This window comes from Paenibacillus sp. J22P59 (assembly GCF_059383895.1).
Window position 1 is genome coordinate 230,686 of the sequence record NZ_JBXENX010000006.1, and the last position, 115,343, is coordinate 346,028.

At 46.1% G+C, this 115,343-nt stretch carries 107 protein-coding genes and 1 pseudogene (2 of these 108 only partly in view); 77 read left to right on the forward strand and 31 right to left on the reverse strand.

Annotation, left to right across the window (positions count from 1 at the left end):
• The 4 genes from AC50YO_RS12565 to AC50YO_RS12580 all read left to right on the forward strand — a co-directional run.
• Positions 1-569: the 3' portion of a FecCD family ABC transporter permease gene (locus AC50YO_RS12565; protein WP_494847266.1), read on the forward strand. 457 nt of this gene lie to the left of the window's left edge; only the last 569 of its 1,026 coding nucleotides appear in the window; the start codon falls outside the window, past its left edge; it ends in the stop codon at positions 567-569.
• Positions 570-1,604, forward strand: a complete 1,035-nt coding sequence (locus AC50YO_RS12570) for a FecCD family ABC transporter permease (RefSeq protein ID WP_494847268.1) — start codon at positions 570-572, stop codon at positions 1,602-1,604.
• A gap of 279 nt (positions 1,605-1,883) precedes the next feature.
• Positions 1,884-3,713 carry a flagellin N-terminal helical domain-containing protein gene (locus tag AC50YO_RS12575; RefSeq protein ID WP_494847269.1) on the forward strand — a complete coding sequence of 610 codons (1,830 nt, stop codon included), beginning with the start codon at positions 1,884-1,886 and terminating at the stop codon, positions 3,711-3,713.
• A gap of 36 nt (positions 3,714-3,749) precedes the next feature.
• On the forward strand, positions 3,750-4,367 hold the full coding sequence (locus AC50YO_RS12580) for an HAD family hydrolase (RefSeq protein ID WP_494847271.1): 618 nt from the start codon (positions 3,750-3,752) through the stop codon (positions 4,365-4,367).
• 186 nt (positions 4,368-4,553) lie between these two features.
• Here AC50YO_RS12580 and AC50YO_RS12585 read toward each other — a convergent pair whose 3' ends face one another.
• Genes AC50YO_RS12585 through AC50YO_RS12610 form a run of 6 tightly spaced genes read right to left on the reverse strand, consistent with a single transcriptional unit; the run spans position 4,554 to position 12,100 of the window.
• Complete coding sequence (locus AC50YO_RS12585; RefSeq protein ID WP_494847272.1) at positions 4,554-6,779, reverse strand: LamG-like jellyroll fold domain-containing protein; 2,226 nt, start codon at positions 6,777-6,779, stop codon at positions 4,554-4,556.
• 23 nt (positions 6,780-6,802) lie between these two features.
• Complete coding sequence (locus tag AC50YO_RS12590; protein WP_494847273.1) at positions 6,803-8,155, reverse strand: sulfatase family protein; 1,353 nt, start codon at positions 8,153-8,155, stop codon at positions 6,803-6,805.
• A gap of 29 nt (positions 8,156-8,184) precedes the next feature.
• On the reverse strand, positions 8,185-9,024 hold the full coding sequence (locus tag AC50YO_RS12595) for a carbohydrate ABC transporter permease (RefSeq protein WP_494847274.1): 840 nt from the start codon (positions 9,022-9,024) through the stop codon (positions 8,185-8,187).
• Positions 9,025-9,047: 23 nt separating this feature from the next.
• The gene (locus tag AC50YO_RS12600; protein ID WP_494847275.1) at positions 9,048-9,935 is read right to left on the reverse strand and encodes a carbohydrate ABC transporter permease; all 888 of its coding nucleotides are present in this window, start codon (positions 9,933-9,935) and stop codon (positions 9,048-9,050) included.
• Between the two features lie 31 nt (positions 9,936-9,966).
• Positions 9,967-11,349, reverse strand: a complete 1,383-nt coding sequence (locus tag AC50YO_RS12605) for an ABC transporter substrate-binding protein (protein WP_494847277.1) — start codon at positions 11,347-11,349, stop codon at positions 9,967-9,969.
• 28 nt (positions 11,350-11,377) lie between these two features.
• The gene (locus AC50YO_RS12610) at positions 11,378-12,100 is read right to left on the reverse strand and encodes a GntR family transcriptional regulator (RefSeq protein WP_494847279.1); all 723 of its coding nucleotides are present in this window, start codon (positions 12,098-12,100) and stop codon (positions 11,378-11,380) included.
• 266 nt (positions 12,101-12,366) lie between these two features.
• Between AC50YO_RS12610 and AC50YO_RS12615 the strand changes: the two genes are divergently transcribed.
• The 7 genes from AC50YO_RS12615 (at position 12,367) to AC50YO_RS12645 (ending at position 18,153) form a co-directional block, all read left to right on the forward strand.
• A complete protein-coding gene (locus AC50YO_RS12615; RefSeq protein WP_494847563.1) occupies positions 12,367-12,774 on the forward strand; it encodes a GNAT family N-acetyltransferase in 408 nt (135 codons plus the stop codon).
• Positions 12,775-12,988: 214 nt separating this feature from the next.
• A complete protein-coding gene (locus AC50YO_RS12620) occupies positions 12,989-14,221 on the forward strand; it encodes a peptidase (RefSeq protein ID WP_494847280.1) in 1,233 nt (410 codons plus the stop codon).
• Between the two features lie 219 nt (positions 14,222-14,440).
• Positions 14,441-15,142: a response regulator transcription factor gene (locus AC50YO_RS12625; RefSeq protein ID WP_494847281.1), complete on the forward strand. Its 702-nt coding sequence runs from the start codon at positions 14,441-14,443 to the stop codon at positions 15,140-15,142.
• 2 nt (positions 15,143-15,144) lie between these two features.
• Positions 15,145-16,083, forward strand: coding sequence for a sensor histidine kinase (locus AC50YO_RS12630; protein ID WP_494847283.1), 939 nt, complete (start codon positions 15,145-15,147; stop codon positions 16,081-16,083).
• 95 nt (positions 16,084-16,178) lie between these two features.
• Positions 16,179-17,105 (forward strand): ABC transporter ATP-binding protein, encoded by a 927-nt coding sequence (locus AC50YO_RS12635; protein ID WP_494847285.1) that lies wholly within the window; start codon positions 16,179-16,181, stop codon positions 17,103-17,105.
• On the forward strand, positions 17,102-17,803 hold the full coding sequence (locus AC50YO_RS12640; RefSeq protein ID WP_494847287.1) for an ABC transporter permease: 702 nt from the start codon (positions 17,102-17,104) through the stop codon (positions 17,801-17,803). The genes AC50YO_RS12635 and AC50YO_RS12640 overlap by 4 nt, the downstream gene beginning before the upstream one ends.
• Positions 17,804-17,961: 158 nt before the next feature.
• Complete coding sequence (locus AC50YO_RS12645) at positions 17,962-18,153, forward strand: hypothetical protein (protein ID WP_494847288.1); 192 nt, start codon at positions 17,962-17,964, stop codon at positions 18,151-18,153.
• Between the two features lie 65 nt (positions 18,154-18,218).
• On the opposite strand, the gene AC50YO_RS12650 is transcribed toward AC50YO_RS12645, so the two are convergent.
• Entirely contained in the window at positions 18,219-19,298 is a 1,080-nt protein-coding gene (locus AC50YO_RS12650) for an AI-2E family transporter (protein WP_494847289.1), read from the reverse strand.
• 328 nt (positions 19,299-19,626) lie between these two features.
• Here AC50YO_RS12650 and AC50YO_RS12655 point away from each other — a divergent pair, with 328 nt between their 5' ends.
• Entirely contained in the window at positions 19,627-20,562 is a 936-nt protein-coding gene (locus AC50YO_RS12655) for a YobF C-terminal domain-containing protein (RefSeq protein ID WP_494847291.1), read from the forward strand.
• Between the two features lie 140 nt (positions 20,563-20,702).
• Here AC50YO_RS12655 and AC50YO_RS12660 read toward each other — a convergent pair whose 3' ends face one another.
• Entirely contained in the window at positions 20,703-20,906 is a 204-nt protein-coding gene (locus AC50YO_RS12660; protein ID WP_494847293.1) for a hypothetical protein, read from the reverse strand.
• A 402-nt stretch (positions 20,907-21,308) separates the two neighbouring features.
• On the opposite strand from AC50YO_RS12660, the gene AC50YO_RS12665 reads away from it, so the two are divergent.
• Positions 21,309-22,496, forward strand: coding sequence for an oxalate decarboxylase family bicupin (locus tag AC50YO_RS12665; RefSeq protein WP_494847295.1), 1,188 nt, complete (start codon positions 21,309-21,311; stop codon positions 22,494-22,496).
• 100 nt (positions 22,497-22,596) lie between these two features.
• On the opposite strand, the gene AC50YO_RS12670 is transcribed toward AC50YO_RS12665, so the two are convergent.
• Positions 22,597-23,541: a helix-turn-helix transcriptional regulator gene (locus tag AC50YO_RS12670; RefSeq protein ID WP_494847296.1), complete on the reverse strand. Its 945-nt coding sequence runs from the start codon at positions 23,539-23,541 to the stop codon at positions 22,597-22,599.
• A gap of 162 nt (positions 23,542-23,703) precedes the next feature.
• Between AC50YO_RS12670 and AC50YO_RS12675 the strand changes: the two genes are divergently transcribed.
• From AC50YO_RS12675 to AC50YO_RS12690, 4 genes are all read left to right on the forward strand, one after another.
• Positions 23,704-24,510, forward strand: coding sequence for an alpha/beta fold hydrolase (locus AC50YO_RS12675; RefSeq protein ID WP_494847298.1), 807 nt, complete (start codon positions 23,704-23,706; stop codon positions 24,508-24,510).
• Between the two features lie 279 nt (positions 24,511-24,789).
• Entirely contained in the window at positions 24,790-26,493 is a 1,704-nt protein-coding gene (locus AC50YO_RS12680; protein ID WP_494847300.1) for a sensor histidine kinase, read from the forward strand.
• Entirely contained in the window at positions 26,490-27,605 is a 1,116-nt protein-coding gene (locus AC50YO_RS12685; protein WP_494847302.1) for a response regulator, read from the forward strand. Before AC50YO_RS12680 ends, AC50YO_RS12685 begins: the two co-directional genes overlap by 4 nt.
• 22 nt (positions 27,606-27,627) lie before the next feature.
• Entirely contained in the window at positions 27,628-28,167 is a 540-nt protein-coding gene (locus tag AC50YO_RS12690; RefSeq protein ID WP_494847565.1) for an AAA family ATPase, read from the forward strand.
• 66 nt (positions 28,168-28,233) lie between these two features.
• Here the strand turns inward: AC50YO_RS12690 and AC50YO_RS12695 are convergent, their stop codons facing one another.
• The 3 genes from AC50YO_RS12695 to AC50YO_RS12705 all read right to left on the reverse strand — a co-directional run bounded on the left by AC50YO_RS12695 (position 28,234) and on the right by AC50YO_RS12705 (position 31,364).
• Positions 28,234-29,091: a carbohydrate ABC transporter permease gene (locus AC50YO_RS12695; protein WP_494847305.1), complete on the reverse strand. Its 858-nt coding sequence runs from the start codon at positions 29,089-29,091 to the stop codon at positions 28,234-28,236.
• Between the two features lie 17 nt (positions 29,092-29,108).
• Positions 29,109-29,999 carry a carbohydrate ABC transporter permease gene (locus tag AC50YO_RS12700; RefSeq protein WP_494847306.1) on the reverse strand — a complete coding sequence of 297 codons (891 nt, stop codon included), beginning with the start codon at positions 29,997-29,999 and terminating at the stop codon, positions 29,109-29,111.
• 99 nt (positions 30,000-30,098) lie between these two features.
• Positions 30,099-31,364 (reverse strand): sugar ABC transporter substrate-binding protein, encoded by a 1,266-nt coding sequence (locus AC50YO_RS12705; RefSeq protein WP_494847567.1) that lies wholly within the window; start codon positions 31,362-31,364, stop codon positions 30,099-30,101.
• A 458-nt stretch (positions 31,365-31,822) separates the two neighbouring features.
• On the opposite strand from AC50YO_RS12705, the gene AC50YO_RS12710 reads away from it, so the two are divergent.
• The 4 genes from AC50YO_RS12710 (at position 31,823) to AC50YO_RS12725 (ending at position 39,101) form a co-directional block, all read left to right on the forward strand.
• Positions 31,823-33,991 (forward strand): glycoside hydrolase family 3 N-terminal domain-containing protein, encoded by a 2,169-nt coding sequence (locus AC50YO_RS12710; RefSeq protein WP_494847568.1) that lies wholly within the window; start codon positions 31,823-31,825, stop codon positions 33,989-33,991.
• A gap of 20 nt (positions 33,992-34,011) precedes the next feature.
• Entirely contained in the window at positions 34,012-37,386 is a 3,375-nt protein-coding gene (locus tag AC50YO_RS12715; protein ID WP_494847570.1) for a GH36-type glycosyl hydrolase domain-containing protein, read from the forward strand.
• Between the two features lie 92 nt (positions 37,387-37,478).
• Entirely contained in the window at positions 37,479-38,447 is a 969-nt protein-coding gene (locus tag AC50YO_RS12720) for a LacI family DNA-binding transcriptional regulator (protein ID WP_494847308.1), read from the forward strand.
• Between the two features lie 204 nt (positions 38,448-38,651).
• Positions 38,652-39,101: a YndA family protein gene (locus AC50YO_RS12725; protein WP_494847311.1), complete on the forward strand. Its 450-nt coding sequence runs from the start codon at positions 38,652-38,654 to the stop codon at positions 39,099-39,101.
• A 387-nt stretch (positions 39,102-39,488) separates the two neighbouring features.
• Here AC50YO_RS12725 and AC50YO_RS12730 read toward each other — a convergent pair whose 3' ends face one another.
• Positions 39,489-40,178, reverse strand: a complete 690-nt coding sequence (locus tag AC50YO_RS12730; RefSeq protein ID WP_494847313.1) for a TetR/AcrR family transcriptional regulator — start codon at positions 40,176-40,178, stop codon at positions 39,489-39,491.
• A 142-nt stretch (positions 40,179-40,320) separates the two neighbouring features.
• On the opposite strand from AC50YO_RS12730, the gene AC50YO_RS12735 reads away from it, so the two are divergent.
• The 4 genes from AC50YO_RS12735 to AC50YO_RS12750 all read left to right on the forward strand — a co-directional run bounded on the left by AC50YO_RS12735 (position 40,321) and on the right by AC50YO_RS12750 (position 44,777).
• On the forward strand, positions 40,321-41,673 hold the full coding sequence (locus tag AC50YO_RS12735; RefSeq protein WP_494847572.1) for an MATE family efflux transporter: 1,353 nt from the start codon (positions 40,321-40,323) through the stop codon (positions 41,671-41,673).
• Between the two features lie 227 nt (positions 41,674-41,900).
• A complete protein-coding gene (locus AC50YO_RS12740; protein WP_494847316.1) occupies positions 41,901-43,034 on the forward strand; it encodes a DUF418 domain-containing protein in 1,134 nt (377 codons plus the stop codon).
• A gap of 13 nt (positions 43,035-43,047) precedes the next feature.
• The gene (locus AC50YO_RS12745; RefSeq protein ID WP_494847318.1) at positions 43,048-44,175 is read left to right on the forward strand and encodes a sensor histidine kinase; all 1,128 of its coding nucleotides are present in this window, start codon (positions 43,048-43,050) and stop codon (positions 44,173-44,175) included.
• A complete protein-coding gene (locus AC50YO_RS12750) occupies positions 44,172-44,777 on the forward strand; it encodes a response regulator transcription factor (protein WP_494847320.1) in 606 nt (201 codons plus the stop codon). Before AC50YO_RS12745 ends, AC50YO_RS12750 begins: the two co-directional genes overlap by 4 nt.
• Before the next feature lie 98 nt (positions 44,778-44,875).
• On the opposite strand, the gene AC50YO_RS12755 is transcribed toward AC50YO_RS12750, so the two are convergent.
• The 3 genes from AC50YO_RS12755 to AC50YO_RS12765 form a co-directional block, all read right to left on the reverse strand.
• The gene (locus tag AC50YO_RS12755; RefSeq protein WP_494847322.1) at positions 44,876-45,550 is read right to left on the reverse strand and encodes an ABC transporter ATP-binding protein; all 675 of its coding nucleotides are present in this window, start codon (positions 45,548-45,550) and stop codon (positions 44,876-44,878) included.
• A gap of 1 nt (position 45,551) precedes the next feature.
• The gene (locus tag AC50YO_RS12760) at positions 45,552-46,586 is read right to left on the reverse strand and encodes an ABC transporter permease (protein WP_494847324.1); all 1,035 of its coding nucleotides are present in this window, start codon (positions 46,584-46,586) and stop codon (positions 45,552-45,554) included.
• A gap of 630 nt (positions 46,587-47,216) precedes the next feature.
• Positions 47,217-47,741 carry a dihydrofolate reductase family protein gene (locus tag AC50YO_RS12765; RefSeq protein WP_494847326.1) on the reverse strand — a complete coding sequence of 175 codons (525 nt, stop codon included), beginning with the start codon at positions 47,739-47,741 and terminating at the stop codon, positions 47,217-47,219.
• Positions 47,742-47,835: 94 nt separating this feature from the next.
• Here AC50YO_RS12765 and AC50YO_RS12770 point away from each other — a divergent pair, with 94 nt between their 5' ends.
• The 6 genes from AC50YO_RS12770 to AC50YO_RS12795 all read left to right on the forward strand — a co-directional run bounded on the left by AC50YO_RS12770 (position 47,836) and on the right by AC50YO_RS12795 (position 54,085).
• A complete protein-coding gene (locus tag AC50YO_RS12770; protein WP_494847327.1) occupies positions 47,836-48,717 on the forward strand; it encodes a helix-turn-helix transcriptional regulator in 882 nt (293 codons plus the stop codon).
• Positions 48,718-48,731: 14 nt separating this feature from the next.
• Entirely contained in the window at positions 48,732-49,133 is a 402-nt protein-coding gene (locus AC50YO_RS12775) for a VOC family protein (RefSeq protein ID WP_494847329.1), read from the forward strand.
• Between the two features lie 764 nt (positions 49,134-49,897).
• Positions 49,898-51,358: a sulfatase family protein gene (locus AC50YO_RS12780; RefSeq protein WP_494847333.1), complete on the forward strand. Its 1,461-nt coding sequence runs from the start codon at positions 49,898-49,900 to the stop codon at positions 51,356-51,358.
• A 35-nt stretch (positions 51,359-51,393) separates the two neighbouring features.
• On the forward strand, positions 51,394-52,155 hold the full coding sequence (locus tag AC50YO_RS12785; protein ID WP_494847336.1) for an ABC transporter permease: 762 nt from the start codon (positions 51,394-51,396) through the stop codon (positions 52,153-52,155).
• Positions 52,131-52,970, forward strand: coding sequence for an ABC transporter ATP-binding protein (locus tag AC50YO_RS12790; protein ID WP_494847338.1), 840 nt, complete (start codon positions 52,131-52,133; stop codon positions 52,968-52,970). Before AC50YO_RS12785 ends, AC50YO_RS12790 begins: the two co-directional genes overlap by 25 nt.
• A 56-nt stretch (positions 52,971-53,026) precedes the next feature.
• Entirely contained in the window at positions 53,027-54,085 is a 1,059-nt protein-coding gene (locus AC50YO_RS12795; RefSeq protein WP_494847339.1) for an aliphatic sulfonate ABC transporter substrate-binding protein, read from the forward strand.
• A gap of 95 nt (positions 54,086-54,180) precedes the next feature.
• Here AC50YO_RS12795 and AC50YO_RS12800 read toward each other — a convergent pair whose 3' ends face one another.
• Positions 54,181-54,891, reverse strand: coding sequence for a response regulator (locus tag AC50YO_RS12800; RefSeq protein ID WP_494847343.1), 711 nt, complete (start codon positions 54,889-54,891; stop codon positions 54,181-54,183).
• Entirely contained in the window at positions 54,888-56,396 is a 1,509-nt protein-coding gene (locus tag AC50YO_RS12805) for a sensor histidine kinase (RefSeq protein ID WP_494847345.1), read from the reverse strand. The genes AC50YO_RS12800 and AC50YO_RS12805 overlap by 4 nt, the downstream gene beginning before the upstream one ends.
• A gap of 539 nt (positions 56,397-56,935) precedes the next feature.
• On the opposite strand from AC50YO_RS12805, the gene AC50YO_RS12810 reads away from it, so the two are divergent.
• From AC50YO_RS12810 to AC50YO_RS12825, 4 genes are all read left to right on the forward strand, one after another.
• On the forward strand, positions 56,936-57,823 hold the full coding sequence (locus AC50YO_RS12810; protein WP_494847346.1) for an effector binding domain-containing protein: 888 nt from the start codon (positions 56,936-56,938) through the stop codon (positions 57,821-57,823).
• On the forward strand, positions 57,824-58,801 hold the full coding sequence (locus tag AC50YO_RS12815) for a phosphotransferase enzyme family protein (RefSeq protein ID WP_494847348.1): 978 nt from the start codon (positions 57,824-57,826) through the stop codon (positions 58,799-58,801).
• 361 nt (positions 58,802-59,162) lie between these two features.
• Entirely contained in the window at positions 59,163-60,152 is a 990-nt protein-coding gene (locus tag AC50YO_RS12820; RefSeq protein ID WP_494847350.1) for a copper amine oxidase N-terminal domain-containing protein, read from the forward strand.
• A 207-nt stretch (positions 60,153-60,359) separates the two neighbouring features.
• Complete coding sequence (locus tag AC50YO_RS12825; protein ID WP_494847352.1) at positions 60,360-60,737, forward strand: MerR family transcriptional regulator; 378 nt, start codon at positions 60,360-60,362, stop codon at positions 60,735-60,737.
• Positions 60,738-60,972: 235 nt separating this feature from the next.
• Here the strand turns inward: AC50YO_RS12825 and AC50YO_RS12830 are convergent, their stop codons facing one another.
• Complete coding sequence (locus tag AC50YO_RS12830; RefSeq protein ID WP_494847354.1) at positions 60,973-62,544, reverse strand: MFS transporter; 1,572 nt, start codon at positions 62,542-62,544, stop codon at positions 60,973-60,975.
• 92 nt (positions 62,545-62,636) lie between these two features.
• Entirely contained in the window at positions 62,637-62,960 is a 324-nt protein-coding gene (locus tag AC50YO_RS12835) for a hypothetical protein (RefSeq protein WP_494847356.1), read from the reverse strand.
• Positions 62,961-63,174: 214 nt separating this feature from the next.
• On the opposite strand from AC50YO_RS12835, the gene AC50YO_RS12840 reads away from it, so the two are divergent.
• From AC50YO_RS12840 to AC50YO_RS12915, 16 genes are all read left to right on the forward strand, one after another.
• Positions 63,175-63,987 carry a helix-turn-helix domain-containing protein gene (locus tag AC50YO_RS12840; protein ID WP_494847358.1) on the forward strand — a complete coding sequence of 271 codons (813 nt, stop codon included), beginning with the start codon at positions 63,175-63,177 and terminating at the stop codon, positions 63,985-63,987.
• A gap of 267 nt (positions 63,988-64,254) precedes the next feature.
• Complete coding sequence (locus AC50YO_RS12845; protein ID WP_494847359.1) at positions 64,255-65,604, forward strand: ABC transporter substrate-binding protein; 1,350 nt, start codon at positions 64,255-64,257, stop codon at positions 65,602-65,604.
• Positions 65,605-65,710: 106 nt separating this feature from the next.
• Positions 65,711-66,610: a carbohydrate ABC transporter permease gene (locus AC50YO_RS12850; protein WP_494847361.1), complete on the forward strand. Its 900-nt coding sequence runs from the start codon at positions 65,711-65,713 to the stop codon at positions 66,608-66,610.
• Positions 66,610-67,446, forward strand: coding sequence for a carbohydrate ABC transporter permease (locus AC50YO_RS12855; RefSeq protein ID WP_494847363.1), 837 nt, complete (start codon positions 66,610-66,612; stop codon positions 67,444-67,446). Before AC50YO_RS12850 ends, AC50YO_RS12855 begins: the two co-directional genes overlap by 1 nt.
• Before the next feature lie 27 nt (positions 67,447-67,473).
• Positions 67,474-68,598, forward strand: coding sequence for a Gfo/Idh/MocA family protein (locus AC50YO_RS12860; RefSeq protein ID WP_494847365.1), 1,125 nt, complete (start codon positions 67,474-67,476; stop codon positions 68,596-68,598).
• On the forward strand, positions 68,595-69,056 hold the full coding sequence (locus AC50YO_RS12865; RefSeq protein ID WP_494847367.1) for a NanQ anomerase/TabA/YiaL family protein: 462 nt from the start codon (positions 68,595-68,597) through the stop codon (positions 69,054-69,056). Before AC50YO_RS12860 ends, AC50YO_RS12865 begins: the two co-directional genes overlap by 4 nt.
• Positions 69,057-69,115: 59 nt before the next feature.
• Positions 69,116-70,051 (forward strand): ROK family protein, encoded by a 936-nt coding sequence (locus AC50YO_RS12870; RefSeq protein WP_494847368.1) that lies wholly within the window; start codon positions 69,116-69,118, stop codon positions 70,049-70,051.
• Entirely contained in the window at positions 70,029-70,946 is a 918-nt protein-coding gene (locus AC50YO_RS12875; RefSeq protein WP_494847370.1) for a dihydrodipicolinate synthase family protein, read from the forward strand. The genes AC50YO_RS12870 and AC50YO_RS12875 overlap by 23 nt, the downstream gene beginning before the upstream one ends.
• 18 nt (positions 70,947-70,964) lie before the next feature.
• Positions 70,965-71,648 (forward strand): N-acetylmannosamine-6-phosphate 2-epimerase, encoded by a 684-nt coding sequence (locus AC50YO_RS12880; RefSeq protein ID WP_494847372.1) that lies wholly within the window; start codon positions 70,965-70,967, stop codon positions 71,646-71,648.
• A gap of 199 nt (positions 71,649-71,847) precedes the next feature.
• Positions 71,848-72,600 (forward strand): helix-turn-helix domain-containing protein, encoded by a 753-nt coding sequence (locus tag AC50YO_RS12885; protein ID WP_494847373.1) that lies wholly within the window; start codon positions 71,848-71,850, stop codon positions 72,598-72,600.
• A gap of 96 nt (positions 72,601-72,696) precedes the next feature.
• Positions 72,697-73,344, forward strand: coding sequence for a hypothetical protein (locus AC50YO_RS12890; RefSeq protein ID WP_494847374.1), 648 nt, complete (start codon positions 72,697-72,699; stop codon positions 73,342-73,344).
• Positions 73,345-73,554: 210 nt separating this feature from the next.
• A complete protein-coding gene (locus AC50YO_RS12895) occupies positions 73,555-74,595 on the forward strand; it encodes a hypothetical protein (RefSeq protein WP_494847376.1) in 1,041 nt (346 codons plus the stop codon).
• On the forward strand, positions 74,588-75,220 hold the full coding sequence (locus tag AC50YO_RS12900) for a DUF4129 domain-containing protein (RefSeq protein WP_494847378.1): 633 nt from the start codon (positions 74,588-74,590) through the stop codon (positions 75,218-75,220). Before AC50YO_RS12895 ends, AC50YO_RS12900 begins: the two co-directional genes overlap by 8 nt.
• On the forward strand, positions 75,213-76,334 hold the full coding sequence (locus AC50YO_RS12905; protein ID WP_494847380.1) for a DUF4350 domain-containing protein: 1,122 nt from the start codon (positions 75,213-75,215) through the stop codon (positions 76,332-76,334). The genes AC50YO_RS12900 and AC50YO_RS12905 overlap by 8 nt, the downstream gene beginning before the upstream one ends.
• Positions 76,335-76,341: 7 nt before the next feature.
• Entirely contained in the window at positions 76,342-77,256 is a 915-nt protein-coding gene (locus tag AC50YO_RS12910; RefSeq protein WP_494847382.1) for an AAA family ATPase, read from the forward strand.
• Positions 77,207-78,580: a DUF58 domain-containing protein gene (locus tag AC50YO_RS12915; RefSeq protein WP_494847384.1), complete on the forward strand. Its 1,374-nt coding sequence runs from the start codon at positions 77,207-77,209 to the stop codon at positions 78,578-78,580. The genes AC50YO_RS12910 and AC50YO_RS12915 overlap by 50 nt, the downstream gene beginning before the upstream one ends.
• Here AC50YO_RS12915 and AC50YO_RS12920 read toward each other — a convergent pair.
• Entirely contained in the window at positions 78,558-79,553 is a 996-nt protein-coding gene (locus tag AC50YO_RS12920; protein ID WP_494847386.1) for a stage II sporulation protein M, read from the reverse strand. The two genes, AC50YO_RS12915 and AC50YO_RS12920, sit on opposite strands and share 23 nt — an antisense overlap.
• A 68-nt stretch (positions 79,554-79,621) precedes the next feature.
• On the opposite strand from AC50YO_RS12920, the gene AC50YO_RS12925 reads away from it, so the two are divergent.
• The 4 genes from AC50YO_RS12925 to AC50YO_RS12940 all read left to right on the forward strand — a co-directional run bounded on the left by AC50YO_RS12925 (position 79,622) and on the right by AC50YO_RS12940 (position 83,582).
• Positions 79,622-80,434 (forward strand): RDD family protein, encoded by an 813-nt coding sequence (locus AC50YO_RS12925; protein ID WP_494847390.1) that lies wholly within the window; start codon positions 79,622-79,624, stop codon positions 80,432-80,434.
• 27 nt (positions 80,435-80,461) lie between these two features.
• Positions 80,462-81,688 (forward strand): hypothetical protein, encoded by a 1,227-nt coding sequence (locus AC50YO_RS12930; protein WP_494847392.1) that lies wholly within the window; start codon positions 80,462-80,464, stop codon positions 81,686-81,688.
• A gap of 204 nt (positions 81,689-81,892) precedes the next feature.
• The gene (locus AC50YO_RS12935; RefSeq protein ID WP_494847394.1) at positions 81,893-82,744 is read left to right on the forward strand and encodes an alpha/beta hydrolase family protein; all 852 of its coding nucleotides are present in this window, start codon (positions 81,893-81,895) and stop codon (positions 82,742-82,744) included.
• Positions 82,745-82,964: 220 nt separating this feature from the next.
• Positions 82,965-83,582 carry a cyclase family protein gene (locus tag AC50YO_RS12940; RefSeq protein WP_494847395.1) on the forward strand — a complete coding sequence of 206 codons (618 nt, stop codon included), beginning with the start codon at positions 82,965-82,967 and terminating at the stop codon, positions 83,580-83,582.
• A 10-nt stretch (positions 83,583-83,592) separates the two neighbouring features.
• Here the strand turns inward: AC50YO_RS12940 and AC50YO_RS12945 are convergent, their stop codons facing one another.
• Positions 83,593-84,021 (reverse strand): methylglyoxal synthase, encoded by a 429-nt coding sequence (locus AC50YO_RS12945; protein ID WP_494847397.1) that lies wholly within the window; start codon positions 84,019-84,021, stop codon positions 83,593-83,595.
• A gap of 322 nt (positions 84,022-84,343) precedes the next feature.
• On the opposite strand from AC50YO_RS12945, the gene AC50YO_RS12950 reads away from it, so the two are divergent.
• From AC50YO_RS12950 to AC50YO_RS12990, 9 genes and pseudogenes are all read left to right on the forward strand, one after another.
• A complete protein-coding gene (locus AC50YO_RS12950; protein ID WP_494847399.1) occupies positions 84,344-84,805 on the forward strand; it encodes a hypothetical protein in 462 nt (153 codons plus the stop codon).
• A 326-nt stretch (positions 84,806-85,131) separates the two neighbouring features.
• The gene (locus AC50YO_RS12955) at positions 85,132-85,611 is read left to right on the forward strand and encodes a DinB family protein (protein ID WP_494847402.1); all 480 of its coding nucleotides are present in this window, start codon (positions 85,132-85,134) and stop codon (positions 85,609-85,611) included.
• Between the two features lie 126 nt (positions 85,612-85,737).
• Positions 85,738-86,190, forward strand: coding sequence for an OsmC family protein (locus tag AC50YO_RS12960; RefSeq protein WP_494847404.1), 453 nt, complete (start codon positions 85,738-85,740; stop codon positions 86,188-86,190).
• Positions 86,191-86,388: 198 nt separating this feature from the next.
• Positions 86,389-87,783, forward strand: a complete 1,395-nt coding sequence (locus tag AC50YO_RS12965) for a phytase (RefSeq protein ID WP_494847406.1) — start codon at positions 86,389-86,391, stop codon at positions 87,781-87,783.
• Positions 87,784-88,043: 260 nt separating this feature from the next.
• Positions 88,044-88,160 (forward strand): annotated as a pseudogene (locus tag AC50YO_RS12970) (iron uptake system protein EfeO); the annotation flags it as partial.
• Positions 88,161-88,166: 6 nt separating this feature from the next.
• Positions 88,167-89,474: an iron uptake transporter deferrochelatase/peroxidase subunit gene (gene efeB, locus AC50YO_RS12975; protein WP_494847408.1), complete on the forward strand. Its 1,308-nt coding sequence runs from the start codon at positions 88,167-88,169 to the stop codon at positions 89,472-89,474.
• A gap of 311 nt (positions 89,475-89,785) precedes the next feature.
• Entirely contained in the window at positions 89,786-90,313 is a 528-nt protein-coding gene (locus AC50YO_RS12980; RefSeq protein WP_494847409.1) for a GNAT family N-acetyltransferase, read from the forward strand.
• Positions 90,314-90,331: 18 nt separating this feature from the next.
• Positions 90,332-91,036 (forward strand): SDR family oxidoreductase, encoded by a 705-nt coding sequence (locus AC50YO_RS12985; RefSeq protein ID WP_494847412.1) that lies wholly within the window; start codon positions 90,332-90,334, stop codon positions 91,034-91,036.
• Positions 91,030-91,920, forward strand: coding sequence for a serine/threonine protein kinase (locus tag AC50YO_RS12990; RefSeq protein ID WP_494847414.1), 891 nt, complete (start codon positions 91,030-91,032; stop codon positions 91,918-91,920). Before AC50YO_RS12985 ends, AC50YO_RS12990 begins: the two co-directional genes overlap by 7 nt.
• A gap of 63 nt (positions 91,921-91,983) precedes the next feature.
• Here the strand turns inward: AC50YO_RS12990 and AC50YO_RS12995 are convergent, their stop codons facing one another.
• Positions 91,984-92,382, reverse strand: coding sequence for an SET domain-containing protein (locus AC50YO_RS12995; protein WP_494847574.1), 399 nt, complete (start codon positions 92,380-92,382; stop codon positions 91,984-91,986).
• Positions 92,383-92,662: 280 nt separating this feature from the next.
• On the opposite strand from AC50YO_RS12995, the gene AC50YO_RS13000 reads away from it, so the two are divergent.
• Entirely contained in the window at positions 92,663-93,052 is a 390-nt protein-coding gene (locus AC50YO_RS13000; protein ID WP_494847416.1) for a VOC family protein, read from the forward strand.
• A gap of 162 nt (positions 93,053-93,214) precedes the next feature.
• Here AC50YO_RS13000 and AC50YO_RS13005 read toward each other — a convergent pair whose 3' ends face one another.
• From AC50YO_RS13005 to AC50YO_RS13025, 5 genes are all read right to left on the reverse strand, one after another.
• Positions 93,215-93,373 (reverse strand): hypothetical protein, encoded by a 159-nt coding sequence (locus tag AC50YO_RS13005; protein WP_494847417.1) that lies wholly within the window; start codon positions 93,371-93,373, stop codon positions 93,215-93,217.
• 94 nt (positions 93,374-93,467) lie between these two features.
• Positions 93,468-94,346, reverse strand: a complete 879-nt coding sequence (locus tag AC50YO_RS13010; RefSeq protein ID WP_494847419.1) for a DMT family transporter — start codon at positions 94,344-94,346, stop codon at positions 93,468-93,470.
• Between the two features lie 189 nt (positions 94,347-94,535).
• On the reverse strand, positions 94,536-96,371 hold the full coding sequence (locus AC50YO_RS13015) for an ABC transporter ATP-binding protein (RefSeq protein WP_494847421.1): 1,836 nt from the start codon (positions 96,369-96,371) through the stop codon (positions 94,536-94,538).
• Positions 96,368-98,152 carry an ABC transporter ATP-binding protein gene (locus tag AC50YO_RS13020; RefSeq protein WP_494847424.1) on the reverse strand — a complete coding sequence of 595 codons (1,785 nt, stop codon included), beginning with the start codon at positions 98,150-98,152 and terminating at the stop codon, positions 96,368-96,370. The genes AC50YO_RS13015 and AC50YO_RS13020 overlap by 4 nt, the downstream gene beginning before the upstream one ends.
• A gap of 195 nt (positions 98,153-98,347) precedes the next feature.
• Positions 98,348-99,718, reverse strand: a complete 1,371-nt coding sequence (locus AC50YO_RS13025) for a dicarboxylate/amino acid:cation symporter (RefSeq protein ID WP_494847427.1) — start codon at positions 99,716-99,718, stop codon at positions 98,348-98,350.
• Positions 99,719-100,118: 400 nt separating this feature from the next.
• On the opposite strand from AC50YO_RS13025, the gene murI reads away from it, so the two are divergent.
• A complete protein-coding gene (murI, locus tag AC50YO_RS13030) occupies positions 100,119-100,913 on the forward strand; it encodes a glutamate racemase (protein WP_494847429.1) in 795 nt (264 codons plus the stop codon).
• Between the two features lie 143 nt (positions 100,914-101,056).
• Here the strand turns inward: murI and AC50YO_RS13035 are convergent, their stop codons facing one another.
• Positions 101,057-101,812, reverse strand: coding sequence for an exodeoxyribonuclease III (locus AC50YO_RS13035; protein WP_494847430.1), 756 nt, complete (start codon positions 101,810-101,812; stop codon positions 101,057-101,059).
• A gap of 119 nt (positions 101,813-101,931) precedes the next feature.
• On the opposite strand from AC50YO_RS13035, the gene hisA reads away from it, so the two are divergent.
• The 7 genes from hisA to AC50YO_RS13070 all read left to right on the forward strand — a co-directional run bounded on the left by hisA (position 101,932) and on the right by AC50YO_RS13070 (position 109,567).
• The gene (gene hisA, locus AC50YO_RS13040) at positions 101,932-102,693 is read left to right on the forward strand and encodes a phosphoribosylformimino-5-aminoimidazole carboxamide ribotide isomerase (RefSeq protein WP_494847432.1); all 762 of its coding nucleotides are present in this window, start codon (positions 101,932-101,934) and stop codon (positions 102,691-102,693) included.
• A gap of 254 nt (positions 102,694-102,947) precedes the next feature.
• Positions 102,948-104,306: an MFS transporter gene (locus AC50YO_RS13045; RefSeq protein WP_494847434.1), complete on the forward strand. Its 1,359-nt coding sequence runs from the start codon at positions 102,948-102,950 to the stop codon at positions 104,304-104,306.
• Positions 104,307-104,572: 266 nt separating this feature from the next.
• The gene (locus AC50YO_RS13050) at positions 104,573-105,727 is read left to right on the forward strand and encodes a serine hydrolase domain-containing protein (RefSeq protein WP_494847436.1); all 1,155 of its coding nucleotides are present in this window, start codon (positions 104,573-104,575) and stop codon (positions 105,725-105,727) included.
• Between the two features lie 27 nt (positions 105,728-105,754).
• Positions 105,755-106,939, forward strand: a complete 1,185-nt coding sequence (locus AC50YO_RS13055; protein WP_494847438.1) for a serine hydrolase domain-containing protein — start codon at positions 105,755-105,757, stop codon at positions 106,937-106,939.
• On the forward strand, positions 106,936-107,745 hold the full coding sequence (locus tag AC50YO_RS13060; RefSeq protein ID WP_494847439.1) for an ABC transporter permease: 810 nt from the start codon (positions 106,936-106,938) through the stop codon (positions 107,743-107,745). Before AC50YO_RS13055 ends, AC50YO_RS13060 begins: the two co-directional genes overlap by 4 nt.
• Entirely contained in the window at positions 107,742-108,524 is a 783-nt protein-coding gene (locus AC50YO_RS13065) for an ABC transporter permease (RefSeq protein ID WP_494847441.1), read from the forward strand. Before AC50YO_RS13060 ends, AC50YO_RS13065 begins: the two co-directional genes overlap by 4 nt.
• 44 nt (positions 108,525-108,568) lie before the next feature.
• Positions 108,569-109,567, forward strand: a complete 999-nt coding sequence (locus AC50YO_RS13070; protein WP_494847442.1) for an ABC transporter ATP-binding protein — start codon at positions 108,569-108,571, stop codon at positions 109,565-109,567.
• A gap of 67 nt (positions 109,568-109,634) precedes the next feature.
• Here the strand turns inward: AC50YO_RS13070 and AC50YO_RS13075 are convergent, their stop codons facing one another.
• On the reverse strand, positions 109,635-110,723 hold the full coding sequence (locus AC50YO_RS13075; protein ID WP_494847444.1) for an alpha/beta fold hydrolase: 1,089 nt from the start codon (positions 110,721-110,723) through the stop codon (positions 109,635-109,637).
• A 441-nt stretch (positions 110,724-111,164) separates the two neighbouring features.
• Between AC50YO_RS13075 and AC50YO_RS13080 the strand changes: the two genes are divergently transcribed.
• Positions 111,165-111,788 (forward strand): TetR/AcrR family transcriptional regulator, encoded by a 624-nt coding sequence (locus AC50YO_RS13080; RefSeq protein ID WP_494847446.1) that lies wholly within the window; start codon positions 111,165-111,167, stop codon positions 111,786-111,788.
• Positions 111,789-111,801: 13 nt separating this feature from the next.
• Positions 111,802-112,674, forward strand: a complete 873-nt coding sequence (locus tag AC50YO_RS13085; RefSeq protein ID WP_494847448.1) for an alpha/beta fold hydrolase — start codon at positions 111,802-111,804, stop codon at positions 112,672-112,674.
• 77 nt (positions 112,675-112,751) lie between these two features.
• Here AC50YO_RS13085 and AC50YO_RS13090 read toward each other — a convergent pair whose 3' ends face one another.
• Positions 112,752-113,546 (reverse strand): (2Fe-2S)-binding protein, encoded by a 795-nt coding sequence (locus AC50YO_RS13090; RefSeq protein WP_494847450.1) that lies wholly within the window; start codon positions 113,544-113,546, stop codon positions 112,752-112,754.
• A 190-nt stretch (positions 113,547-113,736) separates the two neighbouring features.
• Here AC50YO_RS13090 and AC50YO_RS13095 point away from each other — a divergent pair, with 190 nt between their 5' ends.
• The gene (locus AC50YO_RS13095; RefSeq protein WP_494847452.1) at positions 113,737-114,327 is read left to right on the forward strand and encodes a TetR/AcrR family transcriptional regulator; all 591 of its coding nucleotides are present in this window, start codon (positions 113,737-113,739) and stop codon (positions 114,325-114,327) included.
• A 233-nt stretch (positions 114,328-114,560) separates the two neighbouring features.
• On the forward strand, positions 114,561-115,343 hold the 5' portion of the coding sequence (locus AC50YO_RS13100; protein ID WP_494847453.1) for a TauD/TfdA dioxygenase family protein. The gene runs 147 nt beyond the window's last position; 783 of the gene's 930 nt are visible here — the first part of the coding sequence; it begins with the start codon at positions 114,561-114,563; its stop codon lies off the right edge, out of view.

The following is a 115,343-nucleotide window of genomic DNA, read 5'->3' on the forward strand; positions in this document are numbered from 1 at the left end:
GGCTTACACCTGTCCGCTTGGTCCTAGCGGGTGCGGCATTAAGTGCTCTGCTTAGTGCACTTAGCGAGGGGATTTCGCTTTATTTTAGAATCGGACAAGATATGGCGTATTGGTATGCCGGCGGTTTGGCGGGGACGAATATGCTGCAACTGAAAATAATGTTCCCATGGATCGCTGCGGCGATCTTGGGCGCAATTATATTATCCCGCTCGATCACGATGCTGAGCCTGGGGGAGGATGTCGCACGAGGACTCGGACAGCGAACGCAGTTCACTAAGCTCGCCGGAGCGGTTATTGTGCTTATTCTTGCTGGCTCAGCGGTATCTGTTGTCGGTGCGGTTAGCTTCGTTGGGCTCCTCATTCCGCATGTGACAAGAAAGCTGGTTGGCGTGGACTATCGCTGGATTATTCCCTGCTCAGCCGTGCTGGGCAGCTTGCTTGTTGTAGTCGCAGATTTGGCGGCAAGAATGCTTAATCCGCCTTATGAAACGCCGGTGGGGGCACTCATCGCTCTTATCGGAGTTCCCTTCTTTCTGTATTTGGCACGCAAAGAAAGGAGAGGGCTCTAGATGCATAACCTTGCCGCTCCAACAATTGAGCAGCAGAAACGAAAACGGCATATGATTGTGCTGTCAGTACTCGCAGCTCTTATTGTTATCGTATTTATAATCAGCATGAACACAGGTTATATCCGGCTGTCCCCAATTGAGCTGCTACGAACCTTGTTTGGTCAGGGTACCGATAAGCAAAATTTGATTTTGTTCGAGTTCCGCCTGCCGCGCCTTGTGATTTCCTTGCTCATTGGCGCGGGCCTGGCGGTATCAGGCTGCGTGATGCAGGGGATATCACGCAACGCTTTGGCAGATCCCGGTATTCTCGGCATTAACGCTGGAGCAGGTCTGATGGTCATGCTGTTTATTTCATTCTACCCAACGACAGCGGCGGCGCCTGCATTCCTGCTGCCTGTGTTGGCGCTTATTGGAGCGGGACTGACAGCCGCCTTGATTTATTCATTGGCGTACAGGCGTCATCAAGGCTTGTCGCCAACGCGCCTGCTTCTCACAGGGATCGGGGTTGCGGCGGGAATTAGCGCGGCGATGATCGTATTGACCTTGAGGCTGAATCCAGAAAAGTATCAGTTCGTAGCCACATGGCTCGCTGGGAGCATCTGGGGAACGGATTGGAAGTTTGTGATTTCCTTGCTGCCGTGGATTCTAGTTCTGCTGCCATTCGTATTCTATAAAGCCCAGGCGATGAATGTACTTAGTCTTGGCGAACAATTGGCTACTGGCCTAGGGGCCAAGGTATCCAGAGAACAGCTTCTATTGCTTGCTGCCGCAGTTGGGCTTGCTGCCTCCTCCGTTGCTGTCAGCGGCGGCATCGGCTTCGTTGGGCTGATCGGGCCGCACTTGGCGCGTCGCCTTGTTGGTCCCAAGCATCAGATGCTGCTTCCAGTAGTGGCTCTGATAGGAGCCCTTCTGGTCATTACGGCAGATACGATTGGCCGCTCTATTATTCAGCCTTCTGAAATTCCAACGGGGATTGTAGTCGCGGTTATTGGTGCGCCGTATTTCCTCTACTTGTTAGCGAAGTCCAGAGGGTGAAGCAGAACAAGTGCTATCCTTTCTCGGGTACCTACAAGCTTCAAGACGGCAAAATTAAGGAATACCAGACCTGCATCGACAGTCATGATCTGTTCCACTAGTTGACTTAGGATCGAATGCTCATATCAAGCTTTGGAGAACAGAGACATCGGGGGAATAACTTCATGGCTCTGTTCTATTTGTTATGCCTGAGAAATTTTGTTATTTATAGCTGGCTGTAAGTTTATATTTGGTATATGCTGAAAGTACTATTAATAATTTTCCTGATGAGGTACGTAAATGTATATTAATTCAAATATAGCGGCGCTAAGCACCTTGAATAAATTAAGAACAAATAATACTCAGAGTTCTAAGACGATGGAAAAGCTGTCCTCGGGCCTGCGTATTAATAGAGCTGCAGATGATGCTGCAGGGCTGGCTATTTCCGAGCAAATGCGCGGTCAAATTCGCGGCATGCAGCAGGCTTCAAGAAATATTCAAGATGGGATCTCGTTAATACAGACAGCAGAAGGCGCCATGCAGGAAATACATGCGATCTTACAACGGATGAATGAATTGACGGTCCAAGCTGCTAACGGGACCTACAGCGATACGGATAGAGCCAACATTCAAAGTGAATTTATGAATTTGCATACGGAAATAGATGCAATAGCCAAACATACGAATTTTAATGGGATAACACTTTTGGATGGAAGTCATTCCACTCACACAGATGGAAATTACACGCAAATTGCAGGGAGTAAAGTTCTGTCAGGAGCCGTAGCGGTTAACGCCAATAATGATACTTTTCAATTTGAATTGGATAATGGCAGCTTCTCGATAGCTTTAACCCATGGCAGCTATCAGCCTTCTGAACTGGTCGATCAAATAAATGCACAATTACTGAATAATCATGTAGACCTCAAAGCCTCTTTAATCAATGGGAGCCTGAGCTTTAGTCCGATACTATCGGGCAAATATACAATTAACGAGATTACAGGCAATGGAACGGCCCATATGCTGAACTTTCAGCAGGGTACAGCTTCTCAGTATGTCGTCGCAGGTGAAGCGCTGCTTACTCCTTTTATTACAATAACTGCTGGAGTCAATGATACATTGACGTTCGATGTGGATGGGACAAGCTATTCGCTCACTCTAGATGCGGGCACTTACGTGACGAATAGGTATGATGATCCGGCAACCTCTCCGTTGGCGATGGAGATCAACAATAAGCTTAGTGCATTGAATATTCCAATTGTTGCAGGTTATGGCGGTTTCGTTGGTTCACATCCTTCACTTCCCGGAGATATATATAGCGCCTGCCTAACTTTCAAAGGAAATATTGTAACTATCGGCAATTTTGGAGGGACTGCCAAAGATACTTTATTAGGCAACCTGTGGGTCGATCAATCTCAAGGAGGCTCTCCTTCAAAATTAGCTGGGGCAAAGGATTTATCAGGCGGCTTGGAGATACGAAGCGGAAGTGATGACATAGAGATTGAGATAAATGGCACAAACAGAACCTATACCTTTGCTGCTGGAACATACGATGCATCCAGTCTGCTTAATGAATTAAATAGCCAGCTTTCCACAGATAATGTGGTTGCTTCATTAATAAACGGGAAGCTTCTTCTTACTCAGAACGATGGTTTTGCCATGCGTGTGAATGGAGGGAGCTTGGCGAAGGATTTATTATTCTCTTATGTAGAGGGGCAAGACGAAGACGCATCCAAGCAGGGCATTATTATTCAGACAGGCACAGCTGTAAAAGACAAGTTAACTCTTAATATGCCGAATGTAACATTAGCAGCAATTGGCATGCAAAATCTAGATATTTCAACGTCTGTCGGAGCTTCGTCCGCTATTGGAACAATGAAGGATACGATAAATAAAATCTCATCAGAGAGAGCTAAGCTGGGTGCCTATCAGAATCGTTTGGAACATACTAATAATAACGTATTAAATTATACTGAAAATTTAACCTTGTCTGAATCAAGAATAAGAGATGCGGATATGGCTAGAGAAATGATGGAGATCGCCAAAGCTCAGATTCAGGAGAAGGCGGGCCAAGCGATGCTCGCGCAGGCGAATATGCTGCAGCAGAATAGCATGAGTATATTAAGGCCATGATGTTGGCTCAGATTCCGAAGCGATGGAGGGGTTCTTTTGTATAAATGCATAATTTTCGATGTGGATGGAACGCTGATTGATACGGAAAAAGCGGTCATCGGCTCGCTGCAAAAGACGCTTAAAGAAGTGCTAGGACGGGATTACGCACATGATGAACTGACCTTCGTGCTGGGTGTGCCTGGTACCACATCGCTGCCGAAGCTGGGCATTCAGAATGTGGACGAAATTAATGATAAGTGGAATGCTAATATGAAAGAATATTATGCAGACATTCAGGTATATAAGGATATCGACATCGTATTGAAAGCCTTGCGCAACGCGAAGATTATGACGGGCATTGTTACCTCCAAAACGAAGCAGGAATTAGAAGATGACTTCGTGCCTTTTGGACTAATCGACTGCTTGCCGTTCGTCGTTACTGCCGATGATACGCTGAAGCATAAGCCCAATCCGGAGCCCCTGCTGAAATTTCTTGAGATATCCGGCGTTAGCCAATCAGAAGCTATCTATATTGGGGATACCGTCTATGATGGGGAATGTGCAGTATCAGCCGGAGTAGACTTCGCTTTGGCCGTATGGGGAGCTCCATCGCCAGACAGAATCAATGCCAAATATAAATTAGAGGAACCGAAGGATATTTTGAAGCTTATTTAATTGGTAATTGCCATTCTAGTGGGAATCGAGCAAGCATGATCTTCTTCTTGCTAAAGGGAGATAGTGATTTATTGCATAAAGAGCATGAGGAGTAGACTCCTATGCTCTTTATTTTTGTAGAAAAAAACCGCCATCAAAACATTAGGTGCGGAGTCCCTGCATAAGCAGGAGCTAGTTCCACAGTTATTAGCTCGGATTGCTGTACAGCTTGTAGAGCTGCGGGGCAGTTAATGCAGTGTTGTAAAATTGAAACTCATCCAAGCCACCACTCCAATTAACGTTAGTTGCATTGGGTGATTTATGGGCGCCTAGTCGGAATGCTCCTGTAGATGGCTCCACTGTACGGACTGCGGAAGAATCGGCTTGCCCGTTGACATATAAGGTCACGGTGCTCGCTTGTTTCACTACTGCTACATGTGTCCATGCATTCAAAGGAATAGAGGCTGTAGAGAATAGCGCCGTATTACCGAGATAAGTGCCAAGTCTGCCGGTAGCCGTATCCCGGTACAGCAAAGTACGTCCAGTAGCTCCTTCTTGCTGAGCAATGATTTGACTGGTACCCGATGCCGAACCAAGCTTGACCCAGCCTGATAACGTGAAATCTGATGTACCGGGATTAATCAGGGCAGGGATAGCCGCATAATCGCCATTGCCATCAAGGAAGAGCGCTCCTCCCGCAATTCCTCCGGAGGCATTCCAGACAGGATTGCCCGCTAGTGTACCGCCATAGCCATTCCCCGTACTGTCCACTATATCGGTTCCGCTGGAGCTGTTCAGCTTGTAAGCGGCAAGTGGGGAGACGTTAATGAGAGGAACACCACTCCCCTCATAGGCGCCGATGTTCGGTGGAGAAGAAGCCGATACGGCATTGCCGAAGTAATCAAGCCCGCCGTTGGCGGGGATGACGGTCCCTGCCTGAAGAGCAGGTGAGCCTTCACTAGGCTTGTAGCCTGTGGTTTGCAAGCTTCCAGGCAATGAGAGCCAAGGATCGCTTGTCACCGTATTGGTCGCATTTGCATGTACGGGAACGCGGAACAGAATATTACGATCAATGACGAATGAGGGGTCATTCAGCATCCAAGTGACTGTTCCTGCCCCGCTTTTATATAGCAGGTTGTTGCGGAATTGTACGGCTTGAGGTGAGCTCGAACTTTCTTGATAGACAACAGGGGCAATGCCATCCCCCATGTAGATGGTATTGTTATAAATCTGACCGTTTACAATTTCTCCTCCGCAGCTCTGGAACAGCCGTGCGCGGTCATTCACTGAAATGTTATAACGTATCGTGAAGTTTTTAGATTTACCCCGTCCAGTCGGGCATAGAAGGAAGAAGCCCCCTTCATTCTCATGGGAATAGTTGTACTGGAATACAATATTGCTGGTCGAGTGATCCACATCAAAGCCCATGCCATCCAAAGTGGATTTGCCTCCAGTAGCTTCATTGTATTGGAAGGTGACATTATTGGAGTTGGCTGTCCACATCCCTGCATTTGGTGAATTTGAACGTCTATTGAAGCCCGATAAGGTATTGCCTTCTACCAGAGAGCCATCTACCGTCATAGGTGCAATGCCGTCGCCGCCAATATCAGACAGGGTATTATCGGAGATCGTCACGTTCGTGGCAGGTGTCCATGCAGCCGTGCATAGGCTGCCCCAGAATTCAGCGAGCTCTGGGCGTTGGCAGTAATTGGACCAGACATAAATGCCTTGACGATCCACACCCGTAATGGTGTTATTCGTAATGGTTAGATTATGAAAAGCAGTCGGGATGGCGCTGCCTAGCACTTGAACGACAATTCCCCCGGACGCATTGGCATACTTGCCAGTACCATGGTAATTGCCAACTACAGTAGAAGGCATATAGCCCCGCACATCATGAATGTAGAGGTTATTGAGGGTGACTCCATTGAGATTGCCGGCATCCTGGCCTAGAACATGTACTCCTCGGCGAGCTGTCTTGTTATCACCGGAGGCTGTTAGTTCCAGATCCTGCAATTGGACATAAGGGAAGTTGCGGAGACGCACGGCATCCTCCTGCCCATTCGCATCAATTCGCGGACGTTCGATGCCACTGCCATAGGCTGCAATCAGGACAGGAGATGCAGCCGTTCCTGTTCCTTGCGGGGCGAAGGTGCCTGAGCAGGCTGCCCCCCTTTTGAAAAGTACGCTGTCACCAGGCTGAAGAGTCACTGCATTAATAGCATTCAGGGAAGAAAAGGGTGAAGATATTGAGCCGGTGCCAGCCGCCACCACCGAGCAATCTACATAATAGGAAGCACCTGCGGCGGAAGCGGTCTGGACAGGAAGAAAACCATAGAACAGTGCGGATACAGCTAAGGAAAGAGTAAGAAGGGACGGAATAACAGATTTAGCGAGCTTGGCGAATAGAAACATCATTTTTTCTCCTTTCATTAATAGAGGGATTTGGATAATGACTATTGGTAAGCCTCTGCTGTTGTCGCAAGTCGCTGGCCGCCATCTATTGGCCTTGCAGCCTCGATGGCTGGCAAGGCTTCACCGGCCTCTGCCATGCGGCGGAGCAGCCGCTCTTGCAGTACATCTGCGACCTCGCGATGCGACTCATACCCAATCAAGTTTGTCAGTTCATACGGATCAGCTTCCAAATCGTATAAATAAGCCTCAGTGTAATGGGTCGCTCCTGGCTGAGCATTGCCATCGAGGCCTTCAGCAACTACGCTGTACTTCCATCTCTTCGTGCGCACGGCACGTCCGATCTCCGTTTCACTGATTTGAACCAGTAATTCCTCAGGCCATTCGGCACGTGGATCACGAAGAATAGGGAGAATAGACCGACCCTGCATGTGGGCGGGGACTTCCAGACCTGCCGCGTCTAATAAAGTGGGTGCAAGATCAATGATACTGACAAGATGCTGGAGCCTGCGTCCTTCACTGAAGATGGAACCGGTTAGTGCGGTAGGTACACGAATGGAGCTGTCATGGCAGGATCGCTTATATTCACTGTTGCGTGTCTTGAAGTGATTGCCATGATCGGAAGTGAATAGAACGATCGTCTCCTCCTCCAGATCGAGGCTTTTGAGCGTATCCTGAATACGTCCCAATGCCTCATCCAGCCGCTTGACCATTCCATAGTAGCCGCCGATATGCTGATGAACCGTCCCGCCTTGCGCAGCTAGATCAGGTGGCAGCCATGTGCCGCTGTAGCGCTCGGCATAGCCGGTGGGTGCAGGATAGCTGTCAAGGTGATTCTGATGGTGCGGCTCCAAATAGGAGAGAAAGAGAAAGAAGGGCTCCTCTTGGTGATCGTCGATAAATCGAATAGCAGCGTCAGTTAGCGCATCTACACGATAACCGGGCAGACGAACGGCTTCATTATTCTGGTTATACAAGACCGTTCGATACGAATCCGAAGAGAATTCTAGAATATTGGCTGCAAGCCATTCCTCATAGCCTCCTCGCTTCTCTACAGGCACAGGCTCTTCATCAGCGAGATGCCATTTGCCAATATAGCCGGTATGGTAGCCCCCCTCTGCAAAATAATGTCCGAGCGTATGAAGCTGCAAAGGCAGCGGTATGCCATTCTTGTAGCAGCCGGAAGCTGTGGCATACATGCCGCTCTGCATACAGGACCGCGCAGGTCCGCATACAGGCTGGCAGGTGAAAGAATGGTACAGATGCGTGCCGAAAGCTGCCATACGGTCGAAGTTCGGCGTAAGTCCCAGCGGATTGCCGTGGGCGCCAGTCGTGTCCCATCGCTGCTGGTCTGTGAAAAAAACAATGACATTCGGACGGCGATTATTCGTAGTCATACAATCTAGCTCCTCTCGTATTCATGTTGCTATTCTTTGACTCCTCCTGCGGTAAGGCCGTCGATCATATAACGCTGGAGGAACAGGAAGGCCGCTAGCAGCGGGGCGGTCGCCGTGACCGCAGCTGCGGCAGCGCCAGACCAGTTGTACCCGAACTCCCCAAGATAGGTTAGGGAAAGGCCGGGACTTAATGTCCTCTTATCGAGATCGCTAACAAGGGCGAGACCGAACAGAAAGTCGTCCCACGCAATTAAAAAGGTATAGATGGCAACAGCAACAAGCCCCGGCTTGGCGAGCGGCAGAACGACCTGCATGAGTGTGCGAATTCGGGAGGCTCCGTCCATCTCCGCGGCTTCATCAAGTTCACGGGCGATGCTGTCAAAGAAGGTTTTCATCATAAGCATGCAAAAAGGAAGAGCAGTTGTCGTAGTCGCCAGAATGAGCGCGATCGGCGTATTCAGCAGATGCAGCTTGCTGTACAACGTATAGAGACCAATGAGCAGAGTAACGGCAGGGAACATCTGGGTTGACAGAACAAGCAGCACGACAAGACGACTGCCTCCAAAAGGAAAGCGAGACATGCCGTAGCCTGCTAGAACGGAGACAGACATACAGAGTGCCGTAGCTCCTATGGCCACTATTACGGTATTCCAGTAGAAGGTTAGAAATAGAGAAGAGCTTAGTACGCTTTTGTAGCTGCCGAAGAATGGATGTGCTGGCAGCATACGCGGCGGGAAGCGGAACAGCTCTGCATTGGATTGCAGTGAAATTTGAATGATCCAATAAACAGGGAATAGGAACAGCACTAGTAGAGCAAGCAATGCCAGATAGGCTAGCCAGGGCTTACTGCGTATAGTCGTGACATCCATTAGACGAAAGAGCCTCCTTGGAGCTAAATATGGCGATGAGCAGCACGGTGCAAAGGAACAGCGATAATTAGCAAGAGAACCATCCAAAGGACGCCTATCGCAGCTCCTTGGCCCAAGTCGTAGTTTTGGAAGGCCGTTTTGTAAGTGTGAATGGCTAATGATTCTGTCGCATCGACAGGGCCGCCCCCGGTGAGGGTGAAAAATAGGGTGAACATCTGGAAGTTCGCCACAATCATCATAAGCGCCACATTCGCCAGAACAGGCGACAGAGAAGGCACTGTAATATGCCAGAAAGCCTGATGCTTCTTGGCACCATCAATCATGGCTGCCTCATACAGTGACTTCGGCACACCTTGCAGGCCAGCAAGCAGCATGATCGCGACAAGCGGTGTCTGCCGCCAGATTGCTGCCCCCATAGTAGCAGGTAGTGCAAGGGAAGCGTCGTTCAGGACATTGAGCTTCTGATCAATGATTCCGCCTTGCAGCAGCAAATAGTTCAATACGCCGTAATCCCCTTGGTAAATGAGCATGAAGATAAGTGCGGTAACCAAAGTAGGAATAGCCCAAGGGATTAACAATATGCTCCGAAAGAAGGTGCGGAACCGAATAGGGCTATTCAGCAGCAGGGCTGCCGCCATCCCCAATAGCAGCTCGGTACCCACTACACCAATTACATACAGCAGCGTTACCTTTAGGGAATGGAAAAAGGCGAATGATTCCAGCAACGCTTTGTAGTTAGCCAAGCCATTCCAAGGACGCTCCGCGGATAGAAGCGAAGCATCGACAAGGCTGGTATAGATGGAACGGACAAGTGGTGCGGCAATGGTAAGCGAAAGCAATAGAATGGCAGGCAGCAGCAGAATGAGTCCGAATAGCTGGTTTTTGCGGGCACGTGACCAAAAGAACGTCATAATCTCCCTCTCTTCCACATGAAAGATGATTCTACTTGGAGGTGTAGAGCGCTTGAAGCTTCGGAAGCTGCTTCGCAATAATGTCGTCTATGGGAGAGCTCGTAGTTGTAGCAAGCACGACGAGATTGGAAGCCTCGTTCATGGCATTGTCGAACTTCGGATTCTTTGTAGGAAACGGACTTGCTGTCTTCATTTGCTCATTGAACAGCTTGGCGTAATCGTCCTCATTCAATTCGGGCAGCGAGGCAATGGAAGCACGGGAGGACAGGACGCCGTTCAGCTTGTGATATACAATGGCAGCCTCTTCGGACAGCAAATATTTGACGAAAGCTGCGGCTGCTTCCTGTTGCTTGGAGCTTGCCGATACGAGCAGTTGATGCTCAGTGAAGACGGTCTCGGACCGGCCAGTCTTGTTAGCTGGAATTAGGGTTACCCCCCATTCTTGGTCAAAGGCCTCACCTTTGCCGCTAATGGTTCGGAAGTTGCTGCGCCCGAAATCGCCATCAATGAGCAGGCCTAACGAGCCGTTGCTGAACATGCCGCGAAGGTCTTTGATCTCCGCCCCTTGAGGAGAAAGATTGTGCGTGGTTAAATCGCGGTAATATTGCAGCGTATCGGCTAGAGCTGTTCCTTGGTCTACGGTAAGAATGCCAGCAGCATCGACGAATTGACCGCCGAAGCCGTATAGATTGCGCAGCAGCATTTGTCCGGTGTAAGATCCCGTCTTAGTCGCCTCGCCTAATCCATAGATGGGGCTCCCCTTGTCGTCCTGCTTCAGAGCTGCAATAGCTTTGGCGTGGATAATAAGCTCGTCCCAGGTCTGGGGTGGAGCATTAGGATCAAGACCTGCTTTTGCGTACAAAGTCTTGTTCCAGAACAGGGCATTCGGATGCGGGGCCCACGGAGCAGCGTAGAGCTTACCGTCAATCGTTACAGCTGCTTTGCTGGCAGGCAGAATATCATCGGTAATCGCAGGGCCGAGCAGCTCATCAAGCGGAGCCGCGATGCCTGCTGCAGCGAAAGCCGGGGTGAAGGCTTGATTAGCCATGAATACATCCGGCGTATTGCCTCCGGTAGAGGCGACCAGCACTTGATCCTTATATTGATTGAATGGAATGCCGAGCGATTTGATCTTAATATTCGGATTAGCAGCTTCGAAGCCGGCTACAAGCTGTGTATAGGCCTCCTTTGTGGCATCCTCCGTGGAGATCCAGTTCGCAAAGGTAAGCTCAATATGCTCTAGAGCCTGCTGCTCTTCATTGGAAGAGGGCGCAGGGGCTTCGGCATTGCTGCCTGTTGGATGATTGTCAGCTGCTGTTGTGGAGCTGTTAGAGCAACCGCTGCCCACTATTGCAAGGGCTAGAATGAACATTGTGAAGGCCCAATTGTTCAGTAATTTGTGTAATTTGTTCATCGTCATTCACTCTCTTTCTCAAGCTCAATTAACGGATTAGAAGGATCTGATGGGTATAATGCTCGGGATGACAATAGGAAAGATTGCATTGCAGCGGCTGTCCCCGATCATTGAATAGCAGGGTGCGAATAGCTAGCACAGGTGAGCCTGGCTCACTCTGTAATCGCTCCGCGATTGTGTCATTCATAAGAGCTGCCGTAAAGCTCTGTGATCCCTTGGCAACATTCACGCCGTTGCTCTCGAGCAGATCGAACACCGTGCTCTCCTCAAGCTTCTCCCTTGTGAGGAATGGACCCAAGCTGATATTAAAGAAGTTGTCATCAGTAAGGACGCAGATACTATTAACGAAAATCTGGCGGGTTACGTGAATCATGTTCGTTCCCGAAGGGATACAGAGTGCTTCGGTTATGTCCTCGGGGGCTTCATGAATAGTGTAGTCCCTCACTACGATCACAGGCTCCAGCCGCTGCTGATGCAAATGCTCTACTAGACCTACCAGCTTCGTAGTCGTTTGCGAGATGACACGCTCGGCTACAAATGTACCCTTGCCGTGCTTGCGCTCCAAGAGGCCTTCCGTTACCAGCTCTCCTAGAGCTTGTCTGATTGGTGTTCGGCTTAGGCCGAGCAGACGTTCCAGCTCTCGCTCACTTGGAATGGACGAACCTGCGGGCCACTCTCCATTGTCAATTTTTTCTTTTACGAAGTTCTTTAATTGGTAATACAGAGGTACAGAGCTTTGCAATAGATTCATATAGATCCCCCAACGTCTCTTTTTACCTTTAACTGATGATGTGGTCATTACCAGTTAAAACAAAAAAGAGACACCATTCAATGTTGAATGAGTGTCTCCAGTGGACTGGTAAACAGTGTATTTATTAAATTCTTATCCGGATAATCGGAATTATACAGAGCAATGAAATGGCTGTCAACTATAAATCAAGCAGAACAAAGGAAAAGGCAGCGGGCTTGAAGAATTTAGGTGACAAGAGCAATTTGATTAGTAAGGGGGAAGTGCGTGTGTTAATTACTTATGCGACGGAAGCAGATTATAACTATATTTTTGAAGGGGACAAGCATTTATTAGAGCGCTTAATACGGTCCAAAATAAACGGAAAAGAAATATACATCCTGCGTAACCAAGAGGGTGAAAGGATCGGCTCGATGAGGTTCAGTTTTTTCTGGGATAATACGCCGTTCATGAATCTGATCTGGATTGAGGAAGAGTACCGAGGCACTGGGATAGGAAAAGAGGCGGTCCTTTTTTGGGAGAATGAAATGAGGAAGCAGGGTTGTAAGCGGGTGATGACCTCTACTCTGGCTAATGAAGAAGCGCAGCATTTCTATCGAAAATTAGGCTATAAGGATGCAGGATGTTTATTGTTGGAGCAAGAGCCTTTAGAAATTATGTTTAGTAAAAATATTTAATATATTAATTATTAATTTCTTTAAAATTACATATTGCAATTATATTATTAATTTATTCTAATGTAACAATGGTTAATTATCTGGGATATAGGGTAAATCAATAACGTGTGCAACATATCGCGAATTATTTCGTCTGTAGGATAGGTAAGCAAGCACAGCTCATCATTGTTGCCAAACTCGCAAGTGTGATTCTACACCATAGGAGGAATGACAAATGAAGAACAAAATGCACAAAGTGTTAGCCACAGCATCTATTCTAGCATTGGCATCTATGCCACTTGCTGCAAGCGCACAGGGTGTTCCGTCCCGGAGCAATCATCATGGGCATGGGCCCGTAATGAATCATGCCAAGGTCAACCCAGGTACAATGGGTCAAATTACGAATTACGTTAATGATAAAACAGGTAAATTCATTACGGTAACAGGTCGTGGCATTGCTGCGACAGACCAAAGCGAAATTATTCTTTCCATAACGAAAAACACGAAAATAGTAAATGCAAAAGGCAAGAAGGTTTCCTTGCAAACGATTATAGACGAGAAAAAAGTGGTTAAAGCTTACTATGGTCCTAATATTACGAAAAGCATACCGGCACGCGGCACAGCATTAACTCTTGTCGTGCAGGACAAAGCTTTTACTGGAATTAATGGAACCGTAACTGAAGTTATCGACAATGGGATTGTCATAAAAGGTACAGATATGTATACGCAAAATGAAGATACGATTGTACTGCGTTTTGAAGAAAAAGCCCAGATCTTGGATCAAAACGGCAAAAAAATTAAAGCAAAAGCGATTAAGCCTGGTATGAGCATCAAGGCATTCTATGGCCCTGAAGTGACTATGAGCATCCCGCCTCAATCTACGACGAACTATGTCATGGTGAACACAGCAGTGGAGGAAGCGCAGGAAGCAGCAGGCACGAGCGGTATTATAACAAATGTCGCGGACGGTAAGTATACGGTTATCGGTAAACCGATGGAGAAGGGCGGAACGGATTATGTCATTCTAAGCGCGGATAAAAATACCCGAATCGTCGGTGAAGATGGCAAGCCGTTGACGCTTGATGCCTTGAAAACGGATGTACGTGTCGATGCTTATTACAGCGGTCCGATGACCATGATCTATCCGGCTCAAACAACGGCTGACAAAATCGTCGTTAAAGCAGCAGAAACGAATAAAATCGAGGGTACCATTATGGCATCCGATCGCACATCGAAAGGTCAAGTGTACGTGAATGTAGGCTCTGATCAAAGTATGAGCAATGATGTCATTCTGAACATCTCAGACAAGACGAAAGTTATTCCGCTTGGTACTGGAGAAACAGAATTAAGAGCAGGCACGAAAATTAAGGCTTATCATTCCGCGGCTATGACGAGGTCGCTGCCAGGCATCACGAATGCCGAGATTGTAATCGTAGTGTCCGATGAGAATGCGATACAGCCTAGATAATTGAGATGCTTCTGTAAGGTAGCTGTTCAAAAGCAACGAATCACTTAAAATAGAAACAGGATGGATCAGGTAATTTCTGCTCCATCCTGTTTTTTATTGTGCGATTGTATCATCATTTAAGTGTGATCATTAAGGCTTGCCTTCGCACTCCCCCTTCAATGTATGAACAGGATAGAATATATTAGACATATAAGCAAATTCGATAGCGGGAGCGAATACATGAAACAGAGCATATTACTGGTTGAGGACGACCGAGCTATTAGCGAGATGGTAGAAGCATATTTGACGATGGAAGGCTTCCGTGTTGTCCATGCGGCAGATGGAGAAGCGGCTATGCAATTATTTGAACAGCATGGCCCATATGATTTGATCGTGCTCGATGTGATGCTGCCAAAGCTTAGCGGGATAGATATCCTCAAGAAGATAAGGGAGAACAGCCTAGTTCCAATCTTGATCTTATCTGCCAAAGATGGAGACGTCGATAAGGCACTAGGCTTAGGCTTTGGAGCTGACGATTATTTGTCCAAGCCGTTCTCGATGATAGAGCTGCTTGCCAGAGTAAAGGCGGCGATCCGCAGAGCGACGCTATATTCGAGCAATCAGGAACAGGCGAAGCCGCGTGTACTGTGTGTCCATGAGCTGACCATTGATACGGATAACATTGATGTAAGCAAGCGCGGCAAGTCTATTAAGCTGACAGCGAAGGAATGGCAAATTATGAAGCTGTTGGCGGAGAATCCAACGAAGGTATTTACGAAGGAGCAGCTGTATAGATCGGTATGGCAAGATGATTATTTTGGCGATGAGAATGTGATTAATGTACATATTAGCAGATTGCGAGAGAAAATAGAGGATGAGCCGTCCTCACCGCAATATATCAAGACATTATGGGGCATTGGTTATAAGCTGGGTGAATTTTAAATATGGTTAAATTTCTAGTAGGCATCATTGTGCTGCTCTTTCTCTTGAACGTTATTCAGTTTCTGAAGAGACGTGGGAGGAGCTCCCACATAGATGATATAGCCCAGCGCCTAAGCCAGCTGCTCGGGGAACAGCGTTCTTCGGAGCAACTGCTGCTCATGACGGAGGATCGCGAGCTAAAGGCGCTGCTTATACAGCTTAATCTGTTGCTAGACTATAACCAGCGTATAACTGCGCAATATAGGAAAACGGAGCGTTCCATGAAAAAAATGCTTGCGAATTTCTCGCATGATCTGAAGACCCCGCTTACCGTAGTGCTAGGCTATGTCGAGATCATACAAAGCAGTCACTCGATCAGTCCGCAGGAAAGAGAGCGCCTTCTGCGGCTAATCCATGAGAAAACATTAGAAATTATTAAGCTGATGAATGGTTTCTTCGATCTTGCCCGACTGGAGGCAGGTGATCGTAATTTGGCCTTATCTCGAATAGACGTGAATGAGCTGAGCAAAAAAAGCATACTGTCCTTTTACGATAGCATACAGGCAAGCGGCCTTGAGGTCGATATTCAGCTGTCAGAGATCCCTGTCTATGCCTTGGCGAATGAAGAGGCGTTGGAGCGAGTGCTGAACAATTTATTGTCTAATGCGATACAGTACGGCGCCGATGGACAATGGATTGGAATAGCGGTGGTCTGTGATGATAAGTTCGTTAGAATTGAAGTGTCAGATTGCGGAAAAGGCATTCCTGCAAGTAATCTGGAGCTCGTATTCGAGCGGATGTTCACACTGGAGGAATCAAGGAACAAAGCATTCCAAGGGAGCGGCTTAGGCTTAACGATCACGAAAAGATTAGTAGAGGAAATGGATGGAGAGATTACATTGACAAGCATTCCATATGAGAGAACGACCTTCTCAGTTGCTCTAAGACGGATGAACTATTAACAACTTAAGATATTTGTTAGAAATAAGCAACAAATAAGATAAGCGTCTTCGATAAACTTAGACTTAGTTAGCAAGACATGAGAGGAGATGCAAGAGTGACGGATGTTATAAGAACGAATGACTTGACGAAGAGCTTCAATGGCAAGGATGTCGTATCCAATGTAAGTATGAATGTAAAACGTGGAGAAATCTATGGATTTCTCGGTCCCAATGGGGCAGGCAAGTCAACGATTATGAAAATGCTCACGAACCTCGTTAAGCCGACTGCCGGGCACATTGAATTGTTCGAACAGCCATTAACGCCTTCTTCTTACAAGGTATTTAGAAGAATGGGAAGCATGATCGAAATGCCGGTATTTTATGACAAGCTGACAGCCAAGCAGAACCTGGATCTGCATAATGCGTATATGGGCTATCATGGCAAGAATGCAATCAGCGAGGCGCTCGAAATGGTCCATTTGCGCAATATTGAGGATAAAGCAGTGAGGAACTTTTCGCTTGGGATGAAACAAAGGCTGGCTATCGCAAGGGCTATTATGACAAAACCAGAGCTTCTTATTCTAGATGAGCCGATTAATGCGCTTGATCCTGCGGGTATCAAAGAAATTCGGAGCTTGCTGCAGTTGCTAAGTAAGGATTTTGGGATGACAATTCTCATCTCCAGTCATTTGTTGAGCGAGATTGAGCAAATAGCCGATACAATCGGAGTTATTAACGGGGGCAGACTTATTCAGCAGGTGTCGATGGAAGAAGTCAGGGGGCAGCATGCTGAATATATTGAGCTGATTACCTCCAACCGGGTTAAGGCTTGTACGGTGCTGGCGGGTCAACTGAAGCTTACTAATTTTAAAATCATAGATGATAATATGATCCGAATTTTCGAATCGGGCGATCTGCAGACAACGATCTCGAAGACGCTCGCGCTAAATGACGTGGGAGTCGAATCTTTGAGTAAGAAATACACGTCATTGGAGCAGTATTTTCTTGATTTGATTCAAGGGGATGAGGTGAAAAGCCGATGATGACAATCATGAAGCTGGAACTGGAAAAAATGAAGTTGGGCTGGTATGTGAGGTCAGCTGCAATAGCTAATGTGATTATCGTTCTTTTTATGTTCTTGGTGTGTTACGTGGAGCAGTTGGAAGGAGGAAGTGCAGTTAGCGGTATCGAGGAGGCTTATATCCTTATAGGGTCTTTTGTTAGAGCGACTTTTATCGTTATGGCCGCTGTATTAATTGGCAAACTAATTATTAATGAATATAAGAATAAAACGATTACTGTTCTATTTATGTACCCAGTTAGCCGCAAGAAGCTGCTCACCTCTAAGCTTCTGCTTATTATGGGCATTACTTTTATCACAATCGTTATTTCACATCTATTCACATTAAGTGCGTTTACCGTCATTAATCACTTTGTGCAGTTTATTCCGGTAGAACAGGGTATGCCTGAAGCGACAGACTATATTTCGCAGTTTACACAAATTGTGACCTTTGCTTTTGCTGCCGCAGGAACAAGCTTGGTTCCGTTGTACTTTGGCATGCGCAAGCATTCGGTACCGGCGACTATTATTTCCTCACTACTAATTGTAGCCTTGACAACCATGCATAATCCTGTCATCTCATTGACTACTATTATCTACATTCCGCTAAGCTTGGCTGTTGTTGGCATAGCGCTGGCTTGGTGGGCGATACGCCGAATTGATACAGTGGATGTTACATAGAATTCGATCCATTTCCTACAATTTTTCCGTCTATAGATAGTACAGAGGACAATTACGAGGGAATTAGAATGAGCGGGAATGAATTGGTAGATGGTGAACTGTTAGGGTGAAGCGGTATTAGGGTAATCATGCTTATAAGCGAAGGGAGAGGTTGAACTATGGCTAATCATGATAAGCCCCCAGAAATTCCGATGATTCCTCCTGACAATGAACCAAGCATTCTACCGCCGTCTCCTCCTGAGATTCGGCCAGACCAGCCTGTTCCTGAGGTGGTTCCAGAACCATCACCTCCGGAGATTAAGCCGGATGTCATACCCGAGATCAGGCCGGAGCTGCCACCAGAGGTATAGAAAATGATTTTATAATAGAGAATGGGCGGGGCTCCCTTACCGGGGACCCCGCCCATTTGCTCTGTCTAAGCATCCTCCCACTTTTTCTTGAAGAATAGCTGGTACAGCTTTACGACTACGATCTTCACCATCATATAGACAGGAATGATGATGATCACGCCGATGATTCCGAATGCATCGCTGCCCACTAAGACCAGGATAATCGTCGTTAGCGGGTGAATATCGAGCTTTTTACCGAAAATATAAGGCGATAGAATGTTATCCTGAATTTGCTGTGCAGCTAGAATCACCACTAGTGACCATATGGCTGTAGAAGGAGATTCAATTAGGCCAATGATAACAATGGGTATGGCCGACAGAATGGCACCGATGAAAGGAATAAAGTTCATGATGACAGCTACGACCGTCAATAATAGCGCATAAGGCAGTCCGATAATGAGGAATCCCACATACATCAGCACACCGAGTGCGAGGTTAACCACGACTCGCCCAACAATGAAGCCGCTAAGAGCAAGATCAATATCCTTAATGACCTCGCGGCCGTCCTCACGGAATCTCTTAGGCATAAAACGAACAATTTGCTGACCGAACTTATTCCCTTCCTTCAACATGTAGAACAAGAGAATAGGGAAGGTGAACAGAATAAGAGCGAAATCCGAGAGGAAAGTGAACATGCCTGCCAGATAATCTGTTAATAAGGAAAAGCCCTTGTTCAGATATTCCGTCAGCTTGGACAGCGGGTTCTCATTCGTAGGGAAGATTCCAGATAGATATTCATTTTGTTCGAGCTCTTGCAGCTGCTTGGTCAAGGCATTGAATAGATTCGGCGCATTATCGACCAGATTGAAAAATTGCGTGCGTAGAGAAGGATACACTCCGATTATAAATAGGCTAAACAATATAGCGATCACGACGTAAATAATTAGGATGGCTAATGAACGATTCAGCTTAGGCCTCTCCATCCAGTTCACGAGCGGACGCAGCAGATAATAGCAGAAGGACGACAGCATCAGTGGAATCATAATGATGCTAAGCAATGAGAATAACGGCTTAAAAATAAAATCAACGAGTGAACCCATAAAAATAATGCCGAGCAGTAATAGAATAGCGGTAGCTATCTTGATGAAACGATTCAATAAGGTCAAGAGTTCCCCTCCAATGTATGAATGCCTGCGAAGTATTGTCCTATACATCATAGACAAATTCATAGGGGATATTCAAGTAAAGTAAGCTAGTGTGGGATTTATCACAGGATTAGACGGGTATTCTTTGATTAATTATGTATATTTTTTCAACTGCTATTAATTTTTGGTGTAAAATGTAATTGGTGATATCGCTATCCAGTTTAACATCATTAATCATCCATCCTTGGAGCCAGCAAACTCAGAAAGAAAACAAATAGAAGTCTGATTAACCAAACGAATATCCAGGCTGGTTCAATAAGCGATCAGCTCAAAGGGGAGTAGTGACGTAATGTTCAGTTATGTAGGCAATGGAGCTTATTGCTATGCCAACTCAACATCTATGCTGCTTGATGCTAGCGGAGAACAAATATCGCCCAACCGAATTGAAGTGTTGACGGGCGTAGGACTTGGGGCAGTCTGGTTCGAAGAGGACAACATGATCTTCTTCTCCAATGGAGTCCCGCATATTGGCGTAAGCAAGGCTTTGGACATATTGGGATTCGCTTACACCGAACACACCAGTAAGACGGAGTCTCAATGGATAGAGCTACTGACTGAGGTTATGCAGCAGCATCCTGTCATGCTAGGGCCACTGGACATGGGCTATTTAAGTTATATGCCTAACTATCTGAATCTGCATGGCTGTGACCATTATGTCATGGCTTTTAAGATTGAGAACGGAATGGTTCATCTGCATGATCCGGCAGGGTACCCGTATGTTATGCTTTGTATAGAAGAACTGGTAAGAGCCAGTAGAACAAGCCAGCTGCAATACCGTCTATATCCGGATGATCTGGCCTATCATCACTGGTGTATTCCAACACGGAAAAGGCATCCGGGGGAGAGAGAAATCATTGAGCAGGGGATTCACTATTTCCGGGACGTATATACCGAGATGGAGAATCAGTCTCTTGCACGCAATTGGAAAGTAGGCAGCGACGCTATTAGGGTATTGAAGGAAAAGGTGCAGAATGGTGAGATTCCGCTTGGTCTGAAGGGGCATTTAACCCATTTTGCTTTTCAAGTAGGAGCCAAACGCGCATTAAACTATTGTGAGTTTTTCCAAAGCGAGAATAAGCGGCTAAGTGAGATTAAGCTAGGGCAGTCTGAAGTATTTGGCCGATGCCACTCGCTCGCTGTTCAAGGGAAATGGCAGGCTGTTGGCGAGGCGCTGCATGATTTGGCAGATCGGGAGGACGAGTTCCGAGAGGCTCTATTCCAGTGAAGCTGACTCTGTACAGGTTATCGATGTAATCGAAAGGAATAGGCGTCAGAATGAGGTTAGAAGGCAGCTTCTACTCTTATTCTGACGCCTATTTGAGCTAATACAGATTATCGCTTGACCAGTCGCCTGTCAAAGGGGAGTCAGGCAGGTGCGGCAGCTTCAAGGACAATTTTTGAACCGCTGGTGGAAGAGCAGGTGAGTAAAGCTAGATCACCTGCTTGAGCATCCTTTAGTGAAGCATTTTCACTATGTAATGAGGATATTTTCGCTAAAAGGATTACTTTACGAGCTTGATCGAGGATTAGCGCCACTAAGGTTTCTAGTCGAGAAGCTTGGTTTTCCACTAGTGAACCCAGCTTCACTGTCTCGTTTTTTTACCGGTATATAGCGTGGAAAAGCGTAATGGGATTCACCAATTAGCGAATGCTAGTCCTTCCTGGAGCAACTATTTAAATGGTTATATAATCGAATATTAGAGAGTGAAGAGCTTGCCGCTTGACCACAATCTACTTGCGCAGGCAGCATCATAGATCAGATGAGGAAATAGCGGCACAGAAATTTTTTTGCAACATTTTATTCTAAGTAAGCGATCTATCCAGCATCCATACTCCTCTTGGGACTCCCTTATTCGGCTTGCAGAAGAGAAGACGAGTGCACATTGTCGAAAGTCATGAATACAGATGATCATTCATATATCTTCTAGAATAAGAGGCCGATAATGCCATTCAAGGAGAGTAGGCGATGAAATGGATCCCAGACAAAATCAAGGGATGAATGGAAAAGTACCTCAGCCCATCCGAAATGACGGCGCTGGCGGTTTCGATAGCGGTCCCCGGGACATTATGCGCGATCTTGAAAACCCTAATATGCTGGTTCCGCCTATTACGGATTCCGGCTTGCTCCCTAACCTGAAGTTCTCATTCTCCGATACTTCTATGACCCTGAATAAAGGGGGGTGGTCACGGGAAATTACAGTCAGAGAGCTGCCCATTGCCACTACACTTGCAGGCGTAAATATGAGCTTGACCGCTGGCGGCGTTCGAGAGCTGCATTGGCATCAGCAAGCTGAATGGTCCTATATGATATTAGGTCGGGCGCGCATTACATCTGTAGACCAAGAGGGGCGCAACTTCATTGCTGACGTGGGTCCGGGCGACCTGTGGTATTTTCCCCCAGGACTTCCGCATTCGATTCAGGGGCTGGAGCACTGCGAGTTTTTGCTTGTATTTGATGACGGCAGCTTCTCTGATCTTAACACCCTGTCTATCTCCGATTGGTTCTCACGAACGCCAAAGGACGTGCTGTCTGCCAATTTCGGAGTGCCGATGAGTGCCTTCGACCACATTCCTTGTGAACAGGTCTATATTTACCAAGACAAGGTGCCAGGCCCATTGGAAAAGGAGAAGGTGGCTTCCCCTTACGGTACCATTCCGCACAGCTTCAAGCACCAACTGTTAGCGCAGGAACCGATTCGAACGCCTGGCGGAAGCGTACGAATCGTAGATTCCACTAACTTTCCTATTTCCAAGACAATCGCTGCAGCGCTGGTTGAGATTGAGCCCGGTGCAATGCGGGAGCTTCATTGGCATCCTAATAACGATGAGTGGCAATATTACCTTACGGGCCAGGGGCGAATGACCGTGTTTGCAGGGGATGGCACAGCCCGCACCTTTGACTATAGAGCCGGTGATGTCGGCTATGTTCCTTTTGCGAATGGGCATTATATTCAGAATACGGGCAATCATACGTTATGGTTTTTGGAAATATTCAAGAGCGACCGATTCGAGGATGTGTCGTTGAACCAGTGGATGGCGCTTACCCCTAGAGATGTGGTTGCGAGTAATTTGCAGGTCGGACCGGAGCTGCTGAATGCACTGCGCAAGGAGAAATGGCCAGTAGTTAAGTATCCCGGATTTTCCTATTATCCTAAATAGCAATCGTAGTATTAGCAAGAGGTGTTGTTGGTTAAGCGCCAAATGACCGAACAAGTGTAGTCTTGTTCGGTCATTTGGCGTTTTTTTGCGGAAGAGCGGCTCATTGGTATCGGGCTAGCAATTGGGACAGCCTCTTGTGAATTGAAGCCTTCAATTCTTGCGGTTCTTCTAGAACAGCATCCTCTCCCAAGCCGATAAAGAATTCCGTGAAAAAGGGAATGTCTTCGCGATCCACATTCGCAGCTATAGTACCGCTTCCATCTTCACGCACATGTATCATGGGAGCAAGCCACAGCTCGGTCTCGCAGCGCTGGACGCCGGCTCGACTCAGCTCTGCGCGAATTCGAATCGGCCCCTGCAGATTCGCAGCTTCTCGCCTGCTGAGGCGTGCATCATAGGGTGAGAGCGGCTCAATACCGGACACATCATACACCGCCTTATGAATCCGATCGCACCGAAACACACGGATACTCTGGCGCAAGAAGCAGAAGGCTCTGCAATACCAGAAACCATTGTTCGCATAAATGAAGATCGGCTGGATGCGGCGGCTGGATGTTCCCTCTTCTCTCGATTCGTAGTCCACTTCAAGCACTTGCTGACGAACGGCAGCCTCAAGTAGAACGGCCAAGCAGGGGGCATCGCCTCGTCTTGCTGGCGTAATGAAGTCGACCCGATTCTTCATGCTATCGATGCGGTCCCGGACGTCTCCAGGCATATGGAGGTAAAATTTGCTTAACGCCGAGGTGGATTCTGCTTCGAATGGAAGCGAGGAGTAATGGCGCAAGGCATGGACTGCAAAAAACATCGCCACGGCTTCTTCCTCAGTAAATGCGATTGGAGGCAGGACTCTTTCTCTCACAACCTGATATCCTCCGTGCGGACCTACTTCCGAGTAGAGTGGCACCCCCAGCTCGCTAAGCTCTTGTAAATCTCTTAGAATCGTTCGCGTTGACACGCCGAATTCGTCGGCAAGCTCTTGTACCTTGAATCGACGCTTCCGATTAACGGTCATCATCATTTCCATAAGCCGTTTTGATTTGGACATAGCAAGACCTCGATTTTTTATATTCATGACAATAGTTGTCACTATTATAATCTACAATAGGAAGCAAGCCTAGATAAACATAGCTGGAAGAGAACACGAACACGTCAGATGCTTTATGAAATGTCGAAGTAGAGATAGCTTTCAAATAAAGGAGATGGCGGTATGACAAATTCACATCATTCTATTGGCATCAGAAAATATTTTAAATCGGGAGATTTGAAGCTTTCTTATTTGGATTTTGGCGGAGAAGGTCAGAAGATCCTGCTTATGCTGCATGGGCATATGGGCAATGGCAGGGAATTTGCTAAGCTAGCCTCTAAATTCGAAAATTGGCGTGTGATTGCTTTAGACCAGCGCGGTCATGGTTGGAGTGAGCATCCTCCGGAAAAGGACTACTCACGAGAGAGCTATATCGCAGATATTCTCAGCCTGATTCGACAAGAGCTCGGTGGGGTGTCTGTCACGATACTTGGTCATTCATTGGGGGGAGTGAATGCTTATCAGTTCGCGGCCCGTTATCCAGAACTAGTGAATTCTATCATAGTAGAGGACATCGGTGTAGAATTGAACCACGATATTTCTTATGCTGCGAACCTTCCCAAACGTTCAGCTTCTTTGCAGCTGCTAAGAGAAGCGCTTATTGAGACAGGCTTCAAGGCCATTGATTATTTTTCTGAAAGTGCGTTTGAGGATGAGAAAGGTTGGGGATTCCGGTTTGATATACAAGGGATCATAATCTCGACACGGAATACGAATGGAGTCTGGTGGGAGGATTGGCTCTCTACCGCTTGTCCTGTTCTGCTGATTCATGGTCAAAGAAGCTGGGCTCTCCAATTGGAAGAAGCGCAGCGAATGGCTAATCGAAGGCCTAATACAAAGCTTGAGGTTTTTGAAGAATGCGGTCACGGCGTCCATTCGGATGACTTAGACGGTTTTTATAAGGCAGTAAACGGTTTTTTGAGGAGCTAAGCATGGAATAGCAACAAGTATCAGGAAGAGAAGTCCCTTGAATAGGGCGCCAATTATGGTGTGGGATGTTCCTCATTAAATATCTAAGACAAATAAATGCTAGTATGAAGCATGAAACCCCCACAGAGCCTTCTGTAGGGGTTTTGTGCTTTACAAATGAATTTGGTATTATGACGATTATTCTATATACTATTATTTATAGGAAATATATAGATTATACTAAATTATTCGATACATAAAGGGGTCTACCCCATGGATTTCACCATAGAGTCTGTCCTTATGATTGTTTCAATAATTATGATGGGCTTAATTCTAGCGACCATATTTAGGTTTAGAAAAGAACGAGGGGTCAGTTATCTCATAGGATTGATTGTCTGCCGAATGATTTATGCAGTTGGAATCGTTCTGGAGAGAAGCAGCTATGACTTATTAGACAAGCTGTTTTTTCGTAATGTCCAGCATACGATGCTGAATTTGATGGTACCTTTCGTTATTCTTTTCGTGTATCAGCTTACCGGCCGAGACAAGTTTAGAAAGACACGATCGAAGGCTATGCTGTTCTCGGTGTTCGTGCTCTGGTCGTTGCTTGCATGGCTTAATCCGGAAATGCATGTGATCTTTCGTACGGTCGAGCTTTATAACGGTCAATTAGTGGCGACGAGGACTCTCTATTCTAGTATATTCAGTTTTATTTGCTACAGTTTTTTGGTTGTATGTATCTACTTTCTTTTTCAATATGTCAGAAATATTCGCAATGAATTCCGAAAGCCGGGCATCTGGGTTCTAGCTCTGGCTTGTCTGCCATTTGTTATTGAGGTTATAAAATTTGCAAATCCCGAATTGGCTGCGTGGCTGCTTCCATGGTCGGTTTTTTGTGGATTTACAGGCATCCTAATGCTACTAATTACAATGAGGCACAAATTTTTCTCCATCGTTCCCATTGCCAGAAATATTGTGTTCGATACGCTTCAGGAAAGTATTCTGATATCTAATGCTTCAGGAAACATTGTTGACAGTAATACACGCGCTATCCAGTGGTTATCCGATATGGGGCAAACGGCAATTATAGGTCGGGCTATGACGGAATTATTAGCGCCTTGGCCAGAGTGGCATAAGCTGTGCGAGTCTAAGCAAGAAGGCAGTGTAGAAATTGAAGCCTGGCTGGATGGAGAACGAAAAATTTACAGCGTGAGCGTATATCCGTTGCGGACTCTGCGTAAGAGACAGGGCAGCATTTCTCTTATCTTTGATATTACCGAGAAGCAGCGGCATCTGGAGCAGATTGCCAAGCTCAACCAGTTGAAGGATCAGCTCTTCACGATTGTATCGCATGATATTCGCAGTCCTCTTGCTTTGCAGTTTCAATTAGTAGAGCTATTAGAAGAAGATAGAGAAAGCTTCGGAATGGAGCATCAAGAAATCATTAAGGAGCTTGGTGACCAGATTCGCAACACGCTGGGAATGTCTAACAACTTGCTAGAGTGGTTTCGCGGCCAGCGAGAAGACATGACCCTTCGTCTACAGGTATTAGAGCTGTATGAGGTTGCAGAGGAATGCTGTCATATGCTGCAAACTAAAAGTAAATTCAAGCATATATCCGTGCATAATACGATTGTCCATGGCACCCTCGTGTATGCTGATCGGGAAGCGCTTGGATTAATCATTCGTAATTTGTTATCTAACGCTATCAAATTTACCGAGCAGAGGGGAACAATTCAGTTATCTGCTCAGTTATCAGAGGATATGGTAATCTTCTCCGTCTGCGATAATGGGGTGGGTATGGAAGAGGAGCAGGTAAATAAGCTCTTTGGCGAGCGGAAGCTTAATTCAATGCCAGGCACCTTGGGAGAAAAGGGGGCCGGTCTTGGACTGATTGTAAGTCGGCAGTACGTCGAGCTAAACGGCGGAAGATTGTGGGCGGAAAGCAAAGCAGGGCAAGGAAGCCAATTTCATTTCACCATGAGAGGCGGAACAGAGCAATGAAAGTTCTCATAGTTGATGATGAGCCAGCCATGCTATTGGTTATGAAACGGCTGCTGTTACATATAGAGAGCGTGGAGCTTGTTGGAAGCTTCCAGCATGCGGAAGAGGCGCTAAGCTTTATTCAGGATAAGGAGGTGGATCTCGCATTCCTAGACATCAGGATCGCTGCGGACGACGGACTAGAGTTAGCTCGCCGTTTGCGCGAGATTCGTGCTGATCTTGAGATCGTGTTCACAACCTCGCATGCCGAATATGCGATTCATGCATACGATGTTTACCCATTGGACTATATGGTTAAGCCGATCTCCAGAAGCCGTCTGGCTCAGACGATTACTCTAGCCGCCGGCAGACGGAGCGCTTCTTCTAAGGATTCTTCTGGGGACGGCGCATCTAATCGACTGATCATTAGGGGGCTTGGTTGCTTACAGGCCAGCAGTAAGCAGGGGATAGTGAAATGGATTTCCAAGAAAAGCGTGGAATTATTCGCATATTTACTTATCAATCGAGGCCGTAATGTAAGCAAGTTCAAAATTTTAGGGGATATCTTCCCGGATATGCCCCTTAAGAATGCAGAAATATATCTCAATACAGCCGTTTATCAGCTAAGGAAAGCATTATCTTCACACGGGTATAAGAAAATGGTCATTGCAGCGAATGAACAGTATCGTGTAGATTTTGCTCAAGCAGATGTCGATTTTATTAAGTTGGAGCAGGGTATGGAGGAATTGTACGAAATCAATGCAGCTAACGAAGCAGCGGCAATAGAACTGGAGAAAATGTATATAGGCGGGCTGTTCGAAGATAAATCTTATGAATGGGCAGCAGCGGAGCGTGAGCGATTGGCGATTATGTACGATTCTTTTGCCAAGCGACTTGGAGGCTGGCTGCTCATGCGAATGCGATATCGAGAAGCCATGCAATTAGCTAGAAAAATTGTAGCTTGCAATGAATTTGATGAGGAGTCTAATTTATTGCTGCTGAAAATATTCGGAGCCATGGGAGATCGGCAGTCGCTCCACCATTATTATGAGCACTATAAGCAGTTGCTGTTATTAGAACTTGGAATACAGCCTTCAGCCGATTTTCAGCAGCTATACGAACAATATCAGTGATGCAGGGAGGTAGATTATGATTATGGACAGAGAGAGCCCCAGTATTATTCTAATAACCGGAATCATGGCAAGCGGCAAGTCGACGGTGGGCCAATTACTATCCGAGCAATTCGATAGATCCGTACATCTTAGGGGAGACATCTTTCGCAGAATGGTGGTGAATGACCGCCGGGAGGTGCACCCGAATGCAGGAGAGGAGGAGCTGGGACAGCTTCGACTTCGGTATCGGCTTGCTGCTCAAGCAGCTGAGACCTATGTAAAGGAAGGCTTTACAGTTGTTGTTCAGGATGTAGTTGTGGGCCCCATGCTGAATGATTTCATTTCCTACATACAGCATCGACCTTTCTATGTGGTGGTATTGTGTCCGGCTGCAGATGTCGTCGAGCAAAGAGAAGCTCAGCGATCCAAAAAAGGCTATGGCATTTGGAGTGTAGCTGAACTGGATCAATTACTTAGACAGGAAACGCCGCGTATCGGATTGTGGCTGGATTCGTCTAAGTTGACTGCGAAAGAAACCGTCGACGAAATTGTGAAGCGAATTGGACAAGCTGCATTATCATAAAAGTAATCAAGGCCTCCTCAGGTACTTACCTGAGGAGGCCTTGATGTTTTCCAGATAATCCGGGAATTACTTGATGCCGGAGATTGAGAAGTTCTCGATAATATGCTTCTGGAAATAAACGAAGATTGCCATGATCGGTACAACCATGAAGGTTGCGCCTGCCATCTGGAGGGCGAAGTTGCCGCCGTATTGTCCCTTAAGCAACGAAAGACCAACAGATAACGTGTAGAGGCTCTCGTCACTGGCGATGATCAATGGCCATAGGAAGCTGTTCCAGGCGCCGATAAAGGTCAGAATAGCTTGTACAGCAATGATCGGCATGGAGATGGGCAGTACGATCTGCATCAGGATGCGTAATTCACTTGCGCCATCCAAGCGAGTTGCTTCAAGCAGCTCATCTGGAATCGTCGACATGAACTGGCGGAACAAGAAGATATTAAATGCGCCAACCAGTGTCGGAAGAACAATCCCGATCATCGTATTCGTAAGATCCAGGGAGTTCAAGATGAGGTAGACCGGAATCATCGTCACTTGACCAGGGATCATCATGGTTGCCAATACGATCATGAAGGTTACCTGCTTGCCCTTGAACTTATACTTGGCGAAGGCGAAGCCAGCCATAGCATTTAGGAATAGCCCGAAGAAAGAGAATAGGACAATGATGAGTGTATTTTTGAGGTACACGCCAAAGTTCATATTAATAAACAAATTTTTATAATTGTCCAGTGTAAGCGCATTAGGCCAAATCGTTGGCGGAATTTGTACGACTTCCGTTTCTGTTTTGAAGGAAGAAAGGATCATCCATATAAACGGAAGCATAAACAATATGCCGCCTATTGTGAGCACGATGCCAGCAATCCATTGAAACATCTTTTCTTTTTTGTTGCCGGGCAAATCATTAGACTGAGCTGTATTTGCGCTCATAGGTACACCTCCACTTCTTACGTTAAGTCCGAATCACTTTTTTGCAGCCTGAACTGTATGAGTGTTATCGCAATAATGGCAACAAATAGAACGAAAGATCCTGCTGCTGCATAACCGAAGTCGCTCAATTGGAAGCCGTTGCGATAGATAAATAGGGCTACAGAAGTGGTGCCTTCAAGCGGCCCGCCATCCGTCATAATGAACGGCTCTTCGAAGAATTGCAGCCAACCAATCATGGTGGTGATCGAAACGAAGAAGATAGCGAAACGCAGCATTGGAATGGTAATCTTCGTGACCTGCTGCCACGTATTTGCACCGTCAAGCTGTGCAGCTTCATAATACGATTTGGGAATGCCTTGAAGGGCCGCGATGAAGATGATCATATTAAGACCAATTGCGCGCCACAGACCGAGCAAGATCAAGGAGATCTTCGCAATAGTTGGCTCAGTGAGCCATGGGATTCCTGGAAGGTTAATGAGATCCAGCAAGTAGTTGAACAAGCCGAAGCTGGGATTGTACAAATAGGTCCATACTACCGCAACCGCAACTACGTTCGTCACGGAAGGCAAGTAATAAACGACACGAAATACTTTGAAGATGCGCGATGTTCCCAGATTAATTAACAAAGCGATTCCAAGCGAGAAGAGAATAATTAATGGAACACCTATTACAACGTAGAACACTGTATTAAATAAGGCATTCAAGAAAGCCGGGTCTGTCAGAACTTCCTTGTAGTTGCTGATGCCGACATTTTTGATATTAGAGGTATCCGCTAATCCCGCCAAATCCATATTGGTGAAACTGATGAATAAGGCTACCGCAATGGGTAAGAGGGAGAATAGAGTAAGCAATATCATGGTAGGTGCAATAAAGAAATAGGGTGCTCTTTTGTTAAAGAAGCCATTCATAGCGAATTATCACTTCCTTTGCTCTTGCGCCCATCGCAATGGACAAATAGGATGCTAACCGCGAAGAATATCGGTTAGCATCATAAGCTTTCATAATAATTATTTGCTGAGAATTTGCTCAGCTTTTTTGTTGAAGGCATCCATTTCGGTTTGAACATCTGCCTTAGAACGATAGATCTTTTCGAAGGTAGTCAGGTAATTTTGTGCGATTTCCTCGAATTGCTTCATGATCGGCATTGGTTGTGCCGTCTTCAGCTGTTCACCGATAACCTTATAGTTGGCATCGCTTTGCAGCTTCTCATTTTCCCAAGCTTTTTGTGAAGATGGCATGGAAGTCGTAAGTTCCATCCACTTCAACTGTGTTTCAGGCTTGCTCATATAAGCAACGAATTTCATTGCAGCATCTGGCTCTTTCGTGTATTCGAACACGGACAAGTTGGAACCGCCAAGGGACGAAACATTATTGTCCTTTTGTGGAAGAACAGCTGTTGCCCATTTGCCTTCCAATTCAGGAGCTTGCTCATTAATCAGCTTAACCATCCAAGGGCCGCTGATGAACATAGGTACGATACCTTCCCCTTTAAGGCCTTGAACCGCATCCAGACCTAGGTCAGTTGCGTTAGAGCCGTTGTGATAGAAGCTTGCCAGATAGTCAACCGCTTCGACGAACTCAGGTTGGTTGAAGAGTGGCTTATTATTCTCATCAAACAGCTTGGAGCCATTCTGACGAGCGAACATGAAGCCTAGAGATTGTTCCTTCGGATCAAGGCTAATGCCGTATTTGCCCTTGCCGCGAGCAGCTAATTTTTGCGCAGCATCAGAAAGCTCTTCCCATGTCTTAGGAGCCTCGTTATAGCCAGCTTCCTTCATGAGGTCTGTGCGGTAGTAAAGCACGCGAGTATCAATGTACCAAGGTACTCCAACGTAAGCCCCTTCATATGTGCCTGTCTCAACCGATCCAGGGTAGAAGTTATCTTGTTTGAACTCAGGGAATTGATCAACATATGGAGTAAGATCCTTCAAAGCTTTCGCTGATGCGAATTCTGGGATCCAAGTGGTACCCATCTGTACGACATCCGGGCCTTTTTTCGAAGCGATTGCAGTCAACAGCTTATCATGTGCAGAGTCCCAAGGCAGTGCTTGTACATTAACCTTGATATTCGGATTCTCTGCCATAAAGTCTTTGGCAATCGTCGGAAGAGATTTGGCCTCTTCGCCCATTCCCCATACATTAATGGAAACTTGCTTTTCCCCGTTGCCTGACCCTTGAGAGTTCGCGTCATCCTTATTAGATGAACAGCCTGCGAGTACCCCTGTAAGCAACAACGTTGTGGCTAATACGGAAACTACTGTTTTTCGCATGATGATTATTCCTCCTGGTGTTATATTGTGCTACATCATCATTTCTTATTTCTCTATTCAGCAAGAAAGGTTTACTTTTGTTGAGCGAGCAGCAAGCCTGTCTTATAGGATAGGGAATAAGAATGTTGTAAAAACGTTTCGAAACGAAGAAAGCGATTTCCAACTTTCGAAACAATTCCACTTGTAGAAACGTTACGATTGTATTATATCTTAGGATATAGACAGACACAAGTGGAGAAAAAAGCAAGATAAAAACGTTTCTATATAATATAGAGTATGCTATTTTGTGACATTGACGCAAAAATGAAACAATATTATAATGCTTACTACAATGATAGAAACGTTTCGATATTGATCTGATAGAATATGTATTCTTATGAAAAGTAAAAGGCATGGCGATTATTAGGCGGCTGTATTTGGGCAAATCAAGCGGGGACAGTCTCTCGGGCGGAGGTAATGAATTGACAGAACAGCAATTGAACGCACTGTTGCAGCAAATGACAATAGATGAAAAGATCGCACAGCTCCTGCAGCTGGCAACCCCATTCTATGAGGGTATAGACAATGATGAAGGACAGATTACAGGGCCGATGGCGGCGCTGGGCATAACAGATGAGATGGTGACAAACTCCGGCTCGGTGCTTGGTCTGGCAGGAGCAAAGCAGGTGATAGCCGTTCAGGATGCGCATATGCGCAAGAACCGTCTAGGCATCCCTCTGTTGATCATGGCAGATATCGTACATGGCTTCAAAACGATTTTTCCTGTGCCGCTTGCACTTGGCTGCTCGTGGGATTTGGAGCTTGCAGAGAAAAGCGCGGAGATTGCAGCGAAGGAAGCAGCCGTGTCAGGAGTGCATGTTACCTTTGCGCCGATGGTCGATTTGGTTCGCGATCCTCGCTGGGGACGTGTTATGGAATCTACGGGAGAAGACCCATACTTGAACAGTGAGTTCGCTCGCGCATTCGTACGCGGCTTTCAGGGAACGGATCTAACCAATGATATAAGCCGAGTAGCGGCTTGTGTGAAGCACTTTGCAGCATATGGTGCCGGAGAGGGCGGACGCGATTATAACACGGTTGATATGTCGGAATGGCTGCGCCGTGAATATTATTTACCAGCATACCAAGCTGCTCTTGATGAAGGCGTCGAGATGGTCATGACGGCCTTCAATATCGTAGATGGTGTTCCAGCGACCGGCAACAAACGCTTGATGCGTGAGCTGCTGCGAGAGGAGCTGGGCTTCGACGGGGTGTTGATCTCTGATTGGGGCGCCGTCAAGGAGATGATTCCGCACGGTGTTGCCGCAGATGAAGCAGAGGCTGCTTATAAAGCCATTCATGCGGGTGTTGATATTGAGATGATGACATCCTGTTACGTTCATAATCTTAAGGAGCTTGTTGAGAGCGGAGCTGTTAATGAAGAGCTGATTGATGAAGCGGTACTGCGCATCTTGAAGCTCAAACAGAAGCTTGGCTTGTTCGAACAGCCGCATCGGGGTGCTGATCCTGTATTGGAGCAAGAGATGATGCTCTCTGAGGAGCATCGCGAGGCAGCGCATGCCGCAGCATTGAAGTCATGTGTGCTCTTGAAGAATGAAGGCGTCCTGCCGCTTGCAAAGGAACAAAAGGTAGCCCTCATTGGTCCGTTCGCTCAGAGCGGTGACATTCTCGGGCCTTGGTCTTGGACAGGATCACGCGAGGACGCCATTCAATTGGCTGATGGTATGACTCGAATTGCTGACCCTTCACATATTCGCGTAGCGAAGGGCTGTGATGTGGAGAATGCAGATTCAAGCGATTGGCAAGCCGCATTGGAAGCGGCTCGCGAGGCTGATGTGATCGTGCTTGCACTTGGCGAGCATTCGGAGCGGAGCGGCGAGGCCGGCTCCATAGCGGATATCCGTCTGCCAGCGATTCAGCGAGAGCTGATTGCAGCGCTGAAGCCTCTGGGCAAGCCGATGGCTGTCGTCCTGTTTAACGGCAGACCGCTCGATCTGGAAGGTGTAATGGATCAAGCTGACGCGGTTCTTGAAGCCTGGTTCCCAGGCAGCGACGGCGGCGCAGCAATCGCAGAATTATTGTATGGGGTAGCTAATCCATCAGGCAAGCTAACGATGTCATTCCCGCAGGCTGTAGGTCAAGTTCCTGTCTATTACAATCACTTTAATACAGGCCGACCGCAAGGGGTGCCGGATGCTCAGGTTCGTTATGTCTCGCAATATCTCGACATTCCTAATGAGCCGCTTCTGCCATTTGGATTTGGGCTCAGCTATACGACCTTTGCTTACGGACAAGCCGTGTTGTCTGCGGCAGAGATGAATGCGGATGCAGCGCTTCAGGTTCATGTAAGTGTGACCAACACCGGACATGTAGCAGGCGAAGAAATCGTTCAACTGTATGTACGTGATCTCGTGGGAGATGTTGTACGGCCGATGAAGGAGTTGAAGGACTTCCGCAAGGTGCTCTTGCAGCCGGGAGAATGCCAGGAAATTACGTTTGAATTACGGGAAGAGCAGCTTCGTTACCATCATGCGGACCTGCAATATAAAAGTGATGCAGGCGAGTTTGTTGCTTATATAGGTACAAATAGCCGAGATGTGCAAGAGCTTCGGTTTATATTACAGAAATAAAGAGAGAGCGAGTGAAACGGATGACAACAACTACGACGAACTATGGCGTACCGATTCAAGCTGGCAACCTGACTTTTACATTTATGAACAGCGGTGATATCCGCGATATTAAGAATGGCAATACGATGCTGAACCAAGTAATATCGAATCCGGTCGATGGATCGATGAATAATCTTTATCTTCGGATGCATCTGGGCAGCGGTATTCAGGTTGTGCCTATGCTGGGCGTTCAAGCGAATTCCCGTGTGACCTTCGCGGAGTCGCGCGTCATGTGGGAGGGCGAGGCAGCAGGCTTACAATATAAAGTTGTATTTACAGTGCTGCCAACGGATATCTGGTTCTGGGATGTAACCGTCCTGAATGCAGAAGGTAAAGCGGTAGAAGTGGATGTTATTTATGCACAAGATATCGGACTGGCTGATCGCGGAGCTGTTCGCTCCAACGAAGCCTATATGTCGCAATATATCGACCATAAAGTATTTGAGGACGCAGCACGCGGCTTTGTCGTATGCTCCCGTCAGAATCAGCCGCAATCTGCTGGCTTCCCTTACATGCAGCAAGGCTCGCTGCTGCAGAAGGCGATTGGCTATACGACAGATGGCTTTCAATTCTATGGTTTGTCTTACAAAGAAACCAACAAAGCAGAAGCATTAACTCAGCCAATGCTGAGCAACGAACTCTATCAATATGAATTTGCATTTACTGCCTTACAAACAGAACGTATTCAATTGAATGGCGATGTGAATGAAGCGCGAGCTGTCTTCTATGGTTTGTTTAAGTCCACCCATAATGAAGCTATTGAAGAGCTGGAATATATGCAGGACATTCAAGCGGCATGGGAGCAGGCGGAGTCTATGCCTAAGGTTGCTGGACAAGCCGCTCTTAAGGTAAGCCCGGCTGCTCGAATCGGAGCTCCACTGCAAACCGAAACGATGACAAAGGAAGAGCTGGAGCAATACTTCCCAGTTCGCTGCCAAGAGGAAGTGGAAGGCGGAGAGCTGTTATCCTTCTTCACGGAAACGCATGAGCATGTGGTGCTGAAGGAGAAAGAACTGCGTGTTGAGCGTCCGCATGGACATATTATTATGACAGGCGACAATGCACGCATGAATGATCATGTACTGACATCAACTTCATATATGTACGGTATTTTCAACTCGCAGCTGGTTATGGGCAATACTTCATTCAACAAAATGAACAGTAATGCTCGTAATGCGCTCAATGTGCTGAAGACATCCGGACAACGTATTTATATCGAAATAGAGGGTATATTCCGTCTGCTGACGATGCCATCCATGTTCGAGATGGGCTTTAACTACGCACGCTGGTTCTACAAAACAGCGGACGATATGATTACGATTACGAACTTTACAGCGCTTGATGCACCAGAGCTGCAGATGCATGTGCGCTCGGAACAGGGACGCGCTTACCGCTATCTCGTGACGAATCAGATCACGATGAACGGCAACGAATATGAAGTGCCATTCCATATGGAACAAAACGGCCAAATCCTGTCCTTCCGCGCAGATGCAGCGGCTGACAGCGCAGGCACATTGCCGAACCTCAGCTATCGAATGAGTATGGCAGGTGCGGATGTGGTCATTCAAGACGAGACTGCTTTAACTGCCAATGTAATGCCGGGAACGGCGTCACTAATCGTGCTTGAGCTGGGCGCTAGCTCGGAGTGGACGATGACGGTGCAAGGGCTTTTGAATGACGGCGAAGCGAAGCCGTTCAAGTCGATGGACGCAGCGTCTGAGATTGTTGCATACCGCGCCTATTATGAGAACGTAATGAACGGTTTCCGCCTTGCGCATGACGATGCAGCTGAGCATCCGGAGCTTGCAAAGTTCAATTCCTTGGCATGGTGGTATACACACAATATGCTCGTGCATTTCTCTGTGCCGCATGGCTTGGAGCAATACGGCGGAGCTGCATGGGGAACACGTGATGTATGCCAAGGCCCGACAGAATACTTCTTGGCTACACAAAAATACGCACAGGTTCGCGACATCCTGACGACTCTGTACTCGAATCAGTATGAAGATGAGGGCAATTGGCCTCAATGGTTCATGTTCGATCAGTACAGCCATATTAAGCAGGAAGAGAGCCATGGCGACGTTATCGTATGGCCGCTCAAGGTACTGAACGATTACTTGCATGCAACGCATGATTTCAGCATTCTAGAGCATAAGGTTCCGTATTCCAAACGTCATGAAGCAGGCTTCACGACAGAAACGGCTACTTTGCTTGACCATGCGAAGAAAGAAATTGACTACATGAAGCGCAACTTCCTTCATGATACCCACCTATCCTCTTACGGAGATGGAGATTGGGATGATACGCTGCAGCCAGCGAATGCACAGTTGAAGAAATATATGATCAGCAGTTGGACTGTTGCACTGACCTATCAAGTATTCAACCAATTGTCCGAGGTGCTGCAGGAGGTTGATCTTGCGGCTGCTACGGAGCTCAAGCAATTTGCAGCAGGCATCTATGAGGATTACAACAAATACATGCTGTCTACTGGTGTTATACCAGGCTTTGTCTACATGGAAGAGCCGGGACAAGCAGAATTGATGCTTCATCCAACGGACAGCAAGACAGGCATTCATTACCGTCTGCTGCCAATGACACGCAGCATGATTGCAGAGCTGCTGACAGCAGAACAGGCCGAATCGCATTACAACCTGATCAAACAGGAATTGTTCTGTCCAGACGGCGTGCGCCTAATGAATCGTCCTGCACAATATGCTGGCGGCGTAAGCACGAATTTCAAACGCGCAGAGCAAGCGGCTAACTTCGGGCGCGAGGTCGGTTTGCAGTATGTGCATGCGCATATTCGTTTTGTTGAAGCGATGGCGAAGCTAGGGAAGTCTGATGAAACGTGGAAGGGTCTGCAAGTAATCAACCCGATCGGGCTTCGCGATGTCGTGCCGAACGCAGAGCTTCGTCAGAGCAATTCTTACTTCAGCAGCTCGGACGGCAAGTTCAACAACCGTTATGAAGCGCAGGAGCGCTTCCAAGAGCTTCGTACGGGGGAGGTTGCTGTAAAAGGCGGCTGGCGCATTTACTCCAGCGGTCCTGGGATCTACATGAATCAGCTGATCTCGAACTGCTTGGGCATTCGTCATGATCGCGGTGATCTTGTCATTGACCCTGTACTTCCGCAAAGCTTAAATGGGCTTCGTTTCCACTTCTCGGTCTACGGTCGTGAGATACAGTTCGAGTACCGCTTGAGCGGCAACGCAGTTAAGGCGATTACCATTAACGGTCATGAGGCGACAGGCTCCATCATCGACAATCGTTATCGCCAAGGCGGCATCCGTATTTCACAGCAGCAGCTTGATGAGCTGTTGACTGGAGAGAACAATGTAATTGTTATTCATATGTAAGGACTATATATTATACGGCGGTCTTTCGAGACCGCCGTATAATTTGTTATAGTAGATAGTAATATAGCAATAAAAAGACAGGAGAGGTCATTGTGGTAAGTATTAAAGATATCGCCAAACAAGCAGGGGTATCGATCTCAACGGTATCCTATGCTTTGAATGGGAGCCCGAAGGTTACGGAAGAAACCAGTAATCGCATATTGGCGATTGCCAAGGAGCTCAATTATGTCCCTAATGCTGCCGCAAGAAACCTGAAGAAGCAGGAAACGAAAATAATTGGTGCCTTCTTGACGGATTTCGAGGGGGCTTTTTACGGCGAATTGCTGCAGGGAATGAAGGAAGTGCTGAATAAGAAGAAGTATGACCTGATCGTGTGCAGCGGGTCGCAATCCCATCGGCTGCTGCCAGAGCGAATGATTGATGGGGCCATTGTGCTGGATGCTTCTTTTAATAGCGAGGAATTGCTTCAGTACGCGAAGCGCGGGCATAAGGTAGTCGTGCTGGACCGGGAAGTGGATCACCCCTGCGTGAATCAGGTGTTGCTCGACAATAAAGCAGGAGCGACGTTCGCTATAGAGTATTTGATGGAATCGGGCTATGAGAAGATTTATGTCGTTTCCGGACCAGAGAATGCCTTTGACTCGAACCAACGGCTGCAAGCGGTGAAGCTGGCAGTAGATCGCAATGAGAAGGTTGAATGTATCGAGCTCAAAGGTGATTTCACAAAGGCTGGCGGCGAGGCGGCAGGACGGCGTATCCTTGCTGAATATACAGCTCCAGTAGGTGTATTCTGTCTGAATGATGAAATGGCGATTGGCATGTATAATGTAATCAAAGGCTCTCCCTATGAGATTGGTAAGCACATTAATCTTGTGGGCTTTGATGATTTGGAAATTTCTCATTATGTTCATCCAAGGCTTGCAAGCATCGGGTATTCCAAAAAAAAATGGGGGGCCGTTGCAGCTGAACAGCTCATGAAGCTGATTGAGGATGTTCCGGTTGAGGACGAACGCATTTATGTAAATTTAATTAAGGCAGACTCTGTATCGCCTGCACAATAGCTGCCTAAAGCAGCTTATAGATCTATTAAAGAAGAACGTGATGGATATGCATCACGTTCTTCTTTTTTAACTATGACAAAGATTAATAGTGAATATTGATAATTTTTAATATATATGACAAGTTTTAGGTTACTTCGACAAAGGCTTGATGGTAAGCTACTCCCGTAACTAAATTCGGATTGGTAGATTGGGAGGCTGATTATTTTGTTGCACAAAAGGAAATGGACAAGAATCACGATGCTGTTGTTAGCATTGATATGTGCGATCCCGCTTTCATCGGCGAGTGCATCAGCAAGCGAACCAGTAATTGCCTCGGCAATTCCTTCAGCAAGTGTGCTGGCGGTTGCAGGTGCTGGTGAATGGGACTACGTGGCCTCAAGCAGTTTAAGTTATATAGGTGCTGGCGTATATAGGAGTGGATACGCACATTCCAGTGGAGGGGACTTCTTGGTGTGTGCAACAGTAGGGAACAATTATGCGCTATGGGAATATGACCCTGGGAACAATGCAGATGAGTGGGTGTCAACAAAATGGATACCTGCTGGCGGATGCACCGCTTGGAGAAGCATCGGTAAATTTGTAGATGGGGATAACAAAAAGGCAGAGTTTTACGTGGTTGCCTCTGCACCTGCAATCGTCGATTTTTATGATTGATTAGAATAGCTCGCAAGGGGCTGTCCCAAAGAAGGTCTGCCTCGCTTGAAGAATCATTAGTAGCTGAAGTTGGTCCATGGTATATGGAATGTACAAAGAAACCGTTCCTTTCATAAATGGTTGTTCACACTTCCATTTTATCGAGCAACGGTTTCTTTGTGTTCATGAATGAACATGCTTCTCTATTTGGTGAACCACTTTACTTTATTCCACGCTATAACCGATAGAACAATGAGATAGTGAAGCTGGGCTCACTATTGAGAAACCAATCATCCCCACTAGGAACCTTTGAGACGCTAATCCTCGATTAACCTCGTAGAAAATGCTTTTCAGCCACAATAGCCTCATCCAATAGTGAAAATGCCTCACTAGAGAACTAGAGGATCATCAGGTATGTGAGCTATCTTGCTCCTTTATGATCTGTTCAATCCCCAGTAAAATCAGCTTCAATCCGAACTCAAATGCTCCGTCTGTCCCCATCAGCTCGAACAGCCCGTTTTTGAACATCCTCCGAAACAATCCTGCTTCCGTCTCGCTCATGGAATCCAGAAGGTGAACCATCTCCTCACCCGGAGGCGCTCCCTTGTCTTTAAGGATAGCGGAGACATTACGCTCATGCTGATAATCGTCTAGGACGAAGTAGAAGACATAGTTCACGAGCGTAGTCACTACTTGCATTTTCTGATCCTGCTCAAGCGGCGTCACTTCCACGCAGAGGAGCATACGGTTCGTAAAGCGGATGATGTCCGGTTCGTGGGGCAGTGTCATCATCATAAGCTGCGTGGAGCAGGGGTACCTGCTGAGCACACTCCGTACGGTTACCGCAAGTCCCGTCAGCTGCTGCTTCCAATCTCCCTCGGAGCTGAACTCCTCCAGAATTATTTTGGATACCTGATTGGCTAATCGCTGGTAGAGATTCTGCTTGCTCTTGAAATACCAGTAAAGAGAAGGAGCCTGAATCCCCAGCCGGTCGGCCAATCGCCTCATGCTGAATTTCTCGATGCCTTCCTCTCCAAGAAGCTCCCACGAGGCTTCAAATATTTTATCCTCCGAAATCTGAGGCTGCTGTTTTTTCATCCGTTATCCGCCCTTTTATCTAACAGTGTAAGTTTATACTTTACAGCTTCTTAGGTTCATGATATCATCTAACACTGTAAGGCACAACCTAACACCGTTAGATTGAAAGCCAAAATATATAATGAAGAAAGAAGTGATCCGCATGGATGCAGAAAACCTCCACTACTTTGAAAAAGCACCGGTCGCCAAAGCCGTAGCTCACTTCGCTATACCGATGATGCTAGGCACGTCGATGAGTGTCATCTATTCCATCTTGAATGCCTTTTTCCTTGGTACCCTCCACAATACAGCTATGCTGACCGCACTCGCACTAACGCTGCCGTTATTCGCAGTAATTATGGCGCTGGGCAACTTGATTGGCATAGGCAGCGGTACATTCATCTCCCGTTTGCTTGGAGAGAAGAAATATGATGATCTAAAGCATGTGTCTTCATTCGCCTTTTACAGCAGTTTAGTCTTCGGTCTGATCGTGATGGCCGTTGGTCTGCCGTTGATTAATCTAATCGTTCATGGCCTGGGGGCAACGCCCGAATCCTTCGGATTCACCAAAGACTATGTTACGGTCATGCTTATTGGTTCACCCATTGTCGTATTATTCTTCACGCTGGAAAATATCGTGCGCTCGGAGGGGGCGGCAATCACGTCGATGATCGGTATGATTCTCAGTGTAGTCGTCAATATTATTCTCGATGCGTTAGTCATCTTCGTGTTCCATTGGGACGTGATCGGCGTTGCGTCTGCTACAGTCATTTCTAACTTAGTTGCGAGTGCATACTATGCTTTTCATATTGGGTATAAGAGCGAATTCTTAACGGTCTCTATAAAATGGTTTAAGGCTACCAAAGAAATTCTAAGCAATGTATTCAAAATCGGGGTTCCCGTCTTTATTATGAGTATCTTCTTGGGCGCAATGTCGCTCATCTTGAACCATTATCTTGTTGAGTATGGCGATCAAGCCGTAGCAGGGTTCGGAATTTCATCACGTTTATTGCAATTTCCTGAATTTATTCTGATGGGCTTATGTGAGGGAGTCGTGCCGTTGATTGCTTTTTCGTTTACAGCGAATAAATTGCGCATGAAGCATACCATTGGATTCACGATCAAAACGATTGTGGCATTAGCAGTCGTGTTCGGTGTTATTGTCTATCTGATTTCCGACCACTTAATTGGCTTATTTACGAATGATCCACAATTAATTGAAATGGGCAGCTACATCCTGCATGTGACGTTCTTATCCTTATTCATTACAGGAATGACCTCGCTGTTCGTAGGGATCTTCCAAGCAACAGCACAAGGAACTGCTGCATTTATTATGTCAGTTATTCAAGGAATTACTCTAATTCCTGTACTGTATATCGCTAACCGAATGAATGGCTTCCATGGGGTGGTCTGGTCGCTCGTTATTGCGGATGCAGTCGCGTTCCTTGTTGGTGCGATCATGCTATATGTTCTGCGGAAAAAATTGCAGCCGGATTTGGATAGTTTGGTCCAGTAAAAATATATACCGCAAGAAAGAGGGTACCCTTGAAGCTTATAGCTTTTGGGCTGCCTTCTTTTTTTTGCAGATAACCCCACCGAGATATCTATATAGCGGGCTTCTTTTGGGAGTGGCGAGAAAGTTATGACACCTGTCATAATTTTTTTCTTATAGGTGTGAATATTTCCTCCTTCTTTTCAGAGCTATCATAAAGTTACAAACTTTATTAGAGAAGGGTGAAAATAATGGAGGGAACTAAACAAAGGATTCGCTTGCTCGATATACTGCGAGGGATTGCTGTAATGGGGACATTGGGTACAAACATCTGGATATTTGCATACTTGGGGGACTTATCTTATATCACTACATCTGCTTATTCAGGCTGGTGGAGTCTGGATGACTTGCTTAGAATGCTCGTATTATTTCTTGTGAATGGCAAAATGCTCGGATTGTTAACCATTATGTTCGGAGTTGGCCTGGAGCTGAAGTATCAACAGTCTGTGCGGCTGGGGAGGGCATGGCCCAAAGTCTATCTATGGACAGCAGCCTTCTTGATGCTGGAAGGCTTCATTCATTACATGCTGGTGATGGAGTACGACATCTTGATGAGTTATGGGGCAACAGCGATCATTACCGCCTTCATTCTCAAAGGCGGAGATCGGCTGATTGCTAGAGTGATGATAATCGTTGGAAGCATTCATGCTGCAATTATTTTATTCGTATTAGCAGGGGCCTTGCTCGGTGCCAATATGTCACTCGGCAGCTTCGCTCAAATTGTTGCTTTATACCAAGATGGAAGCTGGCTGCAGCAAATACAGTATCGTCTTGCCCATTTCCTCCTGTTAAGGGGTGAAGCGATCTTCCTTGTATTTATGAATACCTTTTTGTTTTTACTTGGTGTACGCCTGATGCGTGCAGGTGTCTTTTCACCTGATGAGAATGGCAGGAAGCAGCGTGACAAGCTTTTCAGAATAGGGATCTATATCGGGCTGCCTTTGAATTTATTGATATTTATTCCTGGTGGCGCTTGGGATTTGCCGGTGCGTTATTTATTTGCCCCTTTAGTATCGCTTGGTTATATCTCGTTAATTGGAAGAATGATAGAATACATGAAGTGGAATTGGCTCTGGAAGCGCGTTGAGCAAGTGGGGAAAATGTCTCTGTCTTGCTATGTCATGCAAAATATAATAGCTTCTATTCTATTCTACGGCTGGGGCTTTGGACTTGGAGGGCAACTGAATTCCTTGTCGATTATAGGAATATGGCTGTTGATGTCACTATTGCAAATTGGATTGGCGACGATATGGATGAAGGCGTTCAAGATTGGTCCATTAGAGCTGATCCGAACGCGAATAACACAAGCCTTATCCAAATTTTGAACTGGAGGCTGTAATGATCAATAGGATATACCCAAGGGACCAAATCAAGCAATATTTGCTGATGGACGTCATATCTATCGTGTTTTTATTTTATGTCGTACTGCGTTCAGATTCCGGGTTTGGCTTTTGGGGAAATCTTTCTCTGACCCTGCTTTTGCTGGTGGCACACTATATTGGGCTATGGTATAGAGATTGGCGTTTGTTAGCAGCTGCTCTAATGGGATTTTTCCTGCTAGCCCTGCTGGGTGCATATGTCGGCTCTTCCATCCTGCTATTTGGATTTATATTTGCTGATTTAATTGGAAGGGCGAAATCTAGGCTTTATATCGGTATTGCGATTGCAGCTATTGCCCTCATGTTTGCTTTTGTACTATGGAAGACCACAGGCTATGTGTTCGAGCCGGAGCATACCGTATTGCTGCCCGTCATGATTCTGCAATTGATTTATCCGATAGTGATTCATATTAAGGAAAAAGCAAAGAACTTACAGGGTGAGCTGGATGCGGCGAATGAACAAATCAAAATGTATATTAAACAGGAAGAAAGACAACGTATAGCAAGGGATCTGCATGATACACTTGGACAGACCTTGACCATGATCAAAATGAAAAGTGAATTGACCACTCGTTTAATTGATAGAGACGTGCCTCGAGCAAAGGAAGAGCTGAAGGATATACTGGAAACGACGAGAACGGCGTTGAAGCAAGTGAGAGAGCTGGTCTCTGACATGAAGTTTATTTCGTTGGAAAGTGAACTGGAGCATTCCAAATCGCTGCTGCATACAGCAGGGATCGAGCTGGAATTCGTGAAGAAGGATGCTCCTCCGTTATTATCCAGCGTGGAGGAGACGATGCTCGCTCTGTGTATTCGTGAAGCTACGACTAATATGATCAAGCATAGCCAAGCCAAGCGCTGCACCATCAAGCAGGAAACGAGAGACTATTTCTATTCTATACAAATCGTAGATGATGGAATGGGCATAGAGATTCCGATTAAGAATGGGAATGGAATTCAGTCGATAAAAGAGAGGATGCAGGCTCTGCAAGGTACGGCAAGCGTGAGCAATTCGGCTGCAGGTGGGACGAATGTCACGATCAAGCTCCCCGTACGTCAACAAGAGAAGGAAGGTTCTAATTCATGATACGAGTCGTTATAGCAGAGGATCAGCAAATGCTGCGAGGTGCATTCACCTCTTTATTGCAATTCGAACCAGATATTGAGGTGGTGGCAGAAGCATCGGATGGGCAAAAGGCTTGGGAGCTCATTCAAAAGGAGCAGCCAGACGTATGCTTGCTCGATATTGAGATGCCTTTCATAAGCGGCCTTGAGCTGGCTAAGAAAATAAGAAGCAGCAGCCTTCCGTGTAGAATTATAATTGTTACGACATTCGCCCGTCCCGGCTATTTGCAGCTGGCCATGGATGCTCAAGTAGACGGATACTTGCTTAAGGATGAGCCGATCGACTACCTAATTGAATCCATACGCAAAGTCATGAAGGGCGAGCGGATGATCAGCATGGATCTGGCAGCTGCACTCTTTATGAAAGCGGCAAGCCCATTGAGCGAAAGGGAGACAGAAGTATTGCGGCTTGCCAAAGACGGCTTGACGACAAGCGAGATCAGCAAGGCGCTTTTCCTGACACAAGGGACAGTGCGCAATTATTTATCTTCGAGTATCCAGAAGCTTGAAGCAGACTCTCGGCAGCAGGCTGTAACTATTGCAACGGATAAAGGATGGATCTAGCTTTGAGAAAAAAATTCCCTATGGCAGCAAGTTCGCAAGAGCATGAACTTCGTGCTGGCCATAGGGGATTGTAGTATGCGTCTGTAGTGATTCGCAGCTTATACGATTAATCCGTCTTTCATCGTAATGATGTGATCCGCGTAGGAGAGCATTTCCTCATCATGGGTGACTACGAGGGTAGTAATGTGCAAGCTTTTGGTCAAGTCTCTGATGAGCGTCATGACCTCCCGTGATTTCTTCGAATCGAGGCTGGCTGTAGGCTCATCCGCGAACAAAATTTTGGGCTTATGGATAATGGCGCGAGCGATAGCAACACGCTGCTTCTCTCCGCCTGACAGGGAGGCGGGAAAAGCTTCTTTACGATGATCCATCCCGACCAATTGAAGTATCTTTAGTACTTCCTTCTTTTGTTCCTGTTTATTCATCTTGGACTCGGCTACGTCAAGCATCAGCAGGAGCTGATCCTCTACAGTAAGGAAAGGAACGAGATGAGAGGATTGAAAAATAAAGCCGAACTTTTCTGCCCGTATTTTTCGGATTTCCTCCTGCGTCATGTCGGTCATATTGTTCCCCTCGAACACTACCTTCCCGCCAGATGCGCGTTGAAGGCCGGCTGCAATGGTAAGGAGCGTGCTTTTTCCTGAACCGGAGGCTCCTACGAGAGCTGTAATTTCGCCTTCCTGCAACGAAAGGTTAATTCCGTTCAATACTTGCTCTTCGACCTGGCCGTTGGTGAATGTCTTGGTTACTTCCTGTATCATGAAGGTTGTCATATTAGATGTCTCCTTGCTGTATGGCTTGCAGCGGCTCGACCTTTTTGATCTGAATGCCAGAGAGGGTGGCGCCGACAAAACCAATGACTAAGAATAGAATCGACAATTGAATGGTTGTCGCAAGCGTGAGGCTGAAAGGCATGCCCTCAGGCGCAATAAGATTGAAGCCCTGACTGAGTGCGATAGATAATACCAGTGCGATTGCGGTGATGAAGAGCATTTGAGACCACATCATGCGGAATAAAGTACTCGTTCTCACCCCGATCGCTTTCAATATGCCGTATAATCCAATTTTCTGAACATTCATCATATAGAAGAAAATTGCGAACAGCATGCCGCTGATAGCGACTAAGAACCAGATAATCATATTAAGGGACATCTGCTCAGCGCTGTAGCTGGCGATTGTGCCGAGAAATTGCTTGTTGGAGAAGGCTTGCAATCCTGCAACCTTCTGCGGCTGATCTTCTCCGGGAATGAATACTAATTGCATTTCATTCACACGGTACATTTCTTTGTAGTTATCCATGTCGATAAAAGCGACAGGCGCATGACTGTATTTCTTTTGATCCGCGAAGCCAATCACTTTGAACTCTCCGCTAAACTGGTTGTTCGTTAGAATATCTCCAACCTTAATGCCGTCCTCTTCCAACGAACGATCCAAGATGATTTCTCCTGGTCCGACTTTCTCGAATGATTCGGAATCGGTAGATGTGACAAAAGCAACACTATGCTGTTTGTCTGCTGCATCATTCACGAAGCCCATCTGAATGGATAATGCCGCTGCATCCTTATTGCCTTGCAAGAGCTTATCCTGCACACTTCCGTCTATCCTAGAGAGATTGTATGTCTCATTGGCATCCTCATTCATATAGAAGTGGCCAGCAGGAAGATCCTTGATTAAGGCTGCATTATCTTGAGACAGCCCATTAGCCAATCCCGATATGATAAAGGTTAAAAAACTAACGAGAAAAATAATCGAGCCTAAAATGATAAATTTTGCTTTGCTTTTTTTGATTTCTTTCCATGCCATATTCATCACGGTGCCTCCCTTTCGTCTCTACACCCTGAGTATAGGTACGTAGTATGAATGGAGCGTGAACGGAACGTTACAAGAAAGGAAGTAATAATAGCTTGAGCCATCCAACACTGTGCTATACTTAATCCGGAAATGGAATAATGATGCTTTTGAAGGGGATTAATAGAAATGAAAGCTGTGAATTTTATATTGAAACTTGCATCTCATTCATTATTAGTAGGAGCTATGGGGTTTTTAATTTATTTATATCTGGATATTTTTATTTTTTTAGGATCAGCCTCAAGCCCAGACGATGGATATAGGCTCTATCATCTGATAACCTCTCTTCCTATCCCAATAATCACAGCGTTCGTGCTAACGATTTGTATTAAACGGGAAACAAAAGATAATATCAAATTCGTTATTTGTTTTCCGCTTATTTGTTTATTGTTTACGATAGGGCAGTTCGTACTGATATCTCTGGATCATTCTTTAAATACGGTTATATTATGCCTTGGCATTTCGATCCTTTTATTTGGTACAAGTGTAATCATATTTGTTCACGATTTAAGAAATTAAGCCACTCCGCTGTTGGAGTGGCTTTTTCGTATCTTCTTATGGTCAGGATGTACCGTAGTTATTCGTTAAGCCTTACTTTACCTTGTAGCTTAGCATCACGATTTGTCCGCTTGGTTTCATATGGGTTAGACGGAAGGTATTGGGTGGAGTTCCTTGAGGGAATAGCGGGATGCCTTCTCCAAGTACTTTCGGGATGATTGCGATATAAAGCTCATCTAATAATTCAGATTCCAGAAAAGCCGATACAAGCTGTCCGCCTCCGACGAGCCAAACGTCACCTTCTGATGTTTGCTTTAATCGGGGGATAAGCATACGGATTGTCTCATCCGTGAACACAACATGCGGCGCAGGAGCATGCTCCGATCTGGACAACACGTAGCATGGCTTGCCTGCATAAATGAATTCATCTGATAGCAGCAGCACTTCGTCATACGTAAGGCGGCCCATTACAACTGATCCTACTGTGTTATAAAATTCACTATAGCCGTTATCCCCATCCCCCTCAACATCGAATAGCCAATCCACCGAGCCGTCAAGTCTTGCAATATAACCATCCAAGCTCATAGCGATGTACAGCACGACTTTATTCTTCTTCATTGTGTATCGCTCCTTTCTATGAAATATGATACCCTATAATTACGACAAACTATGACGTAGTTAGGTGAAATAAATGAATAGTCGAATGCTTAGTATGATGAGGTTATTAGATTCGAGGAAGAAATGTACAGCCCGAGAGCTGGCCGAGAGGTATCAGGTATCGGTGCGTACCATTCAGCGGGATCTGGAAAAATTACAGCAGATGGGCTTTCCTCTCTATACAGAGGTGGGCGCGAACGGGGGTTACCGGGTATTGCCAAACCGAATATTGCCTCCGCTTCAACTGGCTCAGCATGAGGCATTCGGGTTATTTATGATGCTGGAATATTTGGAGAAGGTCCCTGACTTTCCTTATGGCTTGATTCGGGATCACCTGGCTGAGCAGTACTTCTCCAGCCTTCCTGGCGATGTACAAGATTCGATTATTGGCCTGCGAGAGCATATTGCTTTTATTCAATCGCATTCGGTGCAGCCGGAGCCAATGACAACGAAGATATTAAGTGCGGCAATGGAGAAAAGCGAGGTTGCCTTTACGTATTCAGCTCGTAATGGGACCAAGAAGGTGGAAGCCTATCCGCTCGGCATTTATTATGAACAAGGCTATTGGTACATGCCTGCCAAGCAACAGGGAAAGGTGCTGCTCTATCGAACCGATCGGATGCGCCAACTGGATATGCTTGATCGTTCAGATGAATCCATTCCAACCTTGAAGGATTGGCTAAAGGCAAAGGACAACAGGGCGACTGTAGAAGTGGTATTGCAGTTTAGTGACTTTGGAGCAAGGCTTGCTCAATCGGAGCCGCACTTCAAGCCAATTGTTCATAATGAATGGCATGGACAGGTTCCGCCAGAGGAGTTCCCTTTTGTGGCACGGAGACTGCTCTCGTATGGTCCTGAAGTGAAGGTTATCGGCCCTCAGCAATTACAAGAAGCATTAGTGAAGCTGCTGGAGAACAGCTTGAGCCAGTATGAATAGGGAGGGGAAAGTGTATGGATGAAGGACAACAAGCTTCAGATCGTACAAGTCCGATCAAAAATAAAGTTGGCAGCATTTTTATCCCAGTACGGGATATAGAGAGAGCTCGCAGTTGGTACTGCAGGCTTCTCGGGTTAAAAGAGACTGACTACGACATTATTATGGGCCATCTATGTCCGTTGCCTATGGAAGGAGCCGGAATCATTCTGGATACGATGCCGCTGTGGGGAGGAGACATGCCAGGCGGAGTGCCGCCTATCGTGACTCCCGCCTTTATGCTTTTAACCGAAGATGTACAGCATTCTCTTGATTACGTGAACGAACTTGGCATAGAGGTCGTTACTGGGATGGAGCATGGCGAGTGGTTCGTGATTAAAGATCCGGACGGCAATAAGCTAATGATTTGTCAACAATGAGGCATAGATGATTAAAAACATATCTAGCAATCGAAGCTGGTATTTTCCACTGTTTGGTGTTGTTCCAAAAGTCATCTGTGGGGGATTCATGAACTACTTATCACATACTATTCGGGTGAAAGAAGAACTCTTAGCTCCACTTTCATAGTGGTTTTGAAGGTTCGAGGCTTTCTCAGCAGCCTTAGCGGAACAGCATTCCGTTATAGACTTGGTTCGTGCATGTTCTAGAAAAATAGAGGCTCAAGGTTCCGTTATTTTTGAAAATTAGTTAGTTTGAGCTTTGATTTCTTGAGATAGCGGAATCCCGTTCCTCTATTGAATCTATTACAGCAGGAAAGCGAAAAATAGAGGAATGCTGTGCCTTTACAACATTGATGTAGGGGCTGTTCTGAAAGTCATCTCAGGGAAGTTCATATCACGTACTATTCGGGTGCAGAAGAACCTTCATATCCACTTTCATAGTGGTTTTGAAGGTTCTTTTGCGTATTTGATAGGATCTCCTCGCTGAGGTCTAACCTTTTGGAGAAACTCTTTTTCTTGAATAATCTGCTGTAGAAGCTTAACATGAATCGAATAAAGATGTAATGAAAGTTAACGGGTAGCGTTTTCATATATCATACTCATTCTGAGTAATTGGAAAAAGGATCAAATGACAGCGGTACCAAAAAAGGTTGAAAAATGTTCAACCTTATTTTTTGCTAAGATTCGTCCTACAATGGTAACAGATCAGCAAATACAGATACAGACACGGGAGGAAACATAACATGAGAATTATATACTTAGATATCGACTCACTTCGCCCAGATCATATGAGCTGTTACGGATACAATCGACCAACTACACCAAATATCGATAAAATTGCCGCACAAGGCATGATATTCAATAATTGCTATACTGCTTCATCGCCATGCGTGCCTTCGAGAGCAAGCTTCATGTCCGGCCGCTTCGGCATTCATCACGGCGCGCTTACCCACTGGGGACCAGGCGGTGAGTTCTATTACCCGGATGGTGATGGGCATAGTGAGGAGGTTCCTTTCTTTACTAGGCATATCCGCAAGGCAGGCTATAAATCGGTAACCTTCTCGTCCTTCGGTGACAGGCATCATGCTTGGTGGTATTTCGCAGGCTGGAACGAAGTGCATACGCATTCCCTCAAAGAAGGCAATGAAAATGCAGATGAAGTGAACGCAGCGGTCATTCCGTGGCTCAAGCAGCATGGCAAGGAAGAAGATTATTTCCTGCATATTCAATATTGGGACCCGCATACGTTCTACACTTATCCGATTGAATATATGGAGCAGTGGAAGGATTCACCGGTTAAAGACTTCCCGGATGAGGCGACCATTGCCGCGCAGCAGAAGGACAGCTTCCCTCGATCCGCTAAATTCCTGCATTGGGGAGATAAATATCCAGCGACGATGCCAGGACAGATTGCGAATCGCGAAGACTATAAGCATGTAATCGACGGGTATGATGGCGGCATTAATTACATGGACAAATATGTAGGCGAGCTGCTCGAAACGCTGCGTGAGCTTGGCATTGAAGATGAAGTTTGCTTCATCATTAGTGCAGACCATGCGGAATCGATGGGGGAGCAAGGGATCTACATTGAGCATCCAACAGCAACTGAAGCGGTTCATCATATTCCGTTAATTATAAAAGCACCAGGCGTAACACAGCCGGGGGTTAAGGTAGATGGCTTCGTATACAACGTCGACGTTATTGCTACCATTACAGATATGCTAGGTTTGGACATTCCATCGGGATGGGACGGGCAATCGTTCCTGCCAGCATTGAAGGGTGAGCATTGGCAGGGCCGAGATTATTTAGTTATGGATCATGCCCTCTATGTCTGCCAGCGTGCTGTACGTGATGAGAAATGGTATTTCATTCGCACCTACCATCAAGGCTTGTATCTGAATTTCGAGCCTGTCACCTTGTACGATATGGAGAACGATCCGAATCAGCTTCATAATGTTGCGGATCAATATCCAGAGATCGTGAAGGAAATGGATCATCGCTTATCAGAATGGCAGCATCAGCAAGCGAGCAAGCCTGATTACAAGGTTGATCCTATGCAAAAAGTATTGGAGACTGGCCCTTGGAAATATTTGAGCGCGGATGATTGGATTCGCAAGCTGGAGCGTAACGGCGCGAAGGAAGAAGCAGCTGTTCTCCGCAGCAAGTACAAATCAGAGGCTTTGCAACCGGCGTATGACGGTTAGATCAATAATAAGCAACTAAGAAGGAGATTGGCATCATGAAAAAAATCCCAGGCTGGCTGCTGACCGTAATATCCATCGTTTTGGGTATTGCGATCTGGTATCTGCTTTCCTCCATACCTTCGGTTGGAGCGATCTTAACAACACCAGGCAAAGTAGTAAGCAGCTTTATGAAAGAAGTGGAGAGCGGCCGGATGTGGACCAACGTATCCACTAGTCTGCTTCGTGTCCTTGGCGGCTTCTCATTAGGCTTATTGTTCGCGATACCCGTTGCTTTCTTAATGGCTTGGTATTCGCTCGTTCGTTCTATCTTCGATCCATGGATTCAGTTCTTCCGGACGATTCCGCCGATTGCCCTGATTCCGCTCGTTATCGTATCGCAGGGTGTTGGAGAATCTGCAAAAATCTCTGTTATTTTCGTAGCAACCTTTCTCGTCATGGTCATTTCGATTTTCCAAGGGGTTCGTAACGTCGATCCAACCTTGATTCGGGCAGCAAGAGTGCTTGGCGCAAGAGATAGAGATATTTTCTTGGAAGTAATCGTGCCCGCATCCTTCCCTTATATTCTTGTTGGTGTACGCCTTGGGCTGGCAGCAGCGTGGACTACACTCGTGGCAGCAGAGCTGACAGGCGCGAATAAAGGTCTTGGCAATATGATTATGGAAGCAAGCCTTTATTTCCGCATGGATGTTGTTATTCTTGGTATCGTAGTTATTGGCATTATCGGCCTCGCAATGGATAAATTCGTACTGTTTCTGGAGAGGAGACTGACAGGATGGCAGGAAATACGGCAGAACTAATTAAGGTTAGCAACCGACCACAGACGTCAGTGGAAGATACGCATAACAAAATTGAGATTAAAGACTTGAACAAGGTGTACAAAACGCGCAATGGCGACACTATAGCGCTTCAGAATACGAATCTGACGATCAAAAATAATGAATTTGTTTGTGTTGTCGGTCCTAGCGGCTGCGGCAAAACGACCTTACTGAACATCATTGGCGGGCTGGAGGAATCCACCTCAGGCTCCGTTAAGGTGGAAGGCGTGGAGGTCAAGGGGCCGGGCAAGGAACGGGGCGTTGTCTTCCAGCAATACGCGCTGTTCCCTTGGAAGACCGTTATCAAGAATGTTGAGTTCGGACTCAAGCTGCGCGGCTTGAACAAGCAGGAGCGCAGAGAAAAAGCGATGCATTATTTGGATCTTGTTGGTCTCAAGGACTTCGCCAATGCCTATCCGAAGGAGCTCTCAGGGGGGATGAAGCAGCGTGTAGCTATCGCTAGAGCGTATGCCGTTGAACCGGAGGTTCTGCTGATGGATGAACCGTTCGGGGCCTTGGATGCTCAGACGAGAGCCCAATTGCAAGAGGAACTGCTCAAAACGTGGCAGAAGGAAAAGAAAACCTGCTTCTTCATTACTCATGACGTAGATGAGGCAGTTATTCTGGCCCAGCGTGTTATCATTATGAGTGCCCGTCCTGGTCGAATTAAAGAAATTATTGATGTCGACATTCCTTATCCGCGGGATCAGTCTACTAAGCTGGATGAGCGCTTCATTGAGATTAAGAACGAAATTTGGTCCAAGGTGTATCGGGAGTATCTGGAAGTATCCAAATAGTCGGTTTCAACCTAGCAGCAGCTTGGAACACATATATGATTAGGGGGGCTTTATCTATGATGAACAGCTTCAGATCTTTCCCAAAACGTTCGGTGGCCGCGGTAGTACTCAGCATGACCCTTTTGCTTAGCGCTTGCGGGGCAGGGGGCAACAACGAACCAAATTCTACGGTTAAAAACCCGGAGAGCAATACCGAAGTCAAATTAGAGAAAATCAACTTCGCGTATATGCCGAACATGGGAGGAGCCGCACCGATCGCAATCGGCGAAGAGAAGGGCTTCTTTGAAGAAGAAGGCATTAAGATGAATGCCGTGAAATTCCTGAGCGGCCCTCCTGAATTCCAAGCGATGGCATCCGGCGATATTGATATTGCCTACATCGGACCGGGAGCAACCTTCTTGTCTGCACAAGGACAAGGCAACATTATTGGTCTGGTTAGCCTTGGCAAAAGCGACATGGTATTTGCAACGAAGAAATCCGGCATTAAGGAATGGAAGGATCTGAAGGGCAAAACGATCGGTGTTCCAAAAGGGACTTCAGGCGAGATGGTGCTTAACCTTGGTCTTGAAAGCGCGGGCTTGACTGCGAAGGATGTTAATATCATTAATATGGATGTTGCAGGAGCAGTTACGGCTTATGTCGCGAATAAAGTCGATGCGGTTGCGATCTGGTCGCCATACACGACAGAGATTGAGAAGCAAGTCGGCAAAGAGAATATGATCAAGCTTGGCGACAACAGCAGCTTTTACCCGGAATACAGCTTTCCGTCAGCTTGGGTTGCGAGCCCGAAATTCTTGAAAGAAAAGCCGGAACTGGTTGAGAAGTTCATGAAGGCAATGGCGAAGGTTACAGAATACAAAATCAACAATATTGACGAAGCGGTTAAGCTTACTGCCGAATATACACAAGTTCCTGAGGATAGCTTGAAGCAAGAGCTGGACTCCATAGACTGGATTGACAATGCAAGAATGGTGGAAGTATTCAACGATGGTACGGCCATTAAATGGTATGATAATTTGCAAAAGCTGTTCGTCATGAACGAGAAATTGGATAAAGCTGTTCCATCCGCTAATTTCTTGACGACTGAGCCAGCTCTGAAAGCGGCACAAGAATAAGAGGAATAAGAAGAAGCTGTCTGGCAAGGTCTGATGACCGCCAGGCAGCTTCTTTGTTTTTCAGGGCAGGAACCTATAGATGATCGAGCGATAGCTTAGCTTCCTCCGCCAAGCCTGCTTTGGATAAAGGAGACGACATTCAGCTCGCGCAGAAGTGCAGTCACCTCTTTGGTTCTTTTCTTATCAAATTTTTTAAGAATCATATTGATCTGGGACTTGATCGTGGAAAGCTCTACTTGCCGTTCCTTGGCAATCTGAGCAATCTTCATATCCTTGAGCAGCAGATTGAGCACCGCAAGCTCAGAAGGAGTCATTTGCGAGAGCAACAAGGTTGCTGCCATTAGCGCCTCCTGATTGCGGCGAATCCGTGAGAATTCATTTTTGATTTTGTAGGCGACCTCTGGGCGAACCTGTACGAGCCCGGAGCGGGCTGAGCGAATGCTTTGAATAATAGCCTCGCTCGTACTCGTCTTCAATACATAGTCAACTGCACCTGTATCGAATGCGCTGAATACGGTCTCCTCATCCTCATGCACGGTCAGAAAAATAATCTTGGCATCTGGATATTGCTCCAGTACCTTCTTGGCAGTCATAATGCCGTCATGCTTGACGTCCATTTCGATGTCCATCAGTATAATATCAGGCGGGCCAAGCTCGGCGATGAGCTGAAGCACCTCTTTGCCGCTTGCCGCTTGTCCAATGAGGGACATGTCCTGCTCCTGCCTTATGAGCTTGCAGAAATGCTCTCTTAATACATCCATATCCTCTGCTACAATAATTCGAATGAGCTCTTTGATGTCCCTCACCTTTTCCTTGGATCTGTATTTAGTTCGTACATTGGAATGATAATTTGGAATGACGTTCCAAGATCCGGCTTACTGTCTACATGAATGCGCCCATAATGTGCAAGCACAATATATTTCACATAGGACAGGCCTACGCCCCAGTTGCGGGTAGTGTTCTTATTCGTAATGAACGGATCGAAGATCGTGTCAATCATGGGCGAGGGAATGCCAGGACCGTTGTCGATGATCTTGATAATGACCCAGTGATCCTCCGTATACACGACGACCTGGATAGCGCCATCGGTTTCTGCTCCAATAGCTTCTATGGCATTGATTAGCAAATTGTACAGCGCCTCCGATATCGGAATGAAATCAGCTAGAATCATCGTTGACGGATCGGGCAGTTCTGTACTGATTTTAACATGCTTCTGTACAGGCTTAATACGGTCAAGCGAATGCTCAATTATAGTATGAATCAGTTGCGGCTTGAGCTGCAACTGATTGGTCTTGAACGATTTGTACAACTGGTCCAGCCGCCCGAGCGTTGCACCCACGATTTCATCGGCTTTTGCCAGCGGGGCTCCAATCGTGCTTGAGCTCTCTCCGGCTTGGACAGCATCAGTAGCTTGCCTTACTAATAGTTGAAGCATAATAAGCTGATTCTTAACCGCATGAGTGAACACCTGTGCGCCCATATTGGCTGTATCCAGCTTCCGCTTCAGGAGAAGGTCCTCCTTGCCCATTTTGAATTCGATCTCGGTATAACGCCATACGGCATAGATGCTGATGAGAGACAATATTCCAGTCAGCCCAATGCTAATGTACCATCCGGATAGAGTGAGAGGCGGATTGAAGTTCGAGAAGTCCGAATACAGCACGTAGAAGGTGCGAACGTCGAACACTTGCAGCGGGCCCATGAATCCGAGATAGAAATAAAATAATGCAAGAGAAAGAACACCGAGAATGATGAAGGCGCTTTGGCGCTTGACCCATGGAATCGTGATCGTACGGTATTTCCAGATCATAAGGAAGATTGCAGTTAAGGCGGATAGGACGACCCAGCCGCGTGTAATCCACCCGATTGTATACGTGTGATGGCGTTCGATTACCGTGAGTGCTCTTTTATAAACAATAGGATCATAGAAAATAAGGTTCGCAAGGGCGGGAATAAAGCTGATCAAATGAAACTTCCAATTCCGCCAGAAAGGCCGATAAGTCAGTAGAGAGACCGATAGTCCAATTAGGCTGAAAATAAAGAGGGAGCGGCCGATTGTAATAATTCGGCTGATCCCTTCAATTTTAATTGGGGCATTCAGCAGCAGATTGCGAATGGTATCGTTGAAGAACAACACGATATTCACCCGGTAGTAGAAGCCTCCGTATTTGGCAATGAACAGGATCAGGCCGAACATGCTCAGGAACCAGCCTACAAGGACGAAGGCCATCCAATAAGCAGAAGGGTTGCGAGCCTTCGCAATGAATAATGTAACCGCTGCCAAAATAAGAAAAATCAGAAGTATAGTCATGTTGTCTCCTTGCTTTTTCGATTTCCGTCGTTTCTTTTATTATAGTGTATTTTTCTATAAAATGCTTGATCGCACACAAACCATTTGATTGTTTTTTAGGAGGCAGGGCGTAATTTAACAGGGATGGAGACTAGCTATAGGAAAAAAGATTTCTGCTAATTGTGAAGTATGAGCCCATTTACAAGAAATAGCTGATTAGTGATCGGATATTGCCATGTTAAAGGGACATGACAGGGTGTTTTTGTGCAAATAACGGAACGGGGGATGCGTAAACTTTTTGAAAGAAGGATAATTGGAGGGGGAACGGAGTTTCGTTAATCTTCTACTAACTAAATCAGTAGAGGCCACTTTCTGAGAATGAGCAAAGCGAACCGAATTCAAGCTGCATGCAATAATGGGCTGGCTTTACACGAGCTTATTATGCAGGCTAAATGTTAACCTTGTTATCCTTTCGCATTAGTAATTAGACAAATAAAAGCACAAAAGAACAGGTTCGTTCAACTTGGTTCATGTATATTACGTGAAGAGGAGAATCGATATTGGAAGTTTATAAGCTGCTTCATGATGCAATTGAATATATAGAGCGTAATTTGGAAGGCAGGCTGGACGTGACTCTTATTGCTAAAGAGGCTTACTTTTCCCGCTATCATTTTCAACGGACCTTCCATGCTCTAACGGGATTTACTGTATCAGAGTACATCAGGAACCGCAGGCTTACATTAGCGGCAGAAGAGCTGGCTGCAACGGACCGGAAAGTTATTGACGTCTCTATTAAATATGGCTATGAGAGTGCGGCAGCTTTCTCAAAGGCTTTTTATAGGTTGCATGGCATAACACCAGCGGCTTCGAAGAAGCAGGACGTGAAGTTTAAAGCTTTCCCGAGAATCTCCTTCCAAATATCTATGAAGGGGGAGAGTGAAGTGATTTATCGAATCAAGGAAGAAGCGGCGTTCGAGGTTTTTGGGATAGCCTTCGCCACTTCAACCAGTAATGGTGCATGCTATAGAGAGATTCCTGCCTTCATTAAGGAAATCTATGAGGATGGAACACATGAGCAGATCAATAGAATTGCTGGTAATAGTGGGAAGAGCTTGCTCCATGGGTATTATTGTAATCCGAGCGAGGATGGCACTCTGACGTACATGATGGGATGTGAAGCTACTAAGGCTGCCGACCAAGCTATCCCGCCGACCTTCAGCAGATTAGAAATTCCAGCGCTCACCTGGGCTGTATTTGAAGGCAGAGGAGTTATGCCAGACGGCTTGGCTATCAGCAACCTGTGGAGAAGAATTTATTCAGAGTGGTTTCCTTCTGTTTATTTTGAACAGAGCGATGGGCCATGTATAGAGAAATATTTGTGGACTGATAATCAGAGAATTGACTATTCCTATGAGGTATGGATACCCGTAAGCAGGAAGGAGAAGTAAATGAACAATGATAAAGCCATTGCGCTGGAAGCTCTGAGACACTATCAGATTGAGCTTCGTTCGATTGACCCTATCGGACAGAGTGCTAATACGATATATAAAGTGACGGATACAGCGAATAACAGCTATAGTCTAAGGCTGCATGTATCCAAAAGTGATACACTCGATCGTATTTGGACGGACAGTAAAGTTATTGAGTCGGAGATGGTTTGGCTGAATGCTTTGTCCACATATACGGATGTGGCGGTGCCCGTGCCCTATCGGAATAGGCAACTAGAATGGGTGACTGAGCTTGGGGATCTCAAGTGTACGCTTCTCGGGTGGGTGGAGGGCGAGCAGAAATCTATGATTGATAATGTAGAGGATGTCCGCAAGATCGGAGACATGATGGGGCAATTGCATAGACATTCATCCAAGTGGGCGATGCCGGAAAGCTTCTCGCGTCCCCGCTGGGATGGAACGGAGATTGTGAAGACACTGGAGCGGTTCACTGAGCTTGCGGAGAATGGCACTCTGAAACAAAGCAGTACAGAAGTACTTATTGCCGCTGGCAGGCAGATGCTTACGAGGATAGATTCTCTAGAAAAAAAACCTGATCGGTGGGGCATGATTCATGCGGATATCATTCCACCCAATTTTTTATTTTATAACGATGAGGTAAGGCCTATTGATTTTGGTGCATGCAGTGAAGGTTATTATTTATCGGATCTCGGATGGACTTTTTCCTATATACACCCTGCACTTAGAGGACCCTTGCTTGAAGCATACGCCAAGCAGTTTCCGTTACCCCTTAATTATGTAGAACTGCTGGAAGCCTTTTTTGTTGCTGGACAACTCGGGACGATCCATTTCTGGCTTGGGCTTCCTGATGTCTTGGATTGGCTGCCTACCCATCTTGATAAGCTCGCAAGTCGAGAGTTCAAGCGTTTTGCATCGAAGGAATCGTTTCTCTTTGAAGGGACTCCCTATTGGGAATAAATTATACAATCTCGATATAACCGTCTTCTTGTAATTCTACAAGAGGGTGGTTATTTTTCTTATTGTTAACTATTGTTATTATAAGTAATATATTATGTATGAGTAATGGCATTAGCAGTAATGATTATTGTAATGATGAAAAGAGGAGCAAATACCTGTCATGCTGGCTCGATGTGGACGCATTACGTTAATCACGATCTGGATGCTGCTGAGTTCGAGCTGTATCTTTACTTGAGCTTTATGAGGGGCTCATTTAGTTTTTTGAAAAGAATACTGTCCATACTGCGGCATTGACTGCTTATTTGCTCGAATATTTAAATTGCTACAGTAATTAATATACTTAATTGGAGGATATTACATAATGAGAAGAATTGCACTGATACTAATAACTATATTTACTTTATCAACCCTGTCATCAACCTATGTGTCCGCAGAGGAAAGGCAGCTTCACGTGTTCGTGAACGGTCAGGAATTGGTGTTTCCAGATGCGCAGCCCTTCATGGATTCCAATGGGAGGATATTGGTACCCTCTAGATTTATAGCAGATGCGCTGGGCGCATCAACAACGTGGAACAAGGCAACGGAGACGGCAACGTTCGTATTGGGAAATGCCAATCTTACGCTCACTATTGGGCAAACAGAGTATCTCCTGAATGGTGCCACTAAGCAAATGGACACAGCAGCAATTATGAAGGACGATAGAATCTATGTGCCAGTTCGTTATGTATCAGAAGCTTTGTGGGCGAGTGTGTCCTGGGACGCAGCTTCTAGTACAGTGTCAATTGTAGAAGAGGGAGAGACCGTCTTGTATGACGGGATTTCCGTCAACACAGTGACTGACCTAGATAAGTCCGGCAGAATGACCTATGAGAAATCCAAAGAGTTTTTATTGAAGCTGGCTAATAATATTACGTTTTTAAAGGAGGAGGGCAATCCTGTCATTAGAGGTACTTATCCTGCTCTTCCCAAGGATCATTATTGGATAATTGATATTAGTGTTTCTTCTGAAATTTCAGGGATGGCTAGATTTTTAAATTACAAAGTTTTGAATCTTGATGTAATCGACTTAGATCCTTATACAAGAGAAATTTCTATAGATTCATTTGATGAAGAAATCTTTTTTACACTCACGAAGAAAGAAAAGGTTAAATATTATTACGTAACTTTTATGATTATGGCTAGAGATGACACGAATCCTAATAAAGAGGCATTAACCACATTAACGGAATTTCATCTTAATTCAACAGCATCTACTAGACTTGGAGATTATGCTGTGTTCACCAAATATGATAATGGCCGAAAAAATGAAAAGTACGAAGGTTTTGATTTCGCTAGAATGTTCCAATGGTAATCAAACAGATTGAATAGCTTTATGTTTGAGACGTATCCCATACGTCTCTTTCTTTATTTACCGACTATTTGTTCAAGTTATTCGAACCTTCATTCATATTCTTTAATTTTACAAAAATCACCCTAAAATTTACAATAGAGTCCACGGTATCATGGTAGAAGATCTCTCTTTAATTATAGTGAATCCCTTTTAAAGGAGGCATTTGCATTGAGAATAAGTCAATTGTCTAAAACAACGGGTGTCAGCCCTCGATCCATCAGACATTATGAGAAGAAGAATTTGATAACCGCTGCTCGCCTTGATAATGATTACCGCGAGTTTGATGAGTCTGCCATTGATCGTATCAAAACGATCCAAACCTATCTTAGCTTAGGTCTAACCGCTGATGAGATCGCGCAAGTATTGGACTGCAAGGATGAATATGCTGATATGGACGAATTTTGTGCAGAGATGCTGGAAGTGTACGAAGAAAAATTCGAGGAGATTAATAAGAAAGTGAATACATTGACCGTTGTACAAAGACGGTTGGAACAGCAGATCAATCAAATGAAAGCGCAACGAGACTCAGATGGGGAGGATGGATAATCCTGCCTACTCTAGTAGAATTCCTGTTGCGCGGAGTAATTAAAGCTGAGACATGAGTAAGCAGGCCATTGTTCTAGCAACATCAGGGCGGTACGACTGCATCTTCTTCTCAAAGCGAATGCGAGAATCGCCCTAAGCGTCAGGAGAAAAGAAGCACAGTCAGTACCAATCGTTTTCCTACTATTGTTGCAATTGCTTCCAAGTTTGTCCTTGCTGCTTGAAGTCAGCATTATTCTTATGAAGAGTCAGCTGCCGTGCTATTTGTTTCACCGCTTGGGCGCACATGCCGCAGCAACATTATAGCAAGAAAAGCGAGTGCAAGTACGATAAAGGCGCTAACGATGGCGACGATGCCAAGACCTTGAACAAACGAACTTTGGGCCATTTCGAGCAGGCTTGAATTCATTGCAGGAGCTTGCTCTTCCATTGCCGCCTTTGCGCTGGCTAGATTATCGCGTACCGTTTCGGCAACCTCAGGGGGTACACGGCTAGTAATCGCATCATCCATTTGCCTGCGATAAACGACCGTACCTAAGCTGCCGAGGACAGCAACACCTGCTGCAATACCAAGCTCCGTGCTGGTTTCTGATATTGCCGAAGCTGACCCTGCTTTCTCGGGATGGGCAGAACTGATAATGATGTCCGTTCCTAATACCATCATGGGAGCAAATCCTAGAAAAATAAGGCTGACTCCGCCTACCAGAGGATACAATCCAGAGGTATCCACTTGGCTAATTAACAGAAGTCCTGCAAATGCAATCATCAGCCCCGCTCCGACAATATATCCCGGGGAGACCCGTCTTGCAATAATAGGAGCTAATGTAGAGCCGATTACAGTCCCTGCGGCTGTTGGCAACATCCACAGTCCAGCTTTTAATGGGGACAATCCTTCAATAAGCTGCAAGAACTGTGTGAAGAATGGATAGATTCCTCCTACTGTCAAAAAGCCCATGAACATAATTCCCAAAGCAGCGCTGAATGACCGGTTTTCAAATAGCTTGAGGTCGAGCAGAGGTTTGGGGATGCGTCGCTGTCTTCGGATAAATAGAATGCCGAGAAACAGGCCGATTGCAATAGCCATTGCAGGCAGTGGTGCCCAGCCTCTTTCGGCGAGCTGCTTAATGCCGTAGATGGTAAATATAACTGCGGCAAGAGATAGGATCACACTGGCGATATCCATTCGTTCCTTATGGGTGCCTCGATATTCTGGCAGCAGCAATGGCCCAAGCACAAGGAGAAGCAGCATGACAGGAACACCGAGCATGAATACAGAGCCCCACCAGAAGTATTCAAGCAATAATCCGCCAACCACTGGACCGATGACGGTCCCGACTGTGAAACAGGTCATCCATATGCCAAAGGCGAAGCCACGCTGCTGAGGATCATGGAACATATTACTAATCAGGGATAACGTGGATGGCATAAGAGTAGCCCCTGTAATACCAAGCAATGCACGGGTGGCAATCAGCATCTCTGCACTGGTGGAGAAGGCTGCAAGAACTGAAGCGATACCAAATGCGCTGGCGCCTATCAACAGCAGTTTTCTGCGGCCAATTCGATCACCTAACGTTCCCATTGAAATGAGCAGGCCAGCAATCATAAATCCGTATATATCCATTATCCATAACATTTGAGTGCTGCTAGGCTGCAAATCTGCGCTTATATGCGGAATAGCCATATATAAGACGCTTATATCCAGAGCCAGCAGAAGGGTTGGCAGTGCAAGCACGGCCAAGCCGAGCCATTCCCTCCACCCGGCATGCAGCGGCTTAATATCTTCTACAGAATTATTGTTATTCGTATTCATTCTCTTCACCTTCTCATGAAAATTTTAGGCTGGATTATCTGGCCGCGCTTATGGATTTTCTTTCTCGAAAAATCGTTGATTGTTATGCTCGATTATGAACGTTTATTCCGCCGCACTGGACTGATGACCTCGAATGCGCGTGCAGGATCATCATCGCCGTAACCCTCATTAGCCATCCCATCTAATAAAGCTTTGCTTGGAGCCAGCCACTCTGCTGGAATATCCAATTCTTTGCTTGCTTTTATAATCTGGCCAAGCGCTAACCGATTGGTATTGATATTCGATTCATGTTGTTTCCTCCTTAGAATGGTTGAATTTGTATCCTCACAGCAAACTTTAAAGTATGACACTAGTGTAAATGTCAACAATAACTTAATGAAATGTACGAATGAGCGAATCCAACTGGGTTTGCTCATTTTTCTTAACTTCTGTATGTATCGTCTATCCTCGAACAAAGCCATCTTCATTCGACGCAACTCTGCTCCAGTTTTTCTATATTCAGGTTAACTAAAATTGCTCTTTGCATAAATGATCTGCTTTATTGTAATCTAACAGTTATTAACTAGGCTTAGAATAAATGATGCTAAATATATCGGGGGGATGAATTTGGCAGTCAATAGTTTGTTAGAGATGCTAAGATTACATTTTTTGTATGCGGAGAAGTATCATTTTCCTAAAAACTGGAATTATTATGAATCCATGATTCCTTATTCGATGATTCGATTCATCAAGAAGGGCAGTGCGAAGTTCATTATTGATGAGACGACGTATCATCTGGAGGAGAACGATATTATCTATATCCCGCAGGGAAGCATGCTCTTTTGTGAGGCGCTCAAAGGTGATTTCACCTTCATAAGCATTCGGTTCACAGCGGCTTTCCCTTCGCATGACAACGATATGTGGTCCAGAATAATGGGCTATGATACGAAGATCAGATGCGAGGATGAGCAGATTAAGCATTTTTTCGATTGTATCATTCGGGAGAAGGATTCTTCAGGAATAGGAAAGACGCTTATGCTGCGAGGTTATCTAGAGCTGATACTAGGCTACTTGATTAATTCCTCCGAGTCCTTTGCGGATCGAACGAATAAGCCTAGAAGCATGAAAGCAGACAATATGAATGATAAACGAATTCAGATTGTGCTGGATTACATGGTGAACAACTATCATACGAACATGAATATGGAGGAAATGAGCAAGATGGTCAATATCAGCTCGACAACCTTCAGGCGATTATTCAGGCAGCATACAGGCAAATCGCCAAGCGAGTTCTTGATTGAGCTGAAGATGGCTGTAGCTGCCAAAAAAATATTAGAAACCAATGAACGGATTTCGGATATTGCGTATTCGGTTGGTATTGAGGACCCTAATTATTTCTCCAGAGTGTTCAAGAAGCATTTTAGAGTGACCCCCTACGCGTATCGCAAGCTTGCCAAGGACTAGAAAATATTTCCTATAAAGATGATTGAATTATGCTAGTAATGAATGGATTGCTATATTCATGAGCTCAGCAGTTCTTGTTATGATTAGTAATAAGAAAGCGCTTTAATTTGCTGGAAGCAAGTAATAAAGGGGATTAAATCTATAAGGAGGCGGTAAATAAGACGGCGCAGCACGGTTTCTTAATTCCTAAAAGTAGGATTTTTCGGTGACGTTCTTTTTTAAAACTTGCTTGATTTATACTAATGAATCGAAGAGAGGTCAGCGTATATGAAAACAAAATCACTATTTCTAATGCTTGCATTAATGATGGTCATTACAACGGCATGTGGTAAAGGAAATGGAGAAGCACCGGCCCCAACCAATAATAATGAAGCCCAGTCCGATCAAGAGCTAAAGGGAGAAATCGTATTGTGGCACTCTTTTACCCAGGGCGCAAGGAATGAGTATATGAAAGAGGCAGCTGATGCCTTTATGGAAGAGCATCCTGGTGTAAAGATCACAATCGAGACCTTTGCTTGGTCTGAATTTTATACAAAATGGACAACAGGCTTACAGTCGGGACAAGTTCCAGATGTAAGTACAGCATTGCCGAATCACGTGGTAGAGATGCTGGATGTGGATGCGATTATTCCAATTAATGATGTCATCGACAAGATCGGAAGAGATCGCTTCTACGAAGCTCCGTTAAAAGAGGGAACGGTAGATGGCAATAACTATTCCATGCCGCTCTACTCTCATGCGCAGGTTATGTGGTACCGCAAGGATCTGCTTGAGAAAGCGGGATTGCAGGTTCCTAAGACATGGGATGAGCTTATGACAGCAGCCAAGGCAGTCAATCAGCCGGAGCAAGTATACGGCTTGTCGGTTCCAATGGGACTTGGCGATATGCAAGCGACACGCTTCTTGAATTTCTATGTTCGTTCAGCAGGCGAGACGCTAATCACGAAGGATGGCAAAGCCAATCTCACGAGCCAAGCCGCTATTGACGGCATTAATTATTGGGTGAATATGTATAAAGCCGTATCCCCATCAGGCTCGATGAACTTCAAGACGCTGGATCAGGCAACCTTGTTCTATCAGGGCAAAACGGCATTTGACTTCAACAGCGGCTTCCACATTGGCGGGGTAGAAACGAACTCACCTCAGCTATTGGATCAGATTGGCGCCGCTCCTATTCCGAAAGTAAATGCGAACGACCCAGACCGGGGAATTGAGACATCCAATATTCCAGTTGTGGTATGGAAGAACAGCAAGCACCCTGAAATTGCAAAAGCATTCGTAGAGAGCTTGTACGAAAAAGAGAAGTATATTAAGTTCCTGCACTCAGTCCCAGCAGGCATGCTGCCAGCCTTGAAGGATATTGCCGAGGACCCGCAGTTCTTGGATAATCCGACGATTCAAAAGTTCAGCGATGCCGTTAAAGTCATCAGCAGTGCGGTAGACAAAGGCACGGCAATCGGCATGGAATATGAACCAACCATTCAATCGGGCATTATTACGAGCCAGAGCGTGGTTGAAGAAATGTTCCAGAATATTGTTCTGAAGAATGAATCGGTTGAAGCTGCGGCGAAGGCAGCAGAGAAGAAATTGAATGATCTATTTGAATTAGCCGGATAATCGTCAATTAGTTAGATAAGAGGAGGGGGCTCGTCCCCCTTCCCTCATTTTCCACCGTAGGAAAGGAGACTGTCCGTAATTCACCTTTAGAAGCGGAGTGAACCTGATGAAGGCCATCATTGCAAAGTCAAAGAGAATTAATAAAACAGGCTTGTTATTTGTTCTTCCGGCCGTGTTGATCGTCGTGCTTTTGTTGATCTACCCTATTTTCTCCAGTGTTTATTTCAGCTTTACCTCCAAGCATTTGATCAAAGCGCGAATTGATTGGGTATGGCTCGATAACTTTAAGTTTGTCTTAACCAACAAGGACTTTTATATTGCTTTCCTTAACTCGATTAAATGGACCGTCTTCTCAATTGGTGGACAATTATTAGTAGGGTTTGCTACAGCGCTTGCGCTGAATAAAATACCGAAGTTTTCTGGTTTTTTCAGAACATTGCTTATTATTCCTTGGGCATTCCCGGCGATTGTAATCGCCTTTTCATGGAAATGGATTTTTAACGATGTGTATGGATTCGTACCTAATCTACTGACTAAGCTCGGAATTACAGACCATAATCTTAATTTCTTTACGGACCCCAGCTTTGTATTCGGGACGGTAGTCTTCATTAACATTTGGTTTGGTGCCCCGTTATTCATGGTGAACATTCTATCGGCACTCAAGACGATCCCGATGGAGCAGTATGAAGCAGCGGTTATGGATGGCGCTACACCTTGGCAATCCTTCTGGGCGATTACAGTTCGTCACATTCGCGGCGTTCTCGGATTGCTGCTTGTTCTTCGAACGATATGGATATTCAATAACTTTGACCTTCTCTACCTTATTACGGGCGGAGGGCCGTCCGATCTGACGACGACATTACCTATTTTTGCATATAAAGCAGGCTGGGGCATGAAGCAGTTGGGCGTAGCCTCAGCAATAACGGTTATCTTGCTATTATTCTTGCTTACGATTTGCCTGCTTTACTTTAGACTGCTCAACAAATGGGAGAGGGAGGATCGCTAATGAGAACTGTAGGTAGAAGTGGAATTGGTGTTGCTCTCTTGTATGTCTTTCTTACTATAGCGTCTATAATTGCTGTCTTTCCTCTAATCTGGATTGTTCTATCATCGTTCAAGTCGCCCGGCGAGATGGCAAGCTACCCGCTGTCGTTCTTGCCCAAGAATTTCACGTTCGATTATTACGACAGGGTTCTGAACAATCTGAATTTCTTGGACAACATTAAGAACAGTCTGGTCGTTTCTTTATCGGCAACGCTGATTACGATCGTGGTGTCTGCCTTGGCCGCCTACGGAATTATTCGGTTCTTCCCTAGAGCCGGCAAGAAGATGACGAAGCTCTTAATTACAACGTATATGTTCCCGCCTATTCTGCTTGCCGTTCCGTACACGATTATTATCGTGAAATTGGGATTGGTGAACACTTGGACAGGACTTGTTATTACTTACCTATCCTTCTCCATTCCTTATGCGATCTGGATGCTGACTGGCTTCTTCCAGACGGTTCCTCTGGAGATCGAGGAGGCGGCAACCGTAGACGGCGCGGGAAAAATAAGAGTGTTTCTGCAAGTTGTACTGCCGATTGTATCACCTGGTATTGTTGCAACAGCCATCTATACGTTCATTAATACATGGAACGAGTTCTTATTCGCCCTGCTGTTAATCAACAGCTCGAAGAAAATGCCGATTTCAGTCGCTTTATATTCCTTGAATGGCTCCGAAATACTCGATTGGGGAGAAATGATGGCAGCTTCTACAATCGTCATCGTCCCTTCTATTGTGTTCTTCATGCTCATTCAGAAAAAAATTGCTGGCGGCTTGGCAGATGGATCTGTTAAATAACTTGATAACTTGGAAGGAGATTTACGGATGAAAACAGTTAATTATGGCGTGGTTGGAACAGGTTATTTCGGAGCGGGGCTAAGCAGACTGCTCCACTCCTTGGAGGGAGCGAGAATTGCAGCGGTATATGATCCCGAGAATGCAGGGCCGGTAGCAGAAGAGTTGAATTGCGACATGGAAGAAAGCATAGAAGCGCTATGCAGCAGACCAGATATAGATGCGGTTATCGTAGCTTCACCTAATGGCTATCATAAGCATCCGGTACTGTGTGCGGCTCTTCATGGCAAGCATGTATTCTGCGAGAAGCCGATTGCGCTATCCTATGAGGACTGTAATGAAATGATCAGAACAACTAAGGAAAAAGGGCTTGTCTTCATGGCTGGCCATGTCATGAACTTCATGAACGGCGTTCGTACCGCCAAGAAGCTTATTAATGAAGGAAGGATAGGAGATATCTTATTCTGCCACGCAGAGCGCAACGGCTGGGAGCAACCGCAGGAGGAAGTAAGCTGGAAGAAGAAAAAAGAAATATCCGGCGGCCATCTCTATCATCATATCCACGAGCTTGATTTCATTCAATTCTTAATGGGGCCTGCTGAGCGTGTCAGTATGATCGGCGGCAATGTAGCCCATCAAGGCGAGCAATACGGCGATGAGGATGATATGCTGTTCATTTCGCTGGAATTCGGCAATAATCGCTTTGCTACTCTTCAATATGGTTCAGCTTTTAGATGGAGTGACCACTTTGTCAAAATTCAGGGCAGCGAGGGTGCCATCTTAATTGATATGCATGATGTGAAGGTTGTGCTTCGGACGCCAGAGGGCGATGAGCAGTTCCTGCTTCATCAAAGCAAGGAAGAGGATGATGATCGTACCCGCATCTATCAGGGCATGGAAATGGACGGAGCGATTATGTATGGCAAGCCGGATCGGAATCCGCCAATGTGGCTGAATGGCATTATGGCAAAAGAAATGGCTTATTTCCACAGTATTATGCAGGGGTCAGAGGTTGAAGAGGAGTTCAAGCCATTGCTGGATGGGACAGCTGCCAGAGCTGCGATCGCAACTGCGGATGCCCTTACTTTATCCATTGATGAAGACCGCAAGGTCAGTGTGTCTGAGATTACGTCAAGAGAGGCACTTGTATCATGATTTATGACAAGCTGTCCAATATAGAGCTCTATGCCTTTCCGAATAGCAGGCTGATGAGCTGTATGGAAGATATCAGAACGAGGCTGCTTGAAGAAGAGACAGCGGCAAATGATGATTTTAAGAAGAATCGTATAGCCTTCACCACAATCCCGAAGCAAGATAAACGATATGAAGCTCACAAACGATATATTGATATTCATATTGTACTGTCAGGACGGGAATATGTGGAGGTCAGCCATGCAGGGCTGCTGGCTAATCAGACAGCGTATGATAAGGACAATGACATCTACTTCGGAGATGTAGCATCTGACCTTTCATTCAAAGGATATTTGGAGCCTGGTTACTTTCTCATCTGTTTTCCTGAAGATACGCATTTAGTAGGTGCGCATGAGCAGGAGGAGCAAAGGGTCGAGAAAATCGTCTACAAGGTCTTATTAAAGTCTGAATATTCAGACTAATAGAAAGAAGTTTATTCCGTCCTCCTTAATGGCATCTTGCATTAGGGAGGATTCAAGAATTGCGGGGACGAGGAATGAAGCATTTCATTGGAATAGATATTGGCGGTACCGAGATCAAATATGCGGTATTGGATCAGTCGGCAGCAATGGTCTTCCATGCTTCTGCCAAGACGCCGAAGGGACAAGCCGATAATGGCATTGCTGAGGAAGTAATGGCTATCGTCAATAAGCTGCTCGGAAGCTATGACACCATGCAAGGCATTGGCATCAGTACGGCTGGGGTAGTGAATTCGGATAGCGGTGAGATTCTATATGCGGGTCCGACGATTCCAGGGTATATGGGAACCAATCTGAAGCAGATGCTTGAGCGGCAATTCAGCTTGCCTGTCCATATTGCCAATGATGTGAATGCTGCCGCCTTGGGAGAACGCTGGATGGGAGCTGCTCGCCGCTGTGATCATTTTTTCTGCATCACGCTCGGGACGGGTATCGGCGGAGCTTTATTTTGCAAGGGGCAGCTTGTGGTAGGACAGCATTATAGAGCAGGGGAGATTGGGCATTCCTTGTTCGACAAGCATTCGGGTACCACCTATGAGCAGAGAGCTTCTATGACCGCCCTACTGCATACAGCATCGCAGGAGCTGGAAGAGTTCTCTGGCTCAGGTCATGAGCTGTTCCAGAGGGCGGAGCTGGGTGATCGGATCAGCGAGCGCATTATTGATCAGTGGACAGAGGAAATCGCCCGAGGCTTGGCGGGGATCATTTGCATGGTAGACCCGTCCATGATCGTAATTGGTGGAGGAGTATCCGAGCAGAAGGAATTTCTATTAGCCAAGATCAACAAGCATATGCATGCTTACTTGCCTGATAACTTCTCCAAGACGCAATTGAAAATGGCCGAATTAGGCAATAAGGCTGCTATATATGGTGCAGTCTATCCCTATTATGAAGAAGAATGGAGCAATGCGAATAATGAATCAGAATATAATCTCTAAATTTGCAGGTATATATGTAGCTATGTATTCGGTCTATGATGAGGCAGGCCAGGTCAATTCGGATCGCGTTCGGAAGCTGGCGCGGTATTATGCTTCTACAGGAATCAAAGGCTTGTATGTAGGCGGCAGCTCAGGCGAAGGGATTCTGCAAACGGAGGAGGAACGCAAGCAGGTGCTTGAAGCCGTCATGCAGGAGGTAAAGGGCGAATTAGTCATTATGGTTCACGTAGGGGCGAATTCTACACGCGAAAGTGTAGAGCTGGCTAAGCATGCCGAGCAATACGGAGCGGATGTCATATCCGCAGTTCCTGCAATCTACTATCGTCTATCGGAGCAGGCTGTAGAGAACCATTGGCAGCATATGATCGATAGCACGAATCTTCCTTTCATTATTTATAATATTCCTCAGACAACCGGATTTAATCTATCCAGCAAGCTCCTTGCCAAGCTGGCACAGCAGGAGAAGGTTATTGGTGTGAAAATGTCAGGAGAGAGCACGTATGAGCTTCAACAATTCAAAGAAGCAGGGGGAGACAACTTCCTTGTATTCAATGGACCGGATGAGCAGTTTCTAGCGGGCAGGATTATGGGGGCAGACGGGGGCATTGGCGGAACCTACGGTGTGATGCCGGAGCTGTTCTGTGTCTTGAACCAGCTGTATAAGGATGCGAAGCTTGAAGAAGCACAGACGCTGCAGATTACTATTAATCGGATTATCAAAAAACTGCTCGGCTTTCCGTCTCTGTACGGTGCATGCAAATATATTCTAAGCCTTCGCGGAATTGAGACTGGCGAGCCAAGGCTGCCGTTATTGCCTGTTAAGCCATCGGATCATGCTGCTCTGGCAGTATTGAATGATGAGATTGTAGCTGCAACTGCCCTTCATACCAAATAGTGGAGGAGATAAGCAACTATGATTGAACAAATCTATGGCAGATTGGTAGTGTCCTGCCAAGCGCTTCAAGATGAACCGCTGCATAGCTCCTTCATCATGTCGAAGCTGGCTTTAGCGGCCAGTGAAGGCGGAGCGGCAGGCATAAGGGCGAATTCCAGAGAAGATATTATTGCAATAAAAAGAGAGGTTTCCTTGCCTGTAATTGGTATCGTCAAACGCGACTATGCGGATAGTGAGGTCTTTATTACGGCAACAAAGACGGAAATAGACGAGCTGCTGGAGAGTGGCTGCGAGATGATTGCCTTGGATAGCACCAAGCGGAATCGCCCGAATGGGGAAACATTGGAGGGGCTTGTCCACTATTGCAGGACAAAGGCACCCTCTATCCAACTAATGGCTGATATTTCAACGGTGGAAGAAGCCATCACAGCCCAGCAATTAGGCTTTGATTGTGTATCGACGACACTTTATGGCTATACGCCATATACGGCAGGCCATAAACTGTATGATCAAGATTTTGAATTTTTACAGCAGGTGTTGAAGGCAGTAGACATTCCTGTTATCGCGGAGGGGAATGTCATGACCCCTGAGATGCTCAGGCGCTGTATGGAGCTAGGTGCGGCATCGGTTGTAGTGGGGGGCGCCATTACAAGGCCTAGAGATATTACAGCACGTTTCGCGTCAGCAGCAGGGCAGTTATAAAACAATCGGGAAGCTTCTCTATGGAGAAGCTTCCCGATTGTTTTATTTCATAAGCATACTCAACGTTCCAATACTGTTGGAGAATGTCGTTTATTGTGGCAATTGGTTGGGTAATATTATTCAATTTTACAAATGGAAACCCGATAAAGAGTAAAGAAAGTTGTCAGAGGCGATTAGGCAACAAGGAGGAACTTGTATAATGCCCGGAATGATAGATGCTTTACGCCAGCAATGGAAAGGCGGCGGCAAAGGGGAATCCATGGCTTTATTCACATCCAAGGCTCAATTTGAGAGGATTTGCAGCCATAATCAACCGTTGATTGCTGTATTTCAGCATTGTATCTCAACGATTAAGGAGCATCTATCAGGAACTTACCTGTTTTTGCTAACGGATGCACAAGGAGTTTTGCTAGCCATGGACTATAGCAAAGATCTGGAGAGCACAGTTAGAAGCTCCCCGATACGGCTCGGAATGTATTTTACCGAGAAAAGCTGCGGGGTTAATGCTATTTCGGAAGCAATAGCTCATAATGGTCCGGTCTATTTGCCGCCGGAGCAGCATGAAAGTCCTTTATTTAAAAGCTGGCATTGTTTTTCTACCCCACTGACGATCAATTCGGACAATGTGGGTTATTTGGATGTGTCCACTATTGATGAGGATATGAAAAGCGAGCTGATCGCCATTGCCAAGCTGATTCCAGCGGCTATGCTGACCAGCTACCAGGAGCAGCTTGCCGCCCAAGCGCAGGAGCAGTGCCCGGTGCAACTGACGGAAAGGCAATTAAATGTGCTCAAGCTTATCTCTCAGGGCCAAACGGTGAAATCTATTGCACTAAAGCTGAAAATAAAAGAATGTACGGTCAATCATCATAAGAAAATTATTTTTGATAAATTCGGCGTTCAATCCAGTACAGAAGCGGTCACGATAGCGAATCGGCTATCCTACTTGTAATCAGCTACCTATAGATTTATATAGGTGGGAATAATCGCTATTTATGTTACAATTTTATGGTGTGAAATAGCGACTTAACATACCAGGAGGGTAACGATGTCAACAAAAAAGCTTATTATGGGTTCAATGGTTATGCTGTTAATTCTAGTGCTGGCAACAGCATGTGGCGGTAGCAAAGCAAAAACAATCGATGTGGGTACGACTGCAAACGGTACTTATACGAATGATTATTTTGGTGTATCCTTAAACTTCCCGGCGGAGTGGGAGTTCAAGAATGAAGAAGAGATGAAAGAGCTTGCTCAGGCGGGTCAAGAATTAATCGCGGGTGATGATGCTTCCAAGAAGAAGAAGCTGGATCTGGCATCGGTAAAAACACTTAACCTGCTTATGGCATCCAAATATCCATTAGGCGGAGAGCAAGTAGGTCCTAGCATTATGTCGGTTGCAGAAAAAGTAAGCAAGCTGCAAGGCATTTCGACAGGCAAGGACTATTTGGAAGCTTCCAAGAAGCTAATGGTAGAAAGCCAGCTTCCTTATGTGTTCAAAGAGATTACAACAGTGACAGTAGGCGGCAAAGAGTTCCATGTCATGGAAGTTTCGATTGATACTGGCGCAATGGTTGTTACACAAAACTATTACAGCAGAATTATCGAAGGCTATGCCTTTAACTTGATTACCACTTACGAGAATGAAGAGTCGAAGGCTGAAACGGATAAAATTATCGGGTCGGTTGCCTTTAAGTAATAGAATTGAATTAGACTGCGCCACTCTGGCACAGAATATGAGCCCGGCGCCCTCCTCCAAGGATGGCAGCCGGGCTTTGTGCGGATATAGAAATGAAGGGACGAAGTTGGTAAATGTCGATTTTTGTTAGATCAACAGGAATATAAGGATTATTGTGGAATTAGAATGATAATACATAGTTTTTTTGATGACAGGTAGGAGGAAGTCTTAATGGAGTTGTTCACGAAGCCGGTCGGGATAGGGGCGATATTGGACCGGAGCTTTCAGCTATATCGCAAGCATTTTATAACGGCTTATTTAATCATGCTCATTTTCTTCGGGCCGATCTATTTAGTGCAGAACTTGCTTTTGTTTGAGATAAGCGGTGCCTCCCTTCTCCCAGAGTACGGGGTAGCAGCAATAGAATCATTAGAGAGCTTCTCGGAGCCCAGCAGTGAACTATATGTGATTTACTTTTTATTCTCGCTATTATTTGTTCCTCTCTATATGATTGCCATCATGCCGGCAGCAATCTCTTCCCATCTGCATCTTGTTCATGCAGCAGCTGAAGGCAGAGCAATGCGGCTGGGAGAATTAATGAAGCGTTCTTTCACTCCGTACTGGAGAATGGTGGGCAACAGCGTTTTATTTGGGCTTATCCAGGTGGCTGCTTATATTGCTCTTTCTATCGTAGGTACGGTTGTCATAATGATTGCTTTTGCTATAGTGGCCTTGTTAGGCATGGGATTGGCAGGGCTGGGTATGAGCTCGGATGGAGGAGCCATTGCGGCAGGAGTTATTATGGTCATTGCTTATATTCTGTTTGCAGTAGCATCAATGGCAGGCTATAGCTATTTCATCATTCGTTTTGGGTTTTATTTGCCAATATTGGCATTGGAGAATGGCGATCAGCCCCTGCTACGCAGCTGGAGGCTAACTAAAGGAAATTATTGGCGCATATTTGCAATTAATATGATTGCGGGGCTCATCGTCCTGCTCTTCTTAATAGGTGGCTACGGGCTGTCTATCTTTGTGTTCAAATTATCAATAATTGGACAACTCCTCAGCGTATTGCTTGTACTGCTTGTTGCGCCGATCCCCCTCATAGCCTACGGACTCGTCTATTTCGATATTAAGGGCCGTAATGAAGGAGCAGATATTGAGCATGCGCTCATACTTGCGAATGAGGCCGATCAATCGAAGCAAGCTGTGTCGAATTGGAATGGCGGCGAGATAAGGCTGTCGAAAGAAATGAGTGCGACAGATGAATGAGCGGGTTAATTATGCGGACAAAGAAAAGCTTAGGGATATATTGAGCCGTGATGAATATACCGCCTACATGAAGCCCAAAGAAAATAATATCATTCTGGAATGGCTGGAGAGCGGTTGGAAGAAGCTATTGGAGCTTTTTCCCGATGTTAACGTTCCTTCAGGTGCGCCTAAGCTGCTCGCTTATCTCTTAGTGATTATTGTGTTCCTACTGCTGGCGGCAGCTGTTGTATGGCTGGCTAGAAATATAATTATCCAGCGGCGGAGCAGGCATACGGGGTATTTTCGCAGCCAGGAGGAATGGGAGCAGACCTCACGCATGCTTCGTCAAGAAGCTGAGAAGCATGCGGAGCAAGGCAATTATGAAGAAGCGATTAGAATGCTGTTCTTAGCCATGCTGCTCATGATGGATGAACAGGGCTGGATAAGAGCGGCGAAGTGGAAAACGAATTTCGAATACGCTGAGGAGCTGTATGATCGGCGGCCGCAAGCTGTCGATACATTCATGGAGGCTGCCAAGCTATTCGAAGAAGTCCATTATGGCAAAGGAACGGCTGGCGAGAGGAAGTATGAACACCTCGTGCAATTAGCTTCGCTTCATTGGCAGGAGGAGAGAGACGATGCTTAAACGAAACGGGCAGCGGATAGGGATTGCAGTTAGTCTTATCGCATTCATTCTCGTAGGGCTTCTGCTCGTCAAGCCTGATACCGTCACTTATCCGCCCTACGTATCAAGCTCTGCAAGTCCTAATGGAGTGAAGGGGCTCTATGATTTATTGAAGGAAAAAGGAGCTCCTGTGAAGGGCTGGAAGAAGGAATGGCGCTTTCTGCCTAAGTCTGGCCAGCATAAGCTCATTATTATTGAGCCCCAAGAATTGAAGGAGGATGAGCTGGAGCAAATTACAGATTGGATGGCTGCCGGCAATGATGTGCTGCTTCTGGATCAGAATCCTTGGCAATGGGAGGACTTTACGCTAGTAGATGCTCTTGCTGAGCCTTCCCCAGTTCCGATTACGTCTTGGCATGATTCGTCTGACTGGCTGACAGCAACGATAGCTTCCGAATATAGGATAGAATTCAGAGAAGAGATAGAGCCTCTATTGGAGGATAGTCAAGGCATGCTGGCGGGGCGCATTTACTATGGTGAGGGCAGCATGACCGTTATGCTAGTGCCGGAATGGGCAAGGAACGACCAGATTTTGCAGCATGAACAGTTTGAACTGCTAATGAAATACTTAGGGATTGATGATCATGTGGTATGGTTCGATGAATACCATCATGGCATTCAAGATAAAGCAGGGCTATGGTCCGTGTATCCTGCCTGGCTGCTGGCTGCTTTGATTCAGCTGATTATTGGAGCGCTTCTATGGCTATGGTTGAAAGCCGTTCGATTCGGCCCGGCCTATACGCCGCGCTCATGGACGGTCCGGCGTGGAGATGAGACATTGCTCGCTGCCGCAGGCTGGTATGAGCGGCGCAAGCTTGCACGTGAAGCACTCGTTCATCAATCTCGGTACATCAGAGATCTGATGCGGCAGAGATGGGGGGTTCCTGTGAAGGCCACTGATTCGCAAGTGCTTGCGGCAGCCAAGCTCCACTGGAGCAAAGCAGAGATTAATGATCTTGCAGCGCTTCTGCAAAGCTGGCAGGAGGCCGAGCACACTTCGTTCTACACCATGAAGCAGTTCGTACAGGATAGCAGAAAAGCTGATCCTATTATTGTGAAATTAGAGAAGGAGTGAATCAAGCATGCAACAGCTCATACAGCAAATGAACGAGATTGTCATTGGGCAACCCAAAAATATTAAGCTGCTGTTAACTGCATTTCTATCAGGGGGCCATGTTCTACTCGAGGGCGTTCCCGGCCTTGGCAAAACAAAGATGGTTCGTGCACTAGCGGAATTAACAGATGGCCGCTTCAGTCGTGTTCAGTTCACCCCTGATATGATGCCAAGTGATATAACGGGCAGTGTAATTTTTAATATGAAAGAGTTCCAGACGGTGCAAGGGCCTGTATTTACGAATCTGCTCTTGGCAGATGAAGTAAACCGTACACCGCCCAAGACTCAGTCGGCATTGCTTGAGGCGATGGAGGAGCGGCAAGTGACCATTCAGGGACAGACCTATCCTTTGCCTGATCCATTCTTCGTTATTGCTACACAAAACCCAGTGGAATATGAAGGTACCTATCCGCTGCCTGAGGCTCAGTTGGATCGTTTCCTATTCAAATTAACAGTAGCTTACCCAACGCTTGAATCAGAGCTCGAAATATTGAAGAGCCATGTCCCATTCTATGCGGAGTCACAGCAGCGCGTACAACCGGCATTGACTCTGGAGCGCCTCAAGGAGCTTCGTGCGGGGCTAAGGCTTGTAGTTGTTGAAGAATCATTGGTCGAATATATTGCAGCCCTAATCCGTTCTACCCGTGAGGATAGAAGATTATTGCTTGGCGCAAGCCCGCGGGCAGGCATTGCGATACTCAATGCTGCTCGGGCATGGGCACTGCTGGATGGCCGCAGCTTCGTTACACCAGATGATATTAAGACGGTAGCTGTTCCGGCACTGCGGCATCGGCTATTATTAACGCCGCAAGCCGAATTGGAGGGGGAAACCAGTGACCACTTCATCCAAGAAACGCTGGCGTCGGTTCCGGTACCTCGCTGACGCTCTCGAGCGGCGCATGATTGTACCAACACCTAGGCTTGCGGGGCTTGCAGGATTGGGGGCTGTATTCGTTGCTGCGGGATTCGCAGCGGGCATCGGTCCTGTTGTCCTTCTATTCATAAATGTCCTATTATTCGGGATCAGTCTGCTTGATCTAACCCTTATTCCACGTCGGAAAGGTATGACGTTCGCACGGCATATGCCGGATAGGAGCGATATAAATAGTCCGTTCGAGGTGACTATAACAGCAGAGAGTAAGCGGGGAGTAGCCTTGAAGCTGGAGATTTATGATGATCTGCCGCAATCCTTTTTAGCCCATTCAGGGCGTTTGTTCACTGTCTGGCAAGGAAAAAAGGCGGAGGTTCGTTATACGACCTGCGGCAGAGAGCGCGGACAATACCGATTCGGGTATTTGCGTGTCCGGCTTCAAGGAACAATGGGGCTATGGATGAAGCAGTCTAAGGTGCATCTGGAACAGGCTATTCGAATCTATCCGGACCTGTCCGGGGTGAGAGGCATTCTTGCCTCTTCACAAAATCATCTAATGCTGGAAGGCAAACGGATCTTTCGCAAAGAACGAAGCGGCTCGGAGTTTCATGCGATTCGGGAATATGTGCCGGATGATGATCTAAGAATGGTCAACTGGAGAGCATCGGCGAGATCCGGCTCCTTAATGACGAATGTATATCGCCCGGAGCGGGGGAAGGCCGTTATCATTATGGTGGATTGCGGGAGAATGATGGGCGTAGAGCTGGATGGCCGCACAAAGCTCGATGCATCGCTTGAAGCTGCGCTGTCGCTGGCAGCGGTCGCGCTCAAGCAAGGGGATAAGGTAGGCCTGCTTGCCTTCTCGAATCGAATTAAAGTCTATGTTCCACCGGGCCTTGGGCTTGCACATTTGGGTGCATTGACGGAAGGCGTCTACGATCTGAAGAGCGATTTCGTGGAAGCAAGCTATAGTACTGCTTTGCAATATTTAATGAAGGTTCAGAAAAAGCGCAGCTTAGTCGTTCTATTCTCGGATATGGATAACTATATGTTCGAGGTCGGGCTCCGGCCGCTGCTGATGCGCGCACGCAGGCAGCATCATCTATTATTGCTCGGTTTAAGGGATGAAGTGCTGCATGCATGGGCGATTCGTGATACGAAGAGCAGGCAGGATGCATACGCCAAAAGTCTGGCGCATAAGCTCGTGCTGGATCGGCAGGATTATACGGCTTCGATGGAGACAGATGGCGTTGACGTTGTGGATGTTCCAGTTGGAGAACTAGCTTGGACGGCTGTTAATCGTTATTTAATCCTCAAATCGAAGGATGTGTTGTAGCAGCCTGATCTTTGGCGATAGGGCGTTGATTGATTGTGCCGTACGCAATATAGAGCGCCAAGACCAGCAGTGTAATCGCTGCGACACCGTATTTCGCTTCCAGGGAGAGTGCAGATGGCGTGATGTAGCCTTCAATGATTCCGGCTATGACGAATAATGGGATCGTTCCGATAAGAAGCAAAGCGGATTGCTTGACCGATTGTAAGAACATATATTTTCTGGTATAAGCTCCGGGATTAATCATGCGATAGCCCATATACAGGCCGGCTCCTCCAGCAATAAAGATAGCGGTCAGTTCAATAATGCCGTGAGGCAGGATATAGGCCCAGAAGACGTAGCTTTTGCCTGCTTGCCAGAAGACCGCGGTCAAAGCCCCAATCAGAATGCCGTTATAGACGAGTATGTACAGAGTCATAATTCCGAAGGTAATACCGCTGGCAAAGGCGAGTACAGCGACTTTTATATTATTGGTCATGATGGATGAAGAGAACGTGGCATGCTGCAGGTTCTCATGGTTTTTGCCGGTTTGTTCAGGGTCAATGCTATTAGCCATTTCGGCGGGAATGACGGCATATAAATTCAGAGGGTCGGCTTGTACGGCCAAGAAACCGCCCAGTGCCCCTGTGAATACTAATAGTGCTGCAAGCACGATGAACCATCGCCGCTCAAGGACGTAACCAACAAACTGATGCTTGAAGAAATCAGCTAGTCGATTAGAGCTTTTCCATTGCTCGGCATGAAGAACATGATGGGTACGGGATACGAGTTGATTCAGATACAATTCGATCTCATCATTCGGATAATAGGTTTGTGCGTAAGCCAAATGTCCGGATACGGTCTTGTATAGCTGAGTCAGACGATCAATTTGAGGAGCAGATAAACTGCGCTTTTTGCTGCTCTCGAATAGGGGCAGGAGCTTGCCAAGCTCTGACCAGACGGGCTTGTACTCACGTATAAAATGTTGAATGTCCATGGGATCAAATAACTCCTTCCATATATAGGATTATAATATCATAAGTTGGAGTAGAAGGAGAGGGAGATATGAAAGACTCCTATAATAGAGGTGCAACGATCATTACTTCGGAGCATGTGAAGCTGCAGCTTAAGACGGCTGGATTAGGCAGTCGAGCGGCCGCAATGCTATTGGATATGCTGCTGCTGTCTGGCATATACGCTGCTGTATGCTTGGTTATTGGGCTGGTTTTGGCGATCGCGAGTGTCGATATGTTAAGTCCTCTTGGAGATTATGCATTGGCCTTCCCTATTATTTTATATACGCTTCTTACAGGAGGCTATTATACGTTGATGGAATATTACATGGGAGGACAAACCTATGGGAAGAAGTGGGTAGGCCTGCGTGTCATCCAAGAGAATGGGCAGCCCATTACATTTCTCTCGGCAATCATTCGGAACTTTTTCCGGATCATAGATTTTCTGCCATCCTTTTATTTGCTCGGAGCGTTATGGATGTTCTTTCATCCGATGGATAAAAGATTAGGAGATCTTGCTGCGGGCACGTTGGTCGTCTATGATAATCGTAATGAACGGCAACGGAGTAATAAGCGCTTGCAAAAGTGGCTGCAGAAGAGGAAGCAGGTCTCAACCGCTCCATTCATCATGGACAGCGGCAAGGAGGGTACTCAGGCTAAGCTGGGACGCGAGGATTGGCTGCTGCTTGCAAGCTATGTGGAGCGGATGCCTTCGTTGGAGAAGTACAAACGGTATGAGCTAGGCTGGCATCTTGCAGCTCGATTAAGCCATAAGCTGGAGCTTGAAGGCGATGCTTTTACGCAGGACCCGGAAAGCTTTCTTATTATGCTGTATGAGCAGTTGTATGAAGAATGGGTGTTATAATCAAAGTTTCATTTGGGAGGCAATTTAATGAGGTCAATAAAAGGAATACGTACAATTCTAATGGCATTAATCGTCTTTACACTCGCAATGTCTTCAGCTGCAGCAGCGGGAAAGTTGTATAAGCTCCCGTCAAATGAATTCCAAGAATTGAAATATCGCAATGACCGAGGAGAAACGTTGAAGCTGAGAGGCCATAAAAAGTTTCAAATTAGCTGGACGAAAGAAATGGAACAGCCTCACGATTTAATTATGAACAAAGAGAAAACCCGCATCTATGTAGCCGATGACAAGACGATTGTTTCGTTTGATCTAGCTGGTAAGGAAATGTGGAGATATAAACTTCCTTACCAAGCTTCTATTAGCAATGAGCTATCATTAGGGTCGGATGGCACTATCTATGTGATCGCTCAACCAAGTAAAGACCCAGGGCGTGTTATTGCCTTGAGCCCATCAGGAAAGTTCTACTGGCAGCATATATTTGAGAATCAAGAGGGTTTGGCGAGGATGAATTACAGCGTGAATTCCAAGAATACATTCGTCGGAGTAACGGATGATGGAATAGTCGGAGTAAGGTATAGCGGAATTGTTTGGACGAATAAGAAGATTGTTAAGCATGTAACAAAAGAAGTGGCAGGTAAGATGGTTACGAAGTCCAATCTGGTCTCTATCTTCTCAGATAACAAGGATAGAACCTTTGTTCGAACGGATGAAAGATTGTACGCGCTGAATAATTCGGGCAAAATCCTGTGGAGTCGGGATATTATCCATAATGGTGAGATGATGTCGGTTCATAATGATCGTTATTTGTTGCTGCCCTCTTTTGAAGGATGGAGACTGCTAGATTCGTCCACAGGGAAGAATGCATCTATGAGCCTAGTGAAGCCTCTCTGGTTGAGTGAATTGGATGTCCCGAATGATGGAGAAGGTTCTCTGTATATGAGTAACTTTACTTCGATCAATCAAAAAAGCGGCATATCCAAAATAAATGAGAAGGGTGAAGTGGCGTGGAGTTATGATCCAGGCCGGTTTTCAAAACACCCACAGAACTTCCCTATTAAATCAGATTCCAAAGGAAATGCGTATATCATAGATTTGGGCGGCTCGTTGTTCTCTATTGATCGGAATGGCAATGAACGTTTTATGCTCTTATATCGGAATGAAGCTCCTGCAATGACCGATATCGAGATTGATAGCAAAGGGAATGTCTACGCTCTGTTGGATAAGGTAGGACTGCTTAAAATAAGCGCTAAATAAAGGGCTGCTAGTCGGGAAAGATGATTAAGATAAAGGTCGAGTATCCTCTGAGAGGTCAGCTCGACCTTTGTTTATTTTATAAGGAAATTTTACAACTAAACCTACCTATATACTATGTATTAGTGTATGATGATTACAACATTAAACTAGAGGCAGTCAATAGCAAGCGATAGGATGGAATAAAAGTAGGAAGGTGGATGCTTCATGGGAGAAAGGATACATCACACATTTGTGTTGGAGCTTGGAGAAGGCAATGCAATTAGAGGCGATATTCGATTACAAGAGGATGGGCAGCGGAAGCCTGTACTGCTATTTGCCCATGGGTTTAAAGGCTTTAAAGATTGGGGCTTCTTTCCGTATGCCTCAGAGCGGCTTGCTGATGCAGGATTTGCTGTTATTACGTTCAACTTTTCTCATAATGGCGTGAAGGAGTACGATTTCGATGAGCTGGAGCGCTTCGGGGAAAATACGTATTCGCAAGAGCAGCGAGATTTGGAGGGGCTGCTTACAGCAGTACTGGAGGAACGGCTTCCTCTTGCCAAGCAGCTCGATAAGGATTCCATTTTCCTTCTCGGCCATAGCCGAGGCGGCAGCAATAGTGTCTTGTTCGCGGCGGAGCATTCTGAGATTCGGGGCGTAGTCACTTGGAACAGCAACGTTGTATTCAATCTGTTCGGGGAAGCCTTTCGCGAGCAGGTTCTCCGTGAAGGGATAGGTTATGTAGAGAATGCCCGTACGAAGCAGCTTATGCCGATCTCACCGCGATTCTTTGAGGACCTGGACCTTAATGGAGCGAGATTTGATATTGTTGCGCAGGCGGCTGCTTTGCAAACACCTGTCTTATTCATTCAGGGTGACCAGGATGCAGAGCGTTTTCTGATAGGATTCCAGCGGTTGCAGGAGGCTGCTCCACAGCAGCGGTTCGAACTGCTGGAGGGCGCTAATCATACCTTTGGCGCTGTGCATCCGTTTACAGGAACAACAGATTCATTAGAGCAGGCAATTGCGCTTGCAGCATCCTTCTTCACAGAAATAAGAGCAGTTAGCAAGGGTTAATCCCTTTTGCCACAGCGTTTTTGTACAGCCATCGTAATGCTATATAGACTGTCGAGACAAGCTCTCGGCAGTCTTTTTGCTGATAATATATTTCTGTATAGATGATAAAATGATCAGAATAGAATACATAAAAATACCATGATACAATGCAGACAAGAGCGAATATGGAATAGGGCTGGCATGGAGGCGTTGATTATAATGAATCGAAGGAGCTTGAAGGATGATTATTGACCTTTCGCATACAATTACAGATGGAATGCCGGTATATCCGGGCGACACAGCAACGATTGTCGTACAGACTAATTCTATTTTGCAGGATGGGTACGATAATTATCGTGTGGCGATAGATATGCACTCGGGAACACATATTGATGGCCCTATGCACCTGACGAACAGTCGTGAATATATAGATGAATTTCCGCTGGAAACCTTCATGGGAGAAGCCTGCGTGCTGGATGCGGCTGGAGAAGGCGTCATTGATTATAAAGAGAGCTACGAATCCTTAATTCAACAGGGGCATATCGTAATTGTGCATACCGGACATAGCAAGCTATTCGGACAACCGGAATATTTTACGGATTACCCTGTATTGACAGAGGCATTCACACAGCTATTGATAAGGAAGCAAGTCAAACTGATTGGTCTGGATACACCGTCGCCGGATAACTATCCATTCGATATTCATAAAGCGCTTTTTCAAAATAGAATTCTTATTATTGAAAATTTAGCAAATGTTGAACAGTTAGTGAACGTTGAATCTTCTTTTGAAATTATAGCCTTGCCTGTCTCGATCAAAGCAGACTCTGCCATTGCCCGAGTGATAGCACGTGTAAAGTAATCTCGCAAAATTAGCTGCCTGTCTTTGGGAGGTCTTTGTATTTGTCTTTAATCACTTCGCGCCAAGCGAAGTCGGCTCTTTCCATGGATTTGATTAGCAGCTCAGCCGAGGCGATATTGGTAGCTAACGGGATACATTGTACGTCGCATAGTCTGAGGAGAGCGGTAATATCAGGCTCATGAGGCTGAGCTACAAGTGGATCTCTTAGGAAAATGACCAGATCTATTTCATTGGAGGCAACCATGGAGCCTATTTGCTGATCGCCTCCCAGGGGCCCTGACTTGAAGCGGGTTACTTTGACTTGGCTTTCAAGCATGATTCGAGAGCCTGTCGTTCCTGTAGTGTAGATGTCGTGAGCATCAAATACATGTCTGTAAGCAATAACAAAGTTGACCATTTCGTCTTTCTTGGAATCATGGGCGATCAGGGCAATTTTCATGATGGACGGCTCCTTTTGTGAAGTTGAACACTTCTTTGGAATGTATATGTTATATAATATAACATATACATTGAAAATGAAAGAGTTAGTTGTAATCAATGTTATATAATATGACATTATAATGAGTTGCGAAAAAAGAAGGTAAAACGAGGAATGATGTCGAAATCTATCGTCAGTAAATTGGATATAATTTCAAATAATAATAGGGAATGGAGGTAATGATGTAAAAGAAATATGCAATTAATAGATGTCTTATGTAATACAGCTTTATTGAAGTAAGCGATGTTTACTAGCTTTTTATTGAACTCAAGGAGGTGTAGATATGAAATATGCGATTCTGCTGTTGTTGATTTTTGTTGCAGCATGTGCGCAGTCTGGCGATATGCCGAGGGGGCAGGCTTTTGAATTAACGTTGAAAGCGACAGGCGATACACTGCGTATTAATGAAGATATTGAGTTGCTCGCTGAATTGGCGAATAAGTCTAATGATTCTATCCGAATTTCTCATATGTCTCCGTTAATTACTGTACAAATCTATGACCAGCGCAATAACAAGCTTGTGGAGAATGTTGCTGCAAGTGAGGAGGCCATCGAGCATAAGCTGGAACCAGGGGAATTCTATGATCCGGACAGCGCAGCCTTTAATAGTGGGATAAGGACAATTCGAGTTGAAAAGCCAGGGGATTATATCCTGATAGGAACAGCCTTGTTTTCAATTGAAAAAGGAGATTCTCATAAAAAAATGAAGATTTCATCAGCGCCCTTAGCAATAACCGTAAAGTGATACCTATTTACGTTACAGAAGCTGTACAAACTATTCTTTCGAGTTGTATAGCATCTGCTCGTTGGAACAGTTGAGCTGTAGAGAGATTGATAGGCTTTGGCTAGGAATGGAATTTATACGTGTAATTTAAATGAGAACGTTAAGCTTGTGATTGAATAATCACAGAGCATGCAATAGATTTCGCAACGAGGACCGGAGTTTTCTCAATGAGAAACTCTGGTCTTTTGTTGTGTAATAGAGGTGGATGGCGAATCGAAAAAATGTCATTTACAGAACACTTGTTCCTATAATATAATTAATCTATTATTTGGAAAAGAGGAATGTATATGTCAGATGTGACGGCGGTAATTGGGTGTTATTCTGCGCTAACAAGATGGGCTAATAGTTTAGTTGAGGTAGATGATTCAATCTGGGTTAAGCCTATCTCAGAAGGCAAGGCCTCGATTGCCGAGATTATAGCCCATCTTATGAATTGGGACCGTTATTTGATTGGCGAGGCCATTCCGGCTGTGCTCAGAGAAGAAGGCATGGTCTTTCCCGACTTTGATCCTTTTAATAAGCTTGCGTATGCCTATGCCAATTCAGGCGTGACGAAGAGCCAGCTGCTCAATGAATTTTATTCTACACGTTCGGAGCTGTGCGAGCTTCTTCTTGAGATTGGGGAGGCTGCTCTATTGAAGCCTGTAACCTCTAATGGTATAGAGTCATGTCCGCATACAGGAACACCCTATTCTTTGTTTTATATTATTCAAGAGTTTATACAGCATGATGCCCATCACAAGGAGCAGGTAGATTCCATTCTTTAAATGCCTTCCTGATGAATTTTATTTCATAATTGACAGGTTTGGAAAGTTTAAATATAATTACACCAAGTGGTAAAGTTGGTTTTACATATTGCAGATTGAGACAACTGAGATAAGGGTGTGAATCATATGGCTGCTGTTCAAACGTTCAAAGCAACTGCCCATCTCCAAGATGGGGTGAAAGTGAAGACTACTTCCAGAAATTTTGAGTTAATTATTGATGAACCGACCTCATTGGGAGGAACAGATACGGGGATGAATCCGGTTGAGGCTTTACTTGCATCATTAGGAGCATGCCAATCTATCGTCGCTAGAATCTATGCGCCCAAGTTCGGTGTGAAGCTCGATGATTTCTATGTAGAGGTCGAAGGCGACATTGATCTTGACGGTTTTTTCAATAAATCTGACGTACGCCCCGGCTACTCTGATATTCGCTATTCATTCCGCATTAAGACCAATTCGCCAAGAGAAAAGGTAGAGGAATTTGTTCATTTCTTAGAGAGCAAGTGCCCTGTAGGTGATAGTCTTGCCAATCCAGTTCATCTCAAGCTAGAGAATATCATTATCGAAAGCTCGGTATAATATCATTCTCTTGGATCATCATATGAATTGCTAATGAAAGACTGAAGATTCCTTTGGAAGGAGCCTTTAGTCTTTTTTTGCGTGATATAGGATGGAGATTTACCATTTATTTATAATTTGATGATAATCTCGGAACACTATTGCTCTATAGTTATTCTCAAATCATTCATCCATACAATGAGGAAGGAATACGTCAATATGAAAAAGAAAGCATTGGCAATCTTATTATCAGTAAGTATTCTATTACCGACCGGTTCAATGATGGCGGCTAGTGCAGCTGTTGCGGGCTATGAACCATTACGGATCCAAATGGATCGAATCCATGCAACTATCACTTGGGATAGCGATGATCAATCGGCTTTAGTGAAATTAAAGAACGGTCTGGCAGGAACCTTTACTGTAGGAGAGAAGGAATATCGGTTGGCGGGTAAAAGAGGGGAGTTGGCAGCAGAAGTGAAGCTGGTGAATAATAAAATGTACGTCCCTTCTGAGCTGCTTCAGAGCATATTAAAAGAGAATGCCAAATTTCCGAGCGCTGCCGATAAGGTTCCTACCTACGCGGTCACAGCTAAGGCTGAGACAGATGCTGTAGAAGATGGCGAGGACGCTGCTGATGATCCTGCGATCTGGGTAGACCCTGTTAATCCAGCCAATTCCAAGCTTGTCGCGACAAATAAGGGCGGAGGGGTTCTCGTTTACGATCTGCAAGGGAATGAGCTCCAGAATTATAAGTTCGGAAAAATGAATAATATAGATGTGAGGTATAACTTCCCGCTTGGCAACGATAAAGTAGATATTGTAGCTGCGACCAATCGAAGCAATAATACGATTGATGTATTTGTCATCAATGGCGCAACTGGTCAATTGAACGATGCCGTTGCTAAGCCAATCAAAGCAAAGATGGAGGAGGTCTATGGCTTTAGCCTCTATCACAGCTTGAAGGCAGACAAATTCTATGCTCTTGTACTCGGGAAAGAAGGAGAGTTCGAGCAATACGAGCTATCCGATAATGGAAAAGGCAAAATTGATGGCAAGCTGGTAAGAGAGTTTAAATTGCCAACGCAGTCAGAGGGTCTAGTAGCTGATGATGAATATGGCTTGATGTATATTGCGGAGGAGGATTATGCTATTTATAAATACGATGCGGAAGCAGATGGCAGTTTGAAGCCTCTAGCTACAGTGGACGTTGCAGATGGGCGCAGGCTGCAGGATGATATAGAGGGACTCACGTTGTATTATGCTGCAGACGGCCGTGGTTATCTGATCGCTTCGAGTCAAGGCAATGACAGCTATGCGATATATGATCGTGAAGGCGATAATCCATACATGACGAACTTTACCATCGAAAGCAGGGGCAAGATTGACGGCACTTCCGTAACAGACGGAATTGATGTGATGAGCTTTGGATTGGGCGAGGAGTATCCTTATGGCATCTTCGTCGCACAAGATGATTCCAATATGGCAGGCAACAAGGAGCTTAATCAGAATTTCAAGATTGTACCTTGGGAGCGGATAGCCTCAGGTGCACAGACACTTTTATATAGGGACAATGAGGTGAATCCCCGTAATCTTATAGCACGAATCGTCCATTAATAGAATCAGCTTGTATGAGTAAAAGGGGTTGCCGCCAGTTAAGGTGGCAATCCCTTTTTGCATGCCAAAATTGGGAAAAATATTTGTATAAGGAGTAATTGACAATATTTATAAATGGGGAATATACTTCGTTTTAGTAGTGAAATAAATCCATTTGATATACAAGGGGAAATTATACAGTGAAACAAAAGGCGCTGATCTTGATTACGGCAGGCACATTTATTTTTACTGGATGTGCGAACGCTTCGAGCAAGGAGGCTGGCAATGGGTATGTATCTTACTTGGAGCTGAAAGAAGAAGATACGAAGAAGCTGAGCCAATTGTTCGATGCGTTAGCAGAGCCGCTATCGCAAATGGGCATGATTCTGGGAGTGTAGAGCATTATGAATAAGGATGATGAGCAAACGCTGAAGAATGAGGCCGCTGGTGAAGCAGGGAAGTCAATTAGCCGTAGAGATATGCTTAAGCTAGCGGGTATTGGCGGAGCTGGGTTGTTTTTTGGCGCTGCAGGCGTTGGCGGAATAATCGTTAACAAGATCGCTTCGAATTCACTGGCTGGCGTTGATGCTAAGATTAGTGCGAATTCGGAAGACATTCCTTTTTACGGCAAATATCAAGCGGGAATTACGACTCGACCGCAGAATCACATCCTTTTTGCAGCCTTTGATCTGACTTTGTCTGATGCAGCTGATGTGCGTAAGCTCTTCCAAGCTTGGACTGCCGCTGCTGCGGCAATGACCAAGGGAGAGAGAATCGGTGATATAGGGGATAGCGAGAATTTGCCTCCGTCAGATACAGGTGAGGCAACAGGCTTATCCTCATCTCGATTAACGTTTACATTCGGCGTTGGTCCTTCCATGTTCGATGATCGCTTTGGGTTGGCGGCCCAAAAACCCGATGCGCTTGTGTGGCTTCCGGCTTTTGGCGGCGATGAGCTGCAAGAGGAATGGTGTGATGGCGATATTGGTGTACAGGTTAATGCCGATGATATGCAGGTCGCCTTTCATGCGATTCGCAACCTGACTCGGATTGCTACAGGCAAGGCTGTTCTGCGCTGGACCCAAGAGGGCTTTCAGCGGACATCAGCCGCTGATCCAACCGGAGGGACTCCGCGTAATCTAATGGGCTTTAAGGATGGGACAATTAATCCCGATCCGGCGGATGAGAACGAAATGAATAAGACGGTGTGGGCACAAGCTGCTGACGGAGCGCCATGGATGGCTGGAGGCAGCTATATGGTCGTTCGCCGTATTCGAATTAAGGTCGAAGCATGGGATCGATCTACGCTGAAGGATCAAGAGACCACATTCGGTCGGCATCGGGATACTGGCGCACCGCTTGGCAGTATGAATGAGTTCGATGAATATGATGTAAATAAGAAGGATGAGGAAGGCAAGCTCGTCATTCCGGCAAGAGCACATGTAAGCATAGCTAAAGGAGACGGATCGATTCAAATATTGCGTCGTTCATATTCGTATTCCAGCGGCTTGGATAGAAAGACAGGACAACTAGATGCGGGCCTGTTGTTCATCTGCTTCAATCGCGATTCACGCAAGCAGTTCATTCCTATGCAGCAGAGACTTGGGCAGAGTGATCTGCTGAATGAATATATCGTCCATAATGGCAGTGCGCTATTTGCTTGCTTTCCGGGTGTGAAAGAAGGCGGCTATATTGGCGATACGCTGTTCTAGTTACACACTAGCCCAGCTCGCTGCCCTGTCATTTATACTCGGAAGATATGATGGGGAAGGCTGAGTGAAGCTGCTGCGGCAGGGAAGCTGGCAGAGTCAGAATAATGTGCGGCATTAGCTAATACGCATGCTATAAGGCTGTAACAGAACTATCCTTGGAAGGGTAGTCTATTCTGTTACAGTCTATTTTTATATCAATTTCAATACTCGAATTGGAATATACAATATTTTGAAAATATATTAAAATCATGATAGAAGCAGCGACTATTCACAATAATAATGTTAAAGAACAATAGGAAGAGGTAATAGACGTGATTGCAATAAGACAACTAAGACTAGACGAGGCAATAAAGATCAGAGAGATCGATCGTACGGAAATTATAGGCTCTATTTATACATGCAGGGACGGTATATTGACAGAGACGAGAGCCGGACATGAATGCCCGAATTGGGATGAAGGACAATATGCCGAGCTGATTGAGCGATTTCAATATGAGCTGGAACGAGGCGGGACAGCCTTCGGAGCATTCGATCAGGAGAGGTTGGTCGGCTTTGGTGTATTAGGGCATCAATTCAGGGGGACTGAGAAGAATCAGCTGCAAGTTGATCTGATGTATGTCTCTCAAGGGTATAGAAGACAAGGCATCGGAAGCCGGATCATGAGTGAATTAAGCATAGTGGCTCGAGAAAAAGGAGCGGCCTACCTATATATTTCTTCAACGGAGACCGAGTCTGCTGTCCAATTCTATTTGAATTGTGGAGGCGCTGTGACACGTGAGGTGGATCAAGAGTTGTTCGAGAAGGAACCAGAGGACATCCATATGCTGAAAAAGCTATAGAGGGAGAATGTGATAACGATGGAGAATGTTCTTGTCACAGGCGCCAGCCGGGGCCTCGGTTATGAATTGGTGAGAATCTATTCACGCAGAAATAATAGAACCTTCCCGTTAGTCCGATCGGAGGAGGCGGCGAAGCGGCTGGCCGATCAATTTGATCATTGCTATCCTATTGTGGCTGATCTAACGAAGGAGGATGCCAAAGAGCGCATAGTCTCCGTCATTAGACAGCATACCGCTGCATTAGATATTTTGATTAATAATGCAGGTGTATCGGGGCAGGAGTATCTGATTGAAACCGTTAGGACTGAGGAGGTTAATCATCTTTTTAATGTCCATTGCTTGGGTCCTATCCGAACTGTGCAGGCCTGTCTTCCTTTCCTTCGTGCGTCCAATCATCCAAAAATCATTAATATATCCTCCAGATTAGGCTCCTTGAGCAAGATGGCGGCTGGGGAATTTCTAGATCGTCAGTTTTCTTATTCCTATCGAATGGCCAAAGCTGCCCAAAATATGTTCACTATCTGCTTGAGTCAGGAATTGCAGCAGTCAGAGATTGCAGTCTGTGCTATTCATCCCGGTCAATTATTGACTAGAGGCGGTTCCACGGATGCGGATACCGATCCTGAGCTGGCAGCCGAGCATATTTATGAGTGGGTGAAGGAAGCTGATATGACAAGCACAGGAAGCTATGTACAGCCATTAGTGGAGGAACTGCCGTGGTAAAAACGACGATTACACTAGGAAAAGCTATCTTTTCGCTTCAAGAGCCGCATGAATTTGAATGGTTAGCTCGACTGGGAAAAGTGTTCTGTGTATTTGATCAACAAGATTCCGGCAATCTCAGCTTCGGGGTGGAGAAGGAAGGCAAGCGAATATTCGTTAAGTATGCGGGAGCAAGACCGCTTGAATTCTCAGGCTGTCCGCAAGACGCGATTAGGCGTCTCATACAGGCAATACCCATATATACGGCGTTAGAGCATCCTCATCTGATTAAGCTGCTTGATCATTTTCCTCTAGAGAATGGTTATGCAGCTGTGTTTGAATGGTTCGAAGCGGAATGCCTGCATCCTCACTGGTCGTTTCCCCCTCCGGCGAAATATGAGCATCCTGATTCGCCTTATTATCGGTACCGGCAATTGTCGGTAGACAAAAGATTGGCGTCTTTAGAATGCCTATTTTCTTTTCATGAGCATATGGAGTCGCAAGGGTATGTCGCTGTTGATTTCTATGACGGGAGCATCCTTTATGATTTTGTTAATGATCGAACGAAAATTTGTGATATCGACTTTTATAGGAAGGGATCGTCCGTTAATGAAGTAGGGGAGAGCTTCTGGGGCTCTAGTAGAATGAAGTCTCCTGAAGAATACCTGCTAGGCGCTCCTATAGATACGCAGACCAATGTCTTTACAATGGGGGCTATCGCTTTTGGATTATTGGGTGGGGAGCAAGACCGCTCTTACGCTAAGTGGGAGGCGGGAAGGGCTTTGTATAATGTAGCGCTGCGTGCTGTAAGTGAGGAGCGGGCGTTGAGGTATGGCAGTATAGCTGAATTTACAAAAGCGTGGGATGCAGCAAGACAGCTTGATGCGGATATGTTAGCAGATTAATAGTCCATATAAAAAGAGAGAGTAGATCCATTGTGATCTACTCTCTCTTTTGGCTGTGAATGATTATTCTTTGTCTGCTTCTTTATCTTTCTCATTGAACCATAGCGGGTCTTCACAATCTACGTCGCCGTTGTAATTGATCAGAATTTCTTCGCCTGCCTTAATATCTGTGAATGCGAAGAAATCAACCGTATGATTGTCAAAGTTAAGCTCGTAATCCGCATTAGGGGTATAGGAGTGGTTGAACAGCATGCCGTATCCTAACAAGAGAGCTGTGTGATTAGCGCCATACTCGAACATGTAATCAGCAAGCAATGTTTTTTCTATATGAACATGTTCCTCATTAGGGTAAGGAATAACCGGTGCTTCATGAATCAGATCGCCCTTGGCTATATCCTGCTTTGCAAATACCCCTCTATTGAACTCTCCATCGCTTAGCTTAGAAGTCTTGATCTCGATCATATTAGTCACCTACGCGTTCTTTAGTCTAGGAATACTTATCGTACCCCGTGTGTTTTTCGAAAAAAGGATTAAGGTAATTAAGTGTAACTCACCTCAACTAATATGGCAATATACAGAAAAAATATTCCAAATGAGACAAAGGCCATAATGGGGGACCGCGGAAGGTAATGCCACTCCGAGGGCAAGAAGGCTGAGTGCTTTTTCAATGGGCGAGATTCTAGCTTTACTTCCTGATAACGAGATTGCTAGTATAGAGAATACATGGAAGAGGAGTGTGAATATGAAAGCGCAGATAACAGTAATTACAGTGCTTGCGAATGATGTAGCACAATTGGCCCGATTTTATCGTGACGTGTTGGGGTTCAAGACGATAGTAGAATCGGAGGAGTATGTGGAATTTGAGAATACTGGAGTTCGTTTTTCCCTATGTGCCAAGCCGTTGATGGCTCTAAATACGGACGGTCATTATTCCTACGCAGAGGAGCGCAAGGGTCAAGCATTCGAGTTATGCTTCCCGTGTGATTCATCAGAAGAGGTTCACAGCACCTATGAAACTATTGTAGCTAAAGGGGCTACCCCGATAAAAGCGCCTGTGATCATGCCATGGGGGCAGACGACGGGCTTCTTCGCTGATCCCGAAGGCAACATTCACTCTATTTATGCCGATTAGCAAGGACAGGATTTCTATAGCGTATCGGATCGGTACCTGTACCATCCCCAATTAAAATCCCCCTAGAACATCATCGGCCTGTGGAAGGCTCCGATATCTATTCTAAGGGGTTAGCTTCAAAGATCCATTAAGCTCGGTTAATTCTATTCACATGGAAAGGAATTACTGCTGTGAGGTTTGGTCTGAGGACTCGCAGGCTTCATCGGCAGCGGAGCGGAATTCCTCCTCGTTGCGGGAAGCCAGCTTATCGCCATATTGATCTAGCCGGTCGGGACTGCTGGAAGGTCCATCGTTATCCGGTTTGTTATTTCTTCCTGCCATTCGTATTACACCTCCCGGATGATGATGGTTGATCACGTCCCTATTGTTTTTCCTAATCCTTGTATTTTTTATGCATACAGCGTGTTATGGACAGCTATTCCTTCCCATGGCGAAGGAATAGCCATACCCCGAATATAATTAATAATCCGGCGAATAATTGGTAGCCCGTTAGAGCCTCCTTCAAGAGCATCCAGGCTAATAGCGAGGCAATGACAGGTTCGCCTAGTACTGCCATGGAGACTGAGGTGGCATTCATATACTTCAGCAGCCAGTTGAATAAGTAATGCCCGAATAGTGTCGGGACGATCGCGAGCAGCAGGAAGATTCCCCATTCATTCGCACTGTAGCCGGTAAAAGAATTGCCGCGGACGATATTGTAGCAAGCCAGCGCTGTGGCGGCAATCGCGAATACCCAGAAGTTATAGGCGAAGGCGCTTATATCCTTGCGAAGCTGCTTGCCGATCAGCATATGTACGGCTACAGCGGCAGCTCCCAAGAAGGATAGAATATCTCCGAGGAGCGCTTCTTGCGAGAGCTTAAAGTCGCCGGAGCCAATAATGACAGAGCCAATCATGGCGATTACCATACCGAGCAGCATGAAGCGATTTGCTTTTACACGAAATAACAAATAGGAGCCTAGCATAACCATGACAGGCTCAAGCGTCAGGATAACGGTAGAGCTGGCGACAGTCGTTAACTGCAAGGAAGCCATCCACAGCAAAAAATGCAAGCCTAGCATAACGCCTGATGCTGCTAGTAATCGCCATTGCTTGGCGGTTAGGTGGAATAGATCCTGTCGATATTTCCAGACGAATGGCAGCATGAGCAGATTAGTAAGATACAGCCTATACATCGCAATTACAGCAACGTCTGCGCTGGACCAGCGAACAAAGATCGAGGAAAAGGAAATGGCAATAATACCGATAATATAGAGCAGTTCATAGGATAAGAGTGGCTTGAAGATGCGGTTCATAGTTGTGCGGTCCCCTATACAGATAGATTAAACTTCCGATGTAATACTACTATAGGAGCGCAAGCCTTGCAATTGCGTATGGATGGAATGTGAGGCTGGCAGGGTAGACATTTCCAAGTAAAGGCAAGAGGAGTTTGAAATAAAAACGTCCAGAGCTCTAATGATAGAGGCTCTGGACGTTTTTTCTATTTATGCACTAAGGCCGTTCATTTGTTCCCACAGCTTGCGGTACAAGCCGTCTTGGACATCAATTAACTGCGGATGTGTGCCTTGCTCTCTTATAACGCCGTTCTCCATAGCGAGAATCGTATCGGCTTCTTGCACTGTAGTGAGACGATGAGCGATAACAAGCAGGGTTCCCCCTCGCTTAATTGTGCGTGTGAGAATCGCCTCCATCACCTTCCGCTCCGTGTCCTGATCAAGTGCGGAGGTAGCTTCGTCCAAAATCCATATAGGGCGATCTGCTAATAGGGCGCGCGCTATAGCGATTCGCTGCTTCTGCCCTCCGCTTAGCGAGTTGCCATGCTCGGATAGAATGGTGTCGTAGCCTTCAGGAAATGACAGGATGAAATCATGAGCCTGTGCCGCTTTGGCGGCGCTAATGACATCGGCCTCCGTTGCATCCGGACAACTCTTGAGAAGATTGTCCCGAATGGAGCCAGTGAACAGATGTGGTGTTTGTGGAACATACGCGATGAATTGCCTCGCGAATTCGGCATTCTCTTGAGGGAGGGAGCCTTGAATGTGGATGAAGCCTTCCTCCGGGAATAATAAGCCTGCGCCTAATTTGGCTACTGTTGATTTGCCAGAGCCGCTCGGCCCTACGATAGCGGTGAACGAGCCTTTATTTAATGTCAGGCTGAATTGCTGAAGCAGCTGCCTGGATTCGTTCTGCATGAGCAGATTATTGTCAGAGTGATCAGCATGCTGCAGGCCGGACCTCTCCTTATAGTGAAACGCTACCTGCTGCCAGCTTAGAGCGATAGCTTCGCTTTCATTCGAGTAGGAGGGAGGGGCAGGGGTCCAAGGTTCTTTTTCTGCCGTTTGCAAGGTGGCGACACGTGCCGCAGCACCCAATATTTCTTGTACCTGTCCCCATAGCTCGCCAATTTTGAGCAGGGGGTTGTAGACTCTCCAAATAAGAAGGAAAAACGCCATAACAGCGCCAATCTGAAGCTTTCCCTGTATAGCAAGCCATGCAATGATCAGGATGGCTCCCCAGTTAATCAGCTGAGTAAGCGAGGTGGTGATCACGTTCACAAACTGCTGATTCCATGCGCGGCGCATATACAGCTTGTTCAATCTGATTCTATGCTGAACGAATTGCTTGTGCATCCAATTTTCTGCTCCAAAGGCACGAATGGTCTCCATAGCTTGCAGGGCATCTTGTTGGCATTGACGCAAGATTGCCTCTTGTTCAGAGACCTCTCGGCCAATTTTGCGTAAGCGCATACGCATGAGATGGCTGCCTAGCAAGCATAGCGGCATGCAGATTAGAATGCCTAAGGCCACCTGCCATTGGACGGTGAGCATATAGATAGATGCCAGGATGAGCATGAAGATTTGTCCGCCCATCCCATCAATAATGATGGTAATCAATTGCGAGGTTCTCTCCGAATTATGTTGAATTCGCTGAACCAAATCGGCAGAATGAGAGGCTTGAATTCGCTGAAGCGGCAGGCGTTGTGCATCATCGGCAAGCTCCAGAGTAACCTCTCGATGTAAGGCGCTCCTAGTGTCTTGCTTCAGGTAGTAGCCAAGGATGCCCAGTCCGGCAAGCACAATTGTAATCGTCCCAATAACAATCAGCATCCAGCGAATATACAATAAATCGCGTGCCTCCAGATGATTGAAATAAACCTCCATGGCATAAGGCATAATCAGCATAATGATGCTTTCACTAAGGCAGAGAACGGCAGCAACAATGAATAGAAGCCTTTTATTGCCTAGTTTAGTCCACAAATAAGATAAGATATCTCCCAAGAGGGGAGTAGAAGGAATACTTGTGCGAGAATTATTCGTCATGAGGCACTCCTTTCACGCTGATCAGCCCATTCTCCAGCTTGCACCAGGGCGGCATAGCGACCATTCTGTTGAATTAGTTCATCATGGGTGCCGGATTCGATGACCATGCCGTCTTCCACATACAAGATGCAATCTGCATCACGGACAGTCGACAAACGATGAGCCACGACAAGAACAGTCCTCTCTTTCATGATGGATTGCAGCGCATCCTGCATAAGCCGTTCGTTAAGGCCGTCGAGCGCTGAAGTAGGCTCATCCAGCAGCAATACTTGGGGATTGCGGACGTAGGCTCTTGCTAATGCGAGCCGCTGTCTCTCGCCACCCGATAGCCGCAGTCCACGTTCCCCTAAGCGGGTGCTGTAGCCGTCAGGGAGCGCTGTTATGAAATGATGTGCATTGGCTAGCCGTGCTGCTTCCATTACTTCTTCATCGCTGGCATCCAGACGGCCGATCCGAATATTATCCATTGCCGTAGCGTCAAATAAGGCGGCGTCCTGAGGAACGTAAGCGGTACGCATTCGCCAAGCTTCCAGTACCTTGTCATCCAGCGGAATATCGCCATACTGAAGCGTTCCTGAGCTCAGTGGATATAGCCCGAGCACCAGCTTGAGCAAAGTGCTTTTCCCCCCGCCGCTTGGACCGACGATAGCGGTCATACGTCCTTGAAGGAACGTGGCTGAAAAGCTCCTTACAACAGGGGCCTGGTCGCTGTTATAGGAGAACGAGACATTATCCATCTTAATATCACCGTTAGCAGGCAATGCCGTTCTCCCAGAAGGGCTCACTGCTGGTTCAACGGTAGGATCGACCATATCGAAGACTCGGCCTGCATGTGCGATGGCATCCTGCACCTTCGCCCAAGTGTTCACTAATTGAGCGATAGGGAAGACGATTCGTTCATAAGAGAGGAAGAAAGCAGCGATGACCCCGATTTGCAGCTGCCCATTCGATACGAGCCAGGCTCCCATGCCAAAAATATAGAGCTGCCCTAACCAGAATCCAATAAAGATCGCCCAATTGGTAATGACTCGAAACATTTCGGTCCGCAGCCAGAGGCGACGCGTTGTGTCCACATGACCACGCCATACCTTGTTGAAGGAATCACGCAGGCCGAAGCTTCGAACGACCTCTGCACCTTGTAATTGATCAAGCAGCATAATATCTGTCTGTGCTTGGGCTTCATTCGTCTTTCCTTGCCATATACGGATAGGCTTGCTTAAGCCATTGCTCAGTAATGGCATTAATAAAGCAACCGCTAAAGCGCCGACCATTAGCTCCCATGACAAGACGGAGAGATATGCGAATAGAAAAAGGATAGACAATACGTTTTGGACCAGCTCAGGAATCTTCTGATTAATGCCTTCCTGTGAGAGCACAGCTGATTCATTCAATCGCTGCAGCTTGTCGCCTGTATGCCACTTCGTATAGCGTATTAAGGACATGACAAAAAGGCCGCTTAGCACTTCGCTTTGAAGGTCAAGCGCAGTTCGGTTGGACAAACGCTGCATGAGCAGTCTTCTTACTAGTGAAATTGAGATTTCAACGATAAGCAAGACACCGAACCATATCGCGGCGTTCCCAAGGCCATTCATATCCAGCTTGCTCGTTGCATCGAATAGCCGACGCATCGCTTCAGCCCATCCAACGGGAATGAGTGAGGCGACTAGTACAATACTGCTGATCCCCACATAAGCCAACCAATACTTTTTTGCCCATCGCAGCATTTTCATTAAAATAGCGGATGCGTTTGCTGTGCGTGGTGCATCGTCTTTAAGATACAAGCCTGCCACCCCTCCTATGTAATTAATGACAAATATATTTAATTATCTCAAAAAGGTATGTAGTTGTATATTCTCGTTTTTTGTAGCAAATGGAAATCAGCATCTCATTCATGGGCTTAATCCTTCATGTACGCAAAAGAATCCGCAAACCCTTAAAGGGCTTGCGGATTCTAATTATTCGAAGGAGCTATCTCCTTATACGGGATTTAATTCGAGTGCATCATTCTCGTCGCTGTTAAAGATTTCGCGATCCAGCTCGCCTTCGGAATTAGCTACAAGCACGGCTGTAACAGTTGTTCCTGTTGCATTCACGGCAGTACGGCCCATATCGATCAAGGCTTCAACTGCAACGACCATAGCGATACCTTCGAGTGGAAGACCTACAGCAGTCAAAACGACTGTTGTCGAGATGGAAGCAGGTCCTGGCACGCCGGCAACACCGATAGAAGAAATAATGCTGACTAGTACGATAAGTACATAGTCTGTTCCGCTTAGCGGCACATTGTATACGTTGGATATGAATACAGCAACGATCGCAGGCCATATACCGCCGCAGCCATTAAAGTTCATCGTTGCGCCTAGCGGAGCAACGAAGCTCGCGATTCTAGGGGATACCCCCAGACGCTTGGTGATTACTTCAAGATTAATAGGCAGTGTAGCATAGCTGCTGCGCGTAGTGAAGGCTACGGCAACCGTTGGGTATGCCTTCTTGAAGAAACGCAATGGGTTCAGCTTGCCTACGAAGGATACAAGACCGCCGAACACAATAACGAAATGAAGAATCAAGGCGATATAAGTGACAATGATAAGCATACCGAGTGGTTTCAACGTCTCGAATCCGTATTTTGCAGCCATTACCGCAATAAGCGCATAAACACCATAAGGTGTGAAGCGAAGTACGAATTTGACGACCTGATGCAGCACTTCGGTTAATGAAGCAAACAAAGCTTTCACAGGTTGTACCGCGTCAGGCTTCTTGGAGCCGACCTTAACGATTGCAATCGCGATGAACAGGGCGAAGATCAATACCGGAAGTACTTTTCCAGTAGCGGCCTCATTCACAGGGTTGGATGGAACTAGCTCAAGAATAACTTGGAAGAAGCTTGGCACCTCGCGTGCTTCGAATCCTTCAGGCGTTGTGGCTTCGAAGCTGCCGGCAGGATTGAAGGCTAGGGCGATCAATAAACCAATAATAGATGCCACACCTGTCGTACCAAGGAACCATGCCACAGTTTTTATGCCGATTTTTTTGAGGAAAGCTAAGTTAGTAATAGATATAATACTGTTGATAACCAGTACGAATACTAGTGGAATAACGATCATACGGATAAGACTGATGTAGATGGAGCCGATTGTGCTGACGCCCTCGAACTTGAGCTCGAAATTGTTGAAAATAACTCCAGCACCAAGGCCGAGGCCGAGCGCTAGCATAACTCTTGTTCCGAAGCCGACGCGTTTCTTGGCCATGAAATAGAGCAGGCCGAGTATAACGGCTGATACGAGCAGTGTAATCCAGTTGTCTTGTAAAGCCGTAACTAAATTGTTATCAACCAAGGTTTTATCCATGATTAACATCTCCTTATCTAAGTATAATTACAATCAATGTAATCCCCATGAGATTACTGTGTTTTAATGATGAACGTAATATATCACCATATCTAATCTACTGTCAACAACTATGTGAAATAAAATACGGAATAATTACAAAAAATAGAAAAACAATTTCTTCCTGCACCAATCAGACGTATGATATAGGATAATAATCAAATAATATCCATTTTAATAATAGAATATCTTCAGAAATGGTTTCATTAGGTCCAAAGAACGGGTAGATTATCCAATGGTCAAGGTGCAGGAGGGAAGTTAGCTGACATAACCAAATTATAGTATTGCCTATAGCCTCATGTAGCAGTATGCTGAATATATCGTTTTTATTATTTATTATAATAAGATAGGAATTTGAACAATGACGATCGGTTTTTTTGATTCGGGGATTGGTGGGCTTACCGTTCTGGCAGAATCGCTTCGCAGGATGCCAGGCAAGGATTATCTGTATATGGCAGATACGCTTCATGTTCCGTATGGCAACAAGGACAAGGAAGATGTGAAGGCCTACATTATGGAGACGATAGGGTTAATGGCGGAGGAAGGTATGGATGCATTGGTTGTTGCTTGCAACACTGCAACCAGCATCGCTGTAACTGAGCTGAGAGAACGCTATCCGTTCCCAGTTATAGGGATGGAGCCAGCCGTCAAGCCAGCCGTTGAAATGAACTATCAGACAGGTAAAAGAGTATTGGTGTTTGCTACGCCATTAACGCTGCAGCAGCCTAAATATTATGCGCTCGTATCCCGAGTGGATGAGGCAGGCATCGTCGATTCTTTGCCTTTGCCCGAGCTTGTATACTATTGTGAGAATTTACAATTTGATCAGCAAATTATGGGCGAGTACTTCCGTGACAAGCTGTCTCCGTTTAATTTGGATGACTATGGAATAATCGTGCTTGGTTGTACACACTACCCATTCTACAAAACAATTCTTCGTAATATTCTGCCTCCGCATATTCAGATTGTGGATGGCAATGTCGGGACGATCAAACGATTGTCAGCGATGCTGAGTCGATATGGCATTGCAAGCGGCGGCGAGAGCGGGAATATACGTTTTATGTGTTCTGGCGGCGAGCCAGCCTATATTGAGAAAATGAAGACGGCGCTTGCCCTTCTGCGGGAAGGCGATCTACTAAATACAGAACAGCTTTAACTGCAGCTAACAAAGAACCTTCAAATCCACTTTCATAGTGGCTTTGAAGGTTCTTTTACATTTATAAGGGGATTGTCTCACTTGAGTTTATTTTCGTACGGGCTATGAATTAGGATAATTAGCTTGGAAGGATGAGGTCGAAGCTACAGATCAATGATCAGCGTTACGGGGCAATGGTCACTGCCCATAATGCCGGAATCAATGTCCGCATCAATCAGCCGGGATTCAAGTCTGGTTGAGATGAGGAAATAATCAATTCTCCATCCTACGTTCCGCTCTCTTATTTTGGGCATATAAGACCACCAGCTATAAGCATCGGTTCGCTCGGGATGCAAATGCCTGAAGGTATCAATGAACCCGCTGCCTAATAGCTCCGTCATCTTGCCGCGCTCCTCATCGGTGAAGCCAGAATTGCCGCGGTTGGATTTGGGGTTCTTTAGATCGATTTCTTGATGGGCGACGTTCAAATCACCGCAAACAATAACAGGCTTCAAGGAATCGAGCTGCTGAAGATAGCTGCGGAACCTTTCCTCCCATTCAAGTCTGAAGGCTAATCGGGATAGGTCGCGCCTCGCATTCGGAGTGTATACATTCACAAGATAGAACTCCTCGAACTCCAAGGTTAGAATGCGCCCTTCAAATTCAGCATCCTCTTCGATGCCATATCGTACGGATATCGGTTTTATTTTGGTTAGAACAGCAGTGCCGGAATAGCCCTTCTTCTCGGCGTAATTCCAATAGTGTGCATATTCCTCGCCTAGCTCCAGATTAATCTGGCCTTCTTGCAGCTTCGTTTCCTGTATACATAATAGATCTGCTCCCGATGCGAGGAGGTAATCTTTGAATCCTTTATTCACACAGGCCCTTAGGCCATTCACATTCCAGGATACCAGTTTCATTGAATTGTCTCCTTGCTTTTCCTATGACTTCTTGTACTAGTGTAATTCATCAATATATGAAACGAAAGGGGAAACTTCTGCTACAATAATAGACAGATGATTAAGAAAGAGGAGATTCTATGAAGTTCAGACCGTGTATTGACTTGCATAATGGCAAAGTGAAACAGATCGTCGGCGAGACGTTGAATCATAATCCGCAGGATGTGGTTGAGAATTTCGTGTCAGAGCATGATTCTGCCTATTATGCTTCTATGTTCAAACGGGATAAACTAACTGGCGGGCATGTCATTATGCTCGGCGGCGGCAACGAGGAGGCTGCGGTATCTGCACTAAGGGAATATCCGGGCGGCTTGCAGATCGGCGGCGGCATTCATGCCGATAATGCTGCTCACTATTTGGAGCAAGGGGCATCACAGGTTATCGTCACTTCCTACATATTCCGGGATGGGGAGCTCGATATGAACAACTTGCAGCGAATCGTCTCTGAGGTTGGCAAAGAGCGGCTCGTTATTGATCTTAGCTGCAAGCAGAAGGATGGCAAATGGCATGTGGTTACGAATCAGTGGCGTACGTTCAGCAGCTTCGAGGTGAATGAAGCGAATCTGCGTGAGCTGGAGTCTTATTGCAGCGAGTTTCTCGTGCATGCCGTTGATGTAGAAGGCAAAAGAACGGGTATACTGGAGAGTCTTGTGAGCCAGTTGGCGGAGTGGACAACTATTCCAACGACTTATGCAGGCGGAGCCCGATCGTTTGAAGATCTTGCGCTGTTCAATCGTCTAACGGGCGGCAAGCTGGACATCACAATCGGCAGTGCGCTTGATATTTTTGGCGGCAATCTTTCCTATGAGGAAGTTGTAGCTTATTGCAGTACTGTGAAATAGTTAATTATGCGAAAGGAAAAAGCAGGGCTTCCGACGATATCGGAAGTCCTGCTTTTTTATTGTTCCAGCCCGCTAGCCTTGTAGTTTGTTACAGAAAGCTTGGAAAAGCCCCTCCTTTTCTTATACATTATAAATATAAATGTTGACAAAGTTAATGGAGGACGGTAGATTTGACTTTGTAAGTAAATATGTTTACTAAGTATTCAAAAAATATGGTGTATACATAAAAATCATGTTTGGAGGAGTCAGTTAAGATGTCTAATCATCAAAGCATTTTCAGCCCGCGTTATTTCTCACTGACGATAGGCATTATATTGTCTGTCATGGCGGTTGGATTCGAGGGACTGTCAGTAACGACAATAGCTCCTTCCATTGCGAGTGATCTGAACGGAATTGACCTATTCGGCTGGATATTCAGCACCTACCTGCTTGCCCAGATTATTGGCACCTTGGTTGTTGGTCGTATTATTGATCGCAAAGGACCGGCAGCACCGTTCACCATTGCCCTTCTTTTGTTTATCGTGGGGCTGGTCGCTGCCGCAACAGCAGGCGATATGTATACCATGATAGGGGCACGGGCTCTGCAAGGTTTGGGTGCCGGCGCAATGATGACCTGCGTGTACACTGCAATCTCATTAAGCTACCCCGATGAGCTGCGCGCCAAAATACTCGGAGCATTCGGCACCGCTTATGTTCTTCCATCTATGCTTGGTCCATTCGTAGCAGGGCTTATTGCCGATCAATGGTCTTGGAGATTTGTTTTCTGGGGGATATTGCCGATCCTGATTATATCAGCAGCGCTTAGCTTGCCTACCTTTAGGAAATTCAAAGCACAGGGTGCTTCTCAAGAGGGAGGGGGCACTGCTGGTGCGTGGATGGCTGTATTGCTGACGATCGGCACCGGCATCCTGCTGGTTGGTCTTGGCAAGCTGCCCGGAATGATGGGATTTCTTTTAGTTATTATTGGTTTAGTGCTAATGATTTATCCGCTGCGCAAACTTCTGCCCAAGGGAACGCTTGCTTTTCGAAGAGGCATGCCCGCTATTCTAGCTACACGCGGTCTATTCGTCGCAGCCTATACAAGCACTCAAAATTTCTTGGTATTAGCTTTAATAGAGGTGAAAGGAATTAGCCCCTCTCAGGCTGGATTAATTGTAGCCAGCGCTGCGCTAAGTTGGTGTATCATGGCTTATTTGCAGGGAAGGTGGGATTCGGCAGACCAGGGCCGTGGACGCCATACAAGAATTATGCTAGGCGTGCTGCTGCTTGCGGTTGGAATAGGCATCGTATTTTGGATACCCGTTGTCACGGTTGCCGCAGCTGTTACGGGGCAAATTATAGCGGGAATCGGAATTGGTTTGGCACATCCTATTAGTGGTGTCGTGGCTTTTGCTAGCACAGGGGCAGAAGGGGTTGGCAAAACCTCAGCAAATCTGCAATTCGCTGATTCCTTTACTCCGGGTGTTGTTATTGGGATAGGCGGCTCCATTCTTGTTGTGTGTCAGGCTGCTGGGATGTCGCTGCAGTATGCATTAGTTATAACGATGAGCTTTCATATTCTATTAATAGCAATGAGCGTATTCGCTAGTACTCGAATTAAATCAGCTAGCTGAAGCAATAAGAATGACACTCCGCTGAAGAGATCGATTATGGACAGTAATTCCATGCTCGATCTGTTTTTTTATTTCCAAACCGCATATTCGTTCTTTATCCTCTTATTTCTATTGAAATAGAGTGAATTATTGGGCAGTTACTCCAAAAATTCAACGATGAAAAACAAAAAAATAAAAGAATAGACAGGTATACCTAAGCTCTCTTACAATGGAAAATATTATAATAATTAATCTATTATGTCCATATTAGAGAGGGTGGTTGGAGCATGCCCAATACGCTAGCAGTACATGAAGGCTGGACAGATGTGAAGCCGGAGGATGTTGGCTATGATACGCAGACGCTTCGAAGGCTGGATGAACATTATGCGGAGTTAATTAGCAAGGGAACGATTCAAGCAGCAGGTTATCTCATTTCGCGGGGCGGCAAAGTATTCGCTCACTGTACACTTGGTAAGCAGCGTGCAGAGGCAGACAGCAGTGACCTGAAGCCGGGCTTCATCCGCCAGATCAAATCAACGACAAAGGCCTTCACGGCAGTCGCTATTATGCAGCTTATAGATCGGGGACGGATTGCGTTAACCCAGTCGGTCAGCAGTATTCTAGAAGAATTCAATACAGATAAGCACAGGGAAATAACGGTATTCCAATTGCTTACCCATACCGCAGGCTTGCGAGGAGACAGCGGTTTTCTCTCGGAGGCCTATAGTGTGCCTTGGTTCAATATAGCCTATGGTGAGCAGAAGAAACAAGGCGGAGATGCCAACTGGATCAAGTACGTACTAGCTGGACCATTGCAGCGGATGCCGGGCAAGGAATGGATCTATTCCTCTGCTGGCTATGCGGTGCTCGGAGAGATTGTAACGAAGATATCGGGCAAGCCCTATGAACAATATATTCAGGATGAGATTCTTGAGCCGCTTGGGATGACTAATACATCGTTTGTTGTACCTAAGGCATGCCATGATCAAGTCTGTTCTACGAATAAAGAGGAAGATCAAAAAATTCGTTCGCAGAAGCCAAGAAAAGAGGATGAGCCGCCAGGCGCCGCAGGCGGATTATACTCCACCCTTGATGATTTGTGGAAGTTCGGACAAATGATGCTGGGGAAGGGAGAATGGGGAGGAAGCCGTATTCTGTCACGGCGGGCAGTCGAGCTGCAGACTTCCAATCGTTTGAACGCGATCCCTTATAATGGATGGGGCAATAAATTTAAAGATTTTCAATTCGGGCTGGGCTGGTCGGTAGATCATAATGATCTGTGCAGCAAAGGAACTTATAATGCGGAAGGTGCTGGCTATTGCGGCTTATATGTTGATCCGGCAGAGGAGCTTGTATTCAGTTTCTTTGTTCCAAGTAATATCGGCTACACGGCGGAGTCTGTTTTAATGCCGCGCTCCATTGTATGGTCGGGCTTGCTCTAATAATAGTGATAGGAGGGAATAACAGCGATGACGATAACAGGACAATTCAATCGGATCAGTCTGGAAGAGGCCGGATATGATGCCGTGATGAAGAGCAGGCTGGAGCAGCATTTACAGGAGCTAATAGCAGAAGATAGAGCCCAGTGTGCTTCTTACTTGCTTGCAAAGGATGGTTCCATATTTGCGGAAGGGACCTTCGGCCCCCTGCAGCACACGGATGCGACAAAGGCGCTGCAGATGAATTCTATTCGCAAAATATCATCAGCAACAAAGCTGGTGACAGCAGCAGCTATCTTCCAATTAATCGAGCGCGGCAAGCTGTATTTGCAGCAGCCAGTAGCCCATTGGATTGAAGAATTCAATCATCCGATGTTCGAAGGGGTAAAAATCTGGCATCTATTGACACACACGTCGGGGCTACAGGCAGATCCTTATTATTTCACGGAGCCTTATCCGTTATATTCCGGCGATATCGCATTCGCTTATATACCGATGACGGAGGGACCATTCGCTGTGACGGACCCGGAAGAGCTGGACAAGCAACGCCGCTCCGTCTGGATCAAAGCGGGGCTTGCAGGCAAACCATTAGCAGAGCCGGGTGAGCAGTGGATGTATTGTTCCTTCGGCTATTCCTTATTAGGAGAAATTATTGCTCGCGCGAGCGGCATCCCTTATGAGCAGTATATAGTAGAGAAGATTACGCAGCCGCTTGGTATGGATCGGACGTTTTTTGATGTTCCGGCGGAGCTGCTCAATGAAGTCTGCCTTGTGAACGACCATGAGTCGGCATATCTCAAGCCAGAGGATCGGACTTATCTTCCTCCTTTGTCAGGCGGTGGGCTATATTCAACATTGGAGGATTTGTTCCGGTTCGGGCAAATGATGCTGAATGGCGGTATTTTGGATGGTGCAAGGGTTCTTTCTCGCAAATCGATAGAAAAACTATCCGATAATGTGTTGGCAGATGATGTTAAAGCGTTCAACTGGGGAGGCAATACCCCGGCGATGACATATGGATTAGGTGCAGGTCTGCCACTGCCGGGAGAGTGGGTGCCGGAAGGAGCCTATGGTCATGAAGGAGCTGGGCGATGCAAGCTGCTTATGGACCCGAATCGGGGCTCGCTTAGTGTATTTTTCATCCCATCTAATGCTGGCTGGTGTCCGAGGTCTATTATCGGAACGCAGAATATAATCGAGGCAGGCTGGCTGTGAGAAGGCTTGCCGCTGTAATTGGATCAATAGGCTTTGCAACTTATAAGGAATGGGCCGCCTTTCGTTCGCATATGGCGGCTTCCTTATTGGTAGGGCCAGTTATGTTTCTTGTGCAGGTGTTTATATGGCAGGCGATGTTTGAAGGGCGAGAGACGATTAATGGTTTTACTTATTCACAGATGATTATGTACTTTGGCGTTGCAACGCTCATTCATTATATATGCATGGATTTCGCGGATTGGAATTTGCAGATGCTTGTACGAACCGGCAAGTTCGTTACATTTGCTCTGCGGCCCTTACCGCATTGGCTGTTCGCATTGGCACAAAAGATCGGGCATCGTTCACTTGCCTTATGGGTCGAGGTGCTTCCGGTCATGGCTCTGTTTATATTTGTATTTGGAGTGAATCTGAAGCCTGCCGTTCCAGGGTGGGCTATTCTGTCTATCGCCTTGAGCTTTATAATGAATTTTTTAATCAATTATAGCGTAGGGCTTACTGCATTTTGGCTGGTTCGGGCAGAAGGGGTTAGACGCGTGTTTTTACTGTTCAAGGATGTTAGCGCCGGTGTGTTTATCCCGCTCTCTTTTTTCCCGGAGCTCTTGCAAAAGCTGCTGTTCTTTCTGCCATTTCAATTCATTACTTATTTACCTACGAGAGTTTATATTGGGCAATACGAGCTTGCCGGGATTGAGCTGACATTGGCTCAGGCTGTCGGTCTTCAGGCCATTGCTGTTGCGGTCGTCGGTACGGCGACAATTGCTTTGTATAATGCTGCAATGAGAAGGTTTACGGGAGTGGGCGTATGAAAGGTTTTTTCAATTGCTGGGCTGCTGTTATGCGTACGAAGCTGGCTGAGCAAATGGCCTATCGCAGCCATTTTATTTTGAGTGTGATTCTGCTTGTCATTGGTGACTTGGTCGTACCATTGGTGACGCTGCTCGTCTATCAATCGGGTGCGTCCTTCCCGGGGTGGACGATGCACGAAGCGCTGCTTATTCAGTCTGTCTTTACTCTGGCAAAAGGAATAGCGTTTCCTTTTTTCTTTGGGATGGTAGGCACGACTTTATCTCAGGTGAGGGAAGGCACATTCGACCTGCTATTGCTGCGCCCTCGACCAGTTATGCTGATGGCGATGCTGGCTGGCTTTGACTTTGACGATTTTGGTCGATTAATCAGTGGAGGTGTGCTATTCGGCTATGCTTTGTATGGATTGTCCGCGCCGCCCTTGGAAGCATGGTTCCTATTCTTGCTGCTGTTCCTTGCCTCTATAGCGATACTTTGTGCGGTTTCCTTGTTTCTATCGGGTACGCTATTTCGCTGGGTTGGCAGCAGTCGCGTATTTGATATTTTTGATGCCGTTACGAGCTTTGGAATGTATCCGGGCACGATTTTTTCCAAGGCCTTGCAGAATCTCCTAACGTATTTGCTGCCAATTGCACTGATTGCCTTTGTTCCTGCGTCAGCACTGCTAGGGCGGGATGGCTGGGAGTCCCTATGGGCGCTTGCTCCTGCTGCTGCGTTTCTCTTGCTCGGCGTATGGTATTGGAATCGGATGTTGAAGGGCTACACAAGTGCTGGAGGCTAAATGGAAGGTCCATGGTACAAAAGTGAGGAGGCGATAGAAAAGCCATGATAGAGGTTCGACATTTAACCAAAACGTATATGACTCATGAGCGTGGACATACCCTTCGGGAGGTCGCCAAAAACTTGATTCGTCGTCCGATGAAAGAAATCGTAGCGGTGAACGATCTTTCATTCAAGGTTGAGCAAGGTGAAATGCTGGCATTTCTAGGGCCTAATGGTGCGGGCAAGTCGACGACGCTCAAAATATTAACGGGCGTGCTTCACCCTACTTCTGGGGAAGTGAAGGCACTTGGGCTTATTCCTTGGAAGCAGCGGCGAGAATATGTAGGACGCATTGGCGCTGTTTTTGGGCAAAAATCGCAGCTCTTGTGGGATATTCCGCCTGCTGATGCCTTTTATATGAACAAGGCAATCTATAACGTGCCGGATAGAGAATATAAAGCAACTTTAGATGAGCTGGTTACATTGCTTGGTGTAGAGACGATTATTCGGAAGCCGACACGCCAGCTTTCTTTGGGTGAGAGGATGAAATGTGAATTCATCATGGCGATGCTGCATCGTCCTGAGATAGTCTTCCTTGACGAGCCGACGATTGGCCTCGACATGATCGCCAAGGAGAACATCCGTGGCTTTATACGGAGTATGAATCGTCAAGGCGTTACCTTCATTCTGACGACGCATGATATGGAGGATGTGGATATGCTTGCGGAGCGAGTCATGGTTATCAATCATGGCGAGATCGTCGTGGATGATTCAATCGGGGGCCTCAGAAGCCGAGTAGGGGATAAGAAGGCGATTCGATTAACGACTGAAACGGCGGTTGCAGCTATTCATCAGCCGGGATTGGCGATCATTGAGCGAATGGGGCGTCTGGAGCTTGAGCTGGAGATTGATACGAAGCTAATGCCCTTGAAAAAGTTCATTCGAGAGTTCAATGAAGTGTACGGCATCGTTGATATGGCAATTGAGCCGCTTCCTATTCAAGCGATTATGAAGGAGCTGTATTCAGAAGGAGCTAGCGCTGAGACGGCTGCCTCCAAGTAAGCGTAAGTAGGGGTTCCATGAAGAGGAGCTGACTCTTAGTGTAAGTAGAGTCAGCTCCTTTCGTTTTTTATGAAATGGAAGTGTAAGTCTCTTGCTTCACCCGTAGCATCAGCTTATGAAAGGCATCAGCTTCTTCCAGATGGGGGAAGTGTGCGGAGTTCTCGAACCAATGGAATTGCTTGGCTGGAGCTATTAGCTGCTCGTAATAGTCGTAGGCTACGGAGGAAGGAGTCATATAATCATATCTTCCCATGCAGAAGTAGATCGGAATATCCAGCTTCGGCACCTCTGTGAATAGATCCGTATTCGCAGTCTGGGGAAGAATGGCTTGTCTAGATAGAGAGTCTCCGAGTATAACTCGAATGCCATCAAGCCAGGTGTATTCCGGTGCCCAGAGAATCCCTTGTATCAGATCTTTGTAGGAGTTGCTATTGCGTTCAGATCCTCCAAAAGCTGTAACCCACTTTCGTTCAAGCGTCGTGTCTTTGCGTGGACTGTCGTAAGGAGGCCAACCTATAGCTGCCAGATCGGCAAGAGCTTCTTCATTCTGGCTGCGCTCAGCCTCTTGAAGAGCGAAAGCATACGATTGAGTTTCCCCTTCAGGAGAATTAGCGACTTGTCCAATTCCGATATACGCATAGTAGCTATTGGGATATTGCTGTACGGTCCTTACCGCTAGCTGGCTTCCCCAAGAGTGACCTGCAATATAAATTTTAGGCTGATTGAACTGCTTGCTTAAATATTGCGTGAGCTGATAGGTATCAGCAATTAGCTGGTCAACCTGTAAATCATCAGCTGTCATATTCCAATGATATGACTTGCCGGAGCCGCGCTGATCCCAATTGACGACCACAAAATCCTCTTCAAGCTGCTTTTGATGCTTTCGTGCATAGCTGATTTGGGGATAACCCGGACCGCCATGCAGGAACAGAATAACGGGATTGCGCCTGTCATTTCCTCTGATGAGGATGGACTGCTCTATGCCGCCGAGCTTAATTCGCTTTAGAGTGGCTATGCTGTTAGGCCTAACTTTCCCATTCGCATCTTTGATTGCTGGTGTCCATGAAGGAAAGACAAAGAGGAGAATGAGGGAAAGTAGGAGCAGTAAATAGATCCTTTTTTTTTGATTGGTTTTGTTCTTGAAGATTGCAAACACCTCAAACACATCCTATGCTGGCTTTCCATAATCATACAATGAGAGGATGAGAGCTACAACCTCAGTTTCTAACTGCAAGCGTACTAGATTTGGATTAATGTGACTACATTATGTAGTTCTCTAAGAGGATGAGTGCACTGATTAGTCAGGGAATGAGATGCCAATTGTCGAGCGAGAAGCAACCTCATGGTTTTGAGTACAAATGATTAGTTAACGAACGAATCACCAACCATAGGAGATTCTTATTTAATCTATTAATTGTTAATATTTACATTTATGAAATCGTATGGTTTAATTATGAATGAACGTTCATTCATATTCATGGGTGGCTATTTAAAAGCACATAAGCAACAAAATTGTCACCAACACCAACATTCACATGTACATTCATATTTGCATTTAAATTTAAATCTAATTCCTATTCAAACGGGGTGAGCTCTGGTGTCCACACAAAGTGACGACTTAATGCGGCAGTTCGATAGGGGCTTCGATGATTTGGCTCTGGATAAGGGAACGAGACAAATTTTGCTGAGTGCGATTGACGTATTTTCCAAAAAAGGCTTAGCTGGTACCAAGATCAAAGACATAGCAGCTCATGCTGGCTTCAGCCAAGGCTATATTTATAATTATTTTAAGTCTAAGGATGCAATCTTCATAAGACTGGTGGAGCTGTCGGCGGAGGGGGCGGGCAATTCGGTCAAATATGCCGCAGAGCTGGAAGGGACGCCCTATCAGAGGATAACATGGCTGACGGAGGCGTTCTTGGCTCCAAGCAGTATCGCGATGCAGCATTGGCGCTTAATTATGCTGCAAGCGACAACCTCGGAGGCAATTCCCGAAGAAGCGAAGAAGGCAGCAAAGGAGATGGCAGGCAAGCCGTTCGAGCATTTCGTTCCCTTGCTGATTGCAGGTCAGCAGGCAGGTGAAATTGTTGAGGGCGATCCGATTGTGCTTGCAATTACGTATTTTTCGATCATTCAAGGCTTAGGGATTACTCGAATGCAGAATGAAGGGGATATCCCGTTCCCATCAGCAGAGATGGTATTGCGATTCTTAAAGAAATAAGGGAGGGGATACGATGATTAATAGATTCAAGAAGCAGGAAGGCAAGCAGCTTATCTATGAATCGTATGACAGATTGCTCAGTACTTATGGGGTGGCTGTTGTGGAGCGGGACATTCGTACAAGATATGGCAAGACCCATATTGTAATGGCTGGTGAGTCCCATAACCCTCCATTGATGCTATTCCACGGCGTTGGGGACAATACTGCGCTTATGTGGATTTATAATTTGGCAGAGCTCGCCAAGCACTTCCTTGTCATTGCGGTGGATACGATCGGAGGGCCGGGGAAGAGTGAGCCGAGCGAGAGCTACGGCAGCAGCTTCGAGCAGTCCGTATGGATTAATGAGCTTCTTGACCAGCTAGGTATTGCGAAGACGAATATGGCTGGTGTCTCCAATGGGTCCCATATTGCCAGCACTTACGCCGTTACTCTACCGGAGAGAGTAGATCGGATCGTATGCATGGCCGGAGGAGTAGAGGTTAATATGCTGCGTGTCATTATGACTTTTTTGCCAGAGGCGTTGCTGCCACCAACGGAAAAAACAACGCGAAGACTTCTGCGAAAAATGCTGGCGCCGGGCTCCAATGCCTTTGAAAGCAACCCTGAGCTAATGCGGCATTGGATGTATCTCTTGAAATATTTCAATAAGCAGTCGATGATGATGCATAAGTATAGAAAGTATACGCTTGAGGAGCTTGCTATTCTGAAGAAAAAGGCTTTGTATTTGATTGGCGAGCATGATCCGATTGCTAATTACCCTAAGGCTATTCAGCGTTTAGAGAAGCATCAAATCCCTTATCAAATTGTAGAGAATTGCGGCCATGGCCTTAATCATGAACGGCCGGAATGGATCAATAGAGAGCTTATCCGCTATTTTACGCAATGAAAATTTCATCTCGTTACATAGTTACTCGCAATAGGCGGGATTCACGGTCTTTTACATCATAGAGAAGTCATACCTTACTAGGGGTTTGACTCAATAAGGCGATATTTATCACGCATGGCAGCACGTTCGGCTTCCTTAAGCTTAGGGCAGGTATAGCAATACGCTTCACCTTCAATCCGATAATAGCAGCAGCAGGTATTCTTTAATGGAACAAGCTTGTCAGGGATGTAGAGGTCCTCGATGAAACGCTGTTTGACATCAAAGGGATTCTTTTTGCGACCGAATACGTCAGGATGGATTTCTTTTACTAATCGTTGATAATCCTGCATAAGTCTATTATGGAATGGTGCAAGCTGCTCCGCTTGGATATCTTTTGCGTTATAGTAATTAGTCAGCGTAGGCAATTGTCCCCATAGTATCCCTGGATTTGCCCCGGAAGCAGCAGAAAGCTGGTCTATCAGCGGGCGTACTGTGCCGCCATAGAACTTTTCCAAAGCGAGTTGTACCCAAGCTCCACGACTGTTCTCACGCTCACTTGGTGCAACATCATATATAGGCTCTCTTAGGCTGAGGCCAAGGGCATAATAATCATCCTGCTTATATAATTGCAAGACGAGGTTGGATAGCGTCATATGCGGGGCTGCGTTAAAAACGGATAAAGCATGCTGGAAGGCAGCGGCAGCACCGCCGAACTTATAAATAAATAAGACCGCTGCAGTATAGTGGTCTGCTTTGATCAATGGCGCATATTTGGTTAGAAATTGTTCTATTCGATTAGGCTCCGTCCATTCATCTAATGCAACAGATAGAATAGCGGCTTCTTGTCGCCTTATGCTAATTCCGTAGTTATGTTCCCATGCAAGCCAGTCCATCTGGGGTCCCTCCATGTTTTCTTCTGCTTATGTAATAACGCATTAGAATTGTACGAATCTTCTGTAGCAGTGATTTAAGTATATTATAAATGAGAACATCTCTCAAAGGGTAGAATAGAAGGATGGCGCAAGCTCCCGCGCTTTGCTAGAATGATGTCATTAGTTGATGAATTAGGGAGAGCAGACCATTATGCCAAGAAACCCGGAACGTGATCGCCAACAGCGAGAAGAGCGACGACAGCAGATTATTGATGCGGCTAAGCAGGTGTTCACCAAACGAGGGGTGGCAGCTACCAAAATGAGTGATGTTGCCAAGGAAGCCGGCCTCAGCCACGGGAATGTCTATAATTATTTTGCTTCTAAGGAAGAATTATTAAGTGTGCTTGTTCTGCAAGCGCAAGCTGGATATACAGAGCTGTTGCTGGAGATGAATAGGCAGCCCGGTAATGCGATAGACAAACTCCGCTTCCTTGTAGAGCGCTATTTGTTCGTTACTGGTGCAGGCACGACTTATTGGGTTGTCCTTCAAGCGCAGGCAGCCGATGTTTTATCCCCTTCCATTAAAGGGGCGATTACCTCTAATATGATGGCGAATCGTCAGCTCATCATTCAGGTGATCGAGGAGGGGCAGCGTGATGGGATCATTGCAGACGGGGATTCGATTGAATTAGCGACGTTATTCATAACGGCATTCCATCATCTGGGGCTATGGGAATTACGCGGATTTGGCAAGCCGGCCTTATCAGTTGTCGATCCGTTGTTAAAGCTGCTTCGCCCTTGAAAATTTTTGCAAAAAAACGATTGACAGTTGTTCGATCTACCGTTATGATCAATAAAACAAACCACATGATGACTGAAAAGTCATTTTGTAGAAGAGCGAATATAGGGAATGTAATGAATCGACTGGACCGCCAGAGATTCAACGGATGCTTATTTTTCCGTTGGATCTTTTTTTATTCCCTTAAAACCAACTATTCTTATGAGAATTATTATTTCGACGAGGAGTGAAGGGTAATGTCGATTGAAGCTACGATTGATCGCAGTCGGGAGTTTAACATTGGACCAAGAGGAATTCATGCGGGAGCCCGTCAATTAAACAGGCTGTCAGACAGTTCGGAGGGAAAGGCTTATGAGCGATTTCAATTAAAGCCGCTCGGTCCGATTATAGGCGCTGAAATTGAAGGCGTGGATTTAAGTCAGCCGGTATCCGCAGAGGTCAAGGATGAATTGGAGCGGGCCTTGTTGGAATGGAAGGTGCTGTTCTTCCGAAACCAGGTCATTACGAGCGAAGAGCATGTGGCATTCGCGAAGCTGTGGGGAGAGCTGGAGAAGCATCCTTTCTTGCCGCAAGGAACGAAGGAGGAAGTAACGCGATTCGAGAAGGATGCGAACATGCAAGGGCGGGAGAACAACTGGCATACCGATGTATCTTGGCGATTAGAACCTTCGCTGGGTGCGGTATTGCGACTGTCGGAAGTTCCGCAGGCAGGAGGGGATACGCTCTGGGCTGATATGGCAGCTGCCTACGATAATTTGCCGGACGAGGTGAAGGAACGCATCAGCGGATTAAAAGCGTTTCATGACTTTACTCCATCCTTCGGACTTGGGATGAAGCCAGAGGTACTGGCAGCCAAGCAGCTTGAATTTCCTGCTGCCGAGCACCCGGTTGTACGGACACATCCCGTAACTGGGCGGAAGACGCTATTCGTTAACCCGGTTTTTACGACTCGTATTATCGGTTTAGAGCCGGAAGAAGGCGAGAAGCTGCTGCGTTATTTGTTCCATCAAGCGGAGATT

What these genes read in the sequence shown, in the direction of transcription:
- AC50YO_RS12830 (WP_494847354.1), bottom strand. Translation starts at nt 62,544, where the DNA reads ATGAATACGAATAACAATAATTCTGTAGAAGATATTAAGCCGCTGCAT.
- AC50YO_RS12770 (WP_494847327.1), top strand. Translation starts at nt 47,836, where the DNA reads ATGATGAGGTTATTAGATTCGAGGAAGAAATGTACAGCCCGAGAGCTG.
- AC50YO_RS12790 (WP_494847338.1), top strand. Translation starts at nt 52,131, where the DNA reads ATGGCAGGAAATACGGCAGAACTAATTAAGGTTAGCAACCGACCACAG.
- AC50YO_RS12955 (WP_494847402.1), top strand. Translation starts at nt 85,132, where the DNA reads ATGTCAGATGTGACGGCGGTAATTGGGTGTTATTCTGCGCTAACAAGA.
- AC50YO_RS12930 (WP_494847392.1), top strand. Translation starts at nt 80,462, where the DNA reads ATGAGGTCAATAAAAGGAATACGTACAATTCTAATGGCATTAATCGTC.
- AC50YO_RS12860 (WP_494847365.1), top strand. Translation starts at nt 67,474, where the DNA reads ATGAAAACAGTTAATTATGGCGTGGTTGGAACAGGTTATTTCGGAGCG.
- AC50YO_RS12875 (WP_494847370.1), top strand. Translation starts at nt 70,029, where the DNA reads ATGAATCAGAATATAATCTCTAAATTTGCAGGTATATATGTAGCTATG.
- AC50YO_RS13015 (WP_494847421.1), bottom strand. Translation starts at nt 96,371, where the DNA reads ATGACGAATAATTCTCGCACAAGTATTCCTTCTACTCCCCTCTTGGGA.
- AC50YO_RS12680 (WP_494847300.1), top strand. Translation starts at nt 24,790, where the DNA reads ATGATTGTTTCAATAATTATGATGGGCTTAATTCTAGCGACCATATTT.
- AC50YO_RS12935 (WP_494847394.1), top strand. Translation starts at nt 81,893, where the DNA reads ATGGGAGAAAGGATACATCACACATTTGTGTTGGAGCTTGGAGAAGGC.
- AC50YO_RS13050 (WP_494847436.1), top strand. Translation starts at nt 104,573, where the DNA reads ATGCCCAATACGCTAGCAGTACATGAAGGCTGGACAGATGTGAAGCCG.
- AC50YO_RS12685 (WP_494847302.1), top strand. Translation starts at nt 26,490, where the DNA reads ATGAAAGTTCTCATAGTTGATGATGAGCCAGCCATGCTATTGGTTATG.
- AC50YO_RS12900 (WP_494847378.1), top strand. Translation starts at nt 74,588, where the DNA reads ATGAATGAGCGGGTTAATTATGCGGACAAAGAAAAGCTTAGGGATATA.
- AC50YO_RS13070 (WP_494847442.1), top strand. Translation starts at nt 108,569, where the DNA reads ATGATAGAGGTTCGACATTTAACCAAAACGTATATGACTCATGAGCGT.
- AC50YO_RS13090 (WP_494847450.1), bottom strand. Translation starts at nt 113,546, where the DNA reads ATGGACTGGCTTGCATGGGAACATAACTACGGAATTAGCATAAGGCGA.
- AC50YO_RS12785 (WP_494847336.1), top strand. Translation starts at nt 51,394, where the DNA reads ATGAAAAAAATCCCAGGCTGGCTGCTGACCGTAATATCCATCGTTTTG.
- AC50YO_RS12995 (WP_494847574.1), bottom strand. Translation starts at nt 92,382, where the DNA reads ATGATCGAGATCAAGACTTCTAAGCTAAGCGATGGAGAGTTCAATAGA.
- AC50YO_RS12855 (WP_494847363.1), top strand. Translation starts at nt 66,610, where the DNA reads ATGAGAACTGTAGGTAGAAGTGGAATTGGTGTTGCTCTCTTGTATGTC.
- AC50YO_RS12640 (WP_494847287.1), top strand. Translation starts at nt 17,102, where the DNA reads ATGATGACAATCATGAAGCTGGAACTGGAAAAAATGAAGTTGGGCTGG.
- AC50YO_RS12845 (WP_494847359.1), top strand. Translation starts at nt 64,255, where the DNA reads ATGAAAACAAAATCACTATTTCTAATGCTTGCATTAATGATGGTCATT.
- AC50YO_RS13010 (WP_494847419.1), bottom strand. Translation starts at nt 94,346, where the DNA reads ATGAACCGCATCTTCAAGCCACTCTTATCCTATGAACTGCTCTATATT.
- AC50YO_RS12630 (WP_494847283.1), top strand. Translation starts at nt 15,145, where the DNA reads ATGGTTAAATTTCTAGTAGGCATCATTGTGCTGCTCTTTCTCTTGAAC.
- AC50YO_RS12945 (WP_494847397.1), bottom strand. Translation starts at nt 84,021, where the DNA reads ATGAAAATTGCCCTGATCGCCCATGATTCCAAGAAAGACGAAATGGTC.
- AC50YO_RS12895 (WP_494847376.1), top strand. Translation starts at nt 73,555, where the DNA reads ATGGAGTTGTTCACGAAGCCGGTCGGGATAGGGGCGATATTGGACCGG.
- AC50YO_RS12940 (WP_494847395.1), top strand. Translation starts at nt 82,965, where the DNA reads ATGATTATTGACCTTTCGCATACAATTACAGATGGAATGCCGGTATAT.
- AC50YO_RS13055 (WP_494847438.1), top strand. Translation starts at nt 105,755, where the DNA reads ATGACGATAACAGGACAATTCAATCGGATCAGTCTGGAAGAGGCCGGA.
- AC50YO_RS12730 (WP_494847313.1), bottom strand. Translation starts at nt 40,178, where the DNA reads ATGAAAAAACAGCAGCCTCAGATTTCGGAGGATAAAATATTTGAAGCC.
- AC50YO_RS12610 (WP_494847279.1), bottom strand. Translation starts at nt 12,100, where the DNA reads ATGAATCTATTGCAAAGCTCTGTACCTCTGTATTACCAATTAAAGAAC.
- AC50YO_RS12850 (WP_494847361.1), top strand. Translation starts at nt 65,711, where the DNA reads ATGAAGGCCATCATTGCAAAGTCAAAGAGAATTAATAAAACAGGCTTG.
- AC50YO_RS12735 (WP_494847572.1), top strand. Translation starts at nt 40,321, where the DNA reads ATGGATGCAGAAAACCTCCACTACTTTGAAAAAGCACCGGTCGCCAAA.
- AC50YO_RS12965 (WP_494847406.1), top strand. Translation starts at nt 86,389, where the DNA reads ATGAAAAAGAAAGCATTGGCAATCTTATTATCAGTAAGTATTCTATTA.
- AC50YO_RS12750 (WP_494847320.1), top strand. Translation starts at nt 44,172, where the DNA reads ATGATACGAGTCGTTATAGCAGAGGATCAGCAAATGCTGCGAGGTGCA.
- AC50YO_RS12890 (WP_494847374.1), top strand. Translation starts at nt 72,697, where the DNA reads ATGTCAACAAAAAAGCTTATTATGGGTTCAATGGTTATGCTGTTAATT.
- AC50YO_RS12625 (WP_494847281.1), top strand. Translation starts at nt 14,441, where the DNA reads ATGAAACAGAGCATATTACTGGTTGAGGACGACCGAGCTATTAGCGAG.
- AC50YO_RS12645 (WP_494847288.1), top strand. Translation starts at nt 17,962, where the DNA reads ATGGCTAATCATGATAAGCCCCCAGAAATTCCGATGATTCCTCCTGAC.
- murI (WP_494847429.1), top strand. Translation starts at nt 100,119, where the DNA reads ATGACGATCGGTTTTTTTGATTCGGGGATTGGTGGGCTTACCGTTCTG.
- AC50YO_RS12715 (WP_494847570.1), top strand. Translation starts at nt 34,012, where the DNA reads ATGACAACAACTACGACGAACTATGGCGTACCGATTCAAGCTGGCAAC.
- AC50YO_RS12665 (WP_494847295.1), top strand. Translation starts at nt 21,309, where the DNA reads ATGGATCCCAGACAAAATCAAGGGATGAATGGAAAAGTACCTCAGCCC.
- AC50YO_RS12885 (WP_494847373.1), top strand. Translation starts at nt 71,848, where the DNA reads ATGCCCGGAATGATAGATGCTTTACGCCAGCAATGGAAAGGCGGCGGC.
- AC50YO_RS12700 (WP_494847306.1), bottom strand. Translation starts at nt 29,999, where the DNA reads ATGAATGGCTTCTTTAACAAAAGAGCACCCTATTTCTTTATTGCACCT.
- AC50YO_RS13085 (WP_494847448.1), top strand. Translation starts at nt 111,802, where the DNA reads ATGATTAATAGATTCAAGAAGCAGGAAGGCAAGCAGCTTATCTATGAA.
- AC50YO_RS13065 (WP_494847441.1), top strand. Translation starts at nt 107,742, where the DNA reads ATGAAAGGTTTTTTCAATTGCTGGGCTGCTGTTATGCGTACGAAGCTG.
- AC50YO_RS12570 (WP_494847268.1), top strand. Translation starts at nt 570, where the DNA reads ATGCATAACCTTGCCGCTCCAACAATTGAGCAGCAGAAACGAAAACGG.
- AC50YO_RS12960 (WP_494847404.1), top strand. Translation starts at nt 85,738, where the DNA reads ATGGCTGCTGTTCAAACGTTCAAAGCAACTGCCCATCTCCAAGATGGG.
- AC50YO_RS12600 (WP_494847275.1), bottom strand. Translation starts at nt 9,935, where the DNA reads ATGACGTTCTTTTGGTCACGTGCCCGCAAAAACCAGCTATTCGGACTC.
- AC50YO_RS12795 (WP_494847339.1), top strand. Translation starts at nt 53,027, where the DNA reads ATGATGAACAGCTTCAGATCTTTCCCAAAACGTTCGGTGGCCGCGGTA.
- AC50YO_RS12655 (WP_494847291.1), top strand. Translation starts at nt 19,627, where the DNA reads ATGTTCAGTTATGTAGGCAATGGAGCTTATTGCTATGCCAACTCAACA.
- AC50YO_RS12910 (WP_494847382.1), top strand. Translation starts at nt 76,342, where the DNA reads ATGCAACAGCTCATACAGCAAATGAACGAGATTGTCATTGGGCAACCC.
- AC50YO_RS12905 (WP_494847380.1), top strand. Translation starts at nt 75,213, where the DNA reads ATGCTTAAACGAAACGGGCAGCGGATAGGGATTGCAGTTAGTCTTATC.
- AC50YO_RS12620 (WP_494847280.1), top strand. Translation starts at nt 12,989, where the DNA reads ATGAAGAACAAAATGCACAAAGTGTTAGCCACAGCATCTATTCTAGCA.
- efeB (WP_494847408.1), top strand. Translation starts at nt 88,167, where the DNA reads ATGAATAAGGATGATGAGCAAACGCTGAAGAATGAGGCCGCTGGTGAA.
- AC50YO_RS12605 (WP_494847277.1), bottom strand. Translation starts at nt 11,349, where the DNA reads ATGAACAAATTACACAAATTACTGAACAATTGGGCCTTCACAATGTTC.
- AC50YO_RS12740 (WP_494847316.1), top strand. Translation starts at nt 41,901, where the DNA reads ATGGAGGGAACTAAACAAAGGATTCGCTTGCTCGATATACTGCGAGGG.
- AC50YO_RS12590 (WP_494847273.1), bottom strand. Translation starts at nt 8,155, where the DNA reads ATGACTACGAATAATCGCCGTCCGAATGTCATTGTTTTTTTCACAGAC.
- AC50YO_RS12755 (WP_494847322.1), bottom strand. Translation starts at nt 45,550, where the DNA reads ATGACAACCTTCATGATACAGGAAGTAACCAAGACATTCACCAACGGC.
- AC50YO_RS12820 (WP_494847350.1), top strand. Translation starts at nt 59,163, where the DNA reads ATGAGAAGAATTGCACTGATACTAATAACTATATTTACTTTATCAACC.
- AC50YO_RS12675 (WP_494847298.1), top strand. Translation starts at nt 23,704, where the DNA reads ATGACAAATTCACATCATTCTATTGGCATCAGAAAATATTTTAAATCG.
- AC50YO_RS13000 (WP_494847416.1), top strand. Translation starts at nt 92,663, where the DNA reads ATGAAAGCGCAGATAACAGTAATTACAGTGCTTGCGAATGATGTAGCA.
- AC50YO_RS12805 (WP_494847345.1), bottom strand. Translation starts at nt 56,396, where the DNA reads ATGACTATACTTCTGATTTTTCTTATTTTGGCAGCGGTTACATTATTC.
- AC50YO_RS13005 (WP_494847417.1), bottom strand. Translation starts at nt 93,373, where the DNA reads ATGGCAGGAAGAAATAACAAACCGGATAACGATGGACCTTCCAGCAGT.
- AC50YO_RS13045 (WP_494847434.1), top strand. Translation starts at nt 102,948, where the DNA reads ATGTCTAATCATCAAAGCATTTTCAGCCCGCGTTATTTCTCACTGACG.
- AC50YO_RS12835 (WP_494847356.1), bottom strand. Translation starts at nt 62,960, where the DNA reads ATGAGCAAACCCAGTTGGATTCGCTCATTCGTACATTTCATTAAGTTA.
- AC50YO_RS12865 (WP_494847367.1), top strand. Translation starts at nt 68,595, where the DNA reads ATGATTTATGACAAGCTGTCCAATATAGAGCTCTATGCCTTTCCGAAT.
- AC50YO_RS12840 (WP_494847358.1), top strand. Translation starts at nt 63,175, where the DNA reads ATGCTAAGATTACATTTTTTGTATGCGGAGAAGTATCATTTTCCTAAA.
- AC50YO_RS12920 (WP_494847386.1), bottom strand. Translation starts at nt 79,553, where the DNA reads ATGGACATTCAACATTTTATACGTGAGTACAAGCCCGTCTGGTCAGAG.
- AC50YO_RS12985 (WP_494847412.1), top strand. Translation starts at nt 90,332, where the DNA reads ATGGAGAATGTTCTTGTCACAGGCGCCAGCCGGGGCCTCGGTTATGAA.
- AC50YO_RS12670 (WP_494847296.1), bottom strand. Translation starts at nt 23,541, where the DNA reads ATGTCCAAATCAAAACGGCTTATGGAAATGATGATGACCGTTAATCGG.
- AC50YO_RS12760 (WP_494847324.1), bottom strand. Translation starts at nt 46,586, where the DNA reads ATGAATATGGCATGGAAAGAAATCAAAAAAAGCAAAGCAAAATTTATC.
- AC50YO_RS12780 (WP_494847333.1), top strand. Translation starts at nt 49,898, where the DNA reads ATGAGAATTATATACTTAGATATCGACTCACTTCGCCCAGATCATATG.
- AC50YO_RS12950 (WP_494847399.1), top strand. Translation starts at nt 84,344, where the DNA reads ATGAAATATGCGATTCTGCTGTTGTTGATTTTTGTTGCAGCATGTGCG.
- AC50YO_RS12690 (WP_494847565.1), top strand. Translation starts at nt 27,628, where the DNA reads ATGGACAGAGAGAGCCCCAGTATTATTCTAATAACCGGAATCATGGCA.
- AC50YO_RS13035 (WP_494847430.1), bottom strand. Translation starts at nt 101,812, where the DNA reads ATGAAACTGGTATCCTGGAATGTGAATGGCCTAAGGGCCTGTGTGAAT.
- AC50YO_RS12575 (WP_494847269.1), top strand. Translation starts at nt 1,884, where the DNA reads ATGTATATTAATTCAAATATAGCGGCGCTAAGCACCTTGAATAAATTA.
- AC50YO_RS12745 (WP_494847318.1), top strand. Translation starts at nt 43,048, where the DNA reads ATGATCAATAGGATATACCCAAGGGACCAAATCAAGCAATATTTGCTG.
- AC50YO_RS12765 (WP_494847326.1), bottom strand. Translation starts at nt 47,741, where the DNA reads ATGAAGAAGAATAAAGTCGTGCTGTACATCGCTATGAGCTTGGATGGT.
- hisA (WP_494847432.1), top strand. Translation starts at nt 101,932, where the DNA reads ATGAAGTTCAGACCGTGTATTGACTTGCATAATGGCAAAGTGAAACAG.
- AC50YO_RS12595 (WP_494847274.1), bottom strand. Translation starts at nt 9,024, where the DNA reads ATGGATGTCACGACTATACGCAGTAAGCCCTGGCTAGCCTATCTGGCA.
- AC50YO_RS12925 (WP_494847390.1), top strand. Translation starts at nt 79,622, where the DNA reads ATGAAAGACTCCTATAATAGAGGTGCAACGATCATTACTTCGGAGCAT.
- AC50YO_RS12880 (WP_494847372.1), top strand. Translation starts at nt 70,965, where the DNA reads ATGATTGAACAAATCTATGGCAGATTGGTAGTGTCCTGCCAAGCGCTT.
- AC50YO_RS13095 (WP_494847452.1), top strand. Translation starts at nt 113,737, where the DNA reads ATGCCAAGAAACCCGGAACGTGATCGCCAACAGCGAGAAGAGCGACGA.
- AC50YO_RS13025 (WP_494847427.1), bottom strand. Translation starts at nt 99,718, where the DNA reads ATGGATAAAACCTTGGTTGATAACAATTTAGTTACGGCTTTACAAGAC.
- AC50YO_RS12695 (WP_494847305.1), bottom strand. Translation starts at nt 29,091, where the DNA reads ATGAGCGCAAATACAGCTCAGTCTAATGATTTGCCCGGCAACAAAAAA.
- AC50YO_RS12815 (WP_494847348.1), top strand. Translation starts at nt 57,824, where the DNA reads ATGAACAATGATAAAGCCATTGCGCTGGAAGCTCTGAGACACTATCAG.
- AC50YO_RS12775 (WP_494847329.1), top strand. Translation starts at nt 48,732, where the DNA reads ATGGATGAAGGACAACAAGCTTCAGATCGTACAAGTCCGATCAAAAAT.
- AC50YO_RS12585 (WP_494847272.1), bottom strand. Translation starts at nt 6,779, where the DNA reads ATGAAAGGAGAAAAAATGATGTTTCTATTCGCCAAGCTCGCTAAATCT.